Here is an 84,038-nt window from a genome sequence, read left to right on the forward strand (position 1 = left end):
AGCCGGTCATTGCCCGGGCCGCCCTCCAGAAGATCGTCGCCGAGACCGCCATACAGCGTGTCGTTCCCCGCCCCGCCGTCCAGCCGGTCGTCGTCCTCACCGCCGAAGATCAGGTCATTGCCCTCGCCACCGTAAAGCGTGTCGCGGCCCGCCCCGCCCTCCAGCCGGTCATTGCCCGGGCCGCCCTCCAGAAGATCGTCGCCGAGACCGCCATACAGCGTGTCGTTCCCCGCCCCGCCGTCCAGCCGGTCGTCGTCCTCGCCGCCGAAGATCAGGTCATTGCCCTCGCCACCGTAGAGCGTGTCGCGGCCCGCCCCGCCCTCCAGCCGGTCATTGCCCGGGCCGCCCTCCAGAAGATCGTCGCCAGGACCGCCATACAGCGTGTCGTTGCCGGAACCGCCGGAAAGCGTGTCGTCGCCCTCCCGCCCGTCGAGGAGGTCGTTGCCGAGCCCGCCACCCAGAAAATTGGCCTCTCCGTCCCCCAGCAGGGTGTCCGCCCCGTTGCCGCCGATCAGCCCCTCGATCCCGTAGAACTGATCTCCCAGGGCAATGCCGGTGTTCTGCGACGGCATCAGCAGGTCCACACGCAACCCTGTCGTGCTGTCGGCGTATGAGGCGATGTCGAACCCTGCGCCGCCGTAGAGGATGTCTGCGCCCGCCCCGCCGAGCAGCGTGTCGTCGCCGTCGCCGCCGTACAGCGTGTCGTTGCCCGCCCGCCCGGACAGGCTGTCGTTGCCTGCCCCGCCGTAAAGCCGGTTGGCACCGCTGTCGCCGGCCAGAGTATCGTTGAAGGCCGATCCCTCCAGATCCTCGATCGACACGAAGACATCCCCCTGCGCCTCGCCGCTGTTCAGTGTCGGCGTTGCCAGGTCGGCAAGCACCCCCGCCGTGGCCTCGGCATAGCTGGCAAGGTCGATCCCGGCCCCGCCATCCAGCCGGTCGGCCCCGAGACCTCCGAACAGCCTGTCGTCGCCATCGCCGCCATAAAGGCTGTCGTTGCCGGCACCGCCGTAAAGCACATCCGCGCCGCCCATGCCGTGCAGCGTGTCGTTGCCCGCCCCGCCATGGACCAGATCCGCCGCAGCCGAGCCGGAGAAGTGGTCGGAGAACCCCGTCAGGATGAACCCTTCGATGCTGATGAACGTGTCGCCCTGCGCTTCGCCCTGGTTGAGGCCAGGCGTCGCAAGGTCGATGCGGACCGCGGAGGTCGCCGTCTCGTAGCTGGCGAAGTCAAAGCCGTTGCCGCCGTCCAGCCGGTCCGCTCCCTCGCCGCCGATCAGCGTATCGTTGCCGTCGCCGCCATATAGGCTGTCGTTGCCCCCGCGCCCCTCAAGCCGGTCGTTGTTGCCCAGCCCGAAAAGCATGTTGGCCTGCCCGTCACCGCAGATCGTGTCGGCCCCTTGGGTGCCTTCCAGATCCTCGATCGAGACATAGATGTCGCCCGCCGCCTCGCCGGTGTTGAGGCCCGGATTGGCGAGATCGGCGACAAGGCCCGACTTGGCCTCGCGATAGCTTGCCCGGTCGCGGCCCGCGCCGCCGTCCAGGAGGTCGGCCCCTACCCCGCCCAGCAGCGTATCGTTGCCGTTGCCGCCATAAAGGCTGTCGTTCCCCGCGCCGCCGCTGAGCCGGTCGTTGCCGTCCAGCCCCTCGATCCGGTTGTCTTCTGCATTGCCGGTCAGGGTGTCGGAGAAATAGGATCCGATGATCCCCTCGATCGAGACATAGACCTGCCCGGCCGCCATCAGGGTGTTGTGGTGCGGCGATTCCAGGTTGACCCTGATCCCGGCCGTGGACCCGGTGAGGATGATGGTGTCGAAGCCGTCTCCGCCATAGATCGTGTCGGCCCCGAGCGAGATCAGGAACATGTCGTCGCCGGCACCGCCATAGAGGATGTCGATCTGGTTGGTGCCGTGGATCAGGTTCGCAGGATCGGGAGGCGTCGGCGGCGCGTGCCACAGGCCGATGAAGTCGCGCAGCTGGAAATTGCCGGGCAGCAGCGGCAGGCCGTTGGACGAGATCAGCTCCAGCGTTTCGTCGCCATAGGTGATCAGCGCGCCGGTGGCGGTGGCGGTGATGGTCAGCGCTGCCAGCGAATGGATGCGGCCCCAGGCGGAAAGGTCGATCCGGTCGATCCCGAACTGGAAATCGGCGATCACGTCGTGTTCGCCGTCCAAGGCCATGACGAAGAGGTCGGCCCCCGCCCCGCCGAACAGCGTGTCGCTGCCGCCGCCGTCCGCCAGGATGTCATTGCCGGCGCCGCCCAGGATGACCTCGGCCCCGTCGCCGCCGACGATCATGTCCGACCCCGCCGTTCCGGTCAGCGTGTCGTCCGAGGACCCTCCGGTCTGGATCGGCGACAGCGTGCCGGGGTCGATCTGCAACCGGGTGATCCCGGCGCCCTCGGTGGCGATGAACAGCTCGATCACCCCGTTCACCACGCGCGCGGTCATCGCGGTGATGTTGTCGAACGGCAGGCCCTGCCCGCTGAGCAACTGGCCGCAGTTGGCCAGGCGCCCGTCGGGCATCAGCGTCATCACCGTCAGCCCGTCGTCTCCGCCGCCGGCGATGACGAAAACCCGGTCGCCGACCTGCGCGGTCGCCAGCGTCTGCACCGACTGGAACCGGGTATCCAGCGTGTCGATCACATGGTCGGTGACGGTCATCGCCCCGTTCGGCGCCAGCGCGATCACGCTGATCGACGAGGAGACGGTCGAGGCGAGGATCAGGTAGGTGGTCCCCCCCATCTCGACCACCCGGACCGCCGAGGGGTCGGCGATCCCCAGCCCCTGCGGCGCGCCGATGACGGTCGGATGTCCCAGCGTGCCATTGGCCGCGATCGGAAAGGCGCGCAGCACATCGGCCTCCAGCGAGAGGCTGACCAGAAAGCGCTGCCCTGCGACCGAGACCGAGATCATCGCGCCGATGTCGATGCCGGTATGCGGGCCGTCCAGCACCCTGGTCCCGACCAGCGTCATCGTGCCGTTGGCGGCCACGGAATAGGCGTAGATCGTGCTTTCGCCCATCCGCGCGGCGTAGAAGTAGGTGGCGCCGCCGACCTGCACGACGGTCTGCGCCGCAATTGCGCCGACAAGGCTGCCCGGCAGCTGGATCGGGCTGTTCAGCGCGCCGGTCGCGGTGATGGCGAAGGCATTGACGCCCGCCTGGTTGGCGCCGGTCACGATCAGATGCGGTGTTCCGTTGATGACCACGGTCTCGATCCTGGCCGGGGCGGGCAGCGCCGTGCCGGGGGCGATGTTTTTCTGATCGACCAGCGCCATCGCGGCCCCGACCTCCAGCGCAAGGACGCCGCCGCCGGCCCGGGTCGCGGTGTAAAGCAGCGTCTTGCCGCCCTGAACCACCAGTTCCAGATCGCAAATGCCCGAGATCACGTTCACCGGCGCCGCCGTGAACGTTTCCACCACCAGAAAGTTGATCACCTTCGGCCCCACAAACACCCATGTACCCAAGGGGAAGGATGCCGGCAGAACCCCTAATGCCCGATGATCCGATCAGGGCGGAATCACGGCGATTGATCCGGATTTTCGGCAAACCCGAAATGACCGGACCCGCCCGGCGGTGCGTCGGCGACGAGAAGGCGAAGTCGCACGAGGAGCCGGGTTCAGACGAACTGCTCGCCGATCAGCCGCTCTTCCAGCCCGTGACCCGGGTCGAACAGCAGCCGGTGACTGACGCTGTTGTCAGATCGCACCTCGACGCTGACGACATCGCGCACCGAGGACCGGCTGTCGGCGTCCGCCATCACCGGGCGCTTGCCGGCCTCGAGCACGTCAAAGCGCACCACCGCGCTGCGTGGCAGAAGCGCGCCCCGCCAGCGCCGGGGCCGGAAGGCCGACATCGCAGTCAGCGCCAGCACGTCCGAGCCCACCGGGAGGATCGGCCCGTGCGCCGAATAGTTGTAGGCCGTGGACCCCGCCGGCGTCGCCACCAGCGCCCCGTCGCAGACCAGTTCCTCCATCCGCACCCGGCCATCGATGGACACCCGCAGCTTCGCCGCCTGCGGCCCCTGCCGAAGAAGCGAGACCTCGTTGATCGCCTGCGCCTCGGTGACCTTGCCTTTTGCATTCTCGGCCCGCATCACCAGGGGATGGATCACCGTCTCTTCCGCCGCCGCCAGCCGGGCCGGCAGATCCTCGACCGCAAAGGCGTTCATCAGGAACCCGATCGTGCCGCAGTTCATCCCGTAGACCGGCAACCGCTGCCCATGCGCCGCGTGCAGGGTCTGCAACATGAACCCGTCGCCGCCCAGCGCCACGATCACATCTGCCGCCCGCGCCTCGGCCTGGCCATAGCGCGCGGTCAGCGCAGCCAGCGCCGCCACCGCCGCCGGGGCCTTCGAAGCCGTGAACCTGATCCTCACCTGCCCCTCCCGCGCCGAGTTGCCCGAACCTTGACCGGGCCGGCCCCGAAACTCAACCCCTCCCTCCGGGCACAGGTCTCTGCGGGCCTGCCGGCACCGTCCGGTGCCGATGGCAGGAATATTTCGCCCTGAGCGCCGATCATGTCGGATTCCTGCCTTTTCCGGCAGCCGTCCATGCTCTAGATAGCCGCGCACACCAAGGCCCCGGAGGACACCCATGAACGCTTCCCACCGCGATACCGGCTTTTTCACCGAATCCCTGTCCTCGCGCGACCCGGAACTCTTCGGTGCCATCACCCGGGAACTTGGCCGCCAGCGCGACGAGATCGAGCTGATCGCCAGCGAAAACATCGTCTCGCGCGCCGTGATGGAGGCGCAGGGCTCGGTGATGACCAACAAATATGCCGAGGGCTACCCGGGCAAGCGCTATTACGGCGGCTGCCAGTATGTGGACATCGCGGAGAACCTGGCCATCGAGCGCGCCTGCAAGCTGTTCGGCTGTGCCTTCGCCAACGTTCAGCCGAACTCCGGCTCCCAGGCCAACCAGGGCGTGTTCCAGGCGCTGCTGAAACCCGGCGACACCATCCTGGGCATGTCGCTGGATGCCGGTGGCCACCTCACCCACGGCGCGGCCCCGAACCAGTCGGGCAAATGGTTCCACGCCGTGCAGTATGGCGTGCGCAAGCAGGATCTCGAACTGAACTACGACCAGGTCCAGGAACTGGCCACGGAACACAAGCCCAAGCTCATCATCGCCGGCGGCTCGGCCATCCCCCGGATCATCGACTTCAAGCGCATGCGCGAGATCGCCGACAGCGTGGGCGCCTACCTTCTGGTGGACATGGCGCACTTCGCGGGCCTCGTGGCCGCGGGCCTCTACCCCAGCCCCTTCCCGCATGCCCATGTCGCCACCACCACCACGCACAAGACCCTGCGCGGGCCGCGCGGCGGGATGATCCTGACGAACGACGAGGACATCGCGAAGAAGGTCAACTCGGCGATCTTCCCCGGCATCCAGGGCGGCCCGCTGATGCATGTCATCGCCGCCAAGGCCGTCGCCTTCGGCGAGGCGCTGCGCCCCGAATTCAAGACCTATCAGCAGCAGGTCGTCAGGAACGCCCAGGCCCTTGCGGACGAGCTGATGAAGGGCGGGCTCGACATCGTGACCGGCGGCACCGACACCCATCTGATGCTCGTGGACCTGCGCCCCAAGGGCGTGAAGGGCAACGCCACCGAAAAGGCCCTGGGCCGCGCGCATATCACCTGCAACAAGAACGGCATCCCCTTCGACACCGAAAAACCCACCATCACCTCCGGCGTCCGCCTCGGCACGCCTGCCGGCACCACGCGCGGCTTCGGTGAACCCGAATTCCGCCAGATCGCCCGCTGGATCATCGAGGTCGTGGACGGGCTGGCCGCCAACGGCGAGGACGGCAACAGCGCCGTCGAAGCCAAGGTGAAGGCCGAGGTCGAGGCCCTCTGCCAGCGCTTCCCGATCTACCCCGACCTCTGAGCCCTCGGGCAGTCACCGATCCCGCGACGCGCGCGTCTGCCTTGTGCGTGCCGCGGGCGCCCCGGCTTTGCCTTCGCCACACACCCCCGCCAAGGGCAGCCGGGCTGTCTTGCGTCCTTCGCGCGGGACGGCGAGACAAAGGGCCTTCGCGCGGAACGCGCCCCTTTCGACTCCCGCCCCGAGCCAGGGACGGGCCACCCCAGGCTTGACGCGGCCCCCGCCCGCCGGTCACATCCCCTGACACCCGCCGCAGGACCCGGATGACCGCGCCCGACACCCGTTCCCTTGAACACCGCATGGGCGACTGGGCCCGCGCCCGGCTCCCTTTCGCCGTGGCCGAACTGGTCATGTTCGTCCTGAAACAGGGCTGGGCCTGCCTGTTCGGCGGCCTCCTTCTTGTCGCGATCATCGCCACCCGGCTGATCTGGCAACCCGACTGGCCCCTTCACCGCTACGACGCGCTCTTCCTGTTTGCCATCGGCACGCAAGCGGTCTTCCTGTGGGCCAGACTCGAAACCTGGGAGGAAGCCCGCGTCATCCTTCTTTTCCACCTCACCGGCACGGCGATGGAGTGGTTCAAGGTCCACGCAGGCTCCTGGGCCTATCCCGAGCCGGGGATCTTCAAGCTGATGGGCGTGCCGCTTTTCTCGGGCTTCATGTATGCCGCAGTCGGCAGCTACATGGCCCGCGTGATCCGCGTCTTCGACATGAAATTCGCCCCTTATCCCAGCTTTCCGCTGACCGTGGCGCTGGCGGTCGCGATCTACGTCAACTTCTTCGCCCACCACTTCCTGCCCGACATCCGCCATGCGCTGTTTGCCGCGACCGTCGCGCTGTACTGGCGCACCCGCATCTGGTTCCGCATCCACGACCGGCACTGGTGGATGCCGCTGCCGGTCGCTGCCTTGCTTGCCGCCTTCGCCCTCTGGGTCGCCGAGAACGTGGGGACCGCGACCGGAACCTGGATCTATTCCGGCCAGGGGAAGGGAGAGCTGGTCAGCCTGGCCAAGCTTGGGTCCTGGTATCTTCTGCTGTATGTGGCCTTCGTCACCGTGACCCTGGTCACCCGACGCGCGCTGCATGACGGGGCGCTGGACCTTCGCCCCCCGGCCACAAGGGATGCGGAACCGAAGGCACCTGCAAGCTAGTCCTTGCGACACCTCCGGAAACCGGAACGGCCCGCCGTGAAGCGGTTCTCAGAAATAGCCCCGCCAGGCCAGGAAACCGAAGATCGCAACGGCCAGCACCAGCACGCCGAAGCCGACCGATCCGATCATGCCCGCGAACAGATCCCGGCGCCGGCTGACCGGATCGATGGCGACCAGATGCTTCAGGCAGATGTCATAGGCTTCGGTCACATCGCTCATGTCGATCTGACCCAGAAGCTTGGGGTTCTGCGCCTTCTGCGCCGACGTCGCCAGCAGCTTCCCCGCATCCCGAACCTTCCGCGGCAGCAGGCGTCCGGCACGCTTCAACTTGGCGGCAAGCCCCTTGCCGCCCACACCCAGCCTCTCCTCCAGAAGCTGCGCCACCCGATCCGCCATCTGCTGGATCGTCACCGCACTCATCCTGCCACCCTCCGCCACCCCGCCGAACCTAGTGGCGATTGCGCGGATGTTCAACCGCCGAGACAAGGCAAGGCTGGCCTGAAGCCTGCGAAATCGCTATGAAAACCCATGCTCGCCACGATCCGCCACCCCGCCGCCACCGCCGCCGAGGCCCCGACACTCGTCATCGCCCACGGGCTGTACGGCTCGGGCCGGAACTGGGGCGTCATCGCCCGCCGCCTGGCCGACCGGCGCGAGGTGGTGGCCGTGGACATGCGCAACCATGGCGAGAGCCCGCGCCTGCCGACCCAGGGCTATCCCGAGATGGCGGATGACCTTGCCGAGGTCATTGCAAGCCTGGGCGCGCCCGTCGATCTTCTGGGTCACTCGATGGGCGGCAAGGCGGCGATGCAGCTGGCGCTGACCCGGCCGGACCTGATCCGCCGTCTGGTGGTGGCCGACATCGCCCCGGTCGCCTATGCCCATGACCAGACGCGTAACGCCCGCGCCATGGCCGATCTGGACCTGACGCGGATCGCCTCGCGGGCCGAGGCCGATGCCGCGCTTGCGGCCCGTATCGAGGATCCGGCGCTGCGGTCCTTCTTCCTGCAATCGCTGGACCTGCGCCAGCATCCGCCGCGCTGGAAGCTGAACCTGCCGGTGCTGGAGGCCGAGATGCCGAAGATCGTCGGCTGGCCCGGCACGCAAGGCCGATTCGACAGGCCCGCCCTGTTCCTGACCGGGGCGGAAAGCAGCTATGTCCGCCCCGAACACCGCGACACGATCCGCGCGCTGTTCCCGATGGCGCGCTTTGCGAAGATCCCCGGCGCCGGCCACTGGCTGCACGCCGAAAAGCCGCGCGCGTTCGAAGAGACCGTCCGCGTCTTCCTGGAGACCTAGCCGATCTGGCGCGCGACAAGCCAGCTGACCGGCAGGGCCAGGGCCGCGCCCACCGCCGCCGCGCCGACGATCGGCCAGAGCGTGCCGTATCCCAGGGTCAGCACCAGCACGATCCCCGACCCGGCAAGCGCTGTGCCGATCATCGAGAACAGGATCATCATCAGGCGCATGGCTGCCACCTCCTGCCTTGACGCAACGCGGCTGGTCTGTCACGCCACGCGCCGCGCCGCCTTGATCGGGGTCAAGTCGCGACGGAAGGCCGCAGGGTGCCGGCTCAGGCCGCGGCCAGGATCCCGCGCAGCGCGGCGTCCGACAGGCTGACCGGATTGCCCTTCATCGACGAGGCCGCCATCGCGGCCGCGGCAATCTTGGCATGGCGATCCTCTGTCACCCCAAGGGCGGCAAGCCCCGGCAGGCCTTCGGCCCGGGCCCAGGTCTGCAAGGCCGCCGGCGCTTGTTCTGCCGAGGCGCCAAGCGCCTTGGCCAGCAGCGCGCAGACCGCGTCCAGCCTTTCCCGAGCGGCGCCCGAGGCAGCCGCGCGGTTCGCCGCCAGCACCGGCCCCAGCAGCGCACCGCAGATCGCGCCATGCGCCGCTCCGGTCAGGCCGCCGATCACGCCGGCAAGGCCATGCACCGCGCCAAGGCCCGCATTGGCCAGCGCCAGACCGCCGCACAGGCTGACCCAGGCCATATGGTTACGCGCCTGCGGATCCTCTCCGCGCATCAGCCGCATCAGCGCAGACAGGCCGAGCGCGATCGCCGGGCGGCTAAGCGCGTCGGTGTAGGGGGTGGCCTTGCAGGACACGAAGGGCTCGATCACCTGCGTCACCGCATCCAGGCCCGAGGCCAGCGTCACCGCCTTCGGGCAGCCGTCGGTCAGGCCAGGATCGACGATGGCCAGCCGCGCGACCATCCGGTCGTCGCGCAGGCTGACCTTGCGACCGTGGTCAGGCAGGCCAATGACGGCATTCTTCGTCACCTCTGCCCCGGTCCCCGCTGTCGTCGGGATCGCGATGAAGGGCAAGGGATCGGCCTTCAGGGGCAGGCCCTTGCCCAGGACCTCCAGATGGTCCATCGGCCCGTCCGGGGCCGGGATCAACGCGGCCAACGCCTTGCCGAGGTCGATGGCCGCGCCACCGCCCAGGCTCGCGACCCAGGCAGGACGATGAGAGCGCGCCAGGCCAAGCGCGGTTTCCAGATCGGCAAGCGTCGGCTCGCCCGCGCAGGGCAGCGCCAGCACCTCTGGCCCCAGCGCCTCGACCAGCCAGGCGGCCCGGGCCGGGTTCGCGCCGTGGACGACGACCCCGCGCGCCCCGAAGGCCCGGATCAGCGCCGGGGCCTTCGCGGCCTCGCCCCGGCCGAACAGGATGCGCCCCGGCTGGGTGATCCCGAAGGGGGTCATACCGACATCGTGGCGGCGATGGCCCTGCCCCAACGGGCGTATTTCGCGTCGCGGGTGGCGGCGTCCATCGCAGGCTCGAAACGCCGGTCAAGCGCCCAGGATCGGGCGAATTCCTCCGGCCCGCCGATGACGCCCGCCTGCATCGCCGCCAGGTAGGCAGCCCCCAGAGCCGTCGTCTCGGTCACCCGGGGCCGGTCCACCGGGGCGCCGAGGATGTCGGCCAGGAACTGCATGGTCCAGTCGCTGGCCGTCATGCCGCCGTCAACCCGCAGGACACCATCCGCCGCCGCGCCCCAGTCGGCCCGCATCGCCTCCAGCAGGTCGCGGGTCTGATAGCCGACACTTTCCAGCGCCGCCCGGGCGAACTCGGCAGGGCCGGAGTTGCGGGTCAGCCCGAACACCGCCCCCCGGCAATCCGGCCGCCAGTAGGGCGCGCCAAGGCCGGTGAAGGCGGGCACCAGGATCACCCCCTGCGCTTCCTCGGCGGCTTCGGCCAGGGGCTGGGTCTCCTTCGCCTCGCGGATGATTCTGAGGCCGTCCCGCAGCCACTGGACCACGGCGCCGGCGATGAAGATGGAGCCTTCCAGCGCGTAGGTCGGCTTGCCTTGCAGCTGGTAGGCGATGGTGGTCAGCAAGCGGTTCTTCGACGGCACCATGTCGGCGCCGGTGTTCAGCAGGGCAAAGCAGCCGGTGCCGTAGGTGGACTTCATCATGCCCGGCTGGAAGCAGGCCTGCCCCACGGTCGCCGCCTGCTGGTCGCCCGCGACGCCCAGGATCGGGATCTCGCGGCCGAAGAGGTCGGGGCGCGTGGTCCCGAAATCTGCGGCGCAGTCGCGGACCTCGGGCAGGAGGGACATCGGAATGTCGAGCAGGGCGCAGATCTCGGCGTCCCAGCGGCCCTCTGCGATGTTGTAGAGGAGCGTGCGGGAAGCGTTGGTGGCGTCGGTGGCGTGGACCATGCCTCCGGTCAGGTTCCAGATCAGCCAGCTGTCCACCGTGCCGAAGGCCAGTTCGCCCTTCTCGGCGCGGGCGCGGGCGCCCTCGACGTGGTCGAGCAGCCACTTGACCTTGGTGCCTGAGAAGTAGGGGTCGAGCAGGAGGCCGGTCCCGGCGGTGATGCTGGGTTCGTGGCCCTGCTCTTTCAGGGCGGCGCAGGTGTCGGCGGTGCGGCGGTCCTGCCAGACGATGGCGGGGTGGATCGGCTGGCCGGTGGCGCGGTCCCAGATCAGGGTCGTCTCGCGCTGGTTGGTGATGCCGATGGCGGCGATGTCGGTGGCCTTGATGCCCCCCTTCTCGATCGCGGCCCGCGCCGTGGCGGCGACGGTGGACCAGAGATCGGCGGGGTCATGCTCGACCCAGCCGGGGCGGGGGTAGTGCTGGGGGAACTCTTCCTGGGCCTGGGCGACGGGGCGGAGCGCGGCGTCGAACAGGATCGCGCGGGAGGAGGTGGTGCCCTGGTCGATGGAAAGGATATGGGTCATTGGGTCGGGCCTGTTGATCGGGCGCCGCGCGCGGCGCGAAATCTGGCTGAACGATTTCAAGGGGTTGGCTGTGGACGTTCAGGAAATCTTAACGGTTGATCGGTGCCGGACGCCAGCCGCCGGGTGCCAAGACTTTTCGAAAAGTCTTGCAAATTCCTTCGAAGGAATTTGGTCCCGGGCGGAACACTCGCGCTCCGCCCGGGTCCGTTCGGCTTACTGCCAGGACTTGATCAGCTCGTCGTAGCTGATGGTCTTGGGCTCTTCGTCCTCGTTCTCCAGCTTGGCGACCGGAGCGCCCGGCGCGTCAAGCCAGACCTGCGGGTCCTGCGGCTCGTTCAGCTTCGGGCCGATGTCGCCCTGGACGCCCGAACGCTCCAGACGCTCCAGCACCTTCTCCTGCTCGGCGCAGAGCGCATCGAGCGCCTCCTGCGGGGTCTTGGCCCCCGACATGGCGTCGCCGATGTTCTGCCACCACAGCTGCGCCAGCTTGGGATAGTCAGGCACGTTGGTCCCCGTCGGCGACCACCGCACGCGGTCGGGCGAGCGGTAGAACTCGATCAGGCCGCCCAGTTTCGGCGCGCGGTCGGTAAAGGACTGATGCTGGATCGTCGATTCACGGATGAAGGTCAGGCCGACGTGGCTCTTCTTCACGTCCACGGTCTTCGAGGTGACGAACTGGGCGTAGAGCCAGGCCGCCTGCGCCCGGTCCACCGGGGTGGATTTCAGCAAGGTCCAGGAACCGGCGTCCTGATAGCCGACCTTCATGCCCTCTTTCCAGTAGACGCCATGCGGGCTGGGCGCCATGCGCCACTTGGGCGTGCCGTCCTCGTTCATCACCGGCAGGCCGGGCTTGACCATGTCGGCGGTGAAGGCGGTGTACCAGAACATCTGCTGGGCGATGGAGCCCTGCGCCGGCACCGGACCCGCCTCGCCGAAGGTCATGCCCTGGGCCTCGGGGGGCGAGTATTTCTTGAGCCACTCGATAGCCTTGGTCACGGCATAGACCGCCGCCGCGTCGTTGGTCGCCCCGCCGCGCGAGGTGCAGGAGCCGACGGGACGCGAGTTTTCATCCACGCGGATGCCCCATTCGTCCACCGGCAACCCGTTCGGTTCGCCCACGTCGCCCATGCCGGCCATCGACATCCAGGCGTCGGTGTAGCGCCAGCCGAGGCTCGGATCCTTCTTGCCGTAGTCCATGTTGCCATAGACGCCTTTCGCGGGTCCGCCGATGTAGGACATGTCGCGGCCGGTGAAGAATTCGGCGATGTCCTCGTAGGCCGACCAGTTGACCGGCACGCCGAGGTCATAGCCATACTTGGCCTTGAAGTCCTCCATCGTCTTGGGGTCGGTGAACCAGTCGTAGCGGAACCAGTAGAGGTTGGCGAACTGCTGGTCGGGCAGCTGGTAGACCTTGCCATCCGGGCCGGTGGTGAACTTCAGCCCGATGAAGTCGTTCAGGTCGAGGTTCGGGTTCGTCACCGCAGCGCCTTCGCCGGCCATCCAGTCGGTCAGGTTGCGCGCCAGCTGATAGCGCCAGTGCGTGCCGATCAGGTCGCTGTCGTTGATGTAGGCGTCATAGATGTTCTCGCCCGACTGCATCTGCGTCTGGAGCTTTTCCACCACGTCGCCTTCGCCGATCAGGTCGTGGGTGACCTTGATGCCGGTGATGGCGGTGAAGGCCGGGGCCAGCACCTTGGATTCGTATTCATGCGTGGTGATGGTTTCCGAGACGACCTTGATCTCCATGCCCTGATAGGGCTTGGCGGCGTCGATGAACCACTGCATTTCCGCTTCCTGTTCGGCGCGGGACAGGGTCGAAAGATCGCCGATCTCGGCATCGAGGAAGGCCTTCGCCGCCTCCATGTCGGCCCAGGCCGGGCCCTGCATCGCCATCAGCGCAAGCGCCATGGCTGTTGCGGTGGAACGTAGTCTCATCGTGATTCCTCCCAGAATTGAGACATTGCCTTTGGTCTTGCCCGGTCCGGTCGCCCGGTCCGGGGTCGTCAGAACCCGCGCCTAGACCCAGCGGAACACCGCGAAGGCATAGGCGAGGGAGAGGATCATCGCGCCCCAGAGTGCGTCGGGACCCGCGAAGTAGAGCCAGCCGAGATGGATGAAGGCCGAGCCCAGAAGGGTGATGAACAGCCGGTCGCCGCGCGTGGTCTCGATCCGCAAGAGGCCGACGCGCGGGGTTTCGGGAAAGCGGATCGCCAGCAGCGTCATGAGGATGAGGAGGCTCGCGATGCACCAGAAGAACAGCGCGACCGGGAAGGTCCAGGCCATCCAGAAGCCGGGGATCAGCTGCGCGGTCCAGTCCTTGACGCCGTCCTTGACCGGGACGGCGGCATAGAGGGCCGCGAGGATCGTCAGCATGATCGCGGCGATGACCAGATAGACCGTGGTCCAGCGGGTGGTGGTCATGGCGTCGGTCCCTGTTCGGTAGCAACCCCGCCCCGGACCTGATCCGGGGCCTCGTGGTCCCGGGCGCGGTGCCGGTGGAGGGGGAGGTCCCGGGTCGGGCCCGGGACGGGGTCTGTCTGTGGCAGGCGGTCGGTCATCACACCCTCCCCAGGGCGAAGCCCTTGGCGATGTAGTTGCGGACGAAGTAGATCACCAGCGCCCCCGGCACGATGGTCAGGACCCCGGCGGCGGCCAGCACGCCCCAGTCCATGCCGGATGCGCTGACGGTGCGGGTCATCACGGCGGCGATGGGTTTGGCATCGGTGGTGGTCAGGGTGCGGGAGAGGAGAAGCTCGACCCAGGAGAACATGAAGCAGAAGAAGGCGGCAACGCCGATTCCGCTGGCGATCAGGGGCATGAAGATCTTTACGAAGAACTTCGGGAAGGAGTAGCCGTCGATATAGGCGGTTTCGTCGATTTCCTTGGGCACCCCGCGCATGAAGCCTTCCAGGATCCAGACCGCGAGCGGCACGTTGAAGAGGCAATGCGCGAGGGCCACGGCGATGTGGGTGTCGATCAGGTTCATCGCCGAATACAGCTGGAAGAACGGCAGCGCGAAGACGGCAGGCGGCGCCATGCGGTTCGTCAGAAGCCAGAAGAACAGGTGCTTGTCGCCCATGAAACTGTAGCGGCTGAAGGCATAGGCCGCGGGCAGGGCCACGGTGATGGTGATGACCACGTTCATCGTGACGTAGATCATCGAGTTGACATAGCCCATGTACCAGGACGGGTCGGTCAGGATGACCCTGTAGTTGCGGAAGGTCAGGTCCTGCGGCCAGAGGGTGAAGGCCCCCGTGATCTCGGTATTGGTCTTCAGGCTCATGCCGATCAGCCAGTAGATCGGGATGAGCAGGAAGAGGAGGTAGATCGTCATCACGACGGCGTTCGGACGGATGCGCATCAGCGGTTCTCCTCCCCGGATTCGGCGCGGTCGAGGTTGGTCATGACGGTGTAGAAGACCCATGAGATCAACAGGATGACCAGGAAGTACATGATCGAGAAGGCGGCGGCGGGGCCGAGGTCGAACTGGCCGGTGGCCATTTTGGCAAGGTCGATCGACAGGAAGGTGGTGGAGTTGCCTGGGCCGCCGCCGGTGACGACGAAGGGCTCGGTATAGATCATGAAGCTGTCCATGAAGCGCAGAAGGACGGCGATGAGGAGGACGCCCTTCATCTTCGGCAGTTCGATGTAGCGGAAGACGGACCAGCGGGTGGCCTGGTCGATCCGGGCGGCCTGGTAATAGGCCTGCGGGATCGACTGGAGGCCCGCGTAGGCAAGAAGCGCCACCAGCGAGGTCCAGTGCCAGACGTCCATCACGATGACGGTGATCCAGGCGTCCAGCGGGTCGTTGGTGTAGTTGTAGTCCACCCCCATCGCGGCGAGGGTATGGCCCAGCAGGCCGATGTCCACCCGGCCGAAGATCTGCCAGATCGTGCCGACGACGTTGAAGGGGATCAAGAGCGGCAAGGCCATCAGGACAAGGCAGAAGCTGGCCCAGAAGCCCTTTTTCGGCATGTTCAGCGCAATGAAGATGCCGAGCGGCACCTCGATCGCCAGGATGATGAGCGAGAAGATGACCTGCCGCCCCAGGGCCGCGCGCAGGCGTTCGGAATGGATCATGTCGTCGAACCATTCGATCCCGGCCCAGAAGAACTGGTTGTTCCCGAAGGTGTCGTTGAAGGCGTAGTTGACCACGGTCATCAGCGGCAGGATGGCCGAGAAGGCCACCAGCACGAGGACCGGAAGGACCAGGAACCAGGCCTTGTTGTTCTGGGTCTTTTCCATGGCTCAGGCCCCCACAGGCGCGACGCGCCAGTCGTTTGCGTAGACGTTGATCTTGCCCTCGGCGAAGGTAACGCGGGGCTCGGCCGGGAGGCTCACTCCTTCCGGCATGATCGCGTTCAGCGGCTGGCCCGCGAACTCGGCCCGGACGATGCGGTGGCGGCCCACGTCCTCGACCCGTTTCACGGTCACGGGCAACCCCTCGTCCGAGATCGTCACATAGTCCGGGCGGATGCCGATCTGGGTGCGGCCCGTTGTTGGCCCATAGGCCGCACCCAGGGCGACCTTCACGCCTTGCAGGCGCGCCTCGGATCCCGCGATCTCGGCATCGAACAGGTTCATCCCCGGCGAGCCGATGAAATAGCCGACGAAAGTATGCGCCGGGGTCTCGAACAGCTCTTCCGGCGTGCCCATCTGCACCACCCGGCCGTCATGCATGACGACGACCTTGTCGGCGAAGGTCAGCGCCTCGGTCTGGTCATGGGTGACGTAGATCATCGTGTGGCCGAACTCGCGGTGCAGCGCCTTCAGCTGGGTGCGCAGCTCCCATTTCATGTGCGGGTCGATCACGGTCAGCGGCTCGTCGAAGAGGATCGCGTTCACGTCCTCGCGCACCATGCCGCGACCCAGCGAAATCTTCTGCTTGGCATCTGCCGTCAGGCCGCGGGCCTTGCGGTTCAGCTCGGACTCCATGCCGATCATCCTGGCGACCTGGTCCACCCGGCGGGCGATATAGGCCGCATCCATCCCCCGGTTGCGCAGGGGGAAGGCCAGGTTGTCGCGCACCGTCATCGTGTCGTAGACCACCGGGAACTGGAACACCTGGGCGATGTTGCGTTCTGTCGTCGGCGCGTCGGTCACGTCGCGGTCGCCGAACAGGACCCGGCCCTGGCTGGGCCGCACCAGCCCCGAGATGATGTTCAAGAGCGTGGTCTTGCCGCAGCCCGAGGCACCCAGCAGCGCATAGGCCCCGCCGTCATCCCAGACGTGATCCATCTCCTTCAGCGCATAATCCGCCTCGCTGGTCGGGTTGGCCAGGTAGCTGTGAGCCAGTTTGGAAAGCGTGATCCGGGACATCTCAGGCCGCCATCGCATAGGGGGCGGGCGCGGCAAGGCGGCCCGACTGGTCGAAAAGATAGACGTGCGCGGGATCGACGAAGATCGAGGTCTGTGTCCCCGCCGTCAGCGGATGCACGCCATGGATCAGCCCGACCCAGCGGTCCGGCCCGTGGGTCAGATGGACAAAGGTTTCCGACCCGGTGATCTCGGTCGCGCCGAGGGTGCAGCGGAATTCCACCGCATCGCCGGAGTGGCGGTTCAGCGTGACGTGGTTCGCGCGGAAGCCGGCGGTGTAGGTCCCGTCGGGCAGGTCGCGCGTCGGTCCTTCGGCGGGGGCATGGGCTTCCTCGCCGAAAGTCAGGCGATGTGCCTCTTTCCGGCAGGGGACGAAGTTCATCGGCGGATCGCTGAAGACGCGGGCAGTCGTGGCATCCTGCGGCAGGCGAAAGACCTGCGGCGTCGGGCCGAACTGGGTGACGCGGCCTTCCCAGAGCGTCGCGGTATTGCCGCCAAGGAGAAGCGCCTCTTCCGGTTCGGTGGTGGCATAGACGAAGATCGCGCCCGAGGCTTCGAAGATGCGGGGGATTTCCACGCGCAATTCCTCGCGCAGCTTGTAGTCGAGGTTCGCCAGCGGCTCGTCCAGCAGCACCAGCCCCGCGCCCTTGACCAGAGCCCGCGCAAGGGCGCAGCGCTGCTGCTGGCCGCCCGACAGCTCCAGCGGCTTGCGCGACAGCATCGGGGTCAGGCGCAGCATCTCGGCGGTCTGGCGCACGGCGCGGTCGATCTCGGCGCTGGCCTTGCCCATCAGGCGCAGGGGCGAGGCGATGTTCTCATAGACCGTGAGGCCGGGGTAGTTGATGAACTGCTGGTAGACCATCGCCACCTTGCGGTCCTGCACCCTGACGCCGGTCACGTCCTGACCTTCCCATAGGATGCGCCCCGTGGTGGGCTTGTCGAGCCCCGCCATCAGCCGCATCAGGCTGGTCTTGCCCGACAGGGTGGGGCCAAGCAGCACGTTCATCGTGCCGTTCTGCAAGGTCAGGCTGGTGGGATGGATATGCATCTTCCCCCCGACCGAGCGTGAGACCCCCTGAAGCTCCAGCGTCATTCCGTCCCCCTATTCCGCCGCCGGGCGCGCGGCCCGGGCCGCGTCCGCCATGAAGCGGTCGAGTGTTTCGATCTGGCTGGCCGTCATCCGCAGCCCCAGCTTGGACCGGCGCCAGACCACATCGGCCGCCGAACCGGCAAATTCGTGCGTCATCAGCCAGCGCACCTCGGCCTCGGTCAGGGTGGCGCCGAAGTCCTGGCCCAGCGCCTCGGCTGTGGTGGCATTGCCGAGGATCTGCGCGGCCTCGGTGCCATAGGCGCGGACCAGACGGGCGGCCCAGTAATCGGTGAGGAACGGGTGCCGGGCCTTGAGATCGGCCGTCAGCCGCGCCACCCCGTCATGCGGGAAATCGCCGCCCGGAAGCGCCACGTGCGCCGTCCAGGCGGGTTTCGCCTGCGGGAAGAAGGGTATGAGTTTGGCCAGCGCCGATTCGGCAAGGCGGCGGTAGGTGGTGATCTTGCCGCCAAAGACGTTCAGAAGCGGCGGGCCGTTTTCGTCGAGCGACAGGACATAATCCCGCGTCGCCGCCGTGGCCGACTTGGCCCCGTCGTTATACAGCGGCCGGACGCCGGAATAGGTCCAGACCACATCGTCACGGGTGACGGGTTTCGCGAAATACTGGCTGGCGAAGGCCAGAAGGTAATCGCGTTCCTCATCCGTGCAATGGGCCTCGGTGGGGGCGCCGGTGTGGTCCTTGTCGGTGGTGCCGATCAGGGTGAAGTCCTGCTCGTAAGGAATGGCAAAGATGATCCGCCCGTCAGAGCCCTGGAAGAAATAGCAGCGGTCGTGATCGAAAAGCCGTTTCGTCACGATATGCGACCCGCGCACCAGCCGGACCCCTTCGGACGAATTGATGCGGGCGACGTTGCGGATCACCTCCTCGACCCAGGGGCCGCCCGCGTTGACCAGCGCGCGCGCGCGGTGGTGTCCGGTCCCGTGGGGGCCTTCGGTGGTGACATGCCACAGACCGTCGCGGCGTTCGGCGGATGCGACGCGGGTCCGGGTCAGGATGCGCGCGCCCCGCTGCGCCGCGTCGCGTGCGTTCAGCACGACCAGCCGCGAATCCTCGACCCAGCAGTCGGAATATTCGAAGGCCTTGCGGAACTTCGGCTTCAGCGGCTTGCCCGCGGGATCCCGGGTCAGGTCCAGCGTGCGCGTCGCGGGCAGGATCTTCCGACCGCCCATCGTGTCATACAGGAACAGGCCCAGCCGGATCAGCCAGTCGGGCCGGCGGCCCTTTGCCCAGGGCATCACCCAGGCCAGAAGCCGCGCCGTGGGCGTATCGGTGTCGAACCGCATCTCGGGGCTCAGCGGCAGCACGAAGCGCATGGGCCAGGAGATATGCGGCATGGCGACCAGCAGGGTTTCGCGTTCCTCCAGCGCCTCGCGGACCAGGCGGAACTCGAAATATTCCAGATAGCGCAACCCGCCGTGGAACAGCTTGGTCGAGGCCGAAGAGGTGCCCTGCGCCAGGTCGCCCTGTTCGGCCAGCGTCACCGTCAGTCCACGGCCCACCGCGTCGCGGGCAATGCCGCAACCGTTGATCCCGCCGCCGATGATGAAAAGGTCGCTTGCGACCCCTGCCGTTGCGTCTGTCACCTGGGCTCCTCCCCCGACGCATAGCTGCGCCGATTGTAACGCCGCCGTCAACGAGATTTTTTCGTTTTGGCGCGTTTTCTGGCGAAACGAACATCCGCGCGCAATGACCTTGGGTCATTTCTGCGATTGCACGGAGAATATTCTGCAATCGCAAACAAACGAAAACCGACGCGTCCATGCAGAAAATCGCTGACAGGCCGGTTCGCGCGTGGCAGAAGTCGGAAATCGGCAGGCGAAGGGACCCGATTTGGCGCTGAATTTCCGGCAGACCGAGATCCTGGAACTGGCCCGCGCCGAGGGGCGGGTGATGGTCGAGGACCTGGCGCAGCGGTTCGACGTGACGCTGCAAACGATTCGCCGCGACCTGTCCGACCTTGCCGATGCGGGGCACCTGGACCGGGTTCATGGCGGGGCGATGCTGCGCACCGGCGTGGCCAACATCGGCTATGAGGCGCGGCGCAAGATGAACGAAGGCGCAAAGGCCGCCATCGCCAAGGCCTGCGCGGCCGCGATCCCGGACAATTGCAGCCTGATCCTGAACCTTGGCACCACGACCGAGGCGGTGGCGCGGGAGCTTCTGGGCCACCGCAACATCACCGTCATCACCAACAACATGAATGTCGCCAACACCCTGGTCGCCAACCCGGGCTGCGAGATCGTGGTGGCGGGCGGCGCGCTGCGCCGGACGGACGGCGGCCTGGTCGGAGAGCTGACCACCCAGTTCTTCGAGCAGTTCAAGGTGGATTATGCGGTGATCGGCGCCTCGGCGCTGGACCGGGACGGCGATCTTCTGGACTTCGACCTTGCCGAAGTGCGGGTGTCGAAGGCGATCATCCGGCAGTCGCGCAAGGTGTTCCTGGTGGCCGACCATTCCAAGCTGGACCGTTCCGCCCCGGCCCGGCTGGCCTCGCTGGCCGAGATCACCGCGCTGTTCACCGACCAGCCCCTGCCCGACGAGCTGATGCGCAAGTGCATCGACTGGGGGACCGAGGTTCAGGTCGCGTCATAGGCTTCCGGAAGGTCAGGACAGCCGCGCGATCAGCGGGAAGGCGTGCATGTCGGCAAAGCGGCAGAACTCGATGCCGCCCAGCGCGATTTCGGGCTGAAGGGCGGCAAGCTCGGCGGCGAGAGTTGCGGACAGGTCGGCCATGGCGCGGGCCTCGTCCGGCGTCAGCCAGCGCAGAAGATAGGCCAGCGTGATGTGAAAGCGATACTCGGCAAAATCGGCGCGCCGGATGCCGGTTGCCGCGCGCAAGGCAAGCCGGGCGTCGCGCAGCGCCGTCTCTTCCGCCTCGGTCGCGCCGCCGACCTGCACGGTCGTCCCGGCGAAGATGCCGGTCGGGCGGATGCGGAGGCCGCCGGGCAGGTCCAGCCCGCCCAGGCGCGGCAGGAAGGTCCGGGTGACGGTCTCGACCGGCAGGGCAGGATCGAGCCCCTCGGGCCAGCGCCCGCCGGTCCGGTCGCGGTCGGTCACGCCTTCGAACACGGTCATGTGGTAAGAGGCCGGCGGCAGGTAGGCATAGGCCCCGGCCGGGGCGCCCGCGCGCAGGCGCGCGGCGGTGGCGGTCAGCGCCTCGTGCGCGGGGCCCGGCGGAATGTGACAGAGGAAGGTGTTGCCCGCATAGGGCAGGACCTCGCCCGAGGCGGTGAACTTCTGGCCTACGGCAGAGGGCGCCGGGCCGCCGGTGGCAGCACCCGTGAGATAGGCCAGCATCGCCGCCGCGTTGCAGGCGTCGGTCATGCCATCGCTCTGACCGAAGCCTCGGCCGCCTGCGGCTCGATCCGCCGGCCGGTGTCGGCATCGAACAGGTGCACCGCACCTAGCGGCACGGCGACGCCGATCGGCGAGCCTTCGGCGGGGCGCTGCTTTTCGCTGCTGAGGACCGACAGCGGCAGATCCTCGACCAGCAGGTGATACAGACGCTCGGCCCCCAGTTCCTCGATGAAATCCACTCGCGCGTCGATCTGGCCCATGCCGGGTGCCGTCAGCGACAGGGTTTCGGGGCGCAGGCCCGCCTGGACCAGACGCCCGGCCGCCGCCTGCACCAGAGCGCGCGGCAGGGGCAGCGCAGCGCCCTGATCCAGCACCAGCGCCTGCCGGGCCGCATCGACCCGGCCGGGCAGGAAGCTCATCGCCGGGCTGCCGATGAAGCCCGCGACGTAAAGGCTGGCGGGGCGGTCGTAGATCTCGTCCGGGGTGCCGACCTGTTCGATGGTGCCCTTGTTCATCACCACCAGCCGGTCGGCCAGGGTCATGCCTTCATGCTGGTCATGGGTGACGAAGACCGAGGTCGCCTTGATCTGGGTGTGGATGCGGCGGATCTCGTGGCGCATCTGGACGCGCAGCTTGGCGTCGAGGTTGGAGAGCGGTTCGTCGAAGAGGAACACCTTCGGCTCGCGGATGATCGCGCGGGCCATGGCGACGCGCTGGCGCTGGCCGCCGGACAGTTGCCCCGGCTTGCGGTCGAGGAAATCCGACAGCCCGACCGAAGTCGCCGTGGCGGCCACGCGGGCCTGCCGTTCGGCCCTGGGCACGCCCGCGACCTTCAGCGCGTAGCCGATGTTTTCCGCCACCGTCATGTGCGGGTAAAGCGCATAGTTCTGGAACACCATGGCGCAGCCGCGCTCGCGCGGTTCCAGATCGTTCACCACCTGGCCGGCAATGGCGATCTCGCCCGCCGTGATCTCTTCCAGTCCCGCGATCAGGCGCAGGAGGGTGGACTTGCCGCAGCCCGAGGGGCCGAGGATCACGACGAACTCGCCGTTGCGGATGGTCAGATTGACCCCTTCCATGATCGTGGTCTTGCCATAGGTCTTGGCGACGTTGCGGATGGCGATCTCGGCCATGGGGTGCCCCTATTTGTCGGTGTTGATGAGGCCGCGCACGAACCAGCGCTGCATGAAGATGACCACGGCGATGGGCGGCAGCATGACGACCAGGGTCGCGGCCATCGCCAGGTGCCAGGTGGGCGTGCCGCCGCCCGTGGTCAGCTGGTCGGGCACGAGGTCGGAAAGCTGCACCACCACCACGCCGTAGTTCGCCCGGTCGGTGATGACCAGAAGCGGCCAGAGATACTGGTTCCAGGCATAGACGAACATGATCGTGGCCAGGGCCGCGATGTTGGTCTTGGACAGCGGGATCAGCACGTCCCAGAGGAACCGGAGCGGCCCGGCCCCGTCCATCCGCGCGGCCTCGACCAGTTCGTCGGGGATGGTCAGGAAGAACTGGCGGTAGAGGAAGGTGCCCGTGGCGGTGGCGACCAGCGGCAGGATCAGCCCGGTGTAGGAGTTCAGGAGGTTCCATTGCAGGCTGACCTCCACCCCCGAAAGCCTGTTCAGCAGCCAGGAGATGCCGGTCCAGTCCATGATCGTCTGGAAGGGCGACAGGGCGTTGGCGGCGACGGCGTAGGTGGGGACGATGCGGACCTCCAGCGGCAGCATCAGGGTGATGAAGATCGCCCAGAAGATCAGCATCCGGCCGCGGAAGTTGAAGAACACCAGCGCGAAGGCGGTGATGCAGGCCAGCGTCACCTTGCCGACCACGACGCCCACCGCGACGATGAAGCTGTTGACGAATTTCGGCCCGAAGTCCGACTGCGCCCAGGCTTCCTTCAGGTTGGGCCAGAACTGGTCGCCGGGCCAGAGTTCCACCGGCGCGCTGTTCACCTCTTGCAGGGTCAGGGTCGAGGCGACGATGGCCAGCCAGACCGGCAGCAGGATGATGACCAGGCCGGAGGCCAGGATCAGATGCGTCATCAGGTTCAGGATGGGGGTGCGTTCGATCATGGGGTGCCCTCAGGTGTAGTGCACGCGCCGCTCGATGTAGCGGAACTGGATGAAGGTCAGCGCCATGACGAGGCCCATCAGGATGATGGATTGCGCGGCGGCCCCGGAATAGTCCAAGCCGCGGAAGCCGTCGGAATAGATCTTGTAGACCATCAGGTCCGTGGCCCGGAACGGCCCGCCGCCGGTCAGCGTGTCGACGATGCCGAAACTGTCGGTGAAGCTGTCGGTGATGTTGATGACCAGAAGGAAGAAGAAGGTCGGCGTCAGCAGCGGCAGTTGCAGGTCCAGCATCCGGCGCAGGGGCCGGGCGCCGTCCATCGCGGCGGCCTCGGTCAGGCTGCGGGGGATGGATTGCAGGGCGGCCAGGAAGAAGATGAAGCTGTAGGCCACCTGCTTCCAGGCGCCCGCGATCACGATGGCCGTCACCGCCTGCCAGGGATATTTCGACAGGTCCCACCAGCCGGGCGAGACGGTGTTGATGTAGCTGAAGATCCCCGCCCCGGGGTTGAAGACGAACTGGAAGGCCAGGCCCACGGCGGGGGCGGCCACCGCATAGGGCCAGATGATGCCCACCCGCCAGACCCGGTAGCCCGCAAGCTGCCGGTCCACGAACAGCGCCAGCGTCAGCGCCATGCCCATCGCCAGGACCGTGGTCGCCAGTGCATAGATCACCGAGACCCGGACCGAACCCCAGTAGTACGGATCAGACAGCACCTTGCGGAAATTGTCCCAGCCGACCCAGGTATTGCCGCCGCCCCAGGGCTGTTCCAGAGTGAAGGCCCAGTACAGCGCCTGCGCCGAGGGCCAGTAGAAGAAGGTGAAGATCACCAGAAGCTGGGGGGCCAGCAGCAGGGGCACGATCCAGCTGAACTTGAAGTGGGCGCGGCGCATCGGGACCTCGGGTCGGACAGGAGGGGCGCGGCAGATTGCCGCCGCGCCCGAGCGTTCGGCAGGACTTGCGGATTACGGGAAGGACTTGCCCGCGTAGGTCTGGGCAAAGCGCTTCAGATGGTCGTTGCCACGGGCAACGGCGGTGTCGAGCGCCTCCTTCATCGTCTTCTGCCCGGCCAGGGCGGCCTCGACCTCGGAGGTCCATTCGGAGCGGATCTGGATGAAGCTGCCCAGACGGATACCGCGGGTCAGCGGCGTCGGCTCGGTCCAGGTCAGCGACTTCATCGCGATGTCGCGGTTGATGTAGGGCTCCTTGGCGTAGAAACCTTCGGCCTTGAGCGCCTCGTAGGTCGATTTGGTCACCGGGATGTAGCCCGAGTTTTCCAGCAGGAACTGTTGTTCCGGCTTGGTGGCGAGGAAGGCCAGATAGGCCGCCGCGGCCTTGTATTCATCCTCGGTCTTGCCCGACAACACCCACAGCGAGGCGCCGCCGACGACGGTGTTCTTGCGCTCCACCCCTTCATAGGTCGGGATGATCTGCACGTCCCAGGCGAAGGCCGGGGTCAGCTTGTGGATGGTGTTGTGGTCGGCGATGGACGAGAAGAACACCGCGCATTCGCCTTCGACAAAGCTGTCGCGCGAGGATTTGCCAGCGGCCGGGGTGCGCAGTTGCGCCAGGCCTTCGTCCAGCCAACGCTTGATGTTTTCCATGTGCTTGACGTGCAGGGTGGTGTTGAACAGCAGTTCGCTGTCCAGCCCGTCATAGCCGTTGTTTTTCGAGGCAACCGGCACGCCGTGCGCCATCGAGAACTGTTCCAGGTCGATCCAGGACGAGGGCGCATAGGCGTAGGGGCAATCGACACCCGCGGTCTTCAGCGCCTTGAAGGCCGCTTCCATGCCTTCCCAGGTGATCGGCGCTTCGGTCAGGCCGGCCTTGGCGAAAAGGTCCTTGTTCCAGTAGTAGACCGGGGTCGAGGAGTTCCAGGGCATCGAGAAGAACTCGCCCGACTTCGACGAGTAGTAGTTGGCGATGCCGGGGAAATAGTCGGCCCAGTCGATGGTGACGCCGGTGTCGGCCATCAGCTTGGTGACCGGGTAGAACTCGCCCGACAGCATCAGGTCGGCGGTGCCGGCATCGAAAGATTGCAACAGCGTCGGATGCTTGCCCGCACGGAAAGCGGCGATGGTGTTCTGCACGGCCTTTTCATAGCCGTCCTGACCGACGCAGACGGCCTCGAACTTGTCCTGGGATGCGTTGAAGCGGTTGCAGGTCTCGGCCACCACGGCGCCGAGATCGCCGGTCAGACCGTACCAGTATTCGAATTTCGCACGCTCGGCCGAAGCGGTGCCGGCCGTGGCGGCAAGCGCCAGAAGCGTGGCGGTCGCAAGTTTTTGGGTCATCGTCCCTGTCTCCATTCTGGAAGGTTGGATCGCGGCGCCCTTATGCGGGGATTCGATGACAGATTGACGACAGATCGTCAAAAATCATACGACATATCAATACCTTAAGCGAAATCTTTCCTACCCGCCGGAAGGACCGGCGGACTCAAGATCGCAGGCTTGGCGGCGCCGGGGGGCCTAGTGGAACAGGCCCGGCGCCAGGGTCAGGTGGCGTTCGCCGTGATCCTGGAAATGCACGGTGACGCCTTCGGGATGCAGAAGCACGACCGCCATCTGCGCCGGGCCTTCCAGCTGGCGCTGACGGCCCGGCACGCCCGGCACATGCGGCGTGACGGAATAGTGCGAACCGGCAAGCGTGGTCATCGGCAGGCCCTTCCAGACCGCCGAAGTCGGCAGGTGGACGTGCCCCGCGATCACCTGGCGCACCTCGGGGTGGCGGTTCAGCACCTCGACATAGGCGGCAGCGTTTTCCAGGATGATCGCATCGACCGGCAGGAACAGCGGATTGGCATGGTGGTGCTGCACCACGATCACCGGGCGGTCCTCGGCCTCGTCCAGCCGGGCGGCCAGCCAGTCGAGCCGGCCCTGGCAGAGCCGCCCGCCGACGAGGCCGGGCTCGGTGGTGTCCAGAAGGATGATCCGGTGTCCGGCCGCGTCGAAGGCGGTGGAGACCCGGCCCAAGGGATCGTCAAGCGCCGTCCCGAAGACCGACAGGAAGGCCGCGCGATCGTCGTGATTGCCGAGGGTCAGATAGACCGGCATCGGCAGGTCGGCGATCAGGTCGTGCAGGTGGCGATAGGCCGCCGCCTCGCCCCGGTCGGCCAGATCCCCCGCCAGCAGGACGAAGGCCGCATCGGCATGGTCGCGCAGGATCGCGTCCAGCGCCTCGCGCGTGCGCTGGCCGGTGTCCAGCCCGTTGACCGGCACGCCGGGCGGGCCGAGGTGCAGGTCCGACAGGATGACGAATTTCAGCGGGCTCATTCCGCCAGCCCCATCGCCTTGAGATACTGCGCCGAGGGGACCACCCCGGCCTTGTCGCGCAGTTCGAGGATCAGCCGCGGATTGGCGCCCGCCGCCCGCGCCTGGGCCAGCGCCGCAAAGACGGACGGCCACAGGATCGTGCCATGCCCGATCTGCCAGTGCCGGTCGGCAAAGCCGTCGGCGTCCTGAAGATGGACATGGCCCAGCCGGCCCGCTGCGGCGCGGATGTAGAAATCCACCGGCGGCGCGCCGGTCGAGACATGGGCGTAATGCGCATGCCCGGTGTCCACCGACAGCTCCAGCGCCTGCCAGCCGAGTTCCGCGCACAGCATGGCGCGGTCCGAGGGTTCCACGTCCTCGATGTTCTCCAGCACGAAGGTCACGCCCATGTCGCTGGCCCGGCTCAGCGCGGCGCCCAGCGTGTCGCGGGTGGCCTCCAGCAGCCGGGCGGTGTCGGTGGGATAGAGGCCGCGGTGGTTGTAACCCCAGGTGGTGAAGGGCGAGTGGATCACGACATGCGTGCCCTTCACCGCCGCGCAGACATCCAGCGCCTGGTCCATGCGGCGGGCCACGATCCGGCGCACCTCGGGGTCGTAGGAGGCGATGGTGAAACCCCAGAACGGCCCGTGAATCCCCCGGCGGCCCTGATGGCCGTCAAGCAGCCGGTTCACCTCGTCCGCGAGGCCCGACCAGTCGCCGTCCAGCACCGGCGCATCGACGAAGTGCTGCAATTCCAGGTCGCGGGGGGCTTCCAGCAGCCAGTCGCGGTGGGCGGCAAGGCTGTCGCGGCAGAGCGCGGCACCAAGGATCGGTCGTGTGGTCATTTCGGGGCATCCTGCGTCAGTGACGCGGGGATGCTGGCGCGGCGTTATGACAGGGATGTGCGAATTCGGTTAAAGATTCGCAACAGGAGCCGTCCCTGCGGCGCCGGCGTCGTTCGGCTTCGGCAAAGGCTGTCGCGCAGGCCTGGCCTTGCCTGCCGGCCCTTGCGCCGGACCGGCGCGATCAGAACAGGGCGCCGACGGCCCGCAGCAGCGCCTGATCCATCGTGAAAGGGGAAGAGATTGGTGGAGCAGAGGGGGATCGAACCCCTGACCTTATCATTGCGAACGATACGCTCTCCCAACTGAGCTACTGCCCCATCCGCGACGCCGTATTCATCCGAAATCCGCAGGGGAGTCAAGCGGCGTCAGCGGGCGGCGTCAGCGGGCGGCGTCAGCGGGCGGCGTCAGCGGGCGTGCTGGCGGACGAAGGCGACGATGTCGTCCGCGGGGCGCGCTCCGGCCAGACGGGCGATCTCGCGGCCGCCCCGGTAGAGGATCAGCGCGGGGATGCCCCGGATCCCGGCGCGGGCCGAGATCTGCGGATGATCCTCGGTGTTCAGCTTCATCAGCCGGGCCTCGGTCGCCAGGGTCTGGGCGGCCTTGGCGAACTCCGGCGCCATCATCCGGCAGGGCCCGCACCAGGGCGCCCAGTAGTCGATCAGGACAGGCAGGCTGTCGCCGCGCGTCACCTTGTCATGGGTGGCGGCGTCAAGTTCGGCGACCTTGCCATCCAGAAGAACGCTGCCGCAGACCCCGCATTTCGGGGCGTCGGACAGCCGGGACGCGGGGACGCGGTTGGTCTGGCCGCAGGCGGCGCAGGTCAGTTTCAGGGCATCGGCAACGGGCATCTGGCTCCTCACATATCGTTTGCTTTGAAGATGTGAAGTCGTAGCCGTTTTCGCAAGGGTGTCAGAGAAAATCCTCTTCCTCGCCCGCCACGTCGATCCCCAGCGCGTCCAGACCGGCCTCGAGGTTCTCGGCCAGATGCGGCATCCCCATCAGGTAATCGGCCGTGGGCGTGGTCGCCTCGGCCAGGGCGGTGGCGACGGCCTCATCGAAATCCTCGGGCTCGAAGGCACCGCGACCGACCCAGGCGACAGCGGTCAGCTGCGCCTTCTCGTCGTCGTTCAGGGCGTCGATGAAGGCATGCAGTTCCGCCGAACCGACATCGGCTTCCCGCGCCAGATAGATCACATGCACGACTTTCCGGGGGCTGATTTCCAGCATGGCGGGCCTTCCTTCCTGCACGCATCGTCGCCCATGCCGCGCACCGGCGCAAGCCTTCCGTCAGCCCAAGAGCCAGACCGCCAGCCCGTGCACCAGCGCCCCGGCCAGCGTCGCCCCCACCACCGAGCGCCGGGCGGCATGGACCCCCAGCACCGCCAGCGTCCCCGCGATCACCGGCAGCAGAGCGCGAAGGTCCGGGGTCAGCGCGGGCAGGATCGCCGCGACGAACAGCGTGGCGATGGCGGCGGGGCCGGTGGCAGACAGGAACCGCTCCAGCCAGCCGCCCGGGGCCATCCGGTCGCTGCGGGTGATGACCGGCAGGGCCCGGAAGACCCAGTTCGCGGCCCCGGCCAGCAGGGCGACGGTCAGAAGGTCCCCGTTCATCGCCGCGCCATCCCGGCCAGCGCCCCGGCCAGCATCCCCAGCAGGATGCCGCTCGTCGCGCCGAGCGTCAGCGTCCCCGCCACCGTCCCCAGACCCGCCACCGCGATCACCGGCAGCTGGCGGCGGCTCAGGATCGACAGCAGAAGCGCCAGAAACAGCGCGGGCAGCATGAAGCCAAGCCCGGCGCTGACGGCAGGCCAGGCCTCCAGCGCGCCGCCCCCCGCCAGCGCCCCGGCGACGGTGCCCAGAACCCAGGCCGCATAGGCGCCGAGGCCCAGGCCGAACATGTAGCTTTCCGAAAACCGCTGCCCGCGCGCCAGCGACCCCAGCGCCTGGCCAAAGACTTCGTCCGTCAGGCCCCAGGCCCAGGCCCAGGCGTGGCGGGTGCTGGCCTGGTCCCCCGCCTCGCGCATCAGGGCCGGGCCGTAAAGGACATGCCGCAGGTTCATCGCGATCAGCGTGAAGGCCGAGATCAGGACCGGCGCGCCCGAGGAGAGAAGCGCCAGCGCCAGGAACTGCGAGGCCCCGGCGTAGATGATCATCGACAGGGCGAAGGCCTCGGTCGCGCTGAAGCCTGCGCGGGTGGCGGCGACGCCGAAGGAAAAGGCGATGGGCAGATAGCCCATGACGATCGGCAGGCTGGCGGCCAGTCCGTTCAGGAATGAGGGCTTGGGCGCGGTCATCACCCGGCAGGGCTAGCCCGGGGGAAAGGACCTGGTCAATGCCCTGCTTTCGCTGCGGAAAGCCCGTCTTGCACCAGTGGCGCCCGACTGCCAATCTGCCCGGTATGTCGCCGGTCTGCCGACCATCCCGGCGCCCCGGGACCGCCCCATGCACCTTGCCCCCTCTGCCCTTCTGGCCGTCGCGTTCCTGCTGTCTCCGGCGCTGGCCGAGGTCCGGGAAATTCCCGGCTCGGCGTTCGAGGCGGGCAACTGGATCGGCGGCGCCTACACCGATGCCGCGGGCCGCTTTGCCTACTGCTACGCCACGGTCAGTTACCTGGACGGCCAGACGCTGTGGCTGGGGCTTTTTCCCGACGACACCCTGTCGATCCTGATGTCGCGGCCCGGCGTGACCTTCAAGCCCGGCCAGACCTTCGAGCTTTGGGTGATGATGGAGACCGGCCTGCCCGCCATCGGCAGCGGCGAGGCCTGGGACGACAGCCATGCCGGCATCACCTATACCGGGATCGCGGCGACGGTCGCTTTCCTGAACAGCGGCCGCTACCTGCGGATCCTGGGCATGGGGATCGACGACGGTTTCGACGTGGACGGCATCGGCCCGGCACTGGCGCAGGCGCAGGACTGCCTTGCCCGGCACGGCGGTGCAGGGGGCAAGGTGCCTGATCCTCACCCTCGCATGACGGGTCTGCCCGGTCTGCCCGACCCGGGCGGGCCGCGCACCAGCGGCATCGGCGCGCAGCCTTCCGGTGCCCTGGGTGCACCTGCACCGAAACCGCAGCCCTGATCCGGCGCTTGGCCTGCCCCAAGGGCCAGATTTCTCGGGCAAGAAATCTGTCAGGATCCTTGCTTGATGATTTCGGCTCCTACTCCGCCGCTTCGGCATAGGCCTCGACCGGCGGGCAGGTGCAGACAAGGTTCCGGTCGCCATAGACATTGTCCACCCGGCCGACCGGAGGCCAGTATTTGTCCACCCGGAACGAGCCCGGCGGGAAGCAGCCCGTCTCGCGGCTGTATTTCCGGTCCCAGTCGCCCACAAGCGCCGCCACCGTGTGCGGGGCGTGGCGCAGAGGGCTGTCCTCGGCCGCGATCTCGCCCCGTTCCACCGCCCGGATCTCCTCGCGGATCGACAGCAGCGCGGTGATGAAGCGGTCGATCTCGGCCTTGGTCTCGGATTCCGTCGGCTCCACCATCAGCGTCCCCGCCACCGGCCAGGACATGGTGGGCGCGTGGAACCCGTTGTCGATCAGGCGCTTGGCGATGTCGTCCACCGTGACGCCATGGTCGGCGAAGGGCCGGGTGTCCAGGATGCACTCATGCGCCACGCGCCCCTTGTTGCCCATGAACAGGATCGGATAGTGCCCCGAAAGCCGCGCCGCGATGTAGTTGGCGTTCAGGATCGCCACCCGCGTCGCCTGCGTGAGGCCAGGGCCCCCCATCATCAGGCAATAGGCCCAGGAGATGAGAAGGATCGACGCCGACCCGTAAGGCGCCGCCGAAACCGTCCCCTGATCGGTGCTTTTCAGCCCGCCGCCTTCGGGGTTGTCCGTCTCGGGGTGCCCCGGCAGATAGGGGGCCAGATGCGCCTTGACCCCGATCGGCCCCATGCCGGGACCGCCGCCGCCATGCGGGATGGCAAAGGTCTTGTGCAGGTTCAGGTGGCTGACGTCGCCGCCGATCTCGCCCGGCTTCACGAGGCCCACCAGCGCGTTCATGTTCGCCCCGTCGATATAGACCTGCCCGCCGTGGTCGTGCGTGATCCGGCAGATCTCGCGCACGGTCTCCTCGAAGACGCCATGCGTCGAGGGATAGGTGATCATGCAGGCCGCAAGCCTGTCGCCCGCCGCCTCGGCCTTCGCCCGGAAGTCCTCGACATCCACATCGCCGTTGGCCGAGGCCTTCACCACCACGACCTCCATCCCCGCCATCTGCGCCGAGGCCGGGTTGGTGCCATGCGCCGAGGTCGGGATCAGGCAGATCTTGCGCTGATGGTCCCCGCGCGCGCGGTGGTAGGCAAGGATGGTCAGGAGCCCCGCATATTCCCCCTGCGCGCCGCTGTTGGGCTGCATCGACATCGCGTCATAGCCGGTGATCTCGCACAGCTTGGCCGACAGGTCGCTGATCGCCTCCATGTAGCCCGCCGCCTGGTCGCGCGGGGCAAAGGGATGCAGGCTGCCGAACTCCGGCCAGGTGATCGGCATCATCTCTGCCGCCGCGTTCAGCTTCATCGTGCAGGACCCCAGCGGGATCATCGCCCGGTCCAGCGCCAGGTCGCGGTCCGACAGGCGGCGCATGTAGCGCATCATCTCGGATTCCGCCCGGTTCATGTGAAAGACCGGGTGCGTCAGGTAGTCGGTCGTCCGCAGCATCTCTTCGGGGAAGCCCAGCGTCGCGCGGTGCGGCGGAACGCCCTCGATGCCGAAGGCCCGCAGGACCTTGATGAGCACACGCTCGTCCGTGGTCTCGTCCAGGCTGATGCCCACGCGGTTGTTGCCGATCTTGCGGAAGTTCAGGCCCTCGTTCCGCGCCGCAGCCAGGATGCCGGCCTGACCCACGCCGACCTCGACCGTGATCGTGTCGAAGAAGGCGCGTGGCGCGACCACCGCGCCCGCCGCCTTCAAGGCGCGCGCAAGGCGCTGGGTCAGGAAATGCACCCGTTCGGCGATCGCGCGCAGGCCCTTTGGGCCATGGAAGACGGCATACATCGAGGCCATGACGGCCAGCAGCGCCTGCGCCGTGCAGACGTTACTGGTGGCCTTCTCACGCCGGATATGCTGCTCGCGGGTCTGCAAGGACAGCCGATAGGCCTTGTTTCCCTGCGCGTCGATGCTGACCCCCACGATCCGCCCCGGCATCTGCCGCTTGTAGGCATCCCTCACCGCCATGAAGGCCGCATGCGGGCCGCCAAAGCCCATCGGCACCCCGAAGCGCTGCGCCGAACCCACCGCGATATCCGCCCCCATCGCGCCGGGTTCCTTCAACAGGCACAGCGCCAGGAGGTCCGTCGCCATGATCGCGATGGCCCCGGCGGCATGCAGGGAGGCAATCCGCTGGGTGAAGTCGATCACATGGCCGTAGCTGGACGGATACTGGAAGATCGCGCCGAACACCTGCGACGGGTCCAGCTTGCGCACGTCATCCTCGATGATCTCGATGCCCAGAGGCAGCGCGCGGGTCTTGATGACGGCAATGGTCTGGGGATGGCAGAACCGGTCCACGAAGAAGGCCCGCGCCTTCGATTTCGCCACGCGCTCGGCCATGGTCATCGCTTCGGCCGCCGCCGTCGCCTCGTCCAGAAGGCTTGCGTTCGCCACGTCCAGCCCCGTCAGGTCGCAGACCATGGTCTGGAAGTTCAGCAGAGCCTCCAGCCTGCCTTGCGCGATCTCGGGCTGATAGGGCGTGTAGGCCGTGTACCAGGCCGGGTTCTCCAGGATGTTGCGCTGGATCGCCGGAGGCGTCACCGTGCCGTAATAGCCCTGCCCGATGAGGCTGGTCATCACCCGGTTCTTCGCGCCCACCTCCTTCATCTTCGCCAAGAGCTCATGCTCGGCCAGGGGCGCCCAGCTCAGCGGCTGCGACTGGCGGATCGACGGCGGTACGGTCTGGTCGATCAGCTCGTCCAAGGTCCGCGCACCGACGGCGGCCAGCATCTCCTCCATCTCCACCGGAGAGGGGCCGATGTGGCGGCGGTTGGCGAAGTCGTAGGGGTTGTAGTCGGTGGGCGTGAAGGTCATGGCACTGGCCTCTGGAATGGGGCGGACAAATTCCTTCGAAGGAATTTGCAAAACTTTTCGAAAAGTTTTGCCCGGCGCGGAACCGGGCGCGAGGGATCAGCCGATCAGCTCCTGATATTCGTCCTCGTCCATGAAATCGTCGAGCACGCTCAGGTCATCGACGCGCATCTTGAAGAACCAGGCGGCCCCGGTCGGGTCCTCGTTCACCAGGCCGGGATTGTCCACCAGCTTGGTGTTCACCGCGACGATCTCGCCGTCGACGGGCGCCAGGATGTCCGAGGCCGCCTTCACGCTTTCGATCACGCAGACCTCGTCGCCCTCGGTCACCATGGTCTCGGTCTCGGGCAGTTCCACGAAGACCACATCGCCCAACTGGGTCGCGGCGTGTTCGGTGATGCCGACGACCACGAGGTCCCCCTCGACGCGCAGCCATTCGTGTTCCTTGGTGTATTTCATGATCGTCCTCAGCGCTTGTAGGTTGTCGGTTGGAAGGGCATCGCGGTCACTGTAACGGGCAGACGCTTGCCGCGCACCTCTCCCATCAGTTGCGTGCCGATGCTAGCATGGGCGCGGGCAACGTAACCCATGGAAATCGGTGCGTTGACCGAAGGCCCGAACCCGCCCGAGGTCACCTGTCCGACCGGCGTCCCGTCCGGGGCGAAAAGCTCCACCCCCTCGCGCATCGGCGCTCGACCCTCGGGGCGCAGGCCGACGCGCAGCCGCTCCGGCCCCTCGGCCAGTTCGCGCAGGATCCGCGCGGCACCGGGAAAGCCGCCCGCGCGCGCGCCACCCGCCCGGCGGGCCTTCTGGATCGCCCAGGCGAGGTTCGCCTCGACCGGGCTGGTGGTGGTGTCGATGTCATGGCCGTAAAGGCACAGCCCCGCCTCAAGCCGCAGGCTGTCGCGCGCGCCCAGCCCGATCGGCGCCACGCCGGGCTGCGCCAGCAGACGCCGCGCAAAGCCCTCCGCCTCTGCCTCGGGGACCGAGACCTCGAACCCGTCCTCGCCGGTATAGCCCGACCGGCTGACCCAGATGTCGCCGATCACCCGGTGATCCATGAACCGCAGCGCGGCGACCCCCGGCACCAGGGCCTCCAGCGCCGCCTCGGCCCCCGGCCCCTGAAGCGCCAGCAGCGCACGGTCGGTCACGGGTTCGACAGCTGCCCCCGGCATCCCTGCCACCATATGCGCGATGTCCGCCGCCTTGCAGGCCGCGTTCACCACCACATACAGATGATCGCCCCGGTTGGCGAACATCAGGTCATCCAGGATCCCGCCCGCATCGTTGGTGAACAGACCATAGCGCTGCCGCCCCTCGGCCAGACCCAGCACATCCACCGGCATCAGCGCCTCGAAGGCAAGCTTCAGGTCCTCCATCGACCCCTTCGGCCGCAGGATCACCTGCCCCATGTGGCTGACGTCGAACAGCCCCGCCGCCGCGCGGGTGTGCAGATGTTCCTTCAGCACGCCATCGGCGTATTGCACCGGCATCCGGTAGCCCGCGAAGGGCACCATCCTGCCGCCCAGCTCTTCATGCAGGGGCTCCAGCCCCAGGCGCAGAATTTCCGGCTCCTCCAGATCGGCCATCGCCGCCTCCATCCCTGGCCGGAAAACGCACCGGCACCGTCAGGCGGGCCAATCCCCGCCTCTCGATGCCCCCTCTGTCCCTGCACGTCGCGTGCGCCTGAGATCGTTATCCCTTCGGCGTCCCGGGACGGCCCGGGCACTCTCCAGAGTCTGTCGTCAGCAACGGTCCTTGCGCCTGAGAGTTTACCGGGGCGGTTGCTCCTTCGGCACCATTGGGCCCGTGCGGGCCCGCCGGATTCTCCCGAAACTGACATCCTTTGACTAGCGCAAAGCCTGCCGGACGGGCAAGTGAAAACCGGGATACGATGGTATGCCGTCAGCGGGCGCCGCCCGTGGGGCTCGGGATCCCGGCAGAGCCCGGGTCTCGTGGCCTTCCGCGTCAGGCGCGGCACGGGACTGGCTGCCGACACCTCCGGCCCGGGGCCGAGCCGCAGCCGCCCGTCGCGCCGCGGTTCGGGCCGCGGTTCGGGCCGGCCGGCCGGCCTTCGTCCGGCGGACGGGCTGCGGACCGGCGCAGGGCGTCAGGACAGGATCGCCCGGGTGCAGGCTGTCCACCCACCCTGGCCCGGACGGATCCGCCCGATTTCGAGGCAGGCCATGGTCCCGGAGAGGGCGCCTTTCCGGCCTTGGAAGGGCGCATGCCCCGGTCCCCGGTCGGCCTGGTTCAGGTGGTCTGCATCCACAACCGGCCGCAGGCCCAAAGGCCCGGGATGTCCCGGCCCTCTCTGACGGGAACTGTCGTTGCCCGAGCCCCCGTGGATGAGGTCATCACCCGCCGAGCCCGGAAAGCTGCCCCTCACCCTCCCGCCGATCCGCGCAGCAGGGTGCCTGCGGCGCAACAGGCTGTCGGCCCCGGCCAGAGCGCAGATGAGACCGTTGCCATCGGCACGTCCGGCATCGGCGCCGCTGCCGGCCACCCCTGGCGGGGCATGGCTGTAGTCGGCAAGGCTTGCCCTGCGATCCCTCCGGAACCTTCCCGGCAGAACACGGCGGATCGGTACCCGCCGCGAACGGCTTCGGCCTTGCTGCCCGGGTCAGGCCCGCCGTCCGCCGGGGCTGGCGATCGGTTCGGCCTCGGGCACAGGCGGGACCGCGCGCGACGCAGCGGGAAGCGCCGGTGCCCGGATCGCCACCAGGGCCAGCCAGGCTGCAAGAAGACCGAAGATGACGCCGCCGATGGCCTGCCCGACCAGCACCCCCTGCGCGCCCCAGTACTGGCCCAGCCAGAGCGCCAGCGGAATCGTCCCCAGCGTATGCCGCCCCCAGTTCACCACCGTTGACCAGAAGGGCCGGCCAAGGTTGTTGCAGACGGCATTGCCGACGAAGATCATCCCGTTGAAGAACCACAGCAGCGCCAGCGGTCCGCAGAAGAGATAGACCAGATCCCGCGTCAGCCCTTCGGCCCGGAAGGCATCGGCAATCGGGGCCCTCAGGACGAAAAGCAGGGCCGAGACGACCAGAATCACCAGCGCCGTGAAGATCAGCCCGTCCCGGAACGCCCGCCGCACCCGGTCCATGCGCCCGGCACCGAAGTTCTGCCCGATGATCGGTCCGATGGCACCGGACAGCGCGAAGATCACGCCGAAGGCAACCGGAGTCAGCCGCCCGGCGATCGCCATGCCCGCCACCGCCGCCTCGCCATAGGCGCTCGTCGCCCGCGTGACGAAGGCCTGGCCGATGGGCGTTGCCACCTGGGTCAGGATGGCCGGCACGGCAATCGCCCAGACCGGCCCCATGTCCGCCACCACCTGCGCCGGCGTCGGCCGGTCGAACCCGCCGTATTTCGCCGTGATCGGCCGCAGCGCCATGACCGCGATCACCACCCGCGCGGCTACGCTGCCCAGAGCGGCCCCGGTCAGTTCCCAGCCCAGACCGAAGATCAGGATCGGATCCAGCACCGCCGTCGCCAGCGCGCCCCAGACCGTGGCCATCATCGCCGCCCGCGCATCGCCATGGCTGCGCAGGATCGCCCCGCCGATCATGCCGATCATCAGCAGCGGCAGCGAGGGCACCACGATCGCCAGGAAATGCACCGCCAGGTCCGCCGTCCGCCCCGTCGCCCCCAGCAGCCCGACCAGCGGCCCCAGCGCCAGCCAGACCGCGGCGGCAAAGACCGCGCCGAAGAGAAGGCCCAGGATCAGCCCCGTCGTCGCCCGTGCCCGCGCCTGCGCCGGATCGCGCGCGCCCAGCGCCCGCGCCACCAGCGCGCCCACGGCAATCGACATGCCGATCCCGAAACTGGTGGTGAAGAACAGGATCGCCCCGGCAAAGCCGATCGCCGCCGCAAGCTCGGCCTGACCCAGAAGCGCGATGTAGACCATGTTGATCAGATCGACGACAAAGACCGCCATCAGCCCGACCGACGAGGTTAGCGCCATCACCGAAACATGCCGGAAGAGGCTTCCCTCGACAAACTTCGCCTGCGCGCCCGATCCGGCCATGTTTCTCTCCTGACCCGACCGGGAAGCCCAGGTCCAGCCCTTCATCTGTCCACAAATATCCCGCGGGGGTCCGGGGGCGCGAAGCCCCCGGGGCCACCCCAGGGACTCAGACGCCCGGCACCTTGCGCAGAAGCGGCATCACATCCGCCATCTCCGGGCCCGCATCCCGCCCGGTCAGCGCCCGGCGGAGGGGGCGGAACAGGTCCCTGCCCTTGCGCCCCGTCGCCTCCTTCACAGCGGCCGTCCACTCGCCCCAGGTCGCTTGGGTCCATGGCTTCGGCGGCAGCATCGCCATGGCCTGCCGGACAAAGTCGCGGTCCGCCTCATCCACCACCGGCTCCGCCCCGTCGCGGAACAGCGTCCACCACTCGCGCAGATCGTCCAGGATCGTGATGTTGCCCTTTACCACATTCCAGAAGGCTTCGGCCTCGGCCTCCGGCACGCCCAGCGCCAGCACCCGGTCCCGCACCGCCGCGAAGGGCAGCGACTGGACATGATGGCGGGTCAGCGGGAACAGGTCCTCGGCGTCGAATTTCGTGGGGGCGGTGCCGAAGGAGCCGACATCGAACCCGGCAATCAGGTCCTCCATGGACGCAGCCAGTTCCACCGGCTTAGACGACCCCAGCCGCGCCATCAGGGACAACAGCGCCATCGGCTCCACCCCCCGCGCCCGCAGGTCGCGCAGCGACAGGACGCCCAGACGCTTGGACAGTTCCTCGCCCTGAGGGCCGGTCAGAAGGCTGTGGTGCGCGAAGGTCGGGGGCGTGCCCCCCAGGGCCTGCATGATCTGGATCTGCGTCGCGGTGTTCGTCACATGGTCCGCGCCGCGCACGATATGGGTGACCCCCATGTCCACGTCATCCACCGACGAGGCGAAGGTATACAGCACCTGCCCGTCCGCCCGGATCAGCACCGGGTCGCTGACCGAGGCCGCGTCGATCGAGACCCTGCCGATGATCCGGTCGTCCCATTCGATCCGTTCCTGATCCAGCTTGAAGCGCCAGTAGCCCTGCCGCCCCTCGGCACGATAGGCGGCCTTCTGCGCCTCGGTCAGCGCCAGCGCCGCGCGGTCATAGACCGGCGGTTTCCCCATGTTCAGCTGCTTCTTCCGCTTCAGGTCCAGCTCGACCGGGGTCTCGAAACATTCGTAGAACCGCCCCGCTGCCTTCAGCTGCTCGGCCGCTTCGGCATAGCGCGCCAGGCGTTTCGACTGCTGCTCGACCCGGTCCCAGGTCAGACCCAGCCAGGTCAGATCCTCCATCAGCCCGTCGATGTATTCCTGCTTCGAGCGTTCCTGGTCGGTATCGTCCAGCCGCAGGATGAAGGTTCCGCCGTTCTGCCGCGCGATCAGCCAGTTCATCAGCGCGGTGCGGAGGTTGCCCACATGGATCCAGCCGGTGGGCGAGGGGGCAAAGCGGGTGGTGACGGTCATCTGCGGCTCCTTGAACCGCCCTTCCCTGTCACAAGCCCCCGGATTTGTCCAGTTTGCGGACCGATCACCCGATCCGGATCATCCTCTGTCGGACCGGAACGGCCTGGTCACGCGCTGTCGTCCGGCCACGAATGCGCCCATGCGCAAGGGTCGGCGCCTTCGCGCCGTCCTGCCGATCGTGGCGGGCCACCCCGGCCTTGCGGCGGCTGTCAGAGCCGTCATCGCCGACCGTCTCGGCCCATGGCCCGCCCAGAGCGGGTGGATCTGCCCTTGTCGGCCCGGATCCTCCAGCCCCGCCAGGATCGGCGCGCGCAGGACGCCCTCGTCCACCGAATGGAGCCGCCGGAGGAAAGGACAGGCCTTGGTCATCCGGTGCGGACCAAGCCGGTCAGGGATCGGGCCGAAGTCTCGGCCGCCCGGCATCGGACAGATCGACATTCCGGTCCGCCGCGGCGAAAACCCCGTGGCCAGGCTTTCGCCGCCATGCCCGCTGTCATCGCGATGGGCAGAGCGGCCGTGCCCCACCATCGACTGCCCCCAAAGCCTGGCAGCAAACCCGGTGCCGCGCCGACACCTGAGCGAGGAACGTCCATTGCAGATTGACTCTCATCCGCGATTTGCTTAACAAAGCAAATATATGCAGGACCCCGGCCGATGCCCCATATCCAGATCGACTATTCCCCGAACCTTGAAGACCGCCTGGACATCGCGGGGCTGTGCCGGGTGCTGCGCGATGCGGCGGTTGCCACCGGCATCCTGCCGCTGGCGGGGATCCGCGTCCGTGCCACGGCCTGCACCCATGTGGTGATCGCCGACGGCAACCCGGAGCATGCCTTCCTTGACATCTCGCTGCGCCTGCGCGCCGGCCGCAGCGCCGAGGACAAGGCCCGCGCAACGGCGGAGATCTTCGCCGCGGCACAGGCCTATTGCGCCAAGGTCCTTGAAACCTCGTCCTTCCTGCTGTCCTTCGAAATGCGCGACATCGACCCCGCGCTGTCGCCCAAGACCTCGTCGATCCGCCGCTACCTGCCGGGAGAAACCCAGTGACCGACCTTGCCACCCATCTGGCGAACCTTGACGGCCACCTGGCCCGGTTCCGCGACACGGGCATCCTGAACCTGATCGACGGGAAGGATGTCACGGGGGACGACTGGTTCGAGTCCCGCTCCCCCGTCGATGAAAGCCTGATCGCCCGCGTGGCACTTGGCACCGAGGCGACAGTGGACGCAGCGGCAAAGGCGGCGAAGGCCGCGTTCCCGGCCTGGGCCGCCTTGCCCGGCGACAGGCGCAAGGCGATCCTGCACCGCATCGCCGATCTGATCGAGGCGCGGGCAGAGGAAATCGCGCTCTGCGAATGCTGGGACACCGGGCAGGCCTGGCGCTTCATGTCCAAGGCCGCGTTGCGCGGGGCGGGAAACTTCCGCTTCTTCGCGGACCTCGCGCCTGGCGCGCGCGACGGGAAAAGCCTTCCCACAAAAGACCACCTGAACGTGACCAGCCGCCATCCCATCGGGCCGGTGGGCGTCATCACGCCCTGGAACACGCCCTTCATGCTGTCCACCTGGAAGATCGCCCCGGCGCTGGCCGCAGGCTGCACGGTCGTCCACAAACCGGCGGAGTTCTCCCCCCTGACCGCCCGCCTTCTGGCGGAGATCTGCCATGAGGCGGGCTTGCCGCCCGGCGTGCTGAACCTGGTGAACGGCATGGGCGAGGGCGCAGGCAAGGCGCTGACCGAACACCCCGACATAAAGGCCATCGCCTTCGTCGGCGAAAGCCGCACCGGCAGCATGATCATGAAGCAAGGCGCCGACACGCTGAAGCGTGTCCACTTCGAACTTGGCGGCAAGAACCCGGTGATCGTGTTCGACGATGCCGATCTTGACCGCGCGCTGGATGCGGTGATCTTCATGATCTATTCGCTGAACGGCGAACGCTGCACCTCCTCCAGCCGGCTGCTGGTGCAAGAGACGATTGCGGACAGGTTCCACAAAATGCTGGTCGCCCGCGTGAACAAAATCCGCGTCGGCCATCCCCTGGACCCGGCAACCGAGGTCGGCCCGCTGATCCACAAGACGCATTTCGACAAGGTGACCTCCTACATCGATATCGGCCAAGGGGAGGGCGCGACCCTGGCAGCGGGCGGCATCCGCGTCGGCGACAAGGGCTGGTTCATCCGCCCGACCCTGTTCACGAACGCCCGTTCGGATATGCGCATCGCGCAGGAAGAGGTGTTCGGCCCCTTCCTCACCTCGATCACCTTCCGGGACGAGGAAGAGGCTCTGGCCATCGCCAACGGCACCGCCTACGGCCTGACCGGCTATGTCTGGACCAGTGACCTGACCCGCGCCCTGCGCTTCGGCGAAAGGCTGGAGGCGGGGATGATCTGGGTGAACAGCGAAAACGTCCGCCACCTGCCCACCCCCTTCGGCGGGGTCAAGGCCAGCGGCATCGGGCGTGACGGCGGGGACTGGTCGTTCGAATTCTACATGGAACAGAAGAACGTGGCCTTTGCCCTGGGCCACCACAAGATCCAGCGACTGGGAGCCTGACGATGCCCATCCCCGCCCCGAACCTGAACCCGCCCTTCAACATCGTCCGGCTAAGCCATGTCGAGTTGAAGGTCACCGACCTCGCCTGGTCCCGCGCCTATTACGTCGACACGCTGGGCCTTCAGGTCACGCACGAGGATGCCTCCACCATCTACCTCCGCGCGATGGAGGAACGCGGCCATCACTGCATGATCCTGCGCCAGTCCGCAGAGGCTTCGGTGGGCGTCCTCGGCTTCAAGGTCTGGTCCGAGGACGACCTCGACCGCGCCGCGCACTGGTTCACGGCGCGCAGCCTGCCCTTCGCCTGGTCTGAGCGCCCCTTCATGGGCCGGGTCCTCGCCACCCGCGACCCCTGGGGCGTGCCGCTGGAATTCTACGCGCGGATGGACCGCCTGCCGCCGATCCACCAGCAGTATCGTCTCTATCGCGGGGTCAAGCCGCTGCGGATCGACCACTTCAACCTGTTCTCGTCGAACGTGGACAGGGCCGTGGAATTCTACGGCGACATGGGCTTCCGCGTCACAGAATACACCGCGGATGAGGAGACGGGCCGCACCTGGGCCGCCTGGATGCACCGGAAGGGCGGCGTCCATGACATCGCCTTCACCAACGGCACCGGCCCGCGCCTGCACCACACCGCCTTCTGGGTGCCGACGCCGCTGAACATCATCGACCTTCTCGACCTGATGTCCACCACCGGCTACCTTGCGAACATCGAACGCGGCCCCGGCCGCCACGGGATTTCCAACGCCTTCTTCCTCTACATCCGCGACAAGGACGGGCACCGGACGGAAATCTACTGTTCCGACTACCAGACCTGCGACCCGGACCTGGAGCCGATCAGGTGGGACCTGAAGGACCCGCAGCGCCAGACCCTTTGGGGCGCGCCCGCGCCGCGGTCGTGGTTCGAACTGGGGTCCGTCTTTGACGGCGCCACATTGGCCGATAGCGACCTGAAGGCAACCCCGATCATCGCGCCCTGACGCCATGAACCTTGTGACCTTCTCCGCCGATGGCAAGCAACACTGGGGCGTGACCGCTGCGGGAGGCGTTCTCGCCCTGTCGCCCGAGTTTCCGCAGTGGAATACCCTGCGCAACGTGATCGAGGCCGGGGCGATTCTTCGGGTGCTGAAAGCAGGGCAAGGCCGCCCGGCGAGCCATCCCGAAGGATCGTTCACATACGACATCCCGATCCCCGACCCGGAAAAGATCATCTGCGTGGGCGTGAACTTCCCCGACCGCAATGCCGAGTACAAGGACGGTCAGGATGCCCCGCCGTTCATGTCCCTCTTCCCCCGCTTTGCCCGCAGCTTCACCGGCCACGGGCAGCCGCTGATCCGCCCGCCGGAAAGCCCGCAACTCGACTACGAAGGCGAGATCGCCGTCATCATCGGCAAGGCCGGCCGCCGCATCCCTGAAGTCGAGGCGCTGTCCCATATCGCCGCCCTGACGCTGTGCAACGAAGGCACGATCCGCGACTGGGTGCGGCATGCGAAGTTCAACGTGACGCAAGGCAAGAACTGGGACCGTTCGGGCTCCATCGGCCCCTCGGCCGTCCCCTTCACCGACCCCGCGCAGATCACCGACATCGCACTGGAAACCCGGGTGAACGGAGAGCTGCGCCAGCAGGACCGCACCGGGCGGATGCTCTTCCCGGTGGCGCGGCAGATCGCCTACATCTCCACCTTCACCACGCTGGTCCCCGGCGACATCATCGTCACCGGCACCCCCACGGGGGCAGGCGCGCGCTTCGATCCTCCGGTCTGGCTGAAACCGGGGGACACAGTCGAAGTCAGCGCCGAAGGCATCGGCACGCTGCGGAACGGGGTCGCAGACGAATGACGCCGGATGAGATCACGACCGCCGCTGAAATGCTTTTTCAGGCCGAACGGACGGGCCAACAATGCGGGCTTCTCTCCCTGATCCATCCCGACATGACGCTGGACGACGCCTATGCCGTGCAGGCCGCCCTTGTCGCCCTCAAACGCGCCGAAGGGCGCAGGGTCATCGGCTGGAAGATCGGCCTGACCAGCCGTGCGATGCAGCAGGCGCTGGGGATCGAGACACCGGATTCCGGCGTTCTTCTGGACGACATGCTGTTCACGGACGGAGCGACCGTGCCGCCCGGCCGCTTCATCCAGCCCCGGATCGAGGCCGAGATCGCCTTTGCCATGAAGGCCCCCCTGCGCGGCGACCGAGTGACGCGGGCCGAGGTGCTGGCTGCGACCGACTGGGTGGCGCCCAGCCTAGAGATCCTCGACACCCGCATCCTGCGCGCCGATCCGGCCACGGGCCGGACGCGGATCATCACCGATACCGTCAGCGACAATGCGGCCAACGCCGGCATCGTCCTAGGCCCGCAGCGCCACGCGCCCGAGGCCTTCGACCTGCGCTGGATCGGGGCCATCGTCAGCCGCGACGGCGTGGTCGAAGAAACCGGCCTCGGCGCCGGTGTGCTGAACGATCCGGTGACGGGAATCCTGTGGCTGGTGCATCGGCTGGCCCGCTATGGCCAGGGGATCGAGGCGGGGCAGATCCTTCTGTCCGGCAGCTTCATCCGCCCGGTCGAAGCCCCGCCCGGCAGCCGGTTCCACGCCGATTTCGGCCCCTTCGGCGCGGTCAGCCTGACCTTCGCCTAGGACTGCGCGGCCGGGCCGGGGCGCCCGTTCCGGCTGCGGCAAACTTTCCGGGTCCCGCCCCCGGCACAACGCGCAGAACCGCCGCGTCCCCCCTTCCACCCGGCGCATGGCCTTCCTATCTCCCGGGGATGACCGATCCCGCACCCGAAAGCATCGCCCCCTCGCTCGCCTTCATCGAACAGCTGGCGCATGAGGCCGTCGCGACCCTGCCCGCCCCCTTCCGCGAACCCGCGACCCTTGTCCGCCTGCGCGTCGAGGAGTTTCCCGACGACGACATGCTGGAAGAACTTGGCGTCGACGACGCCTTCGACCTGACCGGGCTTTACGACGGGATCCCCCTGACCGAGAAGTCCACCGCCGAACAGATGACGCGCCCGGACGTGATCTGGCTGTTCCGCCGCCCGATCCTGGACGAATGGGCCGAACGCGGCAATGTGTCGATCCAGGATCTGGTCGGCCATGTCGTGGTGCACGAGCTGGCGCATCATTTCGGCTGGACCGACGACCAGATCGCCGCCATCGACCGCTGGTGGGAGTGACCGGGTTCCCGGCCCTTGCGCACAGGGGGTGTGCAGCCGTGCCCGGCGGATGACGGTCCTGTGACCGGCCCCGTGGCCGATCCGGCCTATCCTTCCGGCATCCGCAGAATGGAGGAAGACATGACCGACCACGTCGCGGGCCGCACCAATGGCCTGTCCCGCCGCCAGGCCCTTTTTGCCGGGGCCAGCCTGCCCCTTGCCGCCGCCCTGCCGCTGCCGCTTGCCGCGCAGGAGACGATGCAGGGTTCGGGCTTCGCGCCCTGGAACCGCTTCAGGCTGGGCAGCTTCGAGGTCACGACGCTGCTTGCCGGCACCCGCGCCAGCGACAAGCCGCAAGAGACCTTCGGCACCAATGCCAGCCCCGAGGATTTTGCCGCGCTGTCGGCGGCGAACTTCATCCCTGCCGACCGGACGCAGAACTTCTTCACGCCGACCGTGGTGAACACCGGGGCCGAGATCGTGCTGTTCGACACGGGTCTTGCCGCCGAGGCCACCCTTGCCGCGCTGAACGCCGCTGGGATGTCGCCCGAGATGGTGGATGTCGTGGTCCTGACCCATATGCACGGCGACCATATCGGCGGGCTGATGGGGGCGGACGGCACGACACCGACCTTCGCGAATGCCCGCTATGTCACCGGGGCGGTCGAGCACAATCACTGGTCTGCCGCCGGCAACGAAGGCTTCGACAGATCCGTGAAGCCTCTGGCCGACCGGATGAGCTTCATCGGCAACAACGGCAGCGTGGCCCCGGGCATCACCGGGATCGACGCCTTCGGCCATACGCCGGGCCACATGGTCTATCAGGTCGAATCCGACGGCCAGCGCCTGATGATCACCGCCGACACCGCCAACCATTACGTCTGGTCCCTGCAACGCCCCGACTGGGAGGTGCGCTTCGACGCCGACAAGGCGCAGGCTGCCGCAACCCGCCGCGCCGTCTTCGGCCAGATCGCCGCCGACCGCATCCCCTTCATCGGCTACCACATGCCCTTCCCCGGCATAGGCTATGTCGAGGCGATGGGCGAAGGCTTCCGCTACATCCCCGCCAGCTACCAGCTTATGCTGAACGGCTGAGGCGAAGGGCCGGAATCCTTCGAAGGATTCTGGCAAGAGTCTTCGGCAACTTTTGCCCCCGGCGGTGCGCACCGGGGGCGGTTCCATTTCGGCGCGAAGGGTCTATGATAGCGGTAACACGAACAGGTGCCGCATGACCCAAGCCCCGATCCTGACCCTGACGCTGAACCCCGCGCTCGACATGGCGACCGAGGTGCACGAGCTGATCCCCGGCCACAAGCTGCGCTGCACCGAACCCCTGCTCGACCCCGGCGGCGGCGGTCTGAACGTCTCCCGCGCGATCAAGGCGCTGGGGGGCGACAGCCTGGCGCTGGTGGCCATCGGCGGGCTGACCGGGGACCGTCTGGCGGGACTGATCCGGCAGGAGGGCGTCACCTTCCTCTCCATCCTCGGCCCCGGCGAGACGCGCCAGTCGCTGACCGTGAACGAGGTCACCACCGGCAAGCAGTATCGCTTCATGCTGCCCGGTCCCGTCTGGGGCGAGGCCGAACGGGCGCGCGTCTTCACGCTGCTGCGCGCCACCGCGCGGCCTGGCGGGCTGTCGGTGATCTCGGGCAGCCAGCCCCCGGGCGTTCCGGTCGATTTCCCCGCACAGCTTGCCGCCTCGATGCCCGAGACGCGCGTCGTGCTGGATACCTCCGGTGCGACCCTGACCGAGGCGGTGCGGCATCCGATTCCCGGCCTGGAAGTGCTGCGGATGGACGGACCGGAGGGCGAGGAGCTGGCCGGCCGCCCGCTGCCGACGCTGGAGGACACGGCCGAATTCGCGCAGTCGCTGGTCCGCAGGGGCGTGGCGAGGACCGTGATCGTCGCGCGCGGGGCCGAGGGCAACGTGCTGGCCGATGCCGGGCAGCGGCTCTTTGCCCGGGCGGCCAGGGTGCGAGTGAAATCCACCGTCGGCGCCGGGGACAGCTTCGTCGCCGCCTTCGTCCTGTCGCTGGCCCGCGGCCAGTCCAATGCCGAGGCGCTGGCGCTGGGTTCCGCGGCAGCCTCGGCCGCGGTCACCACCGACGCGACCCAGCTCTGCCGGCCGGAGGACGTGATGCGGCTTCTGCCGGAATGCGTGGTCAGCGCCGCCTGACCCTGACCCTGCCTCGGCCCGGGCGCCGCGCCATCGCCCTTCCCTTGCCCGGCGCCCGCCGCTAAGTCTGGCCCATGCGCCAGACCCTGACCGAGATCTACGAGGCCCGCGTGGCGGAAGGCAGCCTGCGGGCCGATCCGGCCCAGCACGCCGTCCTGCCCCGTCTCGAAGCCCTGCGCCTCTGGCTCGAGACCAATGCCACCCGCCGCGTCGGTCTGTTTGCCGGCCTCTTCGCCAAGCCGATCCAACCCCCGCGCGGCCTGTATCTCTGGGGCGGGGTCGGGCGCGGCAAGTCGATGCTGATGGACCTGTTCACCGATGCGACCGACATCGCGGGCAAGCGACGGGTGCATTTCCACGCCTTCATGCAGGGCGTCCACAAGGGCATGCACGCCGCCCGTGGGCGCGGTATCGAGGACCCCCTGACCCCCGTCGCCGACGAGATCGCCCGCGACCTGCGGCTTCTCGCCTTCGACGAGATGCAGATCACCGACATCACCGACGCGATGATCGTCGGCCGCCTTTTCGAGAAGCTCTTCGCCGCCGGGGTGGTCGTCGTCACCACCTCGAACCGCCCGCCGGTGGACTTGTACAAGGACGGCCTCAGCCGCGCCCTGTTCCTGCCCTTCATCGCCATGCTGGAGGAAAGGCTGGAAATCGTCGAACTGCAAAGCCCGACCGACTACCGCCAGCACCGCCTTGCCGGCGCGCAGGTCTATTTCCACCCCGCCCGCACGGCCACCGCGCAGATCGCCGCGATCTGGACCGACCTGACCGGTGGCGCCCCCGAGCAGCCCCTGACGCTGGAGGTGAACGGCCGCCAGCTGATCCTGCCGCGCCATGCCAACGGGATCGGGCGGGCCAGCTTCTGGGAGCTCTGCTCGAAACCCCTCGGCCCGGCCGACTACCTCGCCATCGCCAACGCGGTCCGGGTGCTGATCCTGGAAGACATCCCGCAGCTGTCCTCGGCCAACTACAACGAGGCGAAACGCTTCGTCACCCTGATCGACGCGCTGTACGAGGCGAAGGTCCGCCTTATCGTCTCGGCTGCCGATGTGCCCGAACGGCTGTATATCGAGGGCGAAGGCGCCTTCGAATTCGAACGCACCGCCAGCCGCCTGCGCGAGATGCAGGCGGACGGCTGGGGCGCCTAGGCCAGGGCCTGCCAGAGAAGCCGCAGCGCCATTGCGGTCGAAGTGACCACGAGAAGCGGCCTGATGGCCCGCGCCCCCGCCCGCAACGCGACCCGCGCCCCCAGGCTCGCCCCGGCGACCTGCGCCACCGCCATTGCCAACCCGACATGCCACCATGTCGCACCCGAGAAGGCGAAGACCAGCAGGCTGCCCAGGTTCGAGGCGAAGTTCAGCAACTTGGTATGCGCCGTCGCCTTCAGCAAGCCGTAGCCCGCAAGAAGAACGAAGCCCAGCATGAAGAAGGACCCGGTGCCGGGGCCGAAAAAGCCGTCATATGCGGCAATCAGCGGAACCGCGGTGACTGCGAAGATGCCGGGTCTGATCCGCTGCATCCGGGCGTCATCGGTCAGGCCCGGCTTCAGCGCGAAGAAGGCCGCCACCCCAATCAGGATCACCGGCATGACAAGGCGCAAGACCTCGGCCGGCACCAGATGCGCCGCCATCGCACCCGATGCCCCCGCCCCCGCACTGATCGCCGCCATGCCCAGCTGCTCGCCCGGCCGGACCATCCCCGCCCGGGCATAGGCAACCGTCGCCGTCGCGGCACCGAAGCTTCCCTGCAACTTGTTCGTCGCCAGCGCCTCGACGGGCGAGGCCCCCGCCAGCAGCAGCGCCGGAACCGAGATCAACCCGCCCCCGCCGGCGATGCTGTCGATGAAACCGGCGCAGAAGGCGGCGAGGATCAGGACGAGGGCAAGATGGCTGGTGATTTCGAACATCGCCCGCCTTGTCGCCGGTTCCTGCGCCGGGGACAAGGGGAAGCCGTCCTCGGGGCATCGAGCCCCTCGGACGGCGCATCCGCGGAACGCATGGGCCGCGTCGTCCGGGCGGACAGGTCGGCAGCCTCCGGCGGGAGTATTTCGGACATGGGCAAATCCGACTTGCCCATGTGAAAATACTCCGGGGGTTTGGGGGCAGCGCCCCCATCCACCGAGGAGGAGGGCGCAGGCCCGACGACGAGAGGAAAGGCTTGCGCGTCAGCGCTCCGCACGGCTCCGGCGGTCAGTCCGGGGCGAAGGCATCGCGGGCGTAGCCTTGCAGGTAGAGAAGCGCTGTGAGGTCGCCATGGTTGATCCGGATGTCGCATTGCGCCTGCACGGTCGGTTTGGCATGCAGCGCAACTCCCGTGCCTGCCGCAAGCAGCATCGGCAGGTCGTTGGCCCCGTCGCCCACGGCGATCGCCTCGGCCGGCGTGATCCCGAGCCGCGCGGAGATCTCTTGCAAGGCGTGCAGCTTGGCCTCCTTGCCAAGGATCGGCTCTACCACCGTGCCGGCAAGCCTGCCGTCTGCCACATGCAAGGTGTTCGCCCGGTTCTCGTCAAACCCGAGCCACCCCGCCACCGCCGAGGTGAAGGCCGTGAACCCGCCCGAGACCAGTGCGGCGTAGGCGCCATTCGCCTTCATCGTCGCCACAAGAACCTTCCCCCCCGGCATCAGCGTGATCCGGTCGCGCAGAACCTGCCCGATGACGCCCTCGGGCAGGCCCTTGAGCAAACCGACCCGTTCCCGCAAGGCGCCTTCGAAATCCAGCTCGCCGTTCATTGCCCGCGCCGTGATCCCGGCCACCCGTGCGCCCACCCCGGCCTCGTCGGCAAGCTCGTCGATGCATTCCTGCCGGATCATCGTCGAATCCATGTCGGCGATGAGCAGGCGCTTCTTCCGGCCCTCGGCCCTTTGCAGCACCAGGTCGATGCACAGGCCTTGCAGGTCCTTCCAGACCTCCCAGCGGTTCTCGGGCATCCGGTCCAGATCGAACTCGGCTGCCACACCGGGGTCGAGCCACCGCGCCATGCCCCCGCCCCAGGCGTTGCGCAGCGATTCCACCGTCACCCGCTCCAGCACCGGGGTTTCGGGGTTGGTGAGAAGAGTGACGACGAACATGGGGCAGGTTTCCGATAGTGAACAGAGGCGTCGGTTTTTCGCGATGATGCGTCGGCCTATCGCGATTTTTCCGCTTGCACCAGCCCAAGGCGGCCATTACCCACGGCGGCGGGACACCCTTCCCCAACGAAGGGCTTTTAGCTGGAAGGCTACCATGACTGACCTGACCCCGCCGGCCAAGCGCCCGGCCAATCCGCGCTTCTCCTCGGGCCCCTGCGCCAAGATCCCCGGATATTCCCTCGACATGCTGGCCGACGCGCCTTTGGGCCGGTCGCACCGCGCCGCCGTCGGCAAGGCCAAGCTGAAAGAGGCGATCGACCTGACGCGCGAGATCCTCGGCGTTCCTGCCGACTACCGGATCGGCATCGTTCCCGCCTCGGACACCGGCGCGGTGGAAATGGCGATGTGGTCGCTTCTGGGCGCCCGGCCAGTTGAAATGCTGGCCTGGGAATCGTTCGGCGAGGGCTGGGTCACGGATGTGGTCAAGCAGCTGAAACTCGACGCGACGGTCCGCAAGGCGCCCTACGGGCAGATCGTGGATTTCGCCCAGGTCGATTTCGACAAGGACGTGGTGTTCACCTGGAACGGCACCACCTCGGGCGTCCGTCTGCCGAACGGCGATGCGATCCCGGCCACCCGCGAAGGGTTGACCATCTGCGACGCCACCAGCGCCGCCTTCGCGATGGACCTTCCTTTCGACAAGCTGGATGTCACCACCTTCTCCTGGCAGAAGGTCCTGGGCGGCGAGGGCGCGCATGGCGTCCTCATCCTCAGCCCCCGCGCTGTCGAACGGCTGGAAAGCTACACCCCCGCCTGGCCGCTGCCGAAGATCTTCCGGCTGACCGCCAAGGGCAAGCTGATCGAAGGCATCTTCCAGGGCGAGACGATCAACACGCCCTCGATGCTGGCGAACGAGGATTACCTTGTCGCGCTGAAATGGGCGAAGTCCATCGGCGGCCTGCCCGCGCTGATCGCACGCGCCAAGGCGAATTCGCAGGTCGTCTGGGACTTCTGCGCCGCAAACCCCTGGATCGCCAATCTGGCCGAACACCCGGCCACCGCCTCGACGACTTCGGTCTGCCTCAAGTTCACCGATCCGCGCATCACCGACGGCGAGGCTTTTGCGAAAGCCGTGGCGAAACGGATCGAGAAGGCGGGCGCGGGCTTCGACCTCGGCGCCTACCGCGACGCGCCGCCGGGCCTGCGGATCTGGTGCGGCTCGACGGTCGAGACCTCGGACGTCCAGGCGCTGATGCCCTGGATCGCGCATGCCTTCCACGCGGAAATCGCCGCGCTGTCGCAAGCCGCCTGAGCAACCCCGCCCCGGACCTGATCCGGGGCCTCCCTTCATCCCGCGAGGTCCCGGATCAAGTCCGGGACGCGATGTCCCCGAACACAGGTTCCGCAAAATGCCCAAAGTCCTCGTTTCCGACGAACTTTCCGAAACCGCCGTCCAGATCTTCCGCGACCGCGGGGTCGAGGTGGACTACATGCCGAAGCTCGGCAAGGACAAGGAAAAGCTGGCCGAGATCATCGGCAACTACGACGGCCTTGCCATCCGATCCGCCACCAAGGTCACCGAAAAACTGCTGGAACGCGCCACCAACCTGAAAGTGGTGGGCCGGGCCGGGATCGGGGTGGACAACGTGGACATCCCGGCGGCGTCGAAGAAGGGCGTCATCGTGATGAACACGCCCTTCGGCAACTCGATCACCACCGCCGAACATGCCATCGCCATGATGTTCGCCATCGCCCGGCAGATCCCCGAGGCCAACGCCTCGACCCATGCCGGAAAGTGGGAAAAGTCCCGCTTCATGGGGGTCGAACTTTACAACAAGACGCTCGGCGTGATCGGGGCGGGCAATATCGGCGGCATCGTCTGCGACCGGGCGGTGGGCCTGCACATGAAGGTCATCGCCTATGACCCCTTCCTGTCTGATGAGCGCGCAAAACAGCTGGGCGTGACCAAGGTGGAGCTGGACGAGCTTCTCGCCCGCGCCGATTTCATCACGCTCCACGTCCCCCTCACCGACAAGACCCGCAACATCCTGTCGCGCGAGGCGCTGGCGAAGACGAAGAAGGGCGTGCGCATCATCAACTGCGCCCGCGGCGGGCTGATCGACGAGGCCGCACTCCTCGACGCGCTGAACTCCGGCCATGTCGCGGGCGCGGCGCTCGACGTCTTCGAGGTCGAACCCGCCACCGAGAACCCGCTCTTCGGCCACCCGAACGTGGTCTGCACCCCGCATCTCGGCGCCTCCACCACCGAAGCGCAGGAGAACGTGGCGCTCCAGGTGGCCGAGCAGATGTCCGACTACCTGCTGACCGGCGCTGTCCAGAACGCGCTGAACATGCCCAACGTCACCGCCGAAGAGGCCGCCGTCATGGGCCCCTGGATCAGGCTGGCCTCCCACCTCGGCAGCTTCATCGGCCAGATGACGGAAGAGCCGATCAAGGCGATCAACATCCTCTACGACGGTTCGGTCGCCGAGATGAACCTTGCGGCCCTGAACCAGGCGGTCATCGCCGGAGTGCTGAAGGCGCAGAACCCGGACGTGAACCTCGTCTCGGCCCCCGTTGTGGCCAGGGAGAAGGGCATCCAGGTCTCCACCACCCGGCAGGAAAAGACCGGGGTCTTCGACGCCTATATCAAGGTGACGATGGTGACGGACAAGCGCGAACGCTCGGTCGCCGGGACCTGCTTCTCCGACGGCAAGCCGCGCTTCATCCAGATCAAGGGCATCAACATCGATGCCGAGATCGGCCGGCACATGCTCTACACCACCAACGAGGACGTGCCCGGCATCATCGGCCTTCTGGGCATGACCATGGGCAAGAACAACGTCAACATCGCGAACTTCACGCTGGGCCGGTCGGGCGTGGGCCAGGACGCGATCGCCATCCTCTACCTGGATCAGCCGATCGACCCCAAGGTGATCGAGACGCTGGAAGGCACCGGCATGTTCCAGCAGGTCAAGGCCTTGCAGTTCGACGTGACCTGAGCCCGCTTGCAGCTTGCCCATGTTCCAAATACTCCACGGGGGTCCGGGGGTGTGAAACCCCCGGCGCTCTCCACCGGGGCCGACGCATGCACATCTACGCCATCGGCGATATCCACGGCCATCTGACGCTCTTGCAGGCCGCGCATGAGCTGATCGCCGCGGACATGGCGCGGCATGGGCCGGGCCCGGTGGTCCATGTCGGCGATGTGGTGGACCGCGGACCGGACAGCCGGGGCGTCATCGACTTCCTGATGGCCGGGATCGCCGAGGGCCGGGACTGGATCGTCCTGAAGGGCAACCATGACCGGATGTTCACCCGCTTCCTGCGCGACCCCTGGGAGCCGGAGCCCGGCCTCAGGGCGGAACTGTCCTGGCTGCACCCGCGGCTCGGAGGGTCGGATACCCTGCGCTCCTACGGGGTCGCCAATGCCGGCGACAGGCCGGTCGCGAAGGTCCATGCCGAGGCGCTGGCCGCCGTGCCGGAGGCGCATCGCGCCTTCCTCGCCGCCCGGCCCGGCCTGCACCTGGCGGGCGACTGCGCCTTCGTCCATGCCGGCATCCGCCCCGGCATCGCGCTTGCCGACCAGACCGAGACCGACCTGGTCTGGATCCGCGAACCCTTCCTCAGCGAGGGAACCAGCCACGGCCCGCTGATCGTCCACGGCCATACCGCCATCGACGCCGCCACCCATTACGGCAACCGGCTCAACCTCGATTCGGGCGCGGCCTATGGCGGGCCGCTGTCTGCCGTGGTGATCGAGGGGCGCGAGGCCGCGCTTCTGACGCCACTGGGCCGCCGGAAACTTTCAAGCGTCCGGGCCTGAGCCCCGCGAAGAGCGCGCGGCAGCAAGCGATGAGCCGCAGTTTCAGGGATGCTCGCGCCGGATCAGCCGCTTGACCGACCGGCCACCCAGATAGCCGAAAACCGCGACCGCCAGGCCCACCACCTCGGCAATCGCCGGGCCTTCGGGAATGCCGCGCACCACCAGCGCCACGACCATCAGCGCCAGCCCGCCAAGACTGGCCCAGAGCCAGAACCACAACTCGCCCCGCGTCGGGCCGAAACGCCAGGGGTTCCTGTTCTCCATCACCGGGGCCTCCTGCACCGCTGCCACAGACGGCCGGGATCCGTCCGACCTCTGGTATATCGCACTTTACCCGGGCCATCGCGCGTGATTGCGTGCCAGCCATGATCGACAGCCGCACCCCGACCCGCCTTGTCCCGATCCGCCTTGTCCCGATCCTGACCGTTGCCGGGATCATCCTTCTTACGGCCGCCTGGCTGTACTGGATCGGTCGCGAGCCGTGGTGCAAGTGCGGCTATGTCAAGCTCTGGCACGGCCAGGTGGTCAGTTCCGAGAATTCGCAGCACATCTCGGACTGGTACACCCCCAGCCACATCATCCACGGCTTCCTGTTCTACGGCCTGCTGTGGCTGGTCGCGCGCAGGCTTTCATTCGGCTGGCGGCTGGTCATCGCCACGCTGGTCGAAGCCGCCTGGGAGATCGTCGAGAACTCGAACGCCGTGATCGAACGCTATCGCAGCGTGACGATCTCGCTGGATTATTACGGCGATTCGATCGTGAACGTGGTGGCCGACATCGCCGCGATGATCCTGGGATTCTGGCTGGCAAGCCGCCTGCCCGTCCGGGTCACGGTCGCGCTGATCCTTCTGTTCGAGGTGACGACGATCTGGCTGATCCGCGACGGTCTGGCGCTGAACGTCCTGATGCTGCTCTATCCGCTGGACGCGGTGGCCGAATGGCAGGCCGCGCGCTGATCCGCGACCCTGCGCCGGAACCTGCGGCCGTCAGACCCGCATCCGCCGCAACGACAGGATCGCCGCCAGGCTGATCGCGCAGAGGATGCACGCCACCAGGACGAAGAATCCGCGCTCGCCCAGGGCGGCACTGACGGGCGCCAGGATCAGGGGGGCGGTGATCGCACCCGCCAGACCCGCGGCGACGATGGTCGGCGGCACCCGGATGTCCTCGCCCATCTTGCCGCTGGCAGTGACGTAGTAGCCGGGGAAGAACACCCCGGCCGAGGCGCCCATGGCGACGAAGAAGACCGCAGGCGACAGGAACACCGCGCCCAGGGCAAAGACCGCCGCCGAGCCGATGGCGGCAGTGTAAAGCAGGAAGGGATCGACCCGATGCGCGATGAAGATCAGCCCGACCCGCGCCAGAAGGAAGACGACGAAGAAGGCGCTCAGAAGCTCGGAGGCCCGCGTTTCGGCAACGCCCGCCCGGATCAGCGCGCTGGGGCCAAGGCCGGCAAGGCTTGCCTCCATCCCGATGGCCAGCGCCCCGAAGGCCAAGATGCCCCAGTGCGGCCGGAAAGCCCGGACCTCGCCCGCCGGTGCCGCGGCCACCCGCCCGGCCGGCCCCGCCAGGGCGAAGATCGCCACCAGCGCCACGGCCACCGCGCCGAAGGTCCAGGCCGGGTCGCTGCCCAGCCCGACGAAGGCCAGGGGTGCCGCGATGGCACCCACGCCGAAGGTCGCGTTGAGGAGGCTCAGCATCGAGGGCCCCCTGGCCCCGAAGGCGCGCATCACGCGCGGGTTGAAGACCGCCGTCGCCATGCCGTAGCCCAGGCCGAACAGCGTGCCGCCCAGCAGCGTCAGCCACCAGCCGGGGCTGGCCGCCATCACTGCCGTCCCGGCGGCCATCGCCGCAAGGGCATGGCGCGGCCCGATCCGGGCGCCCAGGACATACATGATGCCCACGCCCAGGAAGCAGCCGACCCAGAGCAGCGCCACGAACAGCCCCGCCTCGGCCTCGGTCAGCGCGAAGTCGCGGAGATAGACCGGCAGCACCGGCCCGAACAGCGCCTGCCCCGCCCCCATCAGGATGAAGGTCGCCACTCCGGCGAAAAGCAGCCCTGCATGGGCTCGGATCAGGTCCTGCAAGATCGGTCTCTCCTTGTCCCCGCGCGCGCGTCCCCTGTCCTCTGGCCGTCCCGCCATGTCAATGGCGGCCGTGACGCGACGTTCCCTGGGCGCGCGCCGGACTTTCGTGCATTCTGGGCAAAAGACCGGAGGCCCCATGACCGAGATCCACATCCTCTCTGCCGCCCGCACCGCCATCGGCGGCTTCGGCGGCGCGCTTGCCACGCTGTCGCCCGTCGAGATCGCCACCCACGCCGCCCGCGCCGCACTGGACCGCGCGGGGGTCGAAGGCGCGCAGATCGGTCAGGTCGTGATGGGCCATGTCATCAACACCGAACCCCGCGACATGTATCTGTCGCGCGTCATGGCGATGAACGCGGGCATCCCCGAGACCACCCCGGCGATGAATGTCAACCGGCTGTGCGGCTCGGGCGCACAGGCCATCGTCTCGGCCGTGCAGGCACTCATGCTGGGCGACGCCGAACTGGCCCTGGCCGGGGGCGCGGAGTGCATGAGCCGCTCGCCCTACATCCTGCCCGCCGCCCGCTTCGGGCAGAAGATGGGCGACACCCGCGCGCTGGACATGATGACCGGCGCGCTGACCTGTCCCTTCGGCACCGGGCACATGGGTGTGACGGCCGAGAACGTGGCGGCGGCGCACGGGATCAGCCGCGAGGACCAGGACGCCTTCGCGCTGGAAAGCCAGACCCGTGCTGCCCGCGCCATTGCCGAGGGCCGGTTCACCGACCAGATCGTGCCGGTCGAGATCAACGGACGGAAAGGACCGGTGACTTTCGACACCGATGAACATCCGAAAACCACCAGCGCCGAGGCGCTGGCGGGCCTGCGCCCGGCCTTCCAGAAGGACGGCACGGTGACGGCGGGCAATGCCTCGGGCATCAACGACGGCGCGGCGGCGCTGGTCCTGTCGCGGTCCGACAGGGGCTCGCGCGCAAGGATCATGGGCCATGCGCTGGCGGGCGTGGACCCGAAGGTCATGGGTCTTGGCCCGATCCCGGCGGTGGAGGCGCTGTGCCGCAAGCTGGGGGTCACGCCGCAATCCTTCGACGTGGTGGAATCGAACGAGGCCTTCGCGGCCCAGGCGCTGGCCGTGTCGCGCGCGCTGGACCTTGACCCGGCACGGGTGAACCCGAACGGCGGGGCCATCGCGCTGGGCCACCCGGTCGGCGCCACTGGTGCGATCCTGGTGGTCAAGGCGCTGCACGAACTGGAGCGGACCGGCGGGCGCACTGCGCTGATCACCATGTGCATCGGCGGCGGGCAGGGGATCGCGCTGGCGATCGAACGCGCCTAGGCGATTTCCTCAAGGAAATCGCTTCGGAGCCTGCACAGGCTCCGGGCCGGAGTTTTCGAAAACTCCGGCGCTACCGCAGCTGCACCTGCACCCGGTCGGACCGGCCCTCGGCGTCGATCACGCTGAGGGTGACGAACCCCGCCCCGGGCAGCGCCAGCATCGCCTCGCGCGCCTCCGACCCGATGACGACGGGCACCCCGTCCGCCAGCCAGGTGAAGGGCGCCGTTCCGCCTGCAACCTTGACCTTCAGCCCCGAGGGCAGCCTTTCCACCTCGGCCCCGTCCGGCGGGAAGGCCACGGCCGGCGCATCGGCCGCGGGCCCGAAGGCCGCCTGCCGCGACCGGAACCGGCGCAGGGGCTGCGGCAGGTCGGCATTGGCGACTAGCAGCGTTGCGGCCGGTGCGGCGGGCTGCGGGTCCAGCTTGCGCTTCAGCCGGTTGAAGGCCTGGAACAGGATCGGCGCGGCCACATCCGCCCCGAAGGCCCCCGGCACCGGCGTGCCGTCCGCCCTTCCCATCCAGACCCCCACCACATGGCGCCCGTCATAGCCGATCGCCCAGGCGTCGCGGTGGCCGTAGGAGGTCCCCGTCTTGTAGGCCAGCCGGTTCGCGGGCGCCCCGGGCGGCGGGGCGAGGCCCCCCAGGATGTCGCCCACCTGCCAGGCCGCCACGGCCGAGACCAGCCGCTGCCCTTCCGGCCCTTCGGCCCCCAGTCGCCAGACCAGCGGGCGGGCCACGCCGCCACGCGCCAGCGCCGCATAAAGCTGCACCATGTCGGACAGCGTCACGCCCACCCCGCCCAGCGCGATCGCCAGCCCCGGCTGGTCGCCGGGATAGACCGGCTTCATCCCGGCCTTCTCCATCGCCGAGACCAGCCGCGCCGGTCCCATCGCCTCGGTCAGTTCGACCACCGGAATGTTGCGCGACAGCTGCAACGCCTCGCGCATCCGGATCGTCCCCAGGTAGAGCCGATCGAAGTTCTGCGGCGCATAGGTGCCGAAGCGCAGCGGCCGGTCATCGACCAGCGTCTCGGGATGGCCCAGGCCCTCGTCGAAGGCCAAAGCATAGACCAGCGGCTTCAGCGTCGAGCCGGGGCTGCGCAGGGCCTGGGTCATGTCCACGAAGCCCTGACGCAGATCGGCCTGATAGCCGGCCGAGCCGACGCTGGCCAGGATCTCGCCCGAGCCGTGCTCGGCCACCAGGATCGCCACCTGCAACCTTTCGCCCCGGTCCGCCACCGCCTCCTGCGCCAGGGTCTCCAGCGCCCGTTGCAGGTTGCGGTCAAGTGTCAGGCGGTGCGTGGCGGCCTGCGGCTGATCCGCGCGCGCGCGGTCGGCCAGATGCGGGGCCAACGCCGGGAACGGTTTGCGCAGGCCCGGCACCGGCTCCTGCCGCGCGGCGGCGGCCGTCTCCGGGTCAAGGACGCCCGCACCGACCGCCCGCGCGAGCACCCGGTTGCGCGCCGCCTCGGCCCGGTCGGCGGCGCGGTCGGGACGGCGGCTTTCAGGAGACTGGGGAATCGCGACCAGCAGCGTCGCCTCGGCCGGGGTCAGCCGCACGGGTTCCTTGCCGAAATAGCTGATCGCGGCGGCGCGGACGCCCTCGAGGTTGCCGCCGAAGGGGGCAAGATGCAGGTAAAGCTGCAATATCTGGTCCTTCGACAGCCGCCGCTCCAGCGCCAGCGCCACCCGCATCTGCCGCAGCTTGCCCGCGACTTCGCCGGTCGTGCCTTCCTCCAGCAGCCGCGCGACCTGCATCGTCAGCGTCGAGCCGCCCGAGACCACGCGCCCGTTCCACAGCGCCTGCGCCACCGCCCGCGCCAGGGAGCGCGGGTCCACCCCGGCATGGTCGCGGAAGCGGCGGTCCTCGTAGGCGATCAAGAGGCGCAGATACAGCGGGTCCACCCGGTCGGGCGGCAGGGCCAGGCGCCAGCGGCCATCGGCCACGGTATAGGCGCGCAGAAGGTCGCCCTTGCGGTCCAGCACCTCGACCGACATCTCGACGGCCAGGGGCGGCAAGATCGTCGCGTCGATCCATGCGTCGAACCGGTCGCGCCCCAGGGCCGAGATCCAGAGACCAAGCGCCAGGGCAAGAAACCAGCGCGCGCGCATCAGAAAACCCGTCCCGGGCCTGACCCGGGACCTCGCGCAGCGGCCAGAGGCCCCGGGTCAAGCCCGGGGCGGGTGAGCCCTGCCCCCCCCGACTGCCCTGCCGGGCGACGGACGAACGGCGCGCATGGTCCTGGCCGGTCCATCCCTAGTGCGTGATCGTCAACGTCCCGGTCGCGCTGCGCGCCCGGAAATCGGGGCGATACATGTCCTCGACCGAGGCCGCCGGGTGATGGAAGCTGCCGGGGCTGACCGCGCGCACGACATAGGCCAGGCGGAACGGCGCATCCGACCGCCAGTCCACCGCCGCAAGGAAGCGGTCCTGCCGGAACTCGGCATGGGCCACGTCCTGCATCGCGTCCAGCCAGCCGAGTTCGGAGGTCGCGCCGGCCGACATCAGGTTGGGATTGTCGATCTCCAGCCCCGCGGGCAGCGGATCGCTGACCATCAGCCGCGCCTCGCCATAGGCGAAGGGCGTCACCTCCAGCACCGTCACCAGCCGCGTGCCTGCCGCGACGCTCCCAGGGGCGACTTCCTGCCCGTCCATCGTGTAGTAGGTCCGGGTGATCGCATAGCCGTTGCCGCCCGCGGGTTCCGGCTCGGCGGGCACGCCGTAGGTCGTCACCGTGATCGTGGTGTCCGCCCCGTTGTTGCGCACCACGACCGGCGCCACCGCGCCTGCGTCCAGCACCCGCACCAGCGGGCCATCGGCCGGGGCGCCGTCGATCGTCACCCCCTCGGCACCCGGCCGGTCGATCAGCGCATTGGTCGCCAGCAGCGCCCAGGTCGCCTCTTGCGTGGACAGGTTGGTGCCCTGCGCCGCCAGCCGGTCGGTCAGCGCCTCGCGGTCCACCGCAGTCGAGCCGGCCTCGACCGCAAGCGTCAGCAGCGCCGCCGTGTCGCGGTAGGGGGTGCCGTAGTCCACCCGCCAGACCTGGCCCTGTTCCGGCGCCTGCGACGCCATCTTCGCCGCTGCCTTGCGGAACATCGCATCCGCCCGCGGCTGGTCACCATACGAGGCCAGCGCCGCCGCCAGTTGCGCCTGCGCCAGCGGCGTTGCGAAATCGTCGCCCTTCACATCGGCATAGTAGCGCAGGTCGCCCACCGCCGCCGCGCCTTCGCGCGCCAGCACCATCAGCGCATAGGCCAGCGCCTCGCCGCCGCCGTTCGTCGCGGCGCTGAAGTCCGGCGCATAGTTCACCTGGTTGCGCAGGTTCTCGAGCGCGCTGCGGAAGGCCACCTCCGGCACCTGATAGCCCTGCGCCCTTGCCCGGCTGAGGAAATCGGTGACATAGGCGTCCAGCCAGAGATCGCCATCCGCCGGCCCCCAAAGCCCGAAGCCGCCGTTCGCCGACTGGTTGGCCAGGATCTCGACCAAGGCCTGGTCGATCCGGGTCCGGATGTTCTCAGCCCCCTGGAGGTCCATCACACGCGCCACCTGATCGAAATACAAAAGCGGCAGCGCCTTCGAGGTCATCTGCTCGGTGCAGCCGTAGGGATAGCGGTCCAGCGCCGCCAGAAGACCCGGCGCATTCAGCCGCGCGATGGGACCGACCGCCATCACCGCCTTGCCCGAACCCGGCACCAGCCCGGCAAAGACCTCGCCGTCGAAGGTGAAGCTCTGGCCCGAGGCCAGCTCCATCCGGCTGATCCGCGCGACTTCCGGGTCGTTGACCTGCACCGGGATGGTCAGCGTCTTCTTCAGCACCTTGCCGTCGGGCGTGGTCAGGCGGATGTCGATGGTCCGGATGCCTGCATCCCCCGCCGTGACCGGCACCTCGAACACCGCCTTGGCCTTCTCGCCCAGGTCAAAGCCCGAGGGCACCGGACCCAGTGTCAGGCCGTTCGCCGTCACGTCCAGGCTCATCCGCCCAGAAGGCCCGGTGGCATGGACCACTTCAAGCAGCAGGCGGCTGGTATCGCCCGGCGACAGGAAGCGGGGCAGCGAGGCCGTCACGACCACCGGATCGCGCACCAGCACATCGGCACTGGCCTGCCCGACCCCGGTCTTCGACCAGGCCACCGCCATCACCTTCACCGTGCCGTTGAAGCTTGGCAGGTCGAAGGAGGTGCGCGCATAGCCGTCAGCGCCCATTTCCAGCGGGCCGGTGAAATAGGCCACCAGCTCTTCCGTCGGAGGCGGCGCCTGCAACCGCGCCTGCGCCCCCGCATCGCCGCCCGACCGCACCTCGCCCGTGGCGCCGTTCAGCCCGTCGATCAGGCGACCGTAGATGTCCCGGATGCCTACGCCCAGCCGCCGCTGGCCGAAATAGTGGTCCTGCGGATCGGGCGCCTTGAACCCGGTCAGGTTCAGGATGCCCAGATCCACGGCGGCGATGGTGACATAGGCTGTCTCGCCCGCCGTGATCCCATCCACCTTCACCGCCACGTCCAGAGGCCCGCGCGGCGCGGCCTCGGCGGCCACCTCGACCGACGCCGCCAGCGCCCGCGCGCCCGGGTCGATCCTCGCATGAGTCAGCCCCAGCGCCCGGGCCGGGTTGCGCCCCGCCGCCACGTCCATCGGCCGCAGGACCGAGGCCGTGACATAGACCCCCGCGCCCCAGTCGTCGGTCACGGGCAGCCGGATCAGGTTCTCGCCCTCGGTCACCTCGACCGCCTGCATCGCGATCAGCCGGTTCGACAGCACCGTCACCAGCGCCGTCCCCGCCGCCCGCGGCACGACGCGCAGCGTGGCCGTCTCGCCGGGGCGATAGGCGGGCTTGTCCAGCGAGAGTTCCAGCGTATCAGGCGTGGCCGAGGCATCGGCAGGGGCATACCAGCCGGCATAGAAGGCCATCGACGCACCCGCCCTGCCGCCGTCGGCCCGTTCCACCACGATCTCGTAGCTGCCCCAGGTCACATCGGCGGCGATCTCCACCGGCTGCGCCCCGGCTGCGGCCGTGCCCTCGGCCACCAGCTGCCGCGTCACCACCGGCTCCCAGCGCCAGTCGCCGAAGCTTTGATACCACTGGTAGTCGTACTGCACCCGGCTGACCTTCCAGCGCAGCGGCAGATCGACCGGCGCCTCGCCGGGACCGACCGCGATCAGCTGGAACCGCGCCGCGCCGCCCTCGGGCGCCACGCCGTCGAACAGGGGCTTGATGCCGATCATCGGCTCGGAAGGCGACAGCGCCCGCACGACCGACCGTTCGACCGGGCGGCCCGAGCCCTCGGCGACCCGCACCGTCACCCGCGCCTCCAGCGGGCGGAACGGGGCATCGACCTGCGGCAGATAGACCGGCAGGATGGCTACGCCCTCCGCGTCGGTCTCGGCCCCGTCCAGCGCGGCCATCTGGGCGCTGAAGGGCTGGTCGTGACGGCCGAAGACATAGCCGGGGAACCTCGCCAGCCCGTTTGCCGCGCGCAGCAGCACCTCGCCCTCAACCGCCAGCCCCGCCCCCGGCGCGCCGAACAGATAGCGCGCGGCAAGCGTCAGATCGACCGGATCCGCGCCCAGCGCCAGCGGCGCATCTGACAGCGACAGGTCGAAGTCGATGCGTTCGGGCAGGAAATCCTCGACCAGAAAGGTCTTCGCGGCCAGGGCCGGGGCCTTCACGTCGGCGAACAGCTCCAGCCGCCAGACCCCGCGCGGCGCCGAGCCGGCGATGGGCAGGCTGAACACATGCCCGCCCGCCCCCCGGTCCTCGACCAGCTGGCGCGAATATTCCACCCCGTCGGGGCGTTTCAGCACCGCCGTCAGCGGCAGGCCCTCGACCGCCTTCTGTTCGGGGTCGCGCGCCAGCGCGGTGACATAGACCGTCTCGCCCGCCCGATAGGCGCCGCGATCGGTCGTGACGAAGACATCCACCGGCGGGGCCGCCTCACGCCCTTCCACCCCGCGGTCCGACAGGTCGAACTCGGGGTCGGTCAGCGACAGGAAGGCGATGTCCTCGGCCCCGTCCTTCACCACGACCATCGCCGGGGCCGACCCGCCCGTGCCGCGCGTCAGACCCGCGTCAAAGCGGGCATAGCCCTGCGCGTCGGTCGTCGCCGTGCCCAGCACCGCATTCGCGCGGTTCAGAAGCTCGACCGTCACCCCCGGCTTCGCCGCCGCCGTCCCCAGGCTGCGGACAAAGACATGCAACCCGTCCACCCCTGACATCGTGGTCACGCCCAGGTCCGAGATCACGAACCACTGCCAGCCGGGCGGTATGGCGTAGGGATCCGCCCCCGGCACCTCCGCCTTCAGCGCGTAGATTCCGACCGGCAGGCCCTCCAGCGCCGCGCCCAGCGGCAGCCGCGTGGTGACGTCGCGGTTCACCTCTTGCGCGACGGTGGCCGTCCCGGTCCACAGCATCTCGCCCACAGTGTCGGCGAACTGTTCCTCGGAATAGACGTTGATCGGCGCGCCGAAGTAATAGTCCTGGATCGAGCGCAGCAGGTTGCGGTCGGTGACGCGGTACAGCGTCAGGTCCAGCTTTTCGGTATTGACGGTCTGCACCGGCAGCGCGGCCTCGCCCGCCCTGGGCAGCACATAGCCGCGCCCCGGGAACTTGACGCCGGGATTGCGGTCGCGGACATATTGCGTGATCTCGACCGATTTCGCCATGACCTGCCCGTCCGCCGCCGGCAGGCCTTCGCGGAAGGTGATGCTGTAGCGCTTGCCGTGTTCCAGCCCGGCGACACAGAGCTGCCGCCAGCCGCCGGTCTCGACCACCAGTCCGGGGTCCTTCAGCTGCACGAAGGTGGAATAATCCACCCCCGAGGCCACCAGATCCTCGGTGAAGGTCGCGCAGATGCGCGGGCGGGCCAGGTCGGACTGCACCTCGGTCTCGCTGATGCGGAAGCCGTATTTGCCGATCGCCTCCTCCAGGGCCGCCGCCGTGTCGGTCCGGTTCTGCAAGGACTGCGCCAGCCGCAGCGCCTGCACCGTGTCGCGGCCACGACCGTTGCGCTCCAGCACATCGGCCATCGTCAACAGGATCGTGTGGCGCAGCGCCGGATTTTCCGCGCGCAGGTAGCCGTTCACCGAGGACAGCATCGCCTGATAGAAGAAATAGCCCGACTGGTTCGGGTCGGCCTTCCCGGCCTCGAGCTGGCGCCGCGCGAATTCGGCCCAGGTCGCGGCGTCATCGGTCCGGTTGAGGGCTGCCCCGGTGAAGGCCGCAGCCCCCGCCCAGTCGCCCCGCGCCTCGGCCTCGTCGGCCGCCGCCAGATGCTCGGCCGCGCTCCACGGCCCGGTGATGTGCTGCCGACCCAGCCCCTGCGCCTGGTCGAAGGCGGGCTGGATGTCCCAGTCGGGCAGGAAGCCCAGCTCCTTCCGTCGGTCCGCCGCCGCGGCGCGCAACACCGGGTCCGCCGCCACCACCCGCGCCGACAGCGCCCCGGCGAAGAAGGTGGCCGCGCCGGGGCTGTTCTTCACGAAGCAGGCGCCGTTGCGGGTGTTGAACACCAGCGCCTCGCAGCGCGGGTTGGTCAGGCAGGCGCGCTCGCAGGCTTCGACCGTGGTATCGAAGATCGAGGCGATGTCGCCCCCCGGCAGGTCCTCGTCCTGGGTGACGATGAAGCGCCGTTCGGGAATCAGGTCCTGCGCCAGCGCACCGCCCGCAACCCCAAGAAATGCCGCCGCCACCGCAGCTTTCGCAAACCCGCGCATCGAAATTGCCTCCCTGACCGATTGACCCGAATGTCGCACGCCATACCCCGGAGTCGCAAGCGCGCGCAAACCGCTTTTGCGTTAAGCCTTGGTTCATCCTGATCGGCGAGGCTAGTCGCGAATACCGGATGTGCGGGGGGTCCCCGCCGTCGGGCGCAGGATGTGAATCGCCGGCTGGGGCAGCATGGATCTTACCGAAAGACTGGTCAGGGAACGGCGCGCAAGGCTGGCCGCCGAAAGGCTCTTGGACCAGAAAAGCCGCGAACTGCATGCGGCGAACGAAAAGCTTGCCATCCACGCCCGCGCGCTGTCCGACCAGATCGTCGAACAGCGCCAGGCGGTGAAGTCCGCCCTGACCGAAGCCGAGCTTCTGAAGCACCAGAACTCCCGCTTTGTCGAGGATCTGGACCGCGCCCACACGGCGGCGGTGATGGCCGAACGCCGGCTGTGGGACGCGATCAATACGATCCGCGATGGCTTTGCCGTCTTCGACGCCGACATGAAGCTTGTCCTTGCCAATGATTCCTGCATGGCCTGGTTCGCGGGTCACCCGGTCGCCCCTGGCATTTCCTATGTCGAAATGGCGGGGATCTTCGCCCGCAACATGCTCGACCTCGGCGAGGAAACGCCCGAGTCCTTCACCGCCCGCATGCAGGCGCGGCTTGAGACTGACCGCATCGAACCCGTGACCCTGAAGCTGAAGACCGGCAACTGGATCAAGGTGCAGGAACGGCGGGGCAACGACGGCGGGCTGGTCTCGCTGATCATCGATATCACCGAACAGATGCGCATCTGGGCCGCGATCGACGTGCTGCCCGACGCCTTTGTCCTATTCGACAGGGAGGAACGGCTCTTGGCCTGCAATCAGCGTTACCGCGAAATGTTCCCCGACAGCGCGCCCATCATGCAACCGGGCGTCACCTTCGAGGATCTTCTGCGCCACGGGCTGAAGAACGCCCATGTTCCCGAGGCCGTGGGGCGCGAGGAGGAGTGGCTTGCCGACCGGCTGGCCCATTTCCGCGCCGCCGACACCATTGCCGAGAACCGGCTGGCCAATGGCCGGGTGATCCTGGAATCGGACCATGTCACCCCCGACGGCGGCCGCGTCGGCCTGCGCACCGACATCACCGCCATCCGCGAACAGCAGGCCCAGCTGGAAGCCGCGCGCAACGCCGCCGAGGCCGCGAACCGCGCGAAATCGGCCTTCCTGGCCAACATGAGCCACGAGATCCGCACGCCCATGAACGGCGTGGTCGGCATGGCGGAACTGTTGTGCGACACCGCGCTGACGGAAGAACAGCGGCTTTTCGCCGAAACCATCCGCTCTTCGGGCGAGGCGCTTCTGGTCATCATCAACGACATCCTCGACTATTCCAAGATCGAGGCGGAGCGGCTGACGCTGCGTCCCGAACCCTTCGATCTGGAACGCACCATCCACGAGGTGACGATGCTTCTGCAACCGCGCGCGCGGGAAAAGGGCATCGACCTGATGATCGATTTCGACATGTTCCTGCCTACGCGCTATGTGGCCGATCCGGGCCGGCTGCGGCAGGTGCTGACGAACCTGATCGGCAATGCGGTCAAGTTCACCGAGAAGGGCCATGTCCTGACCCGCGTCGTCGGCGTCGAGGCCGAGGACGGGTCGCAGACCCTGCATGTCACGGTCGAAGACAGTGGGATCGGCATCGCGCCCGACTACCTCGACCACATCTTCGGCGAATTCAACCAGGTCGAGGACGAACGCAACCGCAAGTTCGAAGGCACGGGCCTGGGCCTGGCCATCACCCGCCGCCTGATCGAACACATGGGCGGCGCGGTCTGGGTGGACAGCGAGCCGGGCAAGGGCTCGTCCTTCGGTTTCCGCGTCACCCTGCCGGTGGCCGAGGATGCCGGTCCGGTCCAGGTGCCGGTCGCCGTCCGCCGGGTGATCGCGGTGGATGACCAGTTCATCAACCGCACCATCCTGGAACGCCAGCTTGCCCCCTGCGGCATCGAGGTCACGCTCTGCCGGTCCGGCGCCGAGGTGATGGAGCGCCTCGCCGCCGACGCCGACTACGACGTGGTGCTGACCGACCACGCCATGCCCGAAATGGACGGGGTGCAGTTGCTGGACAGCATCCGCACCGCCGGCCACGCGATGCCGGTGATCCTGCTGTCCTCGAACCCCACCGGCCTTGGCGCCCATGCCCATGATTTCGCGGCGATCCTCCAGAAACCGATCCTGCGGTCGGACCTCTACCGGCACCTCCAGGCCCTGACGGCACCGCCGGCAGCGACCGAAGAACCCGCGCCCCCGGCTGCCGCGGCAGACCGGCGCCAGATGCGTGTGCTGGCCGCCGAAGACAACCGGACGAACCAGCTCGTCTTCCAGAAGATGGTGCGCGAGATGGACATCGACCTGCGCTTCGCCGACAACGGCCGCATCGCGGTCGAGATGTATCACGACTTCCGGCCCGACCTTGTGTTCATGGACATCTCGATGCCCGAAATGGACGGGAAAGAGGCCGCCCGCACCCTCCGCGCCTCGGGTGCTGCCGTTCCGATCGTCGCGCTGACCGCCCATGCCATGGACGGCGACGCCGCGGGCATCCTTGCCGCCGGGATCGACCGCTACCTGACCAAGCCCCTGCGCAAGACGGCGATCGAGGCCGCCCTGGCCGAGTTCTGCCCGCCGGACGCCCGCCCGCCCGTCGCCACGCCCGTCGCGCCCCCCGCCGAGGATGCCGCCTGACCCGGGCGCCGCGCCCGGGGCTGGCGCCTCTCCGTCGCAAGACGACATCAATCGGCCCCGGGCCGACTTCCGAAATATGCTCGGGTGTGTGTGGGGGGCGAAGCGCCCGGACGGCCAGGACGCATCGCGCGGCCCGCGCCAGAGGCAGGACAAGGCAGCTTCGCGCCTCAGTGCTCAGTCTGAACGCCACCGGTCCCGGGGACCTCCGTCGGAAAGTCTTTCCAGACCGTTAACGTCCACAACAAAACCATTGATTTCTTTTGAACCGGAAAGGTGCCCACACGCGGGCAGCCCGCGTTCACCCGTCCCGCAGCACCGCCAGGAAGGCCGCGCCGAAGCGTTCGACCTTCTGCTCTCCCATGCCCTGGATCGCCTGCAACTCGCCCAGCGTCGAAGGCCGCCGCTCGGCGATGGCCCGCAGCGTGGAATGGGTGCAGGTCAGATACTTCCCCGTCCCGTCCTCGCCCCGCGCCAGCGCCAGCTGGACCTCGGCCAGCCGGTCGAACAGCGCGCCCTCGGGTCGGCCCGCCAGCTTCAGCCGCGCCGGATGCAGCCCCTCTGCCGCGCCGGTGATGACCTCCAGAAAGGCCGCGCCATAGCTTTCCAGCTTGCGCGCCCCGACCCCGGTGATCCCCGCCATCTGGTCCAGGGTCGCGGGCTTCCTCTCTGCCATCTCGATCAGCGTCCTGTCCGGGAAGACCACATAGGCCGGCACGTTCTGCGCCTCGGCCAGCGCCCGCCGCTTGGCCTTCAGCAGCGCCAGCAGCCCCAGATCCTCGTCCGCCACCTGCGCCCGTATTACCGGCTCCCGCTCTCCTGCGGCGACCACCGTGTCGCGGCGCAGGGTCACGGAGACCTCGCCCCGCAGCACCGGCCGCGCCGCCTCGGTCATCCGCAGCGCGCCGTGCCGGTCGGCGTCGGGACGGACGAGATCGCGGCCCATCATCTGCCGGAAGACCGCCCCCCAGGCAGGTTTCGACAGGTCGCGCCCCACGGCGAAGGTCGGCAGCCGGTCATGCCCCTTCTCCCGCACCTTGGGCGTGGCCGTTCCGGTCAGGATGTCGATCAGATGCCCCGCCCCGAACCATTCCCCGGTCCGCAGGATCGCCGACAGAGCCTTCCGCACCGCCTCGGTCGCATCGAACAGCTGCGCCGGGCGGTCGCAGAGATCGCAGTTGCCGCAAGGCTCGGCCGCCTCGCCGAAATAGCCCAGCAGCACCTGCCGGCGACAGCCCAGTGCCTCGGCAAGACCCAGAAGCGCGTTCAGCCGGGCGTGATCGGCGGCCTTGCGGTCGGGCGGCGCGGCCCCCTCGTCGATCTGGCTGCGCCGCAGGCGGATGTCGTCGGGGCCATAGAGTGTCATCGTCTCGGCCGGAGACCCATCCCGCCCCGCGCGGCCGATTTCCTGATAATAGGCCTCGATCGACTTCGGCAGGTCGGCATGGGCCACCCAGCGGATGTCGGGCTTGTCGATCCCCATCCCGAAGGCGATCGTCGCCACCACGATCAACCCGTCCTCGCGCTGGAAGCGGGTCTCGACCTGCCGCCGCTCCTCGGCCTCCATCCCGCCGTGATAGGCCACCGCCTCGTGCCGCGCCTCGCGCAAGGCCTGGGCCAGCGTCTCGGTCTTGGCCCGCGTCGCGCAGTAGACGATGCCGGACTGCCCCCGCCGCGCCCCGGCAAAGCGCAGGATCTGCTCACGCGGCTTGTCCTTGACCGCAAAGGCCAGGTGGATATTCGGCCGGTCGAAGCCGCGCAGGAAGGTGACCGGGGCCTCGCCGTCGAACAGTCGGGTGACGATCTCTGCCCGGGTCTCTTCGTCCGCCGTGGCGGTGAAGGCGGCCAGAGGCACCCGCAGCGCCCGGCGCAGTTCGCCGATGCGCAGGTAATCGGGGCGAAAGTCGTGGCCCCATTGGCTGACGCAATGCGCCTCGTCCACCGCGATCAGGCTGCATTTCGCCCGCCGCAGGAGCGCCAGCGCCCCGCCCGAGGCCAGCCGTTCCGGCGCCATGTACAGCAGCTTCAGCCGACCCTTGTCGATGGCCTGAAAGACCTCTTCCGTCTCCTCTCCGGTATTGCCCGAGGTCAGCGCCCCGGCCTCCACCCCCGCCGCGCGAAGCGCGCGCACCTGGTCGCGCATCAGGGCGATCAGCGGGGAAATGACGACCGTCACCCCTTCCCTGCACAAGGCAGGCAACTGGAAACACAGGGATTTTCCCCCACCCGTCGGCATGATGGCCAGCGTGTTCCGGCCCTGAAGAACGGATCGCACGATCTCGGCCTGGCCGGGACGGAACGCCGGAAAGCCGAAGACGGAGTGCAGAAGCTCGGCCGCGCGGTCCAAGGGTCAGGCCTGGATCAGAGGAAGACCGCCACATTGTTGCGCAGGATGATTTCCAGCGCGTAAATGCCGATCAGCACCACCAGGGGCGACAGGTCGATCCCGCCCATCGGCGGCAGGATGCGGCGGATGGGGGCGTAAAGCGGCTCCAGCAGGCGGGACAGCCCGTACCAGATCTGCGCCACCAGCGGCTGGCGGATGTTCAGCACCTGGAAGCTGATGAGCCAGCTCATGATGAAATGCGCAAGTATGAGGAACTTGGCCACACTCAGGATCAGCATCAGGATCTGGTAAAGCGAGGTCATCGGGCGCTCCGTCTGGTGTGCGCCACAGGTAGCGGGCGGGGCGGCGAAGGGCAATGCTTTCCGCAGCGTTCCGCTTGACGCGGGCGGCAGGGCAGGCAAGTCACGTCGGGAAAGCGGAGTCGGCCGATGTATCCCTTCCTGCGCATGTTCAAAGAGATGGCCCGGGCCAGCCGGATGCCACCGCTCGGACTGTTCGACACCCATGTCAGCCATCACCTGTGCTGGCCCTGGGACCTGGACCCCTGGGTCGAGCTGAACAATGGCCGCACGCTGACGCTCTATGACCTCGGCCGCCTGCCGCTGGGCGCCCGGACCGGGCTGCACCGGGTGCTGAAGGCGAAGGGCTGGGGGATGACCGTCGCCGGGTCCTCGGTGCGCTACCGGCGCCGGGTGACGATGTTTGCCCGGATCACGACCTACAGCCGCTGTCTGGGCTGGGACGAACGGTTCCTTTACACCGAACAGTCGATGTGGACGGGCGGGGAATGCGCCTCGCAGGTGCTGATCCGCTCGGCCGTCGTGGGCAGCGCGATGGGCGCGCGAACCGGGATCGTGCCGCCGTCGGAACTGGCCGTGGCCCTTGGCGCCGCGCCCGAAAGCCCGGAGCTGCCGGACTGGGTCAAGGCCTGGATCGCGGCCGAAGCCACCCGCCCCTGGCCGCCCGAAGGCCCCGGAAGGCTCGGCGCTTCCTGACGGCCGCTTCTCGCCAGGCGGCCCGGCGATGAGCAAGCGGCAGCGCCGCGAAGAGCCGTCCCTTGCGCGAGGCCGGGTTTCCGGGTTCACTTTGCCGAAAGGCAGGGGGCAGGCATGGCAAGCGCGCGGCAGCGGATCTGGGGCTGGTATTTCTTCGACTGGGCCAGCCAGCCCTACAACACGCTTCTTCTGACCTTCATCTTCGGCCCCTATTTCGCCGAGGTCGCCCGCGGCCATTTCATGGGCACCGGAATGGACGAAGAGGCCGCAAAGGCCGCCGCCCAGGCCTATTGGGGCTGGGGGCTGGCCGTCGCCTCCTTCACCATCGCCATCCTCGCCCCGATCCTGGGCGCCATCGCCGACGGCACCGGGCGGCGGCTGGTCTGGGTCTGGACCTTCTCGGCCTTCTACGTCGTCGGCTCCTGGGGGCTGTGGTGGGTGGCGCCCGGTGGTGGCGAGGCGATGCTGTTCTGGGCGGTCTGCCTGTTCGGCATCGGCTTCATCGGGATGGAGTTCGCAACGATCTTCACCAATGCGCTGATGCCCTCGCTGACCCAGGCCGACGATCTGGGGGCGATCTCCGGCTCTGGCTTTGCCTTCGGCTATCTCGGCGGGCTGCTGGCCCTGATCGTCATGCTTCTGTTCTTCGCGGAAGGCGCCGACAGCGGCAGGACGCTTCTGGGCACGCAGCCCCTGTTCGGCCTCGACCCCGAGGCGCGCGAAGGCACGCGCTTTGTCGGGCCGTTCACCGCGCTGTGGTATGCGGTCTTCATGATCCCCTTCTTCCTCTGGGTGAAGGAACCGCACACCGATCGCCGGCCGCTGCACCTGGGCCGGGCCTTCGCCAGTCTGAAGGACCTGATCCTGTCGCTGCGCTATCGCAAAAGCCTGTCGGCCTATCTGGCCTCATCCCTGTTCTACCGCGACGCGCTGAACGCGCTGTACGGCTTCGGCGGGGTCTATGCCTCGGGCGTGCTGGGCTGGTCGATCATCCAGATCGGCATCTTCGGGATCGTCGGCGCCGTTACCGCGATGGTCGCGGCCTGGATCGGCGGGCGGGCGGACCGCGCCTTCGGGCCGAAGCCGGTGATCTCGGGCTCGATCCTGGTGCTGATCCTCGTCTGCCTGATCATCGTCGGCATGAGCCGCGAAAGCCTCTGGGGCATCGCGATGGATCCGGCATCGCGCCTGTCGGACCAGATCTTCTTCGCCTGCGGGGCGCTGATCGGCGCGGCGGGCGGGACCTTGCAGGCGGCCTCCCGCACCATGATGGCCCGCCACACCACCCCCGACCGCGCGACCGAGGCCTTCGGCCTGTTCGCGCTGTCGGGCAAGGTCGCCAGCTTCATGGCCCCGGCGCTGATCGCGCTGGCCACGACGATCAGCGGATCGCAGCGGATCGGCATTGCTCCGCTGGTTGTGTTGTTCCTGATCGGCCTTCTTCTGCTAAGATTCGTCAAACCGAAAGGCGAGATGCCCGCATGACCCTCATCCGCATCGTCCTGTTGACCTGCCTGCTGGCCGCCCCTGCCCAGGCCGAGAAACTGGCCAACAAGCTGTTCGGGGCGAAGGCTGCCCCCTCGCGGCAGGATGCGATGCCGATCGGGTCCTATGCCCGGGGATGTGCGGCCGGGCTGGTGGAACTGCCGGAGAGCGGCCCGACCTGGCAGGCGATGCGCCTGTCTCGCAACCGCAACTGGGGCCATCCGGTGACGGTGCAGTTCCTGATGGACCTGTCGCAGACCGCGCGCGACATCGGTTTCGGCAGGGGCCTCTACATCGGCGACATCAGCCAGCCGCGCGGCGGTCCGATGACCAGCGGCCATGCCAGCCACCAGATCGGACTGGACGCCGATATCTGGATGCTGCCGCCGCAAAGCCTGACCCTCAGCGTCGCCGCGCGCGAGGACATCAGCTCGATCCCGGTGCGGTCGGCCGACCAGCGGTCTGTGACCGAGAACTGGACCAGGGTCCACCACCGCCTGCTGAAAGAGGCCGCAAGCGACCCCCGCGTGGACCGCATCTTCGTGGCCGCGGCGGTCAAGATCGAGATGTGCAAGACCGCCAGGAAATCCGACAAGGCCTGGTTGCAGAAGATCCGCCCCGTCGCCGGCCACGACACCCATTTCCACGTCCGCCTGAAATGCCCCAGGGGTGCCCGCCTGTGCGAGACGCAGACCCCCACAGTGGACGAATTGTCCAAGGGCGGCGACGGCTGCGACGAGACGTTGATGTGGTGGGTGACCGATTACCTGAACCCGCCGAAATCCGATGGCAAGAAGCCGAAGGACGAGGATGCGCCCAGAAAGAAGCACCCGCGCGAATTCACCATGGCCGACCTGCCGAAACAGTGTCAGGCGGTGCTTGCCTCGGACTGAGGTTGACGGCGCAGCACGTCCGGTGTAGGCCGCGCTCGCCCCTGCCTGGGGCCAAGTCTCCGCGACCTTGTCAAAACGGAAAGCAACATGCGCATCCTTCTTCCCGGCGTTCTCGCCATGACGGCGATTGTCGTCGCCTCCAACATCCTCGTCCAATACCCGCTCGGCGCCTTCCTGACCTGGGGCGCGCTGACCTATCCCTTCGCCTTCCTCGTCACCGACCTGACCAACCGGCTGCAAGGGCCCGCCGCCGCGCGCCGCGTGGTGCTGGCGGGCTTTGCCGTCGGCATCCTCTGTTCCTTCATCGGCACCCGGATCGTCGGCGAGTTCGGCCCCCTCGTCACCTTCCGCATCGCGCTGGGGTCGGGCCTGGCCTTCCTGTGCGCCCAGCTTCTGGACATCGCCGTCTTCAACCGGCTGCGGCAGGGCAGCTGGTGGCGCGCGCCGCTGGTCTCGACGCTGGTCTCCTCGACGCTGGACACCGCGATCTTCTTCACGGTGGCCTTCTCGGCAGCGCTGAGCGCGATCGAACCCGGCAATGACGTGTCCTGGGCCACGGCCGCAGCCCCGCTTCTGGGCATCGGGCCCGAGGCGCCGTTCTGGGTTTCGCTGGCCATTGGCGACTGGCTGGTCAAGCTTCTGCTCGCAGTCGTGGCATTGTTGCCATTTCGATTGGCGGTCGCAAAACGCGGCGCAAAGGTTGCGTGAAATGTTTTGACAAACACAAAATCTGTGGCACGCTCCCCCTATCGGCAACTTTTTGAAAGGAGGTGATCCAGTGTCTAGAGTGATATTGGAGAGAGGTGTCGGGACAGTCGGGAGGGGAATTTTCTAAGGGCAGCCCCTGGAAAATTGACCACCGATTGGATTTGGATGCCTAACTGGCCCATCTCCTTGGATCTCGGAAAGGGTTGTCTGAGCAGGGCAACCCTTTCTCTGTTTTGCGCAATGGCGGTGAAAGAATAACGGCGGCAAAGGAATTCCGCATGGATTTTTGCTATCGCCTGGATCGCAAGGCTACGCCATAAACCGGCCATGCTGCATGTCACCGAAACCCTTGCCATCGCCGAATGGGAACTGTCCGAAAGTTTCATGCGCGCCTCGGGGCCCGGCGGGCAGAACGTCAACAAGGTCTCGACCGCCGTCGAACTGCGGTTCGAGGCCGAACGGTCCCCGCATCTGGCCCCCGGCGTGAAGGCGCGGCTGAAGAAGCTGGCCGGGCGGCGCTGGACGAACGAAGGCGCCATCGTCCTTCAGGTCGATGAAACCCGCAGCCAGGCCCGCAACCGTGACATCGCGCGCGAGCGGCTGGTGGAGCTGATCCGCGCCGCGCTGGTCACTCCGAAACGCCGGATCGCCACCAAGCCCACTTTGGGCAGTCAGCGCCGCCGCATCGCCGCCAAGACCCAGCGCGGCGAGGTCAAGGCGCTGCGTGGCAAGGTGGGGGACGAGGAGTGACCCCCGCCGAGGAGGCCGCCGCCCATTGGTACGGCCGGATCGTCCGCCTCTTGCGCGACCGGGAGAACCAAGTCCTCGAACTTGCCACCCCGCAGGGACGCGCCGCCCTGCGCCTGCACCGGGCGGGCTATCAGTCCGCGGCGGCGATCCGGTCCGAACTTTGGTGGTGCGCCGAACTGGCCCGCGCCGGACTGCCGGTCCCGGCCGCACTGCCCGCCCGCGACGGCGCGCTTCTGGTGCCCTTGTCCGACGGTCGCCATGCCTCGGTCATCGCCTGGATGGACGGCGAGGCGCTGGGTGAGGCGTCCAGGCCCGATGCCCGCCCGTTGGCGCAGGTGCTGGACCTCTACCACGCGCTGGGGTCGCTTCTGGCGCGGGTCCACCGGGTGACCGATGGCCTGACCCTGCCCGTTGATTTCACCCGCCCGCGCTGGGACCGCGAGGGTCTGGTGGGCGACGACCCGCTTTGGGGCCGGTTCTGGGACCATCCGGCTGCGACACCGGACCAGCGCGGCACGCTGATCCGCGCCCGCGACGCGCTGCGCGAGCGTCTCACGGGCGTAATCGGCCTGATCCACGCCGATATCCTGCGGGAAAACGTTCTGGTGAACGGTCGTTCGGTATCGCTGATCGACTTCGACGACAGCGGCTTCGGCTATCGCCTGCTCGACCTCGGCACCGCGCTGGTGCAGACCGTGCAGCACCCCGAACACCCGCAACTGCGCGATGCGCTGATGGCGGGCTATGGCACGACCGATACAGCGATGGTCGAGGCCTTCACGCTGGCCCGCAGCCTGGCCTCGGTCGGCTGGACGATGCCGCGTCTAGCGCCAGGGGATCCGATCCACCAAAGCCACATCGCCCGCGCGCTGTATTGCGCCGCGCGGGTGCTGGGCTAGACGACCACCTCAAGCACCTCCTGCTGGCCCACGCCGAAGACGCGCTTGTAGCGTTCCACTTCCTCCGGCGGCCCCATGGCCTTGGCCGGGTTGTCGGACAGTTTAACCGTGGGTCGCCCGTTCGCCGACAGGGCCTTGCAGACCAGGCTGAACGGCGCAAGCGCATCGTCCGCCACCAGCCCGCGGAAGTCGTTCGTCAGCATCGTGCCCCAGCCGAAGGACACCTTCACCCGGCCGTTGAACCGGGCGTAAAGCTCTTCGATCTTTTCCACATCCAGCCCGTCCGAGAAGATCACCAGCTTCTCGCGCGGGTCTTCGCCCCTCTCCTGCCACCAACGGATCGCGGTTTCCGCCCCCTTGGCCGGATCGCCGCTGTCGATCCGGATCCCGGTCCAGCCCGCCAGCCAGTCCGGCGCGTTCTTCAGGAAGCCCTCGGTCCCGTAGGTGTCGGGCAACATGATCCGCAGGTTGCCGTCGTGTTCTTCGTGCCAGTCGGCCAGGACCTTGTAGGGCGCCTGGCGCAACTCGTCGTCCGTATCGGCCAAAGCACTGTAAACCATCGGCAATTCATGCGCATTGGTCCCGATCGCCTCGACATCGCGGTTCTTGGCGATCAGGCAGTTCGAGGTGCCGATGAACTTGGCCCCCAGCCCCTCCTGCATCGCCTGGACGCACCAGTCCTGCCAGAGGAACCCATGCCGCCGCCGCGTGCCGAAGTCGGCAATGCGCAGGCCTTCGACCCCGCGCAGCCGTTCGATCTTTTCCCAAAGCCGGGTCATGGCGCGGGCGTAAAGGACCTGGATCTCGAACCGCCCCATGTCGTGGAGCACGGCGCGGGATCGCAGCTCCATCAGCACCGACAGGGCCGGGATTTCCCACAGCATCACCTCGGGCCAGCGGCCTTCGAAGGTCAGCTCGAACTGGCCGTCGCGCTTTTCCAGATGATAGGCCGGCAGGCGCAGGCCCTCGAACCACTCCATGAAGTCGGGGCGGAACATCTGCCGCTTGCCGTAGAAGGTGTTCCCGCGCAGCCAGGTGCTTTCGCCCCGCGTCAGGCTGAGGGACCGCACATGGTCCAGCTGTTCGCGCAGCTCGCCCTCGTCGATCAGATCGGCAAGGCGCACCTTTGTGGAACGGTTGATGAGGCTGAAGACCACCGTCGTCTCCGGCTTGTTGCGGAAAATCGACTGGCACATCAGAAGCTTGTAGAAATCGGTGTCGATCAGCGACCGCACGATCGGGTCGATCTTCCACTTGTGGTTCCAGACCCGTGTTGCGATATCGACCATCTCAGGCCTCCAGCGCGACGCCGGCCGCGCGCATCCTGTCCCGCGCCTCGGCGAGGCTGCCGTTCAGGTCGATGGCGCGGCAGGCCCCTTCCAGCACCGTCACCGCAAAGCCAAGCCGCGCCGCATCCAGCGCGGAATAGGCGACGCAGTAATCGGTGGCGAGGCCCACCAGCGTCACCGCCGTCACGCCCCGGTTGCGAAGATAGCCCTCAAGGCCGGTGGGGGTGGCTTGGTCGTTCTCGAAGAAGGCGGAATAGCTGTCGATTTCGGGGCGAAAGCCTTTGCGGACAATCAGTTGCGCGGGATCGGTGCGGAGGTCGGCGTGAAAAGCGGCCCCTTCGGTTCCCTGCACGCAATGGGTGGGCCAGAGGACCTGCGGGCCGTAGGGCATGGTCGTCAGGCTGAACGGCGTGGCCTCGGGATGGTTGGCGGCAAACGAGGCGTGGTTGGCGGGGTGCCAGTCCTGCGTCAGGACGACCGTGGCGAAGTCATCCATTAACCCGTTGATCCGGCTGATGATTTCATCCCCTCCGGCCACGGCCAGCGCCCCGCCCGGGCAGAAGTCGTTCTGCACGTCGATCACGATCAGGGCTGTGTTCGCAGGCTTCATCGCGGCCTCCCGGTGCTGACCCCCCTTGCGTAAGTGCGGGGGCGGGGGGCGTCAAGCGAAGCGCTTGAAATTCGCAAGGCTTCGGCGCAAAGGGGGGCCATGCTGACCGTCGCCGCCCTGTATCATTTCACCCGGTTTCCTGACCCCGCAAGTCTGAAGCCGGGGCTTCTGGAGGTCTGCGTGGCGCAGGGGGTCAGGGGGTCCCTGCTGCTGGCGCCCGAGGGGATCAATGGCACCATCGCCGGGACGCGCGCGGGGATCGACGCGGCGCTTGAGGCGATCCGGGGCTTGCCGGGCTGCGCGGGGCTGGAGTGGAAGGAAAGTTTTGCAGATTCAATGCCTTTCGGGCGGATGAAGGTGAAGCTGAAGCGCGAGATCGTAACCATGGGCCAGCCCGATGTGGACCCTCTGGCCCGGGTCGGGAACTATGTTTCGGCGCGGGACTGGAACGCGCTGATCCGGGACCCCGATACCGTGGTGATCGACACGCGGAACGATTACGAGGTCGCCATCGGCACCTTTCAGGGCGCGCTGGACCCCGGAACGCGGGCCTTCGGCGAGTTTCCCGACTGGTGGCAGAAGAACCGCGACAGGTTCGCGGGCAAGCGGATTGCGATGTTCTGCACCGGCGGCATCCGCTGCGAGAAATCGACGAATTACCTTCTGGGTCAAGGGGTCAACCAGGTCTTCCACCTGAAGGGCGGGATCCTGAAATATCTGGAAGAAGTGCCGGAAGAGGAAAGCCTCTGGCAGGGGCAATGCTTTGTCTTCGACGACCGCGTGTCGGTCGGGCATGGGCTGAAGCCCGGGGGCCTCAAGGTCTGCGGGGCCTGCCGGAGGCCGGTCACGCCGCAGGATCAGACCGATCCGGCCTATGAGGAGGGCGTCTGCTGCCCGGCCTGTGTGGACGAATATTCCGCCGCCGACCGGGAGCGGTTCCGTGAGCGGCATCGCCAGATGTTGCTTGCTGCAAAGCGGGGCACACAACATCTGGGTGGCGGCGCGCTGTAGCGCACCCTAGGATGATTATGTGGCCTTGTCGGCGAACATGTCCTGCACCATCGGCATGACCCTTTCGCCGTAAAGGCGGATGCTGGCCTTCAGGTCGGCATGCCGCACGGGGCGGGAGAAATACTGCATGTCGGACCGCTGGATGCCCGGAATCTGCATCGGCGCGATGTCGGCGTCTGCCTCTCGCCTTGCATCCGTCGGGCATACTTCGGGCGGTCGCAGGGGTTAACATTGTCGGGCGAAGCAGCGAGCGATCGATGACCAACCCGGAACTGCTGGCCATCCAGATGGGCCACGACATCCCCGACTTTGACACGACGGGCTAATACGGCGCGGGTTATGGCACGATGAAACCCTTTCACCGGGTGGGTAGCCTGCTGTTCCTGTCCGGCCATGTCGCGCAGATCGGGGCAGAGATCACCCACAGGGGGCGGCTTGGCGCGGATGTGACGGTCGAGGAGGGCTATCAGGCGGCACGGCGGACGGGCGACGATCGGGGTGATGGCGCTGGCGGGCGGGGTCTGTTTTGAGACCTGGGTGACGGTTGAGGTGGCGTGACGGCTCCGGCGCCGCGGGCTTCTTGTCGCGGGCGGCTGCGCCCTTGACCGGCCCCGGGGGCGCTTCGCCCCCCCGAACCCCCCGAGAGTATTTGGGACATGGGCAAATCAGGAAAGGCGTTCGGCGCAGGCTTGCAGCAGGGCCCGGGCGCGGCCTTCGCGGGCTGGCTGACGACGATCTTCCGAGGCCTTACGCCTTGTCGCGCACCATCAGCTGCGAGGAGCCCTCGGCCTTCTGGACCTCGAAGCGTCCCGTCCGTTTGAGCAGGTCGGACAGGCGCGCGCAGCCGTAGCTGCGGCTGTCGAAATCGGGGTAAAGCTGAGTCAGCACCTGTCCAAGCTGGCCGAGGGGATAGCTGTCTTCCTCGATCCCGATCTTCTTCATCGCGGCCAGGATCAGCGGGATCGCCTTGGAGGGCGGGTCCTTTTCGGCCTTGGCGGGCTCTTTCGCCGGTTTTGCGGGGGTGGGCGTGTCGGCGGCGGGTTCCGGCGCGGCGGTCAGGTTTTCCAGGAAGAGGAACCGGTTGCAGACGTTGCGCAGCGATTCGGGCGTCTTCTTTTCGCCCACGCCGATGACCTGAAGCCCGTCCTCGCGGATTCGCGAGGCCAGGCGGGTGAAGTCGCTGTCGGACGACACCAGCACGAAGCCATCGACCTTGCCGGCGTGCAGGATGTCCATGGCGTCGATCACCAGGCCGATGTCGCTGGCGTTCTTGCCCCTGGTGTTGGCCGATTGCTGGTGCATCACCAGGCCCAGGTTGCGGGCCTTTTCCTTCCACTGGCCCAGCGCCGAGGAGGACCAGTCGCCATAGACCCGGCGCACCGAGGGTTCGCCGTAGGCGGCCAGTTCGTCGAGCACGGCCTCGATATGGCGGGCGGGGATGTTGTCGGCGTCGATCAGGACAGCAAGGCGGGGGGCACGGGAATCGGCAGGCATGGGGTCTCCGGAGATCAGCCCCCTTGTGGCCGAGCCAAAGCCGCAAGGAAAGCGCAATCGTGCGGTTGACGGGGCCTGTCCGGCGGGCGACATCGCCGGGACCTTGGCAGGGGCAGGCGGATGATCGGCGGATTGCCGATGTTGCGTGGCGTGGCCGCGACGCTGGTGGTGCTGTTCCACCTTCAGGCGGCGGCGCTGATCTACGGGCTGGCCGCGGGCGGCTGGCGCATGCCGGGCTGGGCGCTGGTCTGGGGCGAGGCCTCATACCTTCCTGACCTTCTGCACCTCCTGGTCTTTTCCGTGGCCGGGACGCTGTTGCGCATGGCAGGGGTCGCGCCTTACGGATCGCTTCTGTCGATGCTGGCGCCTGGCCTGCTGGCGACGGCGGCGTCGGTCGCGGCGACGCTGTGGGTGGAACGACCCTATCTGGCCTGGGCCAAGGGGCGGCGGCCGTCCGCCTAACTGCCGGGCCGGTCGGCGCAACGCGGGCCGGTCAGCATGGCCTGAAGCCGGTCGATCCGGGCGATGTCGGTATCCGAGATGACGAACATCGCCTCACGGATTTGGGCGTCCAGATAGGGCCTGACCGCAAGTTCGTTGCAGATCAGCAGTTCTCCGGTCTCGCCGACATGCGCTTCGGTCAGGGCGGACATCACCGGGTCGAGGCGGCCCGCAAGCCGGATGACCAGAGCCGCCCCCTGCCCCTGCCCGTCCACCCGGCGGACCGAGCGGATGTCCTCGGCCGCGACCGTCATGCGGTCGAGACCGAAGACCAGGCTGATCCGGGGCGGCTCGGCCAGCGCAGGCGCTACGGCGAGGGCCGACACGAGACAGGCGGCGGGGGCAAGGCTGCTGCGCATCGGGACCTCCTTCCGGCATGCAGGAAGGATAGCCGGGATGGGCGATCCGGCAAGTCAGGCGATCAGCAGGGCGGGGCAGGCGCCCAGCGCCCGAAGCGCCGCCTCGGGCGGCAGGGACAGCAGCAGCCCGCGCTGGCCGGCATTGATCCAGACACGCGCGGCCGTGCAGGCGCTGGCCTCGATGGCAGTGGGCACGGCGCGCCTCTGGCCGAAGGGCGAGATGCCGCCGACGTGGTAGCCGGTCAGTTTCTCGGCCCTGGGCGCGGGCATCATCGCGGCGGACCTGACCCCGAAGGCGCTTGCCACGCGTTTCATCGACAGCTGCCGGTCCGAGGGGATGAGGCAGCAGGCGGGCCTGCCGTCGATCTCGACCATCAGCGTCTTGAGCATGACGGCGGGGTCGATCCCCAGCGCCTGCGCTGCTTGCAGGCCCGTGGCCTCGGCCCTGGGGTCATAGGCATAGGGATGCAGCGTGACCCCGATCCCAAGGGCAGCCAGGGCGCGGAGGGCGGGGGTGGAGGTCATCGGCGGCTTCCGGGGACACCCTCGTCGGTCCGCGGCTGGTCAGTAGACCACGACGGCGCGGATCGACTTGCCCGCGTGCATCAGGTCGAAGCCCTTGTTGATCTCGTCCAGGGTCAGGACATGGGTGATCATCGGGTCGATCTCGATCTTGCCGTCCATGTACCAGTCCACGATCTTCGGTACATCGGTCCGGCCCCTGGCCCCGCCGAAAGCCGTGCCTTTCCAGACCCGCCCCGTGACCAGCTGGAAGGGGCGCGTCTCGATCGTGGCGCCTGCGGGGGCGACGCCGATCACGATCGACTGGCCCCAGCCGCGGTGCGTGCATTCCAGCGCCGCCCGCATCACCTTGACGTTGCCGGTGCAGTCGAAGGAATAGTCCACCCCGCCGATCCTGTCGAAGGGGGTCTTCGTCATGTTGACGATGTAGGGGGCGATCTCGCCCTCGATCTTCGTGGGGTTGACGAAATGGGTCATGCCGAAGCGGCGGCCCCATGCCTCTTTCTCGTCGTTGATGTCGATGCCGATGATCTTGTCGGCCCCCGCCAGCTTCAGCCCCTGGATCACGTTCAGCCCGATCCCGCCGAGGCCGAAGACCGCCGCCGTGGCGCCCGGTTCCACCCTGGCGGTGTTCAGCACCGCGCCGACCCCGGTGGTCACGCCGCAGCCGATGTAGCAGATCTTGTCGAAGGGGGCGTCCTCGCGGACCTTGGCCAGCGCGATCTCGGGCAGGACGGTGTGGTTGGCGAAGGTGGAACAGCCCATGTAGTGGTAGATCGGCGTGCCATCCAGCATGCAGAACCGCGTGGTGCCGTCGGGCATCAGCCCCTTGCCTTGCGTGTCGCGGATCGCGGTGCAGAGGTTGGTCTTGCGCGACAGGCAGGACGGGCATTCGCGGCATTCGGGGGTGTAAAGCGGGATGACGTGATCGCCCGGTTTCAGCGTCCTGACCCCCGGCCCGCATTTCACCACCACGCCCGCGCCTTCGTGCCCCAGGATCGAGGGGAAGATGCCTTCGGGGTCGGCGCCCGAGAGGGTGAATTCGTCGGTGTGGCAGATGCCAGTGGCCCTGATCTCGACCAGCACCTCGCCTTCCCTGGGGTCGTCGAGGTTCACCTCCATGATCTGCAACGGCTTTCCGGCGGCGACGGCGACGGCGGCACGGGTGCGCATATGGTATTCCCTCCCTTAAGCTTGGGACCAAGCTGTGCCAGACTGCTGCGGAAAGCAATTCGGGAAACGACCATGAAACATGCGATTGTCGCCCTTTCCCTGGCAGCACCGCTGCTGGTGGCCTGCGTCGAGCCGATGCCCGCACCCGTCGATCCCGGCCCGGATGCCTGCGGCGCCAGCCGGTTCCAGTATCTGGTCGGCAAGCCCGGCGTGCTGCTGGACGGGATGCGCTTCGGCCAGGAGGTGCGGGTGATTCAGCACGGCATGGCGGTGACGATGGACTATCGCGCCGACCGGCTGAACTTCTGGCTGGACCGCCGCGACGTGATCGAGCGGGTGGTCTGCGGATGAGCCGTCTGGCGCTGGCTCTGGCTGCGGGGCTGACAGGCTGCGTCGCGGCAGAGGAACCCGACCACGACGCCTGCGGGGCCGATGGGATGCAGGCGCTGGTCGGGCAGAGCCGGGACGTGCTGGCCGGCATGGCCCTGCCGTCCGGCACGCGACTGATAACGCCCGGCATGGCGATCACCGAGGATTACAGCGCCCGCCGGCTGAACATCGACCTCGGCCCGGACGGGCGCATCCGGCGTCTCTGGTGCGGATGAAAGGCGCCCGGCCGGATGACGCCGGATGACCGGGCCCTTCCGTTCTGAACCGGCGGCGCAGTTACTGCTTCATCACGCGGAATTCGGAATGGCAGTCCTTGCAGGCCCCGCCCAGCGCGCCCATGCCGGCGCCGATGGTTTCGGCCGAAGCGATGTCCATCGCGCCCGCCGCATCGCCCATCGCCTTGGCCTTGACCAGGAACTCGTCCCAGTTCGCCCAGATCTCGGCCTTGGCTTCCGAGGCCGGATCGGCGCCGCCCTGTTCGGCGAAGATTTCCTCGATCCTGGCCGCGGCCTCGATCAGCGCGGCCTTGGCGGCTTCGGCCTTGGTGGCGTCGTAGGGATCCTTGCCGCTGGCCATGTTGCCCAGGATGCCGGTGTTCATGCCGACGGTCTTCATCAGCGTGGACCGTGCGATGGCGTTCGGGTCGGTGCGTTCGCCTTCCGCGAAGGCGGCCCCGGCGATCAGGATCGCGCCGGTGGCTACGGCTTTGACAAACTTCATGTACTGGCTCCCTCGCTGGCTGGTGCGGCGCAGTATAGGCGCCGCCTTGTATCGCGATAGCGGCAGCGCTGAGCTCTCACGCACTTGTCATCTGCGGTGACGGGGGACTCGACAGGATCGCGGTCCGGTGGCATCACAAGAACATAAAGCGAACAAACGAGTCGGAGATGGCCGGTCGTCGCATCCTGTCGCTGTGGTTTCCGCGTCTCGCGGCGGACCGGATCGCCCGGCGGCGCAGGGATGTGCTGCCCGTGCCCCTGGCCGTGGTGGCAGACCGGAACGGCGCGCAGGTGCTGGTCTCGCTGTCGGCAGAGGCCGAGGCGGCGGGGCTGAGCCTGGGCCAGCCCCTGCGCGATGCGACCGCGATCTGCCCGGCGCTGCTGACGGTGCCCGCCGATCCGCCCGGCGAGGCGCAGTTCCTCATGCGCTTGCGCCGCTGGGCCGGGCGCTTCTCGCCCTGGGTGGCCGAAGAGCCTCCGGCGGGGCTGCTGATCGACCTTACAGGGGCGGCGCATCTTCATGGCGGGGAAGAGGGCGTGCTGGCCCGCGTGGCCGAGGATTGCGAGGCGCTGGGCCTGGCGGTGCGGGCGGCGATTGCCGATACGCCCGGTGCGGCCTGGGCCTTGGCGCGCTTTGGCGGGGCGCGGCTGGCCCCGCTGCGGTCGGGCGACGCCATCGAGCAGGAGGCGCGCGCCACCCGCT

General features: G+C 68.0%; 77 protein-coding genes, 1 tRNA gene and 1 riboswitch. Of the genes, 32 read left to right on the plus strand and 46 right to left on the minus strand.

What is annotated here, in order from left to right; genetic code table 11:
- Together G8O29_RS14015 and G8O29_RS14020 are read right to left on the minus strand one after the other, a co-directional pair.
- On the minus strand, window positions 1–3,437 hold a 3,437-nt coding region (locus tag G8O29_RS14015), incomplete at its 3' end, for a M10 family metallopeptidase C-terminal domain-containing protein (protein WP_166403854.1).
- Between the two features lie 182 nt (window positions 3,438–3,619).
- The gene (locus G8O29_RS14020; protein WP_367890183.1) at window positions 3,620–4,378 is read right to left on the minus strand and encodes an NAD kinase; all 759 of its coding nucleotides are present in this window, start codon (window positions 4,376–4,378) and stop codon (window positions 3,620–3,622) included.
- 217 nt (window positions 4,379–4,595) lie between these two features.
- Between G8O29_RS14020 and glyA the strand changes: the two genes are divergently transcribed.
- Window positions 4,596–5,891 carry a serine hydroxymethyltransferase gene (gene glyA / locus G8O29_RS14025; RefSeq protein ID WP_166403856.1) on the plus strand — a complete coding sequence of 432 codons (1,296 nt, stop codon included), beginning with the start codon at window positions 4,596–4,598 and terminating at the stop codon, window positions 5,889–5,891.
- A gap of 260 nt (window positions 5,892–6,151) precedes the next feature.
- Entirely contained in the window at window positions 6,152–7,039 is an 888-nt protein-coding gene (locus tag G8O29_RS14030) for a DUF817 domain-containing protein (RefSeq protein ID WP_242679122.1), read from the plus strand.
- A gap of 48 nt (window positions 7,040–7,087) precedes the next feature.
- Here G8O29_RS14030 and G8O29_RS14035 read toward each other — a convergent pair whose 3' ends face one another.
- Window positions 7,088–7,513 carry a hypothetical protein gene (locus G8O29_RS14035; protein ID WP_207623837.1) on the minus strand — a complete coding sequence of 142 codons (426 nt, stop codon included), beginning with the start codon at window positions 7,511–7,513 and terminating at the stop codon, window positions 7,088–7,090.
- Window positions 7,514–7,567: 54 nt separating this feature from the next.
- Here G8O29_RS14035 and G8O29_RS14040 point away from each other — a divergent pair, with 54 nt between their 5' ends.
- Window positions 7,568–8,338, plus strand: a complete 771-nt coding sequence (locus G8O29_RS14040) for an alpha/beta fold hydrolase (protein ID WP_166403859.1) — start codon at window positions 7,568–7,570, stop codon at window positions 8,336–8,338.
- On the opposite strand, the gene G8O29_RS14045 is transcribed toward G8O29_RS14040, so the two are convergent.
- The 10 genes from G8O29_RS14045 to glpD all read right to left on the minus strand — a co-directional run bounded on the left by G8O29_RS14045 (window position 8,335) and on the right by glpD (window position 19,229).
- Window positions 8,335–8,508 (minus strand): hypothetical protein, encoded by a 174-nt coding sequence (locus G8O29_RS14045; protein WP_166403860.1) that lies wholly within the window; start codon window positions 8,506–8,508, stop codon window positions 8,335–8,337. The two genes, G8O29_RS14040 and G8O29_RS14045, sit on opposite strands and share 4 nt — an antisense overlap.
- Window positions 8,509–8,612: 104 nt before the next feature.
- Window positions 8,613–9,740, minus strand: a complete 1,128-nt coding sequence (locus G8O29_RS14050; RefSeq protein WP_166403861.1) for an iron-containing alcohol dehydrogenase — start codon at window positions 9,738–9,740, stop codon at window positions 8,613–8,615.
- Complete coding sequence (gene glpK, locus G8O29_RS14055; protein WP_166403862.1) at window positions 9,737–11,221, minus strand: glycerol kinase GlpK; 1,485 nt, start codon at window positions 11,219–11,221, stop codon at window positions 9,737–9,739. Before glpK ends, G8O29_RS14050 begins: the two co-directional genes overlap by 4 nt.
- 213 nt (window positions 11,222–11,434) lie before the next feature.
- Entirely contained in the window at window positions 11,435–13,156 is a 1,722-nt protein-coding gene (locus tag G8O29_RS14060; RefSeq protein ID WP_166403863.1) for an ABC transporter substrate-binding protein, read from the minus strand.
- A gap of 81 nt (window positions 13,157–13,237) precedes the next feature.
- Window positions 13,238–13,642, minus strand: a complete 405-nt coding sequence (locus G8O29_RS14065) for a DUF2160 domain-containing protein (protein WP_166403864.1) — start codon at window positions 13,640–13,642, stop codon at window positions 13,238–13,240.
- A gap of 136 nt (window positions 13,643–13,778) precedes the next feature.
- The gene (locus G8O29_RS14070; protein ID WP_166403865.1) at window positions 13,779–14,582 is read right to left on the minus strand and encodes a carbohydrate ABC transporter permease; all 804 of its coding nucleotides are present in this window, start codon (window positions 14,580–14,582) and stop codon (window positions 13,779–13,781) included.
- Window positions 14,582–15,466 (minus strand): carbohydrate ABC transporter permease, encoded by an 885-nt coding sequence (locus G8O29_RS14075; protein WP_166403866.1) that lies wholly within the window; start codon window positions 15,464–15,466, stop codon window positions 14,582–14,584. The genes G8O29_RS14070 and G8O29_RS14075 overlap by 1 nt, the downstream gene beginning before the upstream one ends.
- A 3-nt stretch (window positions 15,467–15,469) precedes the next feature.
- Window positions 15,470–16,540: an ABC transporter ATP-binding protein gene (locus tag G8O29_RS14080; RefSeq protein WP_166403867.1), complete on the minus strand. Its 1,071-nt coding sequence runs from the start codon at window positions 16,538–16,540 to the stop codon at window positions 15,470–15,472.
- Between the two features lies 1 nt (window position 16,541).
- Window positions 16,542–17,630 carry an ABC transporter ATP-binding protein gene (locus tag G8O29_RS14085; RefSeq protein ID WP_166403868.1) on the minus strand — a complete coding sequence of 363 codons (1,089 nt, stop codon included), beginning with the start codon at window positions 17,628–17,630 and terminating at the stop codon, window positions 16,542–16,544.
- A gap of 9 nt (window positions 17,631–17,639) precedes the next feature.
- The gene (glpD, locus tag G8O29_RS14090) at window positions 17,640–19,229 is read right to left on the minus strand and encodes a glycerol-3-phosphate dehydrogenase (protein ID WP_166403869.1); all 1,590 of its coding nucleotides are present in this window, start codon (window positions 19,227–19,229) and stop codon (window positions 17,640–17,642) included.
- 247 nt (window positions 19,230–19,476) lie between these two features.
- Between glpD and G8O29_RS14095 the strand changes: the two genes are divergently transcribed.
- Window positions 19,477–20,238 (plus strand): DeoR/GlpR family DNA-binding transcription regulator, encoded by a 762-nt coding sequence (locus G8O29_RS14095; RefSeq protein WP_166403870.1) that lies wholly within the window; start codon window positions 19,477–19,479, stop codon window positions 20,236–20,238.
- A 12-nt stretch (window positions 20,239–20,250) separates the two neighbouring features.
- Here G8O29_RS14095 and G8O29_RS14100 read toward each other — a convergent pair whose 3' ends face one another.
- From G8O29_RS14100 to G8O29_RS14155, 12 genes are all read right to left on the minus strand, one after another.
- On the minus strand, window positions 20,251–20,970 hold the full coding sequence (locus G8O29_RS14100) for a DUF1868 domain-containing protein (RefSeq protein WP_166403871.1): 720 nt from the start codon (window positions 20,968–20,970) through the stop codon (window positions 20,251–20,253).
- A complete protein-coding gene (locus G8O29_RS14105) occupies window positions 20,967–22,076 on the minus strand; it encodes an ABC transporter ATP-binding protein (RefSeq protein ID WP_166403872.1) in 1,110 nt (369 codons plus the stop codon). The genes G8O29_RS14100 and G8O29_RS14105 overlap by 4 nt, the downstream gene beginning before the upstream one ends.
- A gap of 9 nt (window positions 22,077–22,085) precedes the next feature.
- The gene (locus G8O29_RS14110; protein ID WP_166403873.1) at window positions 22,086–23,015 is read right to left on the minus strand and encodes an ABC transporter permease subunit; all 930 of its coding nucleotides are present in this window, start codon (window positions 23,013–23,015) and stop codon (window positions 22,086–22,088) included.
- Between the two features lie 9 nt (window positions 23,016–23,024).
- On the minus strand, window positions 23,025–23,906 hold the full coding sequence (locus tag G8O29_RS14115; protein ID WP_166403874.1) for an ABC transporter permease subunit: 882 nt from the start codon (window positions 23,904–23,906) through the stop codon (window positions 23,025–23,027).
- A gap of 72 nt (window positions 23,907–23,978) precedes the next feature.
- Complete coding sequence (locus tag G8O29_RS14120; RefSeq protein WP_166403875.1) at window positions 23,979–25,307, minus strand: extracellular solute-binding protein; 1,329 nt, start codon at window positions 25,305–25,307, stop codon at window positions 23,979–23,981.
- 177 nt (window positions 25,308–25,484) lie between these two features.
- Window positions 25,485–26,288, minus strand: a complete 804-nt coding sequence (locus G8O29_RS14125; protein ID WP_166403876.1) for a metallophosphoesterase — start codon at window positions 26,286–26,288, stop codon at window positions 25,485–25,487.
- Window positions 26,285–27,112 (minus strand): sugar phosphate isomerase/epimerase family protein, encoded by an 828-nt coding sequence (locus G8O29_RS14130; RefSeq protein ID WP_166403877.1) that lies wholly within the window; start codon window positions 27,110–27,112, stop codon window positions 26,285–26,287. Before G8O29_RS14130 ends, G8O29_RS14125 begins: the two co-directional genes overlap by 4 nt.
- A gap of 241 nt (window positions 27,113–27,353) precedes the next feature.
- Window positions 27,354–27,429, minus strand: a tRNA-Ala gene (locus G8O29_RS14135).
- An 87-nt stretch (window positions 27,430–27,516) separates the two neighbouring features.
- Entirely contained in the window at window positions 27,517–27,960 is a 444-nt protein-coding gene (trxC, locus tag G8O29_RS14140; RefSeq protein ID WP_166403878.1) for a thioredoxin TrxC, read from the minus strand.
- 61 nt (window positions 27,961–28,021) lie between these two features.
- Window positions 28,022–28,339 (minus strand): DUF3775 domain-containing protein, encoded by a 318-nt coding sequence (locus G8O29_RS14145; protein WP_166403879.1) that lies wholly within the window; start codon window positions 28,337–28,339, stop codon window positions 28,022–28,024.
- A gap of 60 nt (window positions 28,340–28,399) precedes the next feature.
- On the minus strand, window positions 28,400–28,723 hold the full coding sequence (locus tag G8O29_RS14150) for an AzlD domain-containing protein (protein ID WP_166403880.1): 324 nt from the start codon (window positions 28,721–28,723) through the stop codon (window positions 28,400–28,402).
- Entirely contained in the window at window positions 28,720–29,406 is a 687-nt protein-coding gene (locus G8O29_RS14155) for an AzlC family ABC transporter permease (RefSeq protein WP_166403881.1), read from the minus strand. Before G8O29_RS14155 ends, G8O29_RS14150 begins: the two co-directional genes overlap by 4 nt.
- Before the next feature lie 148 nt (window positions 29,407–29,554).
- Between G8O29_RS14155 and G8O29_RS14160 the strand changes: the two genes are divergently transcribed.
- A complete protein-coding gene (locus G8O29_RS14160) occupies window positions 29,555–30,190 on the plus strand; it encodes a hypothetical protein (RefSeq protein WP_166403882.1) in 636 nt (211 codons plus the stop codon).
- A gap of 79 nt (window positions 30,191–30,269) precedes the next feature.
- Here the strand turns inward: G8O29_RS14160 and gcvP are convergent, their stop codons facing one another.
- From gcvP to gltX, 5 genes are all read right to left on the minus strand, one after another.
- Window positions 30,270–33,137, minus strand: coding sequence for an aminomethyl-transferring glycine dehydrogenase (gcvP, locus tag G8O29_RS14165; RefSeq protein ID WP_166403883.1), 2,868 nt, complete (start codon window positions 33,135–33,137; stop codon window positions 30,270–30,272).
- 96 nt (window positions 33,138–33,233) lie between these two features.
- Window positions 33,234–33,593, minus strand: a complete 360-nt coding sequence (gene gcvH, locus G8O29_RS14170; RefSeq protein ID WP_128515594.1) for a glycine cleavage system protein GcvH — start codon at window positions 33,591–33,593, stop codon at window positions 33,234–33,236.
- Between the two features lie 8 nt (window positions 33,594–33,601).
- On the minus strand, window positions 33,602–34,723 hold the full coding sequence (gene gcvT / locus G8O29_RS14175) for a glycine cleavage system aminomethyltransferase GcvT (protein WP_166403884.1): 1,122 nt from the start codon (window positions 34,721–34,723) through the stop codon (window positions 33,602–33,604).
- 153 nt (window positions 34,724–34,876) lie between these two features.
- Window positions 34,877–34,977: riboswitch (glycine riboswitch) on the minus strand.
- A gap of 780 nt (window positions 34,978–35,757) precedes the next feature.
- The gene (locus G8O29_RS14180) at window positions 35,758–37,164 is read right to left on the minus strand and encodes an MATE family efflux transporter (RefSeq protein ID WP_166403885.1); all 1,407 of its coding nucleotides are present in this window, start codon (window positions 37,162–37,164) and stop codon (window positions 35,758–35,760) included.
- A gap of 106 nt (window positions 37,165–37,270) precedes the next feature.
- Window positions 37,271–38,596, minus strand: a complete 1,326-nt coding sequence (gene gltX / locus G8O29_RS14185) for a glutamate--tRNA ligase (RefSeq protein ID WP_166403886.1) — start codon at window positions 38,594–38,596, stop codon at window positions 37,271–37,273.
- Window positions 38,597–39,250: 654 nt separating this feature from the next.
- On the opposite strand from gltX, the gene G8O29_RS14190 reads away from it, so the two are divergent.
- The 9 genes from G8O29_RS14190 (at window position 39,251) to zapE (ending at window position 47,632) form a co-directional block, all read left to right on the plus strand.
- Entirely contained in the window at window positions 39,251–39,643 is a 393-nt protein-coding gene (locus G8O29_RS14190) for a 5-carboxymethyl-2-hydroxymuconate Delta-isomerase (protein WP_166403887.1), read from the plus strand.
- A complete protein-coding gene (hpaE, locus tag G8O29_RS14195; RefSeq protein ID WP_166403888.1) occupies window positions 39,640–41,145 on the plus strand; it encodes a 5-carboxymethyl-2-hydroxymuconate semialdehyde dehydrogenase in 1,506 nt (501 codons plus the stop codon). Before G8O29_RS14190 ends, hpaE begins: the two co-directional genes overlap by 4 nt.
- A gap of 2 nt (window positions 41,146–41,147) precedes the next feature.
- Entirely contained in the window at window positions 41,148–42,128 is a 981-nt protein-coding gene (gene hpaD / locus G8O29_RS14200; protein WP_166403889.1) for a 3,4-dihydroxyphenylacetate 2,3-dioxygenase, read from the plus strand.
- A gap of 4 nt (window positions 42,129–42,132) precedes the next feature.
- Window positions 42,133–42,987: a fumarylacetoacetate hydrolase family protein gene (locus tag G8O29_RS14205; protein ID WP_166403890.1), complete on the plus strand. Its 855-nt coding sequence runs from the start codon at window positions 42,133–42,135 to the stop codon at window positions 42,985–42,987.
- Window positions 42,984–43,784, plus strand: coding sequence for a 2-oxo-hept-4-ene-1,7-dioate hydratase (hpaH, locus tag G8O29_RS14210; RefSeq protein WP_166403891.1), 801 nt, complete (start codon window positions 42,984–42,986; stop codon window positions 43,782–43,784). The genes G8O29_RS14205 and hpaH overlap by 4 nt, the downstream gene beginning before the upstream one ends.
- A 128-nt stretch (window positions 43,785–43,912) precedes the next feature.
- Window positions 43,913–44,323, plus strand: coding sequence for a metallopeptidase family protein (locus G8O29_RS14215; RefSeq protein ID WP_166403892.1), 411 nt, complete (start codon window positions 43,913–43,915; stop codon window positions 44,321–44,323).
- A gap of 120 nt (window positions 44,324–44,443) precedes the next feature.
- Window positions 44,444–45,397: an MBL fold metallo-hydrolase gene (locus G8O29_RS14220; protein ID WP_166403893.1), complete on the plus strand. Its 954-nt coding sequence runs from the start codon at window positions 44,444–44,446 to the stop codon at window positions 45,395–45,397.
- Between the two features lie 133 nt (window positions 45,398–45,530).
- Window positions 45,531–46,478, plus strand: a complete 948-nt coding sequence (locus tag G8O29_RS14225) for a 1-phosphofructokinase family hexose kinase (RefSeq protein ID WP_166403894.1) — start codon at window positions 45,531–45,533, stop codon at window positions 46,476–46,478.
- A gap of 74 nt (window positions 46,479–46,552) precedes the next feature.
- Window positions 46,553–47,632: a cell division protein ZapE gene (gene zapE, locus G8O29_RS14230; protein WP_166403895.1), complete on the plus strand. Its 1,080-nt coding sequence runs from the start codon at window positions 46,553–46,555 to the stop codon at window positions 47,630–47,632.
- Here the strand turns inward: zapE and G8O29_RS14235 are convergent.
- The gene (locus G8O29_RS14235) at window positions 47,629–48,390 is read right to left on the minus strand and encodes a TSUP family transporter (protein WP_166403896.1); all 762 of its coding nucleotides are present in this window, start codon (window positions 48,388–48,390) and stop codon (window positions 47,629–47,631) included. The genes zapE and G8O29_RS14235 overlap by 4 nt on opposite strands.
- A gap of 283 nt (window positions 48,391–48,673) precedes the next feature.
- Window positions 48,674–49,552, minus strand: a complete 879-nt coding sequence (serB, locus tag G8O29_RS14240; RefSeq protein WP_166403897.1) for a phosphoserine phosphatase SerB — start codon at window positions 49,550–49,552, stop codon at window positions 48,674–48,676.
- 154 nt (window positions 49,553–49,706) lie between these two features.
- On the opposite strand from serB, the gene G8O29_RS14245 reads away from it, so the two are divergent.
- From G8O29_RS14245 to G8O29_RS14255, 3 genes are all read left to right on the plus strand, one after another.
- The gene (locus G8O29_RS14245; protein WP_166403898.1) at window positions 49,707–50,864 is read left to right on the plus strand and encodes a phosphoserine transaminase; all 1,158 of its coding nucleotides are present in this window, start codon (window positions 49,707–49,709) and stop codon (window positions 50,862–50,864) included.
- Window positions 50,865–50,961: 97 nt separating this feature from the next.
- Window positions 50,962–52,554 carry a phosphoglycerate dehydrogenase gene (gene serA, locus G8O29_RS14250; protein ID WP_166403899.1) on the plus strand — a complete coding sequence of 531 codons (1,593 nt, stop codon included), beginning with the start codon at window positions 50,962–50,964 and terminating at the stop codon, window positions 52,552–52,554.
- Window positions 52,555–52,640: 86 nt separating this feature from the next.
- Window positions 52,641–53,378 (plus strand): metallophosphoesterase, encoded by a 738-nt coding sequence (locus tag G8O29_RS14255; protein WP_166403900.1) that lies wholly within the window; start codon window positions 52,641–52,643, stop codon window positions 53,376–53,378.
- Between the two features lie 42 nt (window positions 53,379–53,420).
- Here the strand turns inward: G8O29_RS14255 and G8O29_RS14260 are convergent, their stop codons facing one another.
- Window positions 53,421–53,642: a hypothetical protein gene (locus G8O29_RS14260; protein WP_166403901.1), complete on the minus strand. Its 222-nt coding sequence runs from the start codon at window positions 53,640–53,642 to the stop codon at window positions 53,421–53,423.
- 101 nt (window positions 53,643–53,743) lie between these two features.
- Between G8O29_RS14260 and G8O29_RS14265 the strand changes: the two genes are divergently transcribed.
- Window positions 53,744–54,334: a DUF2585 domain-containing protein gene (locus tag G8O29_RS14265; protein ID WP_166403902.1), complete on the plus strand. Its 591-nt coding sequence runs from the start codon at window positions 53,744–53,746 to the stop codon at window positions 54,332–54,334.
- Between the two features lie 30 nt (window positions 54,335–54,364).
- Here G8O29_RS14265 and G8O29_RS14270 read toward each other — a convergent pair whose 3' ends face one another.
- Window positions 54,365–55,465: an MFS transporter gene (locus G8O29_RS14270; protein ID WP_166403903.1), complete on the minus strand. Its 1,101-nt coding sequence runs from the start codon at window positions 55,463–55,465 to the stop codon at window positions 54,365–54,367.
- A gap of 136 nt (window positions 55,466–55,601) precedes the next feature.
- Between G8O29_RS14270 and bktB the strand changes: the two genes are divergently transcribed.
- Window positions 55,602–56,759: a beta-ketothiolase BktB gene (bktB, locus tag G8O29_RS14275; protein ID WP_166403904.1), complete on the plus strand. Its 1,158-nt coding sequence runs from the start codon at window positions 55,602–55,604 to the stop codon at window positions 56,757–56,759.
- A gap of 70 nt (window positions 56,760–56,829) precedes the next feature.
- Here the strand turns inward: bktB and pbpC are convergent, their stop codons facing one another.
- On the minus strand, window positions 56,830–58,872 hold the full coding sequence (gene pbpC, locus G8O29_RS14280) for a penicillin-binding protein 1C (RefSeq protein WP_166403928.1): 2,043 nt from the start codon (window positions 58,870–58,872) through the stop codon (window positions 56,830–56,832).
- Between the two features lie 142 nt (window positions 58,873–59,014).
- On the minus strand, window positions 59,015–64,462 hold the full coding sequence (locus G8O29_RS14285; RefSeq protein ID WP_166403905.1) for an alpha-2-macroglobulin family protein: 5,448 nt from the start codon (window positions 64,460–64,462) through the stop codon (window positions 59,015–59,017).
- 184 nt (window positions 64,463–64,646) lie between these two features.
- Between G8O29_RS14285 and G8O29_RS14290 the strand changes: the two genes are divergently transcribed.
- The gene (locus G8O29_RS14290) at window positions 64,647–67,193 is read left to right on the plus strand and encodes a hybrid sensor histidine kinase/response regulator (RefSeq protein ID WP_166403906.1); all 2,547 of its coding nucleotides are present in this window, start codon (window positions 64,647–64,649) and stop codon (window positions 67,191–67,193) included.
- A 298-nt stretch (window positions 67,194–67,491) separates the two neighbouring features.
- Here the strand turns inward: G8O29_RS14290 and recQ are convergent, their stop codons facing one another.
- Both recQ and G8O29_RS14300 read right to left on the minus strand, forming a co-directional pair.
- Window positions 67,492–69,537: a DNA helicase RecQ gene (gene recQ / locus G8O29_RS14295; protein ID WP_166403907.1), complete on the minus strand. Its 2,046-nt coding sequence runs from the start codon at window positions 69,535–69,537 to the stop codon at window positions 67,492–67,494.
- Window positions 69,538–69,551: 14 nt separating this feature from the next.
- Window positions 69,552–69,839, minus strand: coding sequence for a YggT family protein (locus tag G8O29_RS14300; RefSeq protein WP_166403908.1), 288 nt, complete (start codon window positions 69,837–69,839; stop codon window positions 69,552–69,554).
- A gap of 126 nt (window positions 69,840–69,965) precedes the next feature.
- Here G8O29_RS14300 and G8O29_RS14305 point away from each other — a divergent pair, with 126 nt between their 5' ends.
- The 6 genes from G8O29_RS14305 (at window position 69,966) to G8O29_RS14330 (ending at window position 75,267) form a co-directional block, all read left to right on the plus strand.
- Complete coding sequence (locus G8O29_RS14305; protein WP_166403909.1) at window positions 69,966–70,532, plus strand: thioesterase family protein; 567 nt, start codon at window positions 69,966–69,968, stop codon at window positions 70,530–70,532.
- Window positions 70,533–70,646: 114 nt separating this feature from the next.
- Window positions 70,647–72,017 carry an MFS transporter gene (locus G8O29_RS14310; protein WP_166403910.1) on the plus strand — a complete coding sequence of 457 codons (1,371 nt, stop codon included), beginning with the start codon at window positions 70,647–70,649 and terminating at the stop codon, window positions 72,015–72,017.
- Window positions 72,014–72,910 carry a penicillin-insensitive murein endopeptidase gene (gene mepA, locus G8O29_RS14315; protein WP_166403911.1) on the plus strand — a complete coding sequence of 299 codons (897 nt, stop codon included), beginning with the start codon at window positions 72,014–72,016 and terminating at the stop codon, window positions 72,908–72,910. Before G8O29_RS14310 ends, mepA begins: the two co-directional genes overlap by 4 nt.
- 87 nt (window positions 72,911–72,997) lie before the next feature.
- A complete protein-coding gene (locus G8O29_RS14320; RefSeq protein WP_166403912.1) occupies window positions 72,998–73,618 on the plus strand; it encodes a queuosine precursor transporter in 621 nt (206 codons plus the stop codon).
- A 327-nt stretch (window positions 73,619–73,945) separates the two neighbouring features.
- Window positions 73,946–74,368, plus strand: a complete 423-nt coding sequence (arfB, locus tag G8O29_RS14325; RefSeq protein ID WP_149076782.1) for an alternative ribosome rescue aminoacyl-tRNA hydrolase ArfB — start codon at window positions 73,946–73,948, stop codon at window positions 74,366–74,368.
- Complete coding sequence (locus G8O29_RS14330) at window positions 74,365–75,267, plus strand: phosphotransferase enzyme family protein (RefSeq protein ID WP_166403913.1); 903 nt, start codon at window positions 74,365–74,367, stop codon at window positions 75,265–75,267. The genes arfB and G8O29_RS14330 overlap by 4 nt, the downstream gene beginning before the upstream one ends.
- On the opposite strand, the gene pncB is transcribed toward G8O29_RS14330, so the two are convergent.
- Window positions 75,264–76,556 carry a nicotinate phosphoribosyltransferase gene (gene pncB / locus G8O29_RS14335; protein WP_166403914.1) on the minus strand — a complete coding sequence of 431 codons (1,293 nt, stop codon included), beginning with the start codon at window positions 76,554–76,556 and terminating at the stop codon, window positions 75,264–75,266. The genes G8O29_RS14330 and pncB overlap by 4 nt on opposite strands.
- 1 nt (window position 76,557) lies before the next feature.
- Entirely contained in the window at window positions 76,558–77,166 is a 609-nt protein-coding gene (gene pncA, locus G8O29_RS14340) for a bifunctional nicotinamidase/pyrazinamidase (protein ID WP_166403915.1), read from the minus strand.
- Window positions 77,167–77,265: 99 nt separating this feature from the next.
- On the opposite strand from pncA, the gene trhO reads away from it, so the two are divergent.
- Entirely contained in the window at window positions 77,266–78,177 is a 912-nt protein-coding gene (gene trhO / locus G8O29_RS14345; RefSeq protein WP_166403916.1) for an oxygen-dependent tRNA uridine(34) hydroxylase TrhO, read from the plus strand.
- A 15-nt stretch (window positions 78,178–78,192) separates the two neighbouring features.
- On the opposite strand, the gene G8O29_RS14350 is transcribed toward trhO, so the two are convergent.
- Window positions 78,193–78,336, minus strand: a complete 144-nt coding sequence (locus G8O29_RS14350; protein ID WP_166403917.1) for a hypothetical protein — start codon at window positions 78,334–78,336, stop codon at window positions 78,193–78,195.
- A 188-nt stretch (window positions 78,337–78,524) separates the two neighbouring features.
- Here G8O29_RS14350 and G8O29_RS14355 point away from each other — a divergent pair, with 188 nt between their 5' ends.
- Window positions 78,525–78,707, plus strand: coding sequence for a RidA family protein (locus tag G8O29_RS14355; RefSeq protein WP_166403918.1), 183 nt, complete (start codon window positions 78,525–78,527; stop codon window positions 78,705–78,707).
- Between the two features lie 217 nt (window positions 78,708–78,924).
- Here the strand turns inward: G8O29_RS14355 and G8O29_RS14360 are convergent, their stop codons facing one another.
- Complete coding sequence (locus G8O29_RS14360; RefSeq protein ID WP_166403919.1) at window positions 78,925–79,671, minus strand: NYN domain-containing protein; 747 nt, start codon at window positions 79,669–79,671, stop codon at window positions 78,925–78,927.
- A gap of 120 nt (window positions 79,672–79,791) precedes the next feature.
- On the opposite strand from G8O29_RS14360, the gene G8O29_RS14365 reads away from it, so the two are divergent.
- Window positions 79,792–80,133 (plus strand): hypothetical protein, encoded by a 342-nt coding sequence (locus tag G8O29_RS14365; RefSeq protein ID WP_166403920.1) that lies wholly within the window; start codon window positions 79,792–79,794, stop codon window positions 80,131–80,133.
- Here G8O29_RS14365 and G8O29_RS14370 read toward each other — a convergent pair.
- The 3 genes from G8O29_RS14370 to G8O29_RS14380 are packed head-to-tail and all read right to left on the minus strand — an operon-like array spanning window position 80,130 to window position 82,226.
- A complete protein-coding gene (locus G8O29_RS14370) occupies window positions 80,130–80,531 on the minus strand; it encodes a hypothetical protein (RefSeq protein WP_166403921.1) in 402 nt (133 codons plus the stop codon). The genes G8O29_RS14365 and G8O29_RS14370 overlap by 4 nt on opposite strands.
- A 54-nt stretch (window positions 80,532–80,585) precedes the next feature.
- Entirely contained in the window at window positions 80,586–81,056 is a 471-nt protein-coding gene (locus tag G8O29_RS14375; protein WP_166403922.1) for an aminoacyl-tRNA deacylase, read from the minus strand.
- Between the two features lie 39 nt (window positions 81,057–81,095).
- Window positions 81,096–82,226, minus strand: a complete 1,131-nt coding sequence (locus G8O29_RS14380) for an S-(hydroxymethyl)glutathione dehydrogenase/class III alcohol dehydrogenase (RefSeq protein WP_166403923.1) — start codon at window positions 82,224–82,226, stop codon at window positions 81,096–81,098.
- A gap of 72 nt (window positions 82,227–82,298) precedes the next feature.
- Between G8O29_RS14380 and G8O29_RS14385 the strand changes: the two genes are divergently transcribed.
- Both G8O29_RS14385 and G8O29_RS14390 read left to right on the plus strand, forming a co-directional pair.
- A complete protein-coding gene (locus tag G8O29_RS14385; protein ID WP_166403924.1) occupies window positions 82,299–82,577 on the plus strand; it encodes an I78 family peptidase inhibitor in 279 nt (92 codons plus the stop codon).
- Window positions 82,574–82,831: an I78 family peptidase inhibitor gene (locus G8O29_RS14390; protein WP_166403925.1), complete on the plus strand. Its 258-nt coding sequence runs from the start codon at window positions 82,574–82,576 to the stop codon at window positions 82,829–82,831. The genes G8O29_RS14385 and G8O29_RS14390 overlap by 4 nt, the downstream gene beginning before the upstream one ends.
- 61 nt (window positions 82,832–82,892) lie before the next feature.
- Here the strand turns inward: G8O29_RS14390 and G8O29_RS14395 are convergent, their stop codons facing one another.
- A complete protein-coding gene (locus tag G8O29_RS14395) occupies window positions 82,893–83,336 on the minus strand; it encodes a c-type cytochrome (RefSeq protein ID WP_166403926.1) in 444 nt (147 codons plus the stop codon).
- Window positions 83,337–83,503: 167 nt separating this feature from the next.
- On the opposite strand from G8O29_RS14395, the gene G8O29_RS14400 reads away from it, so the two are divergent.
- Window positions 83,504–84,038: Y-family DNA polymerase (locus G8O29_RS14400; RefSeq protein WP_166403927.1), on the plus strand; the 535-nt coding region annotated here is incomplete at its 3' end.

Source organism: Rhodobacter calidifons (assembly GCF_011174775.1).
Taxonomy (GTDB): Bacteria; Pseudomonadota; Alphaproteobacteria; order Rhodobacterales; family Rhodobacteraceae; genus Tabrizicola; species Tabrizicola calidifons.

Bases quoted from the DNA above. Each gene is read 5' to 3' on its own strand.
- glyA (WP_166403856.1), top strand. From the start codon at position 4,596: ATGAACGCTTCCCACCGCGATACCGGCTTTTTCACCGAATCCCTGTCC.
- G8O29_RS14030 (WP_242679122.1), top strand. From the start codon at position 6,152: ATGACCGCGCCCGACACCCGTTCCCTTGAACACCGCATGGGCGACTGG.
- G8O29_RS14040 (WP_166403859.1), top strand. From the start codon at position 7,568: ATGCTCGCCACGATCCGCCACCCCGCCGCCACCGCCGCCGAGGCCCCG.
- G8O29_RS14045 (WP_166403860.1), bottom strand. From the start codon at position 8,508: ATGCGCCTGATGATGATCCTGTTCTCGATGATCGGCACAGCGCTTGCC.
- G8O29_RS14050 (WP_166403861.1), bottom strand. From the start codon at position 9,740: ATGACCCCCTTCGGGATCACCCAGCCGGGGCGCATCCTGTTCGGCCGG.
- glpK (WP_166403862.1), bottom strand. From the start codon at position 11,221: ATGACCCATATCCTTTCCATCGACCAGGGCACCACCTCCTCCCGCGCG.
- G8O29_RS14060 (WP_166403863.1), bottom strand. From the start codon at position 13,156: ATGAGACTACGTTCCACCGCAACAGCCATGGCGCTTGCGCTGATGGCG.
- G8O29_RS14065 (WP_166403864.1), bottom strand. From the start codon at position 13,642: ATGACCACCACCCGCTGGACCACGGTCTATCTGGTCATCGCCGCGATC.
- G8O29_RS14070 (WP_166403865.1), bottom strand. From the start codon at position 14,582: ATGCGCATCCGTCCGAACGCCGTCGTGATGACGATCTACCTCCTCTTC.
- G8O29_RS14075 (WP_166403866.1), bottom strand. From the start codon at position 15,466: ATGGAAAAGACCCAGAACAACAAGGCCTGGTTCCTGGTCCTTCCGGTC.
- G8O29_RS14080 (WP_166403867.1), bottom strand. From the start codon at position 16,540: ATGTCCCGGATCACGCTTTCCAAACTGGCTCACAGCTACCTGGCCAAC.
- G8O29_RS14085 (WP_166403868.1), bottom strand. From the start codon at position 17,630: ATGACGCTGGAGCTTCAGGGGGTCTCACGCTCGGTCGGGGGGAAGATG.
- G8O29_RS14100 (WP_166403871.1), bottom strand. From the start codon at position 20,970: ATGACCGACGCCTGCAACGCGGCGGCGATGCTGGCCTATCTCACGGGT.
- G8O29_RS14105 (WP_166403872.1), bottom strand. From the start codon at position 22,076: ATGGCCGAGATCGCCATCCGCAACGTCGCCAAGACCTATGGCAAGACC.
- G8O29_RS14110 (WP_166403873.1), bottom strand. From the start codon at position 23,015: ATGATCGAACGCACCCCCATCCTGAACCTGATGACGCATCTGATCCTG.
- G8O29_RS14115 (WP_166403874.1), bottom strand. From the start codon at position 23,906: ATGCGCCGCGCCCACTTCAAGTTCAGCTGGATCGTGCCCCTGCTGCTG.
- G8O29_RS14120 (WP_166403875.1), bottom strand. From the start codon at position 25,307: ATGACCCAAAAACTTGCGACCGCCACGCTTCTGGCGCTTGCCGCCACG.
- G8O29_RS14125 (WP_166403876.1), bottom strand. From the start codon at position 26,288: ATGAGCCCGCTGAAATTCGTCATCCTGTCGGACCTGCACCTCGGCCCG.
- G8O29_RS14130 (WP_166403877.1), bottom strand. From the start codon at position 27,112: ATGACCACACGACCGATCCTTGGTGCCGCGCTCTGCCGCGACAGCCTT.
- trxC (WP_166403878.1), bottom strand. From the start codon at position 27,960: ATGCCCGTTGCCGATGCCCTGAAACTGACCTGCGCCGCCTGCGGCCAG.
- G8O29_RS14145 (WP_166403879.1), bottom strand. From the start codon at position 28,339: ATGCTGGAAATCAGCCCCCGGAAAGTCGTGCATGTGATCTATCTGGCG.
- G8O29_RS14150 (WP_166403880.1), bottom strand. From the start codon at position 28,723: ATGAACGGGGACCTTCTGACCGTCGCCCTGCTGGCCGGGGCCGCGAAC.
- G8O29_RS14155 (WP_166403881.1), bottom strand. From the start codon at position 29,406: ATGACCGCGCCCAAGCCCTCATTCCTGAACGGACTGGCCGCCAGCCTG.
- G8O29_RS14160 (WP_166403882.1), top strand. From the start codon at position 29,555: ATGCACCTTGCCCCCTCTGCCCTTCTGGCCGTCGCGTTCCTGCTGTCT.
- gcvP (WP_166403883.1), bottom strand. From the start codon at position 33,137: ATGACCTTCACGCCCACCGACTACAACCCCTACGACTTCGCCAACCGC.
- gcvH (WP_128515594.1), bottom strand. From the start codon at position 33,593: ATGAAATACACCAAGGAACACGAATGGCTGCGCGTCGAGGGGGACCTC.
- gcvT (WP_166403884.1), bottom strand. From the start codon at position 34,723: ATGGCCGATCTGGAGGAGCCGGAAATTCTGCGCCTGGGGCTGGAGCCC.
- G8O29_RS14180 (WP_166403885.1), bottom strand. From the start codon at position 37,164: ATGGCCGGATCGGGCGCGCAGGCGAAGTTTGTCGAGGGAAGCCTCTTC.
- gltX (WP_166403886.1), bottom strand. From the start codon at position 38,596: ATGACCGTCACCACCCGCTTTGCCCCCTCGCCCACCGGCTGGATCCAT.
- G8O29_RS14190 (WP_166403887.1), top strand. From the start codon at position 39,251: ATGCCCCATATCCAGATCGACTATTCCCCGAACCTTGAAGACCGCCTG.
- hpaD (WP_166403889.1), top strand. From the start codon at position 41,148: ATGCCCATCCCCGCCCCGAACCTGAACCCGCCCTTCAACATCGTCCGG.
- G8O29_RS14205 (WP_166403890.1), top strand. From the start codon at position 42,133: ATGAACCTTGTGACCTTCTCCGCCGATGGCAAGCAACACTGGGGCGTG.
- hpaH (WP_166403891.1), top strand. From the start codon at position 42,984: ATGACGCCGGATGAGATCACGACCGCCGCTGAAATGCTTTTTCAGGCC.
- G8O29_RS14215 (WP_166403892.1), top strand. From the start codon at position 43,913: ATGACCGATCCCGCACCCGAAAGCATCGCCCCCTCGCTCGCCTTCATC.
- G8O29_RS14220 (WP_166403893.1), top strand. From the start codon at position 44,444: ATGACCGACCACGTCGCGGGCCGCACCAATGGCCTGTCCCGCCGCCAG.
- G8O29_RS14225 (WP_166403894.1), top strand. From the start codon at position 45,531: ATGACCCAAGCCCCGATCCTGACCCTGACGCTGAACCCCGCGCTCGAC.
- zapE (WP_166403895.1), top strand. From the start codon at position 46,553: ATGCGCCAGACCCTGACCGAGATCTACGAGGCCCGCGTGGCGGAAGGC.
- G8O29_RS14235 (WP_166403896.1), bottom strand. From the start codon at position 48,390: ATGTTCGAAATCACCAGCCATCTTGCCCTCGTCCTGATCCTCGCCGCC.
- serB (WP_166403897.1), bottom strand. From the start codon at position 49,552: ATGTTCGTCGTCACTCTTCTCACCAACCCCGAAACCCCGGTGCTGGAG.
- G8O29_RS14245 (WP_166403898.1), top strand. From the start codon at position 49,707: ATGACTGACCTGACCCCGCCGGCCAAGCGCCCGGCCAATCCGCGCTTC.
- serA (WP_166403899.1), top strand. From the start codon at position 50,962: ATGCCCAAAGTCCTCGTTTCCGACGAACTTTCCGAAACCGCCGTCCAG.
- G8O29_RS14255 (WP_166403900.1), top strand. From the start codon at position 52,641: ATGCACATCTACGCCATCGGCGATATCCACGGCCATCTGACGCTCTTG.
- G8O29_RS14260 (WP_166403901.1), bottom strand. From the start codon at position 53,642: ATGGAGAACAGGAACCCCTGGCGTTTCGGCCCGACGCGGGGCGAGTTG.
- G8O29_RS14265 (WP_166403902.1), top strand. From the start codon at position 53,744: ATGATCGACAGCCGCACCCCGACCCGCCTTGTCCCGATCCGCCTTGTC.
- bktB (WP_166403904.1), top strand. From the start codon at position 55,602: ATGACCGAGATCCACATCCTCTCTGCCGCCCGCACCGCCATCGGCGGC.
- G8O29_RS14285 (WP_166403905.1), bottom strand. From the start codon at position 64,462: ATGCGCGGGTTTGCGAAAGCTGCGGTGGCGGCGGCATTTCTTGGGGTT.
- G8O29_RS14290 (WP_166403906.1), top strand. From the start codon at position 64,647: ATGGATCTTACCGAAAGACTGGTCAGGGAACGGCGCGCAAGGCTGGCC.
- G8O29_RS14300 (WP_166403908.1), bottom strand. From the start codon at position 69,839: ATGACCTCGCTTTACCAGATCCTGATGCTGATCCTGAGTGTGGCCAAG.
- G8O29_RS14305 (WP_166403909.1), top strand. From the start codon at position 69,966: ATGTATCCCTTCCTGCGCATGTTCAAAGAGATGGCCCGGGCCAGCCGG.
- G8O29_RS14310 (WP_166403910.1), top strand. From the start codon at position 70,647: ATGGCAAGCGCGCGGCAGCGGATCTGGGGCTGGTATTTCTTCGACTGG.
- mepA (WP_166403911.1), top strand. From the start codon at position 72,014: ATGACCCTCATCCGCATCGTCCTGTTGACCTGCCTGCTGGCCGCCCCT.
- G8O29_RS14320 (WP_166403912.1), top strand. From the start codon at position 72,998: ATGCGCATCCTTCTTCCCGGCGTTCTCGCCATGACGGCGATTGTCGTC.
- arfB (WP_149076782.1), top strand. From the start codon at position 73,946: ATGCTGCATGTCACCGAAACCCTTGCCATCGCCGAATGGGAACTGTCC.
- pncB (WP_166403914.1), bottom strand. From the start codon at position 76,556: ATGGTCGATATCGCAACACGGGTCTGGAACCACAAGTGGAAGATCGAC.
- pncA (WP_166403915.1), bottom strand. From the start codon at position 77,166: ATGAAGCCTGCGAACACAGCCCTGATCGTGATCGACGTGCAGAACGAC.
- trhO (WP_166403916.1), top strand. From the start codon at position 77,266: ATGCTGACCGTCGCCGCCCTGTATCATTTCACCCGGTTTCCTGACCCC.
- G8O29_RS14350 (WP_166403917.1), bottom strand. From the start codon at position 78,336: ATGCAGATTCCGGGCATCCAGCGGTCCGACATGCAGTATTTCTCCCGC.
- G8O29_RS14355 (WP_166403918.1), top strand. From the start codon at position 78,525: ATGAAACCCTTTCACCGGGTGGGTAGCCTGCTGTTCCTGTCCGGCCAT.
- G8O29_RS14360 (WP_166403919.1), bottom strand. From the start codon at position 79,671: ATGCCTGCCGATTCCCGTGCCCCCCGCCTTGCTGTCCTGATCGACGCC.
- G8O29_RS14365 (WP_166403920.1), top strand. From the start codon at position 79,792: ATGATCGGCGGATTGCCGATGTTGCGTGGCGTGGCCGCGACGCTGGTG.
- G8O29_RS14370 (WP_166403921.1), bottom strand. From the start codon at position 80,531: ATGCGCAGCAGCCTTGCCCCCGCCGCCTGTCTCGTGTCGGCCCTCGCC.
- G8O29_RS14375 (WP_166403922.1), bottom strand. From the start codon at position 81,056: ATGACCTCCACCCCCGCCCTCCGCGCCCTGGCTGCCCTTGGGATCGGG.
- G8O29_RS14380 (WP_166403923.1), bottom strand. From the start codon at position 82,226: ATGCGCACCCGTGCCGCCGTCGCCGTCGCCGCCGGAAAGCCGTTGCAG.
- G8O29_RS14385 (WP_166403924.1), top strand. From the start codon at position 82,299: ATGAAACATGCGATTGTCGCCCTTTCCCTGGCAGCACCGCTGCTGGTG.
- G8O29_RS14390 (WP_166403925.1), top strand. From the start codon at position 82,574: ATGAGCCGTCTGGCGCTGGCTCTGGCTGCGGGGCTGACAGGCTGCGTC.
- G8O29_RS14395 (WP_166403926.1), bottom strand. From the start codon at position 83,336: ATGAAGTTTGTCAAAGCCGTAGCCACCGGCGCGATCCTGATCGCCGGG.